The sequence below is a fragment of the Lelliottia nimipressuralis genome (genome assembly GCF_041464075.1).
GTDB lineage: Bacteria > Pseudomonadota > Gammaproteobacteria > Enterobacterales > Enterobacteriaceae > Enterobacter > Enterobacter nimipressuralis.
In genome coordinates, this window is record NZ_CP167172.1 from 171394 (window position 1) to 286736 (window position 115343).

At 54.7% G+C, this 115343-nt stretch carries 96 protein-coding genes, 5 tRNA genes, 3 rRNA genes and 1 riboswitch (2 of these 105 only partly in view); of the genes, 70 read left to right on the forward strand and 34 right to left on the reverse strand.

The genetic code is table 11. The features are described from left to right. From glyQ to ACB496_RS00840, 7 genes are all read left to right on the forward strand, one after another. A protein-coding gene (glyQ, locus tag ACB496_RS00810; protein ID WP_011915428.1) for a glycine--tRNA ligase subunit alpha crosses the window boundary here: on the forward strand, window positions 1-328 show its 3' end. Its footprint begins 584 nt before the window's first position; only the last 328 of its 912 coding nucleotides appear in the window; the start codon falls outside the window, past its left edge; it ends in the stop codon at window positions 326-328. Between the two features lie 9 nt (window positions 329-337). Next, window positions 338-2407, forward strand: a complete 2070-nt coding sequence (gene glyS / locus ACB496_RS00815; protein WP_371974032.1) for a glycine--tRNA ligase subunit beta — start codon at window positions 338-340, stop codon at window positions 2405-2407. 170 nt (window positions 2408-2577) lie between these two features. Beyond that, complete coding sequence (gene tssD, locus ACB496_RS00820) at window positions 2578-4569, forward strand: type VI secretion system tube protein TssD (protein ID WP_371974034.1); 1992 nt, start codon at window positions 2578-2580, stop codon at window positions 4567-4569. Further along, the gene (locus ACB496_RS00825) at window positions 4566-5222 is read left to right on the forward strand and encodes a DUF2931 family protein (protein ID WP_371974036.1); all 657 of its coding nucleotides are present in this window, start codon (window positions 4566-4568) and stop codon (window positions 5220-5222) included. The genes tssD and ACB496_RS00825 overlap by 4 nt, the downstream gene beginning before the upstream one ends. Before the next feature lie 38 nt (window positions 5223-5260). Beyond that, window positions 5261-5929, forward strand: coding sequence for a DUF2931 family protein (locus tag ACB496_RS00830; RefSeq protein ID WP_371974038.1), 669 nt, complete (start codon window positions 5261-5263; stop codon window positions 5927-5929). Between the two features lie 38 nt (window positions 5930-5967). Further along, complete coding sequence (locus tag ACB496_RS00835) at window positions 5968-6636, forward strand: DUF2931 family protein (protein ID WP_371974040.1); 669 nt, start codon at window positions 5968-5970, stop codon at window positions 6634-6636. A gap of 312 nt (window positions 6637-6948) precedes the next feature. Next, window positions 6949-8571: an ATP-binding cassette domain-containing protein gene (locus ACB496_RS00840; protein ID WP_371974042.1), complete on the forward strand. Its 1623-nt coding sequence runs from the start codon at window positions 6949-6951 to the stop codon at window positions 8569-8571. Window positions 8572-8618: 47 nt separating this feature from the next. On the opposite strand, the gene ACB496_RS00845 is transcribed toward ACB496_RS00840, so the two are convergent. Next, window positions 8619-8900 carry an HTH-type transcriptional regulator gene (locus ACB496_RS00845; protein ID WP_312155796.1) on the reverse strand — a complete coding sequence of 94 codons (282 nt, stop codon included), beginning with the start codon at window positions 8898-8900 and terminating at the stop codon, window positions 8619-8621. 329 nt (window positions 8901-9229) lie between these two features. On the opposite strand from ACB496_RS00845, the gene ACB496_RS00850 reads away from it, so the two are divergent. Both ACB496_RS00850 and cspA read left to right on the forward strand, forming a co-directional pair. Beyond that, window positions 9230-9940: a DUF3053 domain-containing protein gene (locus tag ACB496_RS00850; RefSeq protein ID WP_100778130.1), complete on the forward strand. Its 711-nt coding sequence runs from the start codon at window positions 9230-9232 to the stop codon at window positions 9938-9940. A gap of 245 nt (window positions 9941-10185) precedes the next feature. Beyond that, window positions 10186-10398, forward strand: a complete 213-nt coding sequence (cspA, locus tag ACB496_RS00855) for an RNA chaperone/antiterminator CspA (protein ID WP_006177792.1) — start codon at window positions 10186-10188, stop codon at window positions 10396-10398. A 71-nt stretch (window positions 10399-10469) separates the two neighbouring features. Here cspA and ghrB read toward each other — a convergent pair whose 3' ends face one another. The 6 genes from ghrB to ACB496_RS00885 all read right to left on the reverse strand — a co-directional run bounded on the left by ghrB (window position 10470) and on the right by ACB496_RS00885 (window position 16387). Next, window positions 10470-11441, reverse strand: coding sequence for a glyoxylate/hydroxypyruvate reductase GhrB (gene ghrB, locus ACB496_RS00860; protein ID WP_371974045.1), 972 nt, complete (start codon window positions 11439-11441; stop codon window positions 10470-10472). Window positions 11442-11467: 26 nt separating this feature from the next. Next, entirely contained in the window at window positions 11468-12748 is a 1281-nt protein-coding gene (locus ACB496_RS00865) for an MFS transporter (protein ID WP_371974047.1), read from the reverse strand. A 66-nt stretch (window positions 12749-12814) separates the two neighbouring features. Further along, complete coding sequence (locus ACB496_RS00870) at window positions 12815-13753, reverse strand: sugar kinase (RefSeq protein WP_371974049.1); 939 nt, start codon at window positions 13751-13753, stop codon at window positions 12815-12817. Continuing rightward, entirely contained in the window at window positions 13746-14507 is a 762-nt protein-coding gene (locus ACB496_RS00875; protein ID WP_371974051.1) for a sugar phosphate isomerase/epimerase family protein, read from the reverse strand. Before ACB496_RS00875 ends, ACB496_RS00870 begins: the two co-directional genes overlap by 8 nt. A gap of 102 nt (window positions 14508-14609) precedes the next feature. Further along, on the reverse strand, window positions 14610-15626 hold the full coding sequence (locus ACB496_RS00880; RefSeq protein WP_107702490.1) for a LacI family DNA-binding transcriptional regulator: 1017 nt from the start codon (window positions 15624-15626) through the stop codon (window positions 14610-14612). A gap of 98 nt (window positions 15627-15724) precedes the next feature. Further along, complete coding sequence (locus tag ACB496_RS00885; RefSeq protein ID WP_100778124.1) at window positions 15725-16387, reverse strand: OmpA family lipoprotein; 663 nt, start codon at window positions 16385-16387, stop codon at window positions 15725-15727. A gap of 216 nt (window positions 16388-16603) precedes the next feature. Between ACB496_RS00885 and ACB496_RS00890 the strand changes: the two genes are divergently transcribed. Beyond that, a complete protein-coding gene (locus ACB496_RS00890; protein WP_371975270.1) occupies window positions 16604-18883 on the forward strand; it encodes a molybdopterin guanine dinucleotide-containing S/N-oxide reductase in 2280 nt (759 codons plus the stop codon). On the opposite strand, the gene ACB496_RS00895 is transcribed toward ACB496_RS00890, so the two are convergent. Together ACB496_RS00895 and tag are read right to left on the reverse strand one after the other, a co-directional pair. Next, window positions 18852-19292, reverse strand: a complete 441-nt coding sequence (locus tag ACB496_RS00895; protein WP_371974053.1) for an N-acetyltransferase — start codon at window positions 19290-19292, stop codon at window positions 18852-18854. The genes ACB496_RS00890 and ACB496_RS00895 overlap by 32 nt on opposite strands. Then, on the reverse strand, window positions 19270-19851 hold the full coding sequence (gene tag / locus ACB496_RS00900) for a DNA-3-methyladenine glycosylase I (RefSeq protein WP_312155791.1): 582 nt from the start codon (window positions 19849-19851) through the stop codon (window positions 19270-19272). Before tag ends, ACB496_RS00895 begins: the two co-directional genes overlap by 23 nt. A gap of 157 nt (window positions 19852-20008) precedes the next feature. Between tag and ACB496_RS00905 the strand changes: the two genes are divergently transcribed. From ACB496_RS00905 to dppF, 9 genes are all read left to right on the forward strand, one after another. Continuing rightward, window positions 20009-20710: an autotransporter domain-containing protein gene (locus tag ACB496_RS00905; RefSeq protein WP_371974055.1), complete on the forward strand. Its 702-nt coding sequence runs from the start codon at window positions 20009-20011 to the stop codon at window positions 20708-20710. Window positions 20711-20948: 238 nt separating this feature from the next. Next, window positions 20949-22151, forward strand: coding sequence for an MFS transporter (locus ACB496_RS00910; protein WP_100778119.1), 1203 nt, complete (start codon window positions 20949-20951; stop codon window positions 22149-22151). A 262-nt stretch (window positions 22152-22413) separates the two neighbouring features. Next, on the forward strand, window positions 22414-24105 hold the full coding sequence (gene eptB, locus ACB496_RS00915) for a kdo(2)-lipid A phosphoethanolamine 7''-transferase (RefSeq protein WP_107702486.1): 1692 nt from the start codon (window positions 22414-22416) through the stop codon (window positions 24103-24105). A gap of 91 nt (window positions 24106-24196) precedes the next feature. Next, window positions 24197-24273, forward strand: a tRNA-Pro gene (locus ACB496_RS00920). 621 nt (window positions 24274-24894) lie between these two features. Next, window positions 24895-26502, forward strand: a complete 1608-nt coding sequence (gene dppA / locus ACB496_RS00925; protein WP_100778116.1) for a dipeptide ABC transporter periplasmic-binding protein DppA — start codon at window positions 24895-24897, stop codon at window positions 26500-26502. A 194-nt stretch (window positions 26503-26696) separates the two neighbouring features. Further along, a complete protein-coding gene (gene dppB / locus ACB496_RS00930) occupies window positions 26697-27716 on the forward strand; it encodes a dipeptide ABC transporter permease DppB (RefSeq protein WP_100778115.1) in 1020 nt (339 codons plus the stop codon). 9 nt (window positions 27717-27725) lie between these two features. Beyond that, a complete protein-coding gene (gene dppC / locus ACB496_RS00935) occupies window positions 27726-28628 on the forward strand; it encodes a dipeptide ABC transporter permease DppC (protein WP_100778114.1) in 903 nt (300 codons plus the stop codon). Window positions 28629-28638: 10 nt separating this feature from the next. Continuing rightward, complete coding sequence (gene dppD / locus ACB496_RS00940) at window positions 28639-29622, forward strand: dipeptide ABC transporter ATP-binding protein (RefSeq protein ID WP_100778113.1); 984 nt, start codon at window positions 28639-28641, stop codon at window positions 29620-29622. After that, complete coding sequence (gene dppF, locus ACB496_RS00945; protein ID WP_100778112.1) at window positions 29619-30632, forward strand: dipeptide ABC transporter ATP-binding subunit DppF; 1014 nt, start codon at window positions 29619-29621, stop codon at window positions 30630-30632. The genes dppD and dppF overlap by 4 nt, the downstream gene beginning before the upstream one ends. A gap of 55 nt (window positions 30633-30687) precedes the next feature. On the opposite strand, the gene coaA is transcribed toward dppF, so the two are convergent. After that, complete coding sequence (gene coaA / locus ACB496_RS00950) at window positions 30688-31638, reverse strand: type I pantothenate kinase (RefSeq protein WP_100778111.1); 951 nt, start codon at window positions 31636-31638, stop codon at window positions 30688-30690. A gap of 334 nt (window positions 31639-31972) precedes the next feature. Here coaA and ACB496_RS00955 point away from each other — a divergent pair. The 13 genes from ACB496_RS00955 to rpoC all read left to right on the forward strand — a co-directional run bounded on the left by ACB496_RS00955 (window position 31973) and on the right by rpoC (window position 46043). Further along, window positions 31973-32048 (forward strand) — tRNA-Thr (locus ACB496_RS00955). A gap of 8 nt (window positions 32049-32056) precedes the next feature. Further along, a tRNA-Tyr gene (locus ACB496_RS00960) sits at window positions 32057-32141 on the forward strand. Window positions 32142-32257: 116 nt separating this feature from the next. Then, window positions 32258-32332 (forward strand) — tRNA-Gly (locus tag ACB496_RS00965). Window positions 32333-32338: 6 nt separating this feature from the next. Further along, a tRNA-Thr gene (locus ACB496_RS00970) sits at window positions 32339-32414 on the forward strand. 119 nt (window positions 32415-32533) lie between these two features. Further along, window positions 32534-33718 carry an elongation factor Tu gene (gene tuf / locus ACB496_RS00975; RefSeq protein WP_100778110.1) on the forward strand — a complete coding sequence of 395 codons (1185 nt, stop codon included), beginning with the start codon at window positions 32534-32536 and terminating at the stop codon, window positions 33716-33718. Between the two features lie 229 nt (window positions 33719-33947). After that, the gene (secE, locus tag ACB496_RS00980) at window positions 33948-34331 is read left to right on the forward strand and encodes a preprotein translocase subunit SecE (protein ID WP_003862342.1); all 384 of its coding nucleotides are present in this window, start codon (window positions 33948-33950) and stop codon (window positions 34329-34331) included. Window position 34332: 1 nt separating this feature from the next. After that, window positions 34333-34878 (forward strand): transcription termination/antitermination protein NusG, encoded by a 546-nt coding sequence (nusG, locus tag ACB496_RS00985; RefSeq protein ID WP_002438628.1) that lies wholly within the window; start codon window positions 34333-34335, stop codon window positions 34876-34878. A 156-nt stretch (window positions 34879-35034) separates the two neighbouring features. After that, the gene (gene rplK, locus ACB496_RS00990; protein WP_004097640.1) at window positions 35035-35463 is read left to right on the forward strand and encodes a 50S ribosomal protein L11; all 429 of its coding nucleotides are present in this window, start codon (window positions 35035-35037) and stop codon (window positions 35461-35463) included. 3 nt (window positions 35464-35466) lie between these two features. Further along, window positions 35467-36171 (forward strand): 50S ribosomal protein L1, encoded by a 705-nt coding sequence (rplA, locus tag ACB496_RS00995; protein ID WP_100778109.1) that lies wholly within the window; start codon window positions 35467-35469, stop codon window positions 36169-36171. Window positions 36172-36463: 292 nt separating this feature from the next. Beyond that, the gene (rplJ, locus tag ACB496_RS01000) at window positions 36464-36961 is read left to right on the forward strand and encodes a 50S ribosomal protein L10 (RefSeq protein ID WP_007704673.1); all 498 of its coding nucleotides are present in this window, start codon (window positions 36464-36466) and stop codon (window positions 36959-36961) included. A 66-nt stretch (window positions 36962-37027) separates the two neighbouring features. Then, window positions 37028-37393, forward strand: coding sequence for a 50S ribosomal protein L7/L12 (gene rplL, locus ACB496_RS01005; RefSeq protein ID WP_095280280.1), 366 nt, complete (start codon window positions 37028-37030; stop codon window positions 37391-37393). Between the two features lie 320 nt (window positions 37394-37713). After that, complete coding sequence (rpoB, locus tag ACB496_RS01010; RefSeq protein ID WP_102105780.1) at window positions 37714-41742, forward strand: DNA-directed RNA polymerase subunit beta; 4029 nt, start codon at window positions 37714-37716, stop codon at window positions 41740-41742. 77 nt (window positions 41743-41819) lie between these two features. Continuing rightward, window positions 41820-46043, forward strand: a complete 4224-nt coding sequence (rpoC, locus tag ACB496_RS01015) for a DNA-directed RNA polymerase subunit beta' (protein ID WP_100778107.1) — start codon at window positions 41820-41822, stop codon at window positions 46041-46043. 115 nt (window positions 46044-46158) lie between these two features. Here the strand turns inward: rpoC and ACB496_RS01020 are convergent, their stop codons facing one another. The 10 genes from ACB496_RS01020 to rsd form a co-directional block, all read right to left on the reverse strand. Beyond that, window positions 46159-46476: a PTS lactose/cellobiose transporter subunit IIA gene (locus ACB496_RS01020; RefSeq protein WP_100778106.1), complete on the reverse strand. Its 318-nt coding sequence runs from the start codon at window positions 46474-46476 to the stop codon at window positions 46159-46161. A 3-nt stretch (window positions 46477-46479) separates the two neighbouring features. After that, window positions 46480-46785: a PTS sugar transporter subunit IIB gene (locus ACB496_RS01025; protein ID WP_100778105.1), complete on the reverse strand. Its 306-nt coding sequence runs from the start codon at window positions 46783-46785 to the stop codon at window positions 46480-46482. A gap of 176 nt (window positions 46786-46961) precedes the next feature. After that, window positions 46962-48506, reverse strand: coding sequence for a diguanylate cyclase domain-containing protein (locus ACB496_RS01030; RefSeq protein WP_371974072.1), 1545 nt, complete (start codon window positions 48504-48506; stop codon window positions 46962-46964). 269 nt (window positions 48507-48775) lie between these two features. Then, entirely contained in the window at window positions 48776-49909 is a 1134-nt protein-coding gene (gene thiH / locus ACB496_RS01035) for a 2-iminoacetate synthase ThiH (RefSeq protein ID WP_107702483.1), read from the reverse strand. Continuing rightward, window positions 49906-50676, reverse strand: a complete 771-nt coding sequence (gene thiG / locus ACB496_RS01040) for a thiazole synthase (protein ID WP_371974074.1) — start codon at window positions 50674-50676, stop codon at window positions 49906-49908. The genes thiH and thiG overlap by 4 nt, the downstream gene beginning before the upstream one ends. A 1-nt stretch (window position 50677) precedes the next feature. Continuing rightward, window positions 50678-50878, reverse strand: coding sequence for a sulfur carrier protein ThiS (thiS, locus tag ACB496_RS01045; protein WP_371974076.1), 201 nt, complete (start codon window positions 50876-50878; stop codon window positions 50678-50680). Then, complete coding sequence (locus tag ACB496_RS01050) at window positions 50862-51617, reverse strand: HesA/MoeB/ThiF family protein (protein WP_312156890.1); 756 nt, start codon at window positions 51615-51617, stop codon at window positions 50862-50864. The genes thiS and ACB496_RS01050 overlap by 17 nt, the downstream gene beginning before the upstream one ends. Next, window positions 51610-52245, reverse strand: coding sequence for a thiamine phosphate synthase (thiE, locus tag ACB496_RS01055; RefSeq protein WP_371974078.1), 636 nt, complete (start codon window positions 52243-52245; stop codon window positions 51610-51612). The genes ACB496_RS01050 and thiE overlap by 8 nt, the downstream gene beginning before the upstream one ends. Further along, window positions 52245-54140 carry a phosphomethylpyrimidine synthase ThiC gene (gene thiC, locus ACB496_RS01060; protein WP_371974080.1) on the reverse strand — a complete coding sequence of 632 codons (1896 nt, stop codon included), beginning with the start codon at window positions 54138-54140 and terminating at the stop codon, window positions 52245-52247. The genes thiE and thiC overlap by 1 nt, the downstream gene beginning before the upstream one ends. 83 nt (window positions 54141-54223) lie before the next feature. Continuing rightward, a riboswitch (TPP riboswitch) is annotated at window positions 54224-54332 on the reverse strand. 53 nt (window positions 54333-54385) lie between these two features. Then, window positions 54386-54883 (reverse strand): sigma D regulator, encoded by a 498-nt coding sequence (gene rsd / locus ACB496_RS01065; RefSeq protein WP_100778097.1) that lies wholly within the window; start codon window positions 54881-54883, stop codon window positions 54386-54388. A 97-nt stretch (window positions 54884-54980) separates the two neighbouring features. On the opposite strand from rsd, the gene nudC reads away from it, so the two are divergent. The 6 genes from nudC (at window position 54981) to ACB496_RS01095 (ending at window position 59340) form a co-directional block, all read left to right on the forward strand. Continuing rightward, entirely contained in the window at window positions 54981-55754 is a 774-nt protein-coding gene (gene nudC, locus ACB496_RS01070; RefSeq protein ID WP_371974082.1) for an NAD(+) diphosphatase, read from the forward strand. A gap of 44 nt (window positions 55755-55798) precedes the next feature. Further along, window positions 55799-56863 carry a uroporphyrinogen decarboxylase gene (gene hemE, locus ACB496_RS01075; RefSeq protein ID WP_102105769.1) on the forward strand — a complete coding sequence of 355 codons (1065 nt, stop codon included), beginning with the start codon at window positions 55799-55801 and terminating at the stop codon, window positions 56861-56863. Between the two features lie 9 nt (window positions 56864-56872). Then, the gene (nfi, locus tag ACB496_RS01080) at window positions 56873-57544 is read left to right on the forward strand and encodes a deoxyribonuclease V (protein WP_102105768.1); all 672 of its coding nucleotides are present in this window, start codon (window positions 56873-56875) and stop codon (window positions 57542-57544) included. Window positions 57545-57585: 41 nt separating this feature from the next. Beyond that, window positions 57586-58176 carry a YjaG family protein gene (locus ACB496_RS01085; protein WP_100778093.1) on the forward strand — a complete coding sequence of 197 codons (591 nt, stop codon included), beginning with the start codon at window positions 57586-57588 and terminating at the stop codon, window positions 58174-58176. 186 nt (window positions 58177-58362) lie between these two features. Further along, window positions 58363-58635, forward strand: a complete 273-nt coding sequence (gene hupA / locus ACB496_RS01090) for a nucleoid-associated protein HU-alpha (protein WP_002445246.1) — start codon at window positions 58363-58365, stop codon at window positions 58633-58635. Window positions 58636-58647: 12 nt separating this feature from the next. Continuing rightward, a complete protein-coding gene (locus tag ACB496_RS01095; RefSeq protein WP_371974088.1) occupies window positions 58648-59340 on the forward strand; it encodes a DUF1481 domain-containing protein in 693 nt (230 codons plus the stop codon). Between the two features lie 38 nt (window positions 59341-59378). Here the strand turns inward: ACB496_RS01095 and purD are convergent, their stop codons facing one another. Continuing rightward, window positions 59379-60671 (reverse strand): phosphoribosylamine--glycine ligase, encoded by a 1293-nt coding sequence (gene purD, locus ACB496_RS01100; RefSeq protein ID WP_312156881.1) that lies wholly within the window; start codon window positions 60669-60671, stop codon window positions 59379-59381. 15 nt (window positions 60672-60686) lie between these two features. Then, a complete protein-coding gene (gene purH, locus ACB496_RS01105; protein ID WP_371974090.1) occupies window positions 60687-62276 on the reverse strand; it encodes a bifunctional phosphoribosylaminoimidazolecarboxamide formyltransferase/IMP cyclohydrolase in 1590 nt (529 codons plus the stop codon). 562 nt (window positions 62277-62838) lie between these two features. Between purH and ACB496_RS01110 the strand changes: the two genes are divergently transcribed. The 7 genes from ACB496_RS01110 (at window position 62839) to aceK (ending at window position 73940) form a co-directional block, all read left to right on the forward strand. Continuing rightward, window positions 62839-64378: ribosomal RNA gene (locus tag ACB496_RS01110) — 16S ribosomal RNA — on the forward strand. Window positions 64379-64611: 233 nt separating this feature from the next. Continuing rightward, a 23S ribosomal RNA gene (locus ACB496_RS01115) occupies window positions 64612-67517 on the forward strand. 95 nt (window positions 67518-67612) lie between these two features. Beyond that, window positions 67613-67728: ribosomal RNA gene (gene rrf / locus ACB496_RS01120) — 5S ribosomal RNA — on the forward strand. Together the 16S, 23S and 5S rRNA genes form the textbook arrangement of a ribosomal RNA operon. A gap of 192 nt (window positions 67729-67920) precedes the next feature. Continuing rightward, window positions 67921-68850, forward strand: coding sequence for a homoserine O-succinyltransferase (gene metA, locus ACB496_RS01125; RefSeq protein ID WP_312070074.1), 930 nt, complete (start codon window positions 67921-67923; stop codon window positions 68848-68850). 271 nt (window positions 68851-69121) lie between these two features. Further along, on the forward strand, window positions 69122-70723 hold the full coding sequence (gene aceB / locus ACB496_RS01130; protein WP_371974092.1) for a malate synthase A: 1602 nt from the start codon (window positions 69122-69124) through the stop codon (window positions 70721-70723). A gap of 135 nt (window positions 70724-70858) precedes the next feature. After that, window positions 70859-72163: an isocitrate lyase gene (gene aceA, locus ACB496_RS01135; RefSeq protein ID WP_100780782.1), complete on the forward strand. Its 1305-nt coding sequence runs from the start codon at window positions 70859-70861 to the stop codon at window positions 72161-72163. Between the two features lie 49 nt (window positions 72164-72212). Next, a complete protein-coding gene (aceK, locus tag ACB496_RS01140; RefSeq protein WP_194514213.1) occupies window positions 72213-73940 on the forward strand; it encodes a bifunctional isocitrate dehydrogenase kinase/phosphatase in 1728 nt (575 codons plus the stop codon). A gap of 45 nt (window positions 73941-73985) precedes the next feature. On the opposite strand, the gene iclR is transcribed toward aceK, so the two are convergent. Beyond that, complete coding sequence (iclR, locus tag ACB496_RS01145; protein ID WP_123429852.1) at window positions 73986-74810, reverse strand: glyoxylate bypass operon transcriptional repressor IclR; 825 nt, start codon at window positions 74808-74810, stop codon at window positions 73986-73988. 194 nt (window positions 74811-75004) lie between these two features. Between iclR and metH the strand changes: the two genes are divergently transcribed. Next, window positions 75005-78688 (forward strand): methionine synthase, encoded by a 3684-nt coding sequence (gene metH / locus ACB496_RS01150; RefSeq protein WP_371974095.1) that lies wholly within the window; start codon window positions 75005-75007, stop codon window positions 78686-78688. Between the two features lie 175 nt (window positions 78689-78863). Further along, a complete protein-coding gene (locus ACB496_RS01155) occupies window positions 78864-80495 on the forward strand; it encodes a Na/Pi cotransporter family protein (protein ID WP_100778085.1) in 1632 nt (543 codons plus the stop codon). Here ACB496_RS01155 and ACB496_RS01160 read toward each other — a convergent pair. Continuing rightward, on the reverse strand, window positions 80492-80779 hold the full coding sequence (locus ACB496_RS01160) for an addiction module antidote protein (protein WP_371974097.1): 288 nt from the start codon (window positions 80777-80779) through the stop codon (window positions 80492-80494). The two genes, ACB496_RS01155 and ACB496_RS01160, sit on opposite strands and share 4 nt — an antisense overlap. Window positions 80780-80782: 3 nt before the next feature. After that, window positions 80783-80923: a hypothetical protein gene (locus tag ACB496_RS01165; protein ID WP_371974099.1), complete on the reverse strand. Its 141-nt coding sequence runs from the start codon at window positions 80921-80923 to the stop codon at window positions 80783-80785. A gap of 197 nt (window positions 80924-81120) precedes the next feature. Between ACB496_RS01165 and rluF the strand changes: the two genes are divergently transcribed. Further along, window positions 81121-81990, forward strand: coding sequence for a 23S rRNA pseudouridine(2604) synthase RluF (gene rluF, locus ACB496_RS01170; protein WP_100778082.1), 870 nt, complete (start codon window positions 81121-81123; stop codon window positions 81988-81990). 1 nt (window position 81991) lies between these two features. On the opposite strand, the gene ACB496_RS01175 is transcribed toward rluF, so the two are convergent. The 3 genes from ACB496_RS01175 to lysC all read right to left on the reverse strand — a co-directional run bounded on the left by ACB496_RS01175 (window position 81992) and on the right by lysC (window position 84714). Further along, complete coding sequence (locus ACB496_RS01175; protein WP_100778081.1) at window positions 81992-82264, reverse strand: DUF3811 domain-containing protein; 273 nt, start codon at window positions 82262-82264, stop codon at window positions 81992-81994. A gap of 63 nt (window positions 82265-82327) precedes the next feature. Continuing rightward, the gene (gene panS / locus ACB496_RS01180) at window positions 82328-83272 is read right to left on the reverse strand and encodes a ketopantoate/pantoate/pantothenate transporter PanS (protein WP_100778080.1); all 945 of its coding nucleotides are present in this window, start codon (window positions 83270-83272) and stop codon (window positions 82328-82330) included. 92 nt (window positions 83273-83364) lie between these two features. After that, window positions 83365-84714 (reverse strand): lysine-sensitive aspartokinase 3, encoded by a 1350-nt coding sequence (gene lysC, locus ACB496_RS01185; protein ID WP_100778079.1) that lies wholly within the window; start codon window positions 84712-84714, stop codon window positions 83365-83367. Between the two features lie 372 nt (window positions 84715-85086). On the opposite strand from lysC, the gene pgi reads away from it, so the two are divergent. The 6 genes from pgi (at window position 85087) to psiE (ending at window position 91458) form a co-directional block, all read left to right on the forward strand. After that, window positions 85087-86736 (forward strand): glucose-6-phosphate isomerase, encoded by a 1650-nt coding sequence (gene pgi / locus ACB496_RS01190; RefSeq protein WP_100778078.1) that lies wholly within the window; start codon window positions 85087-85089, stop codon window positions 86734-86736. A gap of 365 nt (window positions 86737-87101) precedes the next feature. Next, a complete protein-coding gene (gene yjbE, locus ACB496_RS01195) occupies window positions 87102-87344 on the forward strand; it encodes an exopolysaccharide production protein YjbE (RefSeq protein WP_100778077.1) in 243 nt (80 codons plus the stop codon). A 62-nt stretch (window positions 87345-87406) separates the two neighbouring features. After that, window positions 87407-88045 (forward strand): YjbF family lipoprotein, encoded by a 639-nt coding sequence (locus tag ACB496_RS01200; RefSeq protein WP_102105626.1) that lies wholly within the window; start codon window positions 87407-87409, stop codon window positions 88043-88045. Beyond that, window positions 88042-88779 (forward strand): capsule biosynthesis GfcC D2 domain-containing protein, encoded by a 738-nt coding sequence (locus tag ACB496_RS01205; protein WP_371974102.1) that lies wholly within the window; start codon window positions 88042-88044, stop codon window positions 88777-88779. The genes ACB496_RS01200 and ACB496_RS01205 overlap by 4 nt, the downstream gene beginning before the upstream one ends. Next, complete coding sequence (locus tag ACB496_RS01210) at window positions 88779-90875, forward strand: YjbH domain-containing protein (RefSeq protein WP_123429856.1); 2097 nt, start codon at window positions 88779-88781, stop codon at window positions 90873-90875. The genes ACB496_RS01205 and ACB496_RS01210 overlap by 1 nt, the downstream gene beginning before the upstream one ends. Before the next feature lie 172 nt (window positions 90876-91047). Continuing rightward, window positions 91048-91458, forward strand: a complete 411-nt coding sequence (gene psiE, locus ACB496_RS01215; protein ID WP_095280319.1) for a phosphate-starvation-inducible protein PsiE — start codon at window positions 91048-91050, stop codon at window positions 91456-91458. A 221-nt stretch (window positions 91459-91679) separates the two neighbouring features. Here the strand turns inward: psiE and malG are convergent, their stop codons facing one another. From malG to malE, 3 genes are all read right to left on the reverse strand, one after another. Beyond that, on the reverse strand, window positions 91680-92570 hold the full coding sequence (malG, locus tag ACB496_RS01220) for a maltose ABC transporter permease MalG (protein ID WP_100778072.1): 891 nt from the start codon (window positions 92568-92570) through the stop codon (window positions 91680-91682). A 154-nt stretch (window positions 92571-92724) separates the two neighbouring features. After that, window positions 92725-94269, reverse strand: coding sequence for a maltose ABC transporter permease MalF (gene malF / locus ACB496_RS01225; protein ID WP_100778071.1), 1545 nt, complete (start codon window positions 94267-94269; stop codon window positions 92725-92727). Between the two features lie 116 nt (window positions 94270-94385). Further along, window positions 94386-95576 carry a maltose/maltodextrin ABC transporter substrate-binding protein MalE gene (gene malE, locus ACB496_RS01230; RefSeq protein ID WP_100778070.1) on the reverse strand — a complete coding sequence of 397 codons (1191 nt, stop codon included), beginning with the start codon at window positions 95574-95576 and terminating at the stop codon, window positions 94386-94388. 371 nt (window positions 95577-95947) lie between these two features. Here malE and malK point away from each other — a divergent pair, with 371 nt between their 5' ends. The 5 genes from malK to ubiA all read left to right on the forward strand — a co-directional run bounded on the left by malK (window position 95948) and on the right by ubiA (window position 101141). Continuing rightward, window positions 95948-97057: a maltose/maltodextrin ABC transporter ATP-binding protein MalK gene (gene malK / locus ACB496_RS01235; RefSeq protein ID WP_100778069.1), complete on the forward strand. Its 1110-nt coding sequence runs from the start codon at window positions 95948-95950 to the stop codon at window positions 97055-97057. Window positions 97058-97159: 102 nt separating this feature from the next. Further along, window positions 97160-98512, forward strand: coding sequence for a maltoporin (locus tag ACB496_RS01240; protein ID WP_100780781.1), 1353 nt, complete (start codon window positions 97160-97162; stop codon window positions 98510-98512). A gap of 114 nt (window positions 98513-98626) precedes the next feature. Further along, a complete protein-coding gene (gene malM, locus ACB496_RS01245; protein WP_371974106.1) occupies window positions 98627-99580 on the forward strand; it encodes a maltose operon protein MalM in 954 nt (317 codons plus the stop codon). A 181-nt stretch (window positions 99581-99761) separates the two neighbouring features. Beyond that, window positions 99762-100259, forward strand: a complete 498-nt coding sequence (gene ubiC / locus ACB496_RS01250; protein ID WP_100778067.1) for a chorismate lyase — start codon at window positions 99762-99764, stop codon at window positions 100257-100259. A 12-nt stretch (window positions 100260-100271) separates the two neighbouring features. Then, window positions 100272-101141, forward strand: coding sequence for a 4-hydroxybenzoate octaprenyltransferase (gene ubiA, locus ACB496_RS01255; protein WP_371974108.1), 870 nt, complete (start codon window positions 100272-100274; stop codon window positions 101139-101141). A gap of 94 nt (window positions 101142-101235) precedes the next feature. On the opposite strand, the gene plsB is transcribed toward ubiA, so the two are convergent. Then, complete coding sequence (gene plsB, locus ACB496_RS01260) at window positions 101236-103656, reverse strand: glycerol-3-phosphate 1-O-acyltransferase PlsB (RefSeq protein WP_100778065.1); 2421 nt, start codon at window positions 103654-103656, stop codon at window positions 101236-101238. A 154-nt stretch (window positions 103657-103810) separates the two neighbouring features. Here plsB and ACB496_RS01265 point away from each other — a divergent pair, with 154 nt between their 5' ends. From ACB496_RS01265 to ACB496_RS01280, 4 genes are all read left to right on the forward strand, one after another. Beyond that, the gene (locus tag ACB496_RS01265; protein ID WP_100778064.1) at window positions 103811-104179 is read left to right on the forward strand and encodes a diacylglycerol kinase; all 369 of its coding nucleotides are present in this window, start codon (window positions 103811-103813) and stop codon (window positions 104177-104179) included. 109 nt (window positions 104180-104288) lie between these two features. After that, on the forward strand, window positions 104289-104897 hold the full coding sequence (gene lexA, locus ACB496_RS01270; RefSeq protein WP_100778063.1) for a transcriptional repressor LexA: 609 nt from the start codon (window positions 104289-104291) through the stop codon (window positions 104895-104897). 67 nt (window positions 104898-104964) lie between these two features. Continuing rightward, entirely contained in the window at window positions 104965-106287 is a 1323-nt protein-coding gene (dinF, locus tag ACB496_RS01275) for an MATE family efflux transporter DinF (protein WP_194514219.1), read from the forward strand. Between the two features lie 141 nt (window positions 106288-106428). Further along, window positions 106429-106638 (forward strand): CsbD family protein, encoded by a 210-nt coding sequence (locus ACB496_RS01280; RefSeq protein ID WP_095280331.1) that lies wholly within the window; start codon window positions 106429-106431, stop codon window positions 106636-106638. A 68-nt stretch (window positions 106639-106706) separates the two neighbouring features. Here the strand turns inward: ACB496_RS01280 and zur are convergent, their stop codons facing one another. Then, entirely contained in the window at window positions 106707-107222 is a 516-nt protein-coding gene (gene zur, locus ACB496_RS01285; RefSeq protein WP_100778061.1) for a zinc uptake transcriptional repressor Zur, read from the reverse strand. 116 nt (window positions 107223-107338) lie between these two features. On the opposite strand from zur, the gene ACB496_RS01290 reads away from it, so the two are divergent. The 4 genes from ACB496_RS01290 to pspG all read left to right on the forward strand — a co-directional run bounded on the left by ACB496_RS01290 (window position 107339) and on the right by pspG (window position 110767). After that, a complete protein-coding gene (locus ACB496_RS01290) occupies window positions 107339-107827 on the forward strand; it encodes a cupin domain-containing protein (RefSeq protein ID WP_100778060.1) in 489 nt (162 codons plus the stop codon). 222 nt (window positions 107828-108049) lie between these two features. After that, window positions 108050-109309 carry a conjugal transfer protein TraF gene (gene traF / locus ACB496_RS01295; protein ID WP_228483554.1) on the forward strand — a complete coding sequence of 420 codons (1260 nt, stop codon included), beginning with the start codon at window positions 108050-108052 and terminating at the stop codon, window positions 109307-109309. An 81-nt stretch (window positions 109310-109390) separates the two neighbouring features. Continuing rightward, complete coding sequence (dusA, locus tag ACB496_RS01300) at window positions 109391-110386, forward strand: tRNA dihydrouridine(20/20a) synthase DusA (RefSeq protein ID WP_371974112.1); 996 nt, start codon at window positions 109391-109393, stop codon at window positions 110384-110386. 138 nt (window positions 110387-110524) lie between these two features. Continuing rightward, the gene (gene pspG / locus ACB496_RS01305; RefSeq protein ID WP_100778057.1) at window positions 110525-110767 is read left to right on the forward strand and encodes an envelope stress response protein PspG; all 243 of its coding nucleotides are present in this window, start codon (window positions 110525-110527) and stop codon (window positions 110765-110767) included. Window positions 110768-110944: 177 nt separating this feature from the next. Here pspG and ACB496_RS01310 read toward each other — a convergent pair whose 3' ends face one another. Further along, complete coding sequence (locus ACB496_RS01310) at window positions 110945-111928, reverse strand: quinone oxidoreductase (protein WP_100778056.1); 984 nt, start codon at window positions 111926-111928, stop codon at window positions 110945-110947. Window positions 111929-112002: 74 nt separating this feature from the next. Between ACB496_RS01310 and dnaB the strand changes: the two genes are divergently transcribed. From dnaB to tyrB, 3 genes are all read left to right on the forward strand, one after another. Further along, window positions 112003-113415 (forward strand): replicative DNA helicase, encoded by a 1413-nt coding sequence (gene dnaB, locus ACB496_RS01315; protein ID WP_100778055.1) that lies wholly within the window; start codon window positions 112003-112005, stop codon window positions 113413-113415. A 90-nt stretch (window positions 113416-113505) separates the two neighbouring features. Beyond that, complete coding sequence (alr, locus tag ACB496_RS01320) at window positions 113506-114585, forward strand: alanine racemase (RefSeq protein ID WP_371974115.1); 1080 nt, start codon at window positions 113506-113508, stop codon at window positions 114583-114585. Window positions 114586-114716: 131 nt separating this feature from the next. Continuing rightward, window positions 114717-115343, forward strand: the 5' portion of a protein-coding gene (tyrB, locus tag ACB496_RS01325; RefSeq protein WP_102105616.1) for an aromatic amino acid transaminase. Its footprint extends 567 nt past the window's final position; 627 of the gene's 1194 nt are visible here — the first part of the coding sequence; it begins with the start codon at window positions 114717-114719; the stop codon falls past the right edge of the window.

The window sequence follows — 115343 nt, forward strand, 5'->3', positions numbered from 1 at the left end:
CGGCGACGTGTTCCATCAGAACGAAGTGGAGCAATCCACCTATAACTTCGAATACGCGGATGTGGACTTCCTGTTCACCTGCTTCGAGCAGTACGAGAAAGAAGCGCAGCAGCTGCTGGCGCTGGAAACTCCGCTGCCGCTGCCAGCCTACGAGCGTATTCTGAAGGCCGCCCATAGCTTTAACCTGCTCGACGCCCGTAAAGCCATCTCCGTGACTGAACGTCAGCGCTATATTTTGCGCATTCGCACGCTGACCAAAGCCGTTGCAGAAGCTTACTACGCGTCCCGTGAAGCCCTTGGCTTCCCGATGTGCAATCGAAATAAATAAGAGGCGGCCATGTCTGAGAATACTTTCCTGGTGGAAATCGGCACTGAAGAGCTGCCACCAAAAGCCCTGCGCAGCCTGGCGGAATCCTTCGCTGCAAATGTCACGGCTGAGCTGGATAACGCTGGCCTGGCGCACGGTAAAATCGAATGGTTTGCGGCTCCACGCCGTCTGGCGCTGAAAGTTGCAAATCTCGCAGCCTCCCAGCCAGACCGCGAAGTCGAAAAACGCGGCCCGGCCATTTCCCAGGCGTTTGACGCGGAAGGCAAACCGAGCAAAGCCGCCGAAGGCTGGGCACGTGGTTGCGGTATCACCGTTGACCAGGCTGAGCGTCTGGCGACCGACAAAGGTGAATGGCTGCTGTATCGCGCCCATGTGAAAGGCGAAAGCGCAGAAGCGCTGCTGCCAAACATGATTGCCACGTCGCTGGCTAAACTGCCAATCCCGAAACTGATGCGCTGGGGTGCGAGCGACGTGCACTTTGTGCGTCCGGTTCACACCGTGACCCTGCTGCTGGGCGATAAGCTGATCCCTGCGACAATCCTGGGTATTCAGTCCGATCGCGTGATCCGTGGCCATCGCTTTATGGGCGAGCCTGAGTTCACCATCGAGCATGCCGATCAGTATCCGCAGATCCTGCTGGAACGCGGCAAAGTCATTGCCGATTACGAGCAGCGTAAAGCCAAAATCAAAGCAGACGCGGAAGAAGCGGCACGCAAAATCGGTGGCAATGCCGATCTGAGCGAAAGCCTGCTGGAAGAAGTGACCTCGCTGGTGGAATGGCCAGTGGTCCTGACGGCGAAGTTCGAAGAGAAATTCCTCGCCGTTCCGGCTGAAGCGCTGGTTTACACCATGAAGGGTGACCAGAAGTACTTCCCGGTTTACGCGGCGGACGGCAAACTGCTGCCAAACTTTATCTTTGTGGCGAATATTGAGTCGAAAGATCCGAGCCAGATTATCTCCGGTAACGAGAAAGTGGTTCGTCCACGTCTGGCGGATGCTGAGTTCTTCTTCAATAGCGACCGTAAAAAACGTCTGGAAGATCACCTGCCGCGCCTGCAAACCGTTCTGTTCCAGCAACAGCTCGGCACGCTGCGCGACAAAACCGATCGTATCGCGGAGCTGTCTGGCTGGATCGCCCGTGAAATCGGTGCTGATGTTAACCACGCGACTCGCGCGGGGCTGCTCTCCAAGTGCGACCTGATGACCAATATGGTGTTCGAATTTACCGACACCCAGGGTGTGATGGGCATGCACTACGCACGTCATGACGGCGAAGCGGAAGATGTCGCAGTTGCGCTGAATGAGCAGTATCAGCCACGCTTTGCGGGCGATGAACTGCCGTCTAATCCGGTGGCCTGTGCCGTCGCGATTGCCGATAAAATGGATACCCTTGCGGGGATCTTTGGTATCGGTCAGCATCCAAAAGGCGACAAAGACCCGTTTGCACTGCGTCGTGCGGCGCTCGGCGTGCTGCGTATCATCGTTGAGAAGAACCTGAATCTGGATCTGCAGACGCTGACTGAAGAAGCGGTACGTCTGTATGGCAACAAGCTGACCAACGCCAAAGTAGTGGATGACGTTATCGACTTTATGCTGGGCCGTTTCCGCGCCTGGTATCAGGACGAAGGCTACACCGTCGATACCATTCAGGCCGTTCTGGCACGCCGTCCAACGCGTCCGGCAGATTTTGATGCACGCATGAAGGCGGTTTCGCACTTCCGTACGCTGGAAGCCGCGTCTGCGCTGGCTGCGGCTAACAAGCGTGTTTCCAATATTCTGGCGAAGTCCGATGAACCGCTTACCGAACGTGTCAACGCTGCGACCTTGAAAGAGCCAGAAGAGATCGCACTGGCGATGCAGGTTGTGGTATTGCGCGACAAGCTGGAGCCGTTCTTCGCGGAAGGCCGCTACCAGGAAGCACTGGTGGAACTGGCAGAACTGCGTGACGTGATCGATGCCTTCTTCGAAAAAGTGATGGTGAACGTTGAGGATAAAGAGCTGCGTATTAACCGCCTCTCGATGCTCGAAAAACTGCGTGAACTGTTCCTGCGCGTGGCGGATATTTCGCTGCTGCAGTAATCGGTTATCGATATAAAAAAACCCGCTGAAAGGCGGGTTTTTTATTTTCTGAACCTGTTCTCTTTTAAAGAATATATGATCTGTCAGACACTATTCAGTGTGAGAAAGAGTAATATAATGTTGCTCATTTAATTGGCTCAGGGAATGTTGCCAGATAAGGACATCAACATATGAGTAATACCGTTTATTTAAGGATGAAAGGCGAACGTCAGGGTGAAATATCTTCAGGCTGCGGAACAGAAAAATCCATTGGTAATCGCTACCAGTATCAACATCGGGATGAAATTCTTGTTTACCAGCTTGCCTCCAGTATGACGAGCACCGCATATGGCATGAACCACCCGGGTCTGCGCTTTACTAAACCGATAGATAAAAGCACGCCATTACTGACGACCGCGATTAATGAGAATGAAAAGCTGCAGCTGATCTTCGATTTTTATCGCACCAATCGCTATGGGCGACAGGAGAAATACTATCAGATAGAACTCCGTGGGGCATCTGTTCAGGGGATTATGCATTCTATAAATCCTGGTGTTCTCGATAGTGAAAATATCACTGTGAGTTATGAATATATTCGCAGCAAACATCTTAGCGCTAACACGGAATACAGTGATCTGATCCTACCGGATAACTATAAACAGCTGTTTCCGCCGAATGAAAAGCCGCAGCCAGAAATACGTCATATTATTTTGACACTGGGCGTCTTTTTTGATGGAACCGGTAATAATGCCGTGAACACGCAGAATATGTTAGCTGCCTGTACCGCTGCCCATTTCGAACTCTCCGATCCGGATGCTGAAATTATTCTGGCACGTACTGCCGAGGAAAAGATGGGCATTTCAGGTACCAGCGCTACCAGCTATATCGGGGGCTATACAAATATTCACTGGTTAAATACGTTGTACAAAACGGATATCCCCATTGATACAGGGCAAGTGCAGGCAGCAATTTATGTGGAAGGGATTGGTACCGAAGCGGGCAAACCGGACAGTATGCTTGGCCTGACCTTAGGCGTGGCGGATACCGGGGTGATTGCGAAGACTGACCTTGCGGTGAAGCAGATTGCGGGGGCGATAAATAGGTTTTTTGACGAAATCGGAAAAGTTGTCTCCCTACCTTCACTTAAGGTCACAGAACTGAGGTTTGATATCTTTGGTTTTAGCCGTGGAGCCGCCGCCGCACGCCATTTTGCCAACCGTATTCAGGATAAAGACAGAGTGATCGCCAATGCCATTCGCTACGGAATGGGGGAGGTGAATTATGTCGGTGCGCCAGCCGGGAAAACGCGTTTCATCGGCATTTTCGATACTGTCGCCGCCATCGGCACGCCACAGAACGGCCTGAACCCGCATACGGCGAATACCGGCGAGGTCAATATCATGCTGCGTCCTGGCGTGGCGGAGAAAGTCTTTCATATCACGGCACAGAACGAATGCCGCTTTAACTTTGCGCTGAACAGTGTCCAGCCCGCGTGGCCTGAACTGGCGCTGCCCGGCGCTCACTCCGATATCGGCGGAGGTTATTTGCCAGTGGTGCGCGAAAATATCTTCCTTACACGCCCCGAGGGTGAAACGGTGCCACTCAACACACCTCCTCAAAAGTCGCGGGCGTACCGTCATGCCGTAGCACAATTGTCCGTACTTGAGGCTTCCGCAGTAGTGGCCCCGCTTATCCGCACCAACGAAATTAGCGCGGATGTGTGGGAAGACGAGCGAATGCCAGCCCATCATATCGAGGGGATGCAAAAACGGGCATTTGCGGCGCTGACCATGAAGCAAAGACTGGTGAAGAACGACTGGTCCAAAGTGGTGCTACGGGTCATGCTCGATGCGGCGCAGGAGGCGGGAGTCATGTTTGAAAATATTCCAGATGATAATGACGATCTAAGTCTTACCTCAGAGCTTCTCAAACTTTCCGGGAAGACGATCATGATGGGAAAAAGAACTCGAGCGGGAATAACTCCTCCACTGTTTACCCAGCAAGAGATTGAGCTTATTGCACAAGATTATATCCACTGCTCGGCAAACTGGAACAGCATTACGCTCGACTCACACAGGAAGATTTATGGTGGTATGTCACCCTCGCAGATAATTGGTTTTGTAAATCGTCCTGATGAGGGATGGAAACGGACAACCTATGACATGGATGGCAATAAAAAATGAAACTGGGCAAACGGTTCTTTCTTTCACTCTTACTTGTAGTTGCAGGCTGCCACTCAGCCGGATCTATCACCCCGGAAGAAACCGGTGAGATGCCTTATGGGCTATGGGAGTTTGCATTTTTTACGCCGAAAGCACTTCCGGCCCTCGTGACATATGTCGGCATTATCGATGATAAAAATATTCTCTACTCATTCAGAACGCTGGACAGTACCCAGGATAGCTACCTGACCGTCGGCACATGGAATGACAAGGTCGGACGGCATGGGCAATTTAACAAAGCCCGTCATCCGCCTGTAGCCATGCTTTTTTGTTGGGATTCCAGTATTGATAAAAAAACCTATGAGACGCGTATTATTTTTCCAGCATTCATGAGGGAAAAAATGAGGATATCTACAGGGATAGACCGCTTAGGAGAAAGGGCTTGGTACAACACCATCCTGTTTGGTCTGGCTCCCGAGGGTAAGGTCAAAGTCTGGTTACAAAACAGTGGCGGGGGAGACAACCTGTCGGTAGAGCCTAAAAAAATCACAACGCTGTCAGGCGACAAACTGGATGGTTGCAAAGGCATTACCAAACATTCAAAAGGATATCGGTATTCGAAGACAACGCAGGAATTTATCAAAGGCAAAACCTATCCTTACGGCAACTGGTGAGGCTGGAAACTCACGTTTAACACCATGGATGGCAATAAATGAAATCTGGCAAACGGTTCTTTCTTTCACTCTTACTTGCAGTTGCAGGCTGCCACTCGGCTGGATATATAACCCCGGAAGAAACCGGTGAAATGCCTTATGGGCTATGGGGATTTGTGTTTTTTACACCAAAAGCACTTCCAGCACGAGTGACGTATGTTGGCATTATTGATGAAAAAAAGGTCCTTTACTCCTTTAGGACTCTTGACCAAATTAATGGAGATTATTCAAGCATCAGGAAATGGGATAACCGCTACATGAATTTCGCGCAATTTAACAAAGCACGCCATCCACCGGTGGCCATGCTGTTTTGTTGGGATTCGATTATCGATAAAAAAACCTATGAGACGCATATTATTTTCCCGGCGTCTATGAGGGAACAAATGAACACCTCAACTGGCCTCGACTGGCTTGGTAAAGAGGCCTGGTACAGCACCATCCTGTTTGGTCTGGCTCCCGAGGGGAAGGTCAAAGTCTGGTTGCAAAATAGCGGAGGGGGCGACAACCTGCCGGTCGAACCAAAAAAAATCACGACCCTCTCTGGGGATAAGCTGGATGGATGCAAGGGGAGCACTCTGGCGAATTTCGACTACGAAATCCCTGATGGATATCCTGAAGAAACTAAAGACTTCATCAAAGACAAAACCTACCCATATGGCAACTGGTGAGACTGTGAACTCACGCTTAACACCATGGATGGCAATAAATGAAATCTGGCAAACGGTTCTTTCTTTCACTCTTACTTGCAGTTGCAGGTTGCCACTCGGCTGGATATATAACCCCGGAAGAAACCGGTGAAATGCCTTATGGAATGTGGGAATTTGCGTTTTTTACGCCGAAAGCGCTTCCGGCTTTTGTCAATTATGTTGGCATTATTGATGACAAAGACATCCTCTACTCATTCAGAACCCTGGACAGTACTCAGGATAGCTACCTGACCATTGGGAAATGGAATAATAAGGTCGGACGGCATGGTCAATTTAATAAAGCTCGTCATCCACCTGTGGCTATGTTGTTTTGCTGGGATTCGATTATTGATAAAAAAACCTATGAGACGCGTATCATTTTCCCTGCGTCCATGAGGGAAAAAATGAGCATTGCGACAGGGATAGACCGTTTAGGACAAAAGGCCTGGTACAACACTATTCTGTTTGGCCTGGCACCAGAGGGGAAGGTCAAAGTCTGGTTGCAAAACAGTGGCGGGGGAGACAACCTGCCGGTAGAACCTAAAAAAATCACAACGCTGTCAGGCGATAAACTGGAGGGATGTAAAGGGATAAGTCGGCTTGATATGTCTTACAAAATTCCGGAGGGATATGATCAGGAGACAAAAGACTTCATCAAAGACAAAACCTACCCTTACGGCAACTGGTGAGGCTGTGAACTCACGTTTAACTCCTTGGATGGCAATAAATGAAATTTGGCAAACGGTTCTTTCTTTCACTCTTTCTTGCTGTTGCAGGTTGCCAATCGGCTGGATCTCTAACCCCGGAAGAAACCGGTTAATCACTGCCTAACTTTTAACCTTGAAACCTTGGCCCGAATGCGGCTATCCTTTGTCGCGACGAACCCCTCGTCATTTCTGGAGCACATAACGAAAAATGAACAATCACGACTGATGAATTTCGATCCTTGCTAAACGCTTGTGCGTCGGTAGGGGATGTTTTGATTTCATTCAGGAGTGCTTATGGCTCATTTTTGTGCGCAATCCCCCTCTTTTATTTTGCATCAGGTCACCTGTCAGTTTGCGACGGGCGATACCCTTTTTGGTCCGCTGAATTTAGCGCTGGAACCGTCGCTTTGTGCGCTGGTCGGGCGTAACGGCAGCGGCAAAACACGCCTTTTACGCCTGCTGGCTGGGCTGGACTTACCGACAAGTGGTCATATCAAGCGTCGCGGGTCGCATGTTTACGTCGCGCAGCAGCATGATATTTCTGCGCAGACCACCCTGGCCGAACTGCTTGGCTACGACGACATCTTCGCGGCACGCCGACGCATCGACAGCGGTGACTATCAGCCGGACGATCTGGAACGTCTCGACGGTTACTGGGACTTAGCGGAACGGTTAACCGCGGCGTTTCTCACGGCCAATCTTCCTCCTTTTGATCCCGAAAACCTCGCGTCTTCCCTTAGCGGCGGCGAACGCGTGCGGGCTTTGCTTTGCGGCGCTTTTACAGCTAATGCCGATTATCTGCTGCTTGATGAGCCGACGAACCACCTCGACAGACAGGGGCGTGAATGGTTTTACGCCCAGCTCGCACGTTGTGGCTGCGGCGTGATGGTCGCGACTCACGATCGTGAATTACTGGCGCAGGTGCCGCGCATTCTGGAGCTTAGCGGTACCGGGCTGCGCGTTTATGGCGGCAATTACGATGACTATCAACGCCAGCGGGATGCCGAACAGCAGGCGGCGCGTGCGGCGCTGGACCATGCTGCCACGGAGCGCAAACGCACCCGCGCCCGTATGCACAAAGAGCATGACGCCAGTCAGCGGCGGTCGGCGCAAACGCTGCGCACGGTCGATTCCATGAACATCGCCTCCTTTGAACGGATTAAATACAAAATGGCGGCGAAAGAGCGGCCCGGTACGTGGCGCAAGCAGCATCATGAACAAACTGACGCTCTGAATACCGCGGTAAAACAGGCACGTGAGCGGGTGGAGGAAGAGAATCCGGTGATGTTTACCCTGCCGGGCAGCCGCATTGCCGAGGGTAAACAGGCGATCGTCCTGCAGGAGCTGGTTCTTCCGTACGTGAACATGCCCCCTGTTAACTGGCGCATGGACGGGCCAATGCGCGTGGCGCTACGCGGGCCAAACGGCTGCGGGAAATCGACATTATTGAAGATTATTCTCGGTGAGCTGGAACCTGTTTCAGGAACCTGTCGCGTGTCGGTGCAAAGTGCGTATCTCGATCAGCACCTGTCGCAGCTGGATCTTACACAGTCCGTCATGACGCATCTCAATCTGCATGACACGCCGCTGGAAGAGGGCGTGCTGCGTAGTCGTCTGGCGCAGCTTCAACTGGGTGCGGATAAAGTCTCCCTGCCGCTGAGGGAGCTGAGCGGCGGCGAGCGTCTGAAAGCGGCGTTGGCGTGCGTCCTTTGGCGGGAAGAGGCTACCCAACTGCTGCTGCTGGATGAACCGACGAACCATCTGGATTTGGCCTCTGTACAGGCGATTGAAGCGGCGCTGGCCGGTTTTCCCGGTGCGCTGCTGGTGGTGTCCCACGATCAGGCTTTCCTTAATGGACTCCAGCTGACCCATGAGATGGTGTGGGATGAGAAAGGATGGCGTTGTGAACGGCTCTAGAATACAAACCCCCGCAATTGCGGGGGCGATAAGATGAACGTATTAACTTACTGCGTACTGACTGTTCGAGCGACCTGAATCATGCGCATCAGTTTCAGCTCGGTCATGGAGGGTTTTACACGTTTTGATTCCCACTCATGGACCAAGGCCACACTGACGCCCATCTCTCGGGCGAAATCATCAATTTTTAACCCTGTCCCTTTGCGTAATCGCTCAAATTCAGTAAAGGGATTCGTCTTTTGGGACGGGGTAACGGTCTGCGATAAATCTTTAAAAACAATTTGTTCCAGGCTGCTTAACAGCTCAAGCATAGGATCTTTAGATTCCATTAAGAACTCCTCTTAAATCACACAGCGGGATCGTGAACATCAGAGAGCCAATTAAGGATAGCCTCAAAAGAGTGCAAAAGATTGTCACGTCTGTGATTAATCGTGCGGTAACGATCGCCTTATTCGTTTCAGCAAAAGAGAGCGTGACGCTAATTGCCTGATTAATCGAAACAGGCTTTGCGCAGTATTTTTTTGTAAATCGTAAGAAATAAACCGGCAATAGCCGTTTTGCATGAAAAGAGTATCCTGACGGCCTGACCTGGACTATCCTAATCAGCGTCGGGCACGCGTGTGCCGGTGTGCGTTTTTTGGGTGAAAGGAGTATTAAAATGGCGACAGGAAAGTCCTGCTCTCGCTGGTTTGCGCCTATTGCGGCGTTGTTGATGGTAGTTAGCCTGAGTGGGTGTTTCGATAAAGAAGGCGATCAGCGTAAAGCGTTTATCGATTTTCTACAAAATACCGTGATGCGCAGTGGCGAGCATCTGCCGACGCTGACTGCGGATCAGAAAAAACAGTTTGGTCCCTTCGTTTCCGATTACGCCATCCTTTATGGTTATTCACAGCAGGTGAATCAGGCGATGGATTCCGGTTTGCGTCCGGTTGTGGACAGCGTTAACGCAATCCGCGTTCCACAGGACTATATGACTCAGCGTGAACCGCTGCGCCAGTCTAATGGTGCGCTCGGCGTGCTGAGCCAGCAGCTGCAGAATGCGAAAATGCAGGCTGATGCGGCGCGTTCTGCGCTGAAACAGGGTGAAGATCTGAAACCTGTGTTTGATCAGGTGTATGAGAAAGTTGTCACCAAACCTTCAGATGCAATGCAGCCGCTGATCCCAGCCGCGCAGATCTTTAGCCAGCAGCTGGTGCAGGTGGGTGATTTTATCTCCCAGCAGGGGACGCAGGTGAGCTTTGTCTCTAACGGCATTCAGTTCCCAACGTCTCAACAAGCCAGCCAGTACAACACGCTGATTGGGCCGCTTGCCTCTCAGCACCAGGCCTTTAGCCAGGCGTGGAGCGCGGCAGTCACCGCGACGGAATAAACGAAAACCCCGCCTGGTGCGGGGTTTTTTACAAGCTGATAAAAATAATGCTTGTCATTCATCTACCACATCGGTATAACTATTCCTGTCGGTTTGTTACACAGACCTAAAGCAGTTTAGTTAAGTAGTCCAGATGAGTTATCCAAAGATACCTTCGTAGTGACCCTTCCTTCATCGCTTAAAAATCTGTAACACATTCCATCATCGCGCCGGAAGGCAAAACGTATTTTAAAAAGGTAATTTCTATGTCTGGTAAAATGACTGGTCTGGTAAAATGGTTCAACGCTGATAAAGGCTTCGGCTTCATCACTCCTGACGATGGCTCTAAAGATGTATTCGTACACTTCTCTGCTATCCAGAACGAAGGCTACAAATCTTTGGACGAAGGTCAGAAAGTTTCCTTCACCATCGAAAGCGGCGCTAAAGGCCCAGCAGCTGGTAACGTTGTAAGCCTGTAAGCTTCCAACTCAGCAGCACAAGAATTTAAAAACCCGCCTCTGGCGGGTTTTTTTCGTTTCAGGCTTTGTGATTATTTTACCTGCGGGTTCACGCAGTTCTTCTCAACTTTCCCGTTAAGCGCATCGATCAGGTTATCCACCGCCGTGGACGCCATATTGTATCGCGTCTCATGAGTGGCCGAACCGATATGCGGCAGCGCAACCACGTTTGGTAATGTCAGCAGCGGCGAATCAATCGGCAGCGGCTCCTGCTCGAACACATCCAGACCCGCCGCGTGGATCTCACCCTGTTGCAAGGCTTCAATCAACGCCTTCTCATCCACCACTGGCCCACGGCCTGCGTTGATGAAAATGGCCGTTTTTTTCATTTTCTCAAACTCAGCTTTACCGATCAGATGATGTGTCTCATCCGTCAGCGGCAGGATCAGGCAGACATAATCCGCTTCCTGTAGCAGCGTATCCAACTCACAGTAACGGCCATTGAAACGCTCGTCAGCTTCTTTATGCTGACGGCGTGCATTGTAGAGAATCGGCATGTTAAAGCCGAAATGCGCGCGCTGAGCCAGCGCCAGCCCGATCCGGCCCATGCCGACAATCCCCAGCGTTTTGCCGTGAACGTCCACACCAAACCAGTCGGGACCGATGCTTTTAGTCCATTCGCCTGCTTTCACGCGCTCAGCCACTTCGACTACGCGACGCGCAGTGCTCAGCACCAGCGCCATTAGCGTATCCGCAACCGTCTCGGTGAGTGCGGTTGGCGTGTGCATCAGCAGAACATTGCGTGCGTTAAGCGCCTCGACGTCAAAGTTGTCGTAGCCGACAGAGATCGTCGAAGTCGCACGAAGCTTCGGCATTTTCTCCAGCAATGCGCTATCCACTTTTTCGCTTGAGCCCAGCAGCCCCTCCGCGCTGGCAAAGGCTTCCGCGTGCTGCGCCACGGTCTCCTGGCTCAGGTTTTTCACCTGCGTGACGGTGAAATGTTCCTCAAGACGTTTGTGTAGATCGTCGGGCAGTGCTTTATACAAAATGACGGACGGCTTCATGCTAATCTCCGTTGATTTTAAAAGGTTCAGGCGTGACGTGCGCCAGCAGGAATTTGTTGATTATTAGCAGGCTTAACAATCAAAGTAAGCCACACAGACGCGAAAAGTGCCACCCCCATAAATATGTACGAGGCTGCCGGGCTGCCGGTGGCGCCGTTGAGATAGCCAACAAACCACGAGCCGAAGAACGAACCTAACGCTCCCATGCTGTTGATCAGTGCCATCGCGCCACCGGCTACGTTACGCGGCAGCATTTCCGGGATGATGGCAAAGAACGGACCGTACGGCGCGTACATGGCCGCGCCAGCGATCACCAGCAGCGTGTAAGAGACCCAGAAGTGGTTTGCGCCTACCGCCCATGAACCGATAAAGGCGAACGCGGCAATCAACAGCAGCGGCCAAACGAATAATTTACGATTTTGCAGCTTATCCGAGGCCCATGACACCACGATCATCGCGATCGTTGCCGCCAGATACGGTACCGACGACAGCCAGCCCACTTCCACCATGCCGAGGTTTTCGCCGCCGCTGCGAATAATCGACGGCAGCCATAGCACAAAACCGTACACCCCGATGCTCCATGTGAAATATTGCATACACAGCAGGATAACGTTGCGCGAACGGAAAGCTTCACCGTAGTTACGCACCGCTTTCAGCCCCTGCTGTTCTTTATCCAGCTCGGCCTGCAGCGCGGCTTTTTCACTGGTGGAAAGCCAGGTCGCCTGCGACGGTTTATCTTTCACCAGCACCCACCAGCAGAATGCCCAGATGATCGCCGGGAATCCTTCGATGATGAACATGTGACGCCAGCCGAATGACTGAATCAGATAACCCGAAACCACGGACATCCACAGGACCGTCACCGGGTTACCGAGGATCAGGAACGTATTGGCGCGTGAGCGTTCGGATTTGGTAAACCAGTTGCTGATGTAAATCAGCATTGCAGGCATCACGGCGGCTTCAACGACCCCGAGAATAAAGCGAATGGCGGCCAGTGCGGGGATATTATTGACCATCCCCGTGAGGGATGCGCAGGCGCCCCACAAAATCAGGCAGACAAAGATCAGTTTGCGCACGCTACGGCGCTCGGCGTAAATCGCTCCAGGGATCTGGAAGAAGAAATAGCCAAGGAAGAACAGGGCACCTAACAGGGACGAGACGCCTTTGGTGATCCCCAAATCTTCGGTGATCCCTGCGGCAGACGCGAAACTGAAGTTCGCGCGATCAAGGTACGCCAGGCTGTACGTGATAAACACGATAGGCATGATGTACCACCAGCGTTTAACTGCATTGGTCGATGTGTTCATGGGCTTGCCTCTGTTGTTGAGGTTTATACCGCCGTTGTCTGTAGGGTACACGGTGGCTGATTATTGTTACTCGGACAGTTGTGCGCGGGTCGGTAATCCTTCGCTGTCGCCTTGCACCTGAATGGCCAGCGATCCGATCTTATTCCCGCGTGCGACGGCCTGTTGTAGCGTTTTGCCTTCCAGCAGGGCGCTAATCACCCCGACTGCGAATCCATCTCCTGCGCCGACGGTGTCGACAACGTTATCGACTTTCACCGCAGCGACAGCACCTTTCTCGCCGCTGGCGGTTTTGAACCATGCTCCGTCAGCGCCTGTTTTCAGCACCACGGCCTGCACGCCGTGCGCCAGATAAAAATCGGCGATACCTTCCGGGGTTTTCTGCCCGGTGAGGATCATGCCCTCTTTAAGACCGGGCAGAACCCAGTTTGCCTGGAAGGCCAGGTGATTGAGCTTTTCAACCATCTCGGCTTCGCTTTTCCACAGCACCGGGCGTAGGTTCGGATCGAAAGAGATCGTCTTACCCTGAGCTTTAAGGGTACTCGCCGCGTGATCGAGCAGATCGTACGAGCTGGCCGACAGCGCCGCTGCGACGCCACTCAAATGCAGATGCCGCGCTGAAGAAAAGTAAGCAGGATGAAAATCTTGCGTGGAAAGATGGCTGGCGGCAGAGCCTTTGCGGAAATACTCCACAATGGGATCGGTTCCATTTTCGACTTTAGATTTAAGCTGAAAGCCGGTCGCGAAACGGTTGTCGAGAGTGACGCCCGCCGCGTCGATCCTCTCTTTTTTCAGCGAATCCAACACAAAGTGGCCAAAACTGTCGTCGCCCACGCGGCTGACCCAGCCAACGTTGAGTCCCAGGCGCGCCAGGCCGGTTGCTACGTTCAGCTCTGCGCCGGCAACGCGTTTGATAAAGTGTTCAACCGAGCGCAGCTCGCCCGTTTCCGTGGCCACAAACATGGCCATGGCTTCACCGATGGTGATGACGTCCAGAGAATCAGACATGGCGTGTCTCCTCACGCAGCAGATTGACGTAATGGCGGGTGACCGCCGCTAAATCTGGCCCTTCCAGCGGGAATTCAATGCCGCGAGGGGCGTCGGCCGGAAGCTGGTTCAGCAGATCCATCCAGCGGGCATCGGCGTTATCCGGTGGGATAGCGCGGAAGTGTTGGTGATGCGGGACAGCGGCTTTGACATGGATATAGCTCACCGCCGGGGCCAGATGGCGCGCGGCTTCTTCCGGCGATTCGCCGACCCACAGCCAGTTTCCGGTATCGAAGGTGAGGGTGACAGGCAGTTCCATCACCCGGCAGGCCGCCTTGAAACGCTGCATTGGCGCAAGCTGCCCGCAGTCGGTCTGATCATTTTCCACTACCAGCATCATTCCGCTTTCCAGCAGCAGTTCGCGTAAGGCTACAAGGGGCTGTTTATCGCGGAAATGACCCAGCGAGACCTTCAGCCACAGGGCATTGAGGGTGCTGGCTTCTGCGAGATAGCGCCGCAGTTCCGGGTTTAGTGTGCCGTCTGGCATCAATAACGCGGCGGGGGCGGAGTAACAGGCGAACAAACCGAGCAGTTCGATAGACTGAGCCAATGTCGGCAACGCCTGTAGCTCCTCATCATTAAACAGCTCCCGGCGGATCTCGACGCCGTCGGCTCCCCCGGCGGCAATGACCGGTAATATGGCCCGCTGGCCGCCCACCTGACGGACGTGATCTGCGCCATACGCGGCGGTGACGACGATGATTTTCCTGCCCATTGGCTGACTCCCATTCATAGCTGATAGGTATTACGCTAGATGGAACCGGTTCCAAAGAAAAGGTCAGGATGTTGAATTTATGATCGTCATCACGAAGGGGGGTTAACGCGACGTCGAGCCGCGTACGATCAGCTCACCGGAAAAGACCTGCTCGCGCACGGTGTCGGTAATGCCTTCGATGCGGCGCACCACCTGCTCGACGGCGGCGTAGCCAATTTGCCAGGTCGGCTGTTTGAGGGTAGTAATACCAACCCCTGCCAGCTCGGCCCATTCGAGTTCGTCGAATCCGAGCAGGCCAATATCGCTGCCCCAATTCAGGCCAATACGTTTGAGGGATCGGGCCACCTGCAGCGTGAGCGCGCCGTTGGCGGAAATGACCGCTTTGCGCATCCCGCGATGACGGGTATGGAACTGGCGCAGGGTATTATCCATTTGATCGGCTTCGTGCAGCGGAATTTCGGCATTCTCGGCGATCACGCCAGGATAACGCGCCAGGGTGGCGCGAAATGCGCTGAGACGGTCGCGACGGGTATTCACCATGCCCAACGGCTCGCTCATGAACAAAATCGCTTCGAAACCTTGCTCGATCAGGTGCTCTGTTGCCGTTGTGGCGGCCTGAGTGTTGTCCAGTCCTACCACGTCGCAGGCGAATTCCGGGATTTTGCGATCAATCAGCACCATCGGCAGGGACGACTGTTGCAGGCGGTTAAGCCCCTCTTCGCGCATCCCCACGGCATTGACCACGATGCCTTCGACCTGATAGCTGCGCAGCAGGTCAAGGTAGTGCAGCTCCTGGTCCACTTCGTTGTTGGTGTTACACACCAGCGGGGTGAAGCCCTTTTCGCGGCACGCGGCTTCGATGCCACTGAGCACGTTGACGGAGTAGGGGTTGGTAATGTCGGCGATGATCAGACCGATGAGGCGAGTGCGACCATGCTTCAGGCCGCGAGCCATCAGGCTTGGGCGGTAATCCAGTTCGGCGATGGCTTGTTCAATACGGGCCAGCAGCGCGTCGGAAAGCAGATGTTTCTCGCCATTAAGATAGCGCGAAATACTGGTTTTTCCGGTTTTGGCGGCTTTCGCCACGTCACTGATGGTGGGCCGTGCTGATTTGCTCATCGCTGATTCCCTTAAGATTAGTGAGAACACCTTAGCGGGAAAATCAACGATGGCAAGCGCTTCATGCCGGATGGCGCAGCCGCCACCCGGCATTTCAATTACTGAATGGGGCTTAATGTGATCTCAACGCGGCGGTTCTGCGCTTTGCCTTCTGCCGTGCTGTTGCTGGCGATTGGATTCGCTGGGCCCATGCCGCTGGTGCGGATGCGGTTTGCGGCAACGCCCTGAGTGATCAGCGAGCTGGCGACGGAATCCGCGCGCTGCTGAGACAGACGCATGTTCAGGTCCTGGCTCCCGGTGCTGTCGGTGTAGCCAATAACGTTAACGGCTGTTTTGCTGTACTCTTTGAGCACCGTTGCCACGCCGGTCAGCGTGTTGGCTCCCGCCGGTTTCAGCGTTGCGCTGCTGCTGTCGAAGGTCACGTTGTTTGGCATGTTCAGAATGATGTTGTCGCCACTTCGCGTCACGCTCACGCCCGTTCCCTGCATTTTGTCGCGCAGTTTAGCTTCTTGCACATCCATGTAATATCCTACGCCGCCGCCCAATGCGGCACCCGCTGCAGCCCCGATCAGCGCGCCTTTGCCGCGATCTTTCTTCGAGGAAGAGAGTGCGCCAACGCCTGCGCCGACCAATGAGCCAATACCCGCGCCAATGCCGGATTTGCCCGCTTCACGTTCGCCGGTGTAAGGGTTGGTTGTGCAGCCAGAAACCGCCAGTGCTCCACTGACCAGAGCCGCAATGACAAGTACGCGTTTATTCATCTTATTTCCTTAATCCTTTTTATTCTTTGCCACGAAGCGTGTGGCGGTTGATTATGACGCCCTAAGAGGAAGAAAATTCCAGGGCTAACTCTGAAATTTGTGTCCAAATCTTAAATAGCCTCAAAGAAGGCCGTCACACCTGCAACAGACAAACCCAGGAGCGCACGCTTGACCACTTCAATAAAAACGATTCTGACCGCCGCCCACTGGGGCCCGATGCTGGTTGAAACCGATGGCGAGAATGTCCTGTCCTCGCGCGGGGCGCTGCCAACGCAGCACCCTAATTCGTTACAAACTGTGGTGCGCGATCAGGTGCACAGCAAAACCCGCGTGCGCTGGCCGATGGTGCGTAAGGGTTTTCTGGCCTCGCCGGATAATCCGCAGGGTACGCGCGGGCAGGATGAGTTCGTTCGGGTTAGCTGGGATGATGCGCTGGCGTTGATCCATACGCAGCACAAACGTATTCGTGAGACCCATGGCCCGGCGTCTATATTTGCGGGTTCTTATGGCTGGCGTTCGAACGGTGTGCTGCACAAAGCGGCGACGCTCCTGCAGCGCTATATGAGCCTGGCGGGGGGATACACCGGGCATCTCGGTGACTACTCAACCGGTGCGGCGCAGGCGATCATGCCGTACGTTGTCGGCGGTAATGAAGTTTATCAGCAGCAGACCAGCTGGCCGCTGGTGCTGGAGCACACGGATGTGGTGGTGCTGTGGAGCGCCAATCCGCTCAACACGCTCAAAATCGCGTGGAACGCGAGCGATGAGCAGGGGATTCCCTATTTCGATGCGCTGCGTAAAAGCGGTAAACGCCTGATCTGTATTGACCCTATGCGCTCCGAAACCGTCGATTTCTTCGGCGATAGCGTCGAGTGGCTGGCCCCGCACATGGGGACCGACGTCGCGATGATGCTGGGTATCGCCCATACGCTGGTGGAAAACGGCTGGCACGACCAGGCGTTTCTCGCCCGCTGCACAACCGGGTATGACAAATTCGCTGACTACCTGACGGGCAAAACCGACGGGATCGCCAAAACCGCCGAGTGGGCGGCGGACATTTGCGGCATTGATGCGGCGAAAATCCGCGAACTGGCGGCACTGTTCCACGAAAATACCACTATGCTGATGTCCGGCTGGGGAATGCAGCGCCAGCAGTTTGGCGAGCAAAAACACTGGATGCTGGTGACTCTTGCGGCGATGCTGGGTCAGATTGGTACGCCGGGCGGCGGCTTTGGTTTGTCGTATCACTTTGCTAACGGCGGAAACCCGACCCGTCGCGCTGCGGTTCTGGCCTCGATGCAGGGTTCCGTGCAGGACGGGATTGATGCGGTAGATAAAATCCCGGTGGCGCGCATCGTCGAAGCGCTGGAAAATCCTGGTGGTTTCTACCAGCATAACGGCCTGGACCGCCACTTCCCGGATATCCGTTTTGTCTGGTGGGCGGGCGGCGCAAACTTCACCCATCATCAGGATACCAACCGACTGATCCGCGCCTGGCAAAAGCCGGAGCTGGTGGTGATCTCCGAATGCTTCTGGACGGCGGCAGCCAAACACGCCGATATCGTTCTGCCAGCGACCACCTCCTTTGAGCGTAACGATCTCACCATGACCGGCGACTACAGTAATCAGCACATGGTGCCGATGAAGCGCGTCGTTGCGCCGCGCGATGAAGCCCGGGATGACTTTGAGGTGTTTGCGGAGCTGAGCGAACGCTGGGAAGAGGGCGGTCGTGAGCATTTCACCGAAGGGAAATCCGATCTCGAGTGGCTTGAGACGTTTTATCAGATTGCCGCGCAGCGCGGTGCTGCTCAAGGTGTAACATTGCCGCCGTTTGCCCAGTTCTGGGAAGCGAATGAGATCGTCGAAATGCCGGAGAGTGAGCAGAACGCACAGTTTGTTCGCTTCGCGGACTTCCGCCGCGACCCACAATCTCATCCGCTGAAAACCGAAAGCGGCAAAATTGAGATCTACTCGCAACGTATCGCCAGCTTTAACTATGCCGACTGCCCACCGCACCCGATGTGGCTGGAGCCGGACGAGTGGCACGGCAATGCGCAGCCTACACAGTTGCAGGTGCTCTCTGCGCACCCGGCGCACCGTCTGCACAGCCAGCTGAACTATTCGTCCCTGCGCGAACAGTACGCCGTGGCCGGACGCGAGCCAATCACGCTGCATACCCTTGATGCGAAAGCGCGCGGAATTGCCAATGGCGATGTTGTGCGCGTCTGGAACGCTCGCGGGCAGGTGCTGGCCGGGGCGGTGGTGAGTGAGGGCATTAAACCGGGCGTGATTTGTATCCACCAGGGGGCGTGGCCGGATCTGGAACTCACGGCAGGCGGGATTTGCAAAAACGGCGCGGTGAACGTGCTCACCAAAGATCTCCCCAGCTCGAAGCTGGGGAACGGGTGCGCGGGGAACACGGCGCTGGCGTGGGTGGAGAAATATCAGGGCCCTGAGCTGACGCTTACGGCGTTTGATCCGCCTGCCAGCTCATAATCCACGTCGGGTGTTGAGTCTCTTCCTGCCAGGCGCTGTCTTCAATGCGAAAACCCTGAGCATGGTAGAAATTCACCGCCCGACTGTTTTTCTGGTAAACCTCGAGGCTGAGATAGGGGAACTGCTGCTGCACGTGGTGGATCAGCGCGTGGCCGATCCCTCTCCCCGCATGAGCGGTGGCGACAAAGAGCGCGCCGATAAACTGCGACTCCATCACGCTGATAAAACCACGCACCTCGCCTTTCTCTTCCCATATCCAGGTTTCTGCACCGGGGAGATAGGTGTCGCGTACCAGAGGTTCACTCTCTATCCAGTATTGCGCGTCGATAAACGGGTGCGCCTCGGTGGTGCTTTCAAGCCATAAACTGAGCAGCGGCGCAGTGTTTTCACTTTGCCATTTGCGAATCATGTTGGCCTCCTGGGTGGCAAAAACAGGCCGTGATGTGATCGTTCACCAGACCGCAGGCCTGCATAAATGAGTAGCAAATCGTGGTGCCAACAAATTTGAAACCACGCTTTTTCAGTGCCTTAGACAGGGCATCGGAGGCGGACGTGGAGGTCGGGATTTCACCCATCGTCGCGGCCTGTGTCACCTGCGGCGTGTGGTCGACAAACGACCAGACAAAATCGGAGAAAGGCTCGCCGTTTTCGGCCATCGCCAGGTACGCTTTTGCGTTGCCAATAATGGCCTGAATTTTCCCGCGATGCCGGATAATACTGGCATCCAGCACCAGCCGTTCGACGTCTTCCTCAGTCATGGCGGCCACCGCAACGGGATCGAACTGATGGAAGGCGTTACGATAATTTTCCCGTTTTTTTAGCACCGTAATCCACGATAAACCCGCCTGCTGGCCTTCCAGGCAGATCATCTCAAAGAGCTTTTTACCGTCGGTCTCCGGGACGCCCCATTCTTTATCGTGATAGTCGATATAGAGCTGATCCTGGCTTACCCATCCGCAACGTTGCATTGGTTTTCATCCTTAATGATTTAACCCGTAAAAAAATCAACCCACCTGGCTTGACGTGTGCCTCAAAAAGACAATATTTAATTAAGGGCTTTGCCCTCATACCTCTTTCTAACAATGACAAATATCGCCGAATTCGGCTCTTTCTGGAGTCGCTTTGATGATGATAAAAATAATCAGTGGTCGCCATGCTGTTACTGGCCTGGCGGGAGTCTCTGTCTGTTTGTTTTTTTGTAGCACAGCTTACGCCTGGCAACAGGAATATATCGTTTCGGATGCGCAAAATAATACGACCGAACGCTATACATGGGACGCCGATCACCAACCGCGTTATGACGATATTCTCGCGGAGCGTATTCGTTCTTCCCAGAACGTTCCGGGGCTGGCGTTGAACATGCCGGAAAATTATCCTGCGGAATCTGACAGTACCCTGTCGCTGAGCCTGACGATTCCGGTGACGCAGAAGGTGACCACGGGGCCGGTTGCCGCGTGGCATTACGACGGTTCGTCGCCCATGGCGTACACCGAATACGGTGACAATGGCAGCCAGTCGCTTACCGACCCGCTGTGGCATGCCAGCGTGAGTACGCTCGGCTGGCGCGTCGACACGCGTGTGGGCGGTCTTCGGCCATGGGCGCAGATTAGCTACAACCAGCAGTTTGGCGATAATCAGTGGAAGCCGCAGTCGGGGATGAGCCGCCTGCCGGCCTCCATGCAGTACGATAACTGGATGGATGTGACCGTGGGTGCCGACGTGCTGCTTTACCCGCATATGGCCGCGTACGCCTCTTTGTCTCAGGCGGATAACACCATGACCGGCGCGGATTATTTATATACCCTGGGTGTGAGCGCCAGATTTTAATATTGTTATTTAATTCAACCTTGCTGTAACATCTTAAATACAAGAATGGCCGTGCTTGTGGCGATAGCGGGCACTAACAAACTCGTTATCCTTCGCCCGGCAAGGTCATTCATTCCTGATTCCAGGCATTTCATTCCGTCTCCACTGCATTTCATGCCGTTTTCCCCCAGGCCTTTTGAGGTTTTGTTTATCGTTGTCTGCAGCGAATTCCTTTAATTTCTCTTGCAGGACAACTGCCATGAACACATCAACATACAACCGCACTCGTTGGCTGACCCTATTTGGCACCATCGTGACGCAATTTGCGTTGGGATCGGTTTATACCTGGAGCCTGTTTAACAGCGCGCTCTCTGACAAACTCGGCGCGCCGGTGAGCCAGGTGGCGTTCTCATTCGGCTTGCTGAGCCTTGGGCTGGCGTTGTCCTCGTCCATCGCCGGGAAATTGCAGGAACGTTTTGGCGTGAAACGCGTGACCATGGCCTCGGGCATCCTGCTGGGCGTCGGCTTTTTCCTGACGGCGCACTCCAGCAACCTGATGATGCTCTGGCTGAGCGCCGGGGTGCTGGTGGGGCTTGCAGATGGCGCGGGCTACCTGCTGACACTGTCGAACTGCGTGAAGTGGTTCCCGGAGCGTAAAGGCTTAATCTCAGCTTTCTCCATTGGCTCTTATGGTCTGGGTAGTCTCGGGTTTAAATTTATCGATTCGCACCTGCTTGCCTCCGTGGGCCTGGAAAAGACCTTTATGATCTGGGGCGCTATCGTGCTGGTGATGATTCTGTTCGGCGCGACGCTGATGAAAGATGCCCCGATGCAGGAAGTGAAAACCGTTAACGGCGTAGTGGAAAATGACTTCACGCTGGCGCAGTCCATGCGTAAACCACAGTACTGGATGCTGGCGGTTATGTTCCTGACGGCCTGCATGAGCGGTCTGTATGTGATTGGCGTGGCGAAAGATATCGCTCAGGGAATGGTGAAACTGGATGCGATGACTGCGGCGAATGCGGTAACCGTGATTTCCATTGCCAACCTGTCTGGTCGTCTGGTTCTGGGTATTCTCTCCGACAAAATCGCCCGTATCCGTGTGATTACGCTGGGGCAGGTGATCTCCCTGGTGGGTATGGCGGCCCTGCTGTTTGCGCCCCTGAATGAGATGACCTTCTTCGCGGCGATTGCCTGCGTGGCCTTCAATTTTGGCGGCACCATTACCGTGTTCCCGTCACTGGTGAGCGAGTTCTTTGGCCTGAATAATCTGGCGAAGAATTATGGGGTGATTTACTTAGGTTTCGGTATCGGCAGCATCTGCGGGTCCCTCATCGCCTCGCTGTTCGGCGGCTTCTATGTCACCTTCTGCGTCATCTTCGCCCTGCTGATTATCTCACTGGCGCTCTCCACTACGATTCGCCAGCCGCAGCGGCAGGTATTTAACGAAGCGCATGCGTGATGACTGACTGAAAAGGCTGGATTTTCCGGCCTTTTCTTTTATCAACATGCTGAGCGTTCTTTGACCCAATCTGCTTTCGAACTTGATTTTTTGTAAATATCTACTGCAATCACACTCTCTGCTGCCACTTTTTCCTGTCACTGTGGTCTACTTACCACGCTTTAGACGTTTCTGATAACGATCCCCTGAGCGAATATCTACTCTGTTCACTTTTACAGCTAAAAGTGGATGGCGTGACTGTCCCTTTTTTCGGGTAGCCTGCATGAAATACATTAAATCGATGACGCAACAAAAGCTGAGCTTTTTGCTGGCGTTGTACATCGGCCTGTTTATGAATGGCGCTGTTTTTTTCCGTCGGTTTGACGGGTTCGCGCAAGACTTTACCGCCTGGAAAGGAATCGCAGCGGTTGTTGAGTTGGTTGGTACCGTTCTGGTTACCTTTTTCTTATTACGTCTCCTCTCACTGTTTGGACGCCGCATCTGGCGCGTTCTGGCATCTCTGGTGGTGCTCTGCTCGGCAGGTGCCAGCTATTACATGACTTTTATGAACGTGGTTATTGGCTACGGCATTATTGCCTCAGTCATGACGACGGATATCGATCTCTCGAAAGAGGTGGTCGGCCTGCACTTTATCCTGTGGCTGGTGGGCGTCAGTGCGCTGCCGCTGCTGCTCATCTGGAGTAACCGCTGCCGCTATACCCTGCTGCGTCAGATGCGCACGCCAGGGCAACGCGTCCGAAGCGTCGCGGTGGTACTGCTGGCGGGGCTGATGGTCTGGGGCCCGATTCGTCTGCTTGAAGTGAAGCAGAAGAGTGACGAACGTACTTCTGGCGTGGATTTGCCGAGCTACGGCGGCGTGGTGGCGAACTCCTATCTGCCCTCTAACTGGATTTCCGCACTGGGCCTGTACGCCTGGGCGCAGGTGGATGAGTCTTCCGATAATAAATCTCTGCTCAATCCGGCGAAGCAGTTCACCTACGAAGCGCCTAAAGATATCGACGATACCTATGTGGTCTTTATCATCGGTGAAACGACGCGCTGGGATCATATGGGGATTTTAGGCTACGACCGCGATACCACGCCGAAACTGGCGCAGGAGAAGAACCTGATCGCTTATCGGGGCTACTCATGTGATACGGCGACCAAGCTGTCGCTGCGCTGCATGTTTGTTCGCGAGGGCGGGGCGGATGACAATCCGCAGCGTACCCTGAAAGAGCAGAACGTCTTCTCGGTGCTGCATCAGCTTGGATTCAGTTCTGATCTCTACGCGATGCAGAGCGAGATGTGGTTCTACAGCAACACGATGGCGCAGAACATTGCCTATCGTGAGCAGATCGGCGCTGAGCCGCGTAACCGCGGGAAGAGCGTTGACGATATGCTGCTGATCGATGAGATGAAAGGCTCGCTGAGCAACAATCAGGATGGGAAGCATATGATCATCCTGCATACCAAAGGTTCGCACTTTAACTACACCCAGCGTTACCCGCGCAGCTTTGCCAAATGGACGCCGGAGTGTGTGGGCGTAGACAAAGACTGCACCAAAGAGCAGCTGATTAACTCTTACGATAACTCGGTGATGTATGTGGATCACTTTATCGAGAGCGTGATTGACCAGGTACGCGACAAGAAAGCGATTGTTTTCTATGCCGCCGACCACGGTGAGTCGATCAACGAGTATGAGCACTTGCACGGCACGCCGCGCAAGATGGCGCCACCGGAGCAGTTCCGCGTGCCGATGATGGTATGGATGTCGGATAAATATCTGGAAAACCCGGATAAAGAGAAGATGTTCCAGCACCTGAAACAGCAGGCTGAGATGAAGGTGCCTCGCCGTCACGTTGAGCTGTATGACACCATCATGGGTTGTCTCGGCTATACCTCGCCAGACGGCGGAATTAATGAGAATAACAACTGGTGCCATGTCCCTGATGGCCCGGCGAAAGCCACTAAGTAACCGAGCTGGCGAGTTTCTCGCCAGTCGAATGGCTTTTTGAAGATAAGGGATTGACGAGGGCGCACCCCAGCAGTAAGATGCGCTCCGCATTCGGCGAGTAGCGCAGCTTGGTAGCGCAACTGGTTTGGGACCAGTGGGTCGGAGGTTCGAATCCTCTCTCGCCGACCACATTTAAAAAAGGGCTAACCGCAAGGTTGGCCCTTTTTGCATTATGGACTTATCCACGCCAACTCTCCAAAACGCTCCTTATCCCCGCTTTACCCTGTCTGTTAACGATTTTGTGACATAATCCATTGTATTTTTTTATATATGGATTGATCTTTTTTCGCGTTGCTTATGGATAACCTCAGCATTTTCCGCTGTGCGTTTTAACGTTCGCGGCATTTACTGCTCAGATAATCACCATTCTGTAAGAAAATTTACGCGATCTGAATAAATGTTAATCACTGATTGTTGCGAAATATGAAGAGATTTGTGCTGCAAGATGGCGAGTAGCATAAATTTCCCTGCTGAAAATAGGTCACTAAAGTTTTTTTAATCTTTGTTTGCCGTTTCTCACCCTCAACGTAAATCCCCGTCACCTGTATTGACGTTTTCACATTCTGTTGACAGATTGTAGGGCACGAGGGGCATTTCAGGGAGGATCTGCGCTGCAACTCCGACGCTCTTCTGAAAGGAATCTCCATCCCTTATCACGCCTTCGGGCATCACCGACCGGACCGGGTAAAAAATAAATAAAGGTCAGGCGGCGTAACACAACAAAGCAAAACATCACATTGGAGCAGAATAATGAGTATTTCCTTGAAGAAGTCAGGGATGCTGAAGCTTGGTCTGAGCCTGGTCGCTCTCACCGTCGCGGCAAGCGTGCAGGCAAAAACCCTGGTTTACTGTTCTGAAGGCTCGCCGGAAGGCTTTAACCCACAGCTGTTCACCTCTGGTACAACCTACGACGCTAGCTCTGTACCTATCTATAACCGTCTGGTTGAATTCAAAATCGGTACCACGGAAGTTATTCCGGGTCTGGCTGAGAAGTGGGAAATCAGCGAAGACGGCAAAACCTATACCTTCCACTTACGCCAGGGCGTGAAGTGGCAGGACAATAAAGATTTCAAACCAACGCGTGAACTGACTGCGGATGACGTTGTGTTCTCCTTCGACCGTCAGAAAAACGCACAGAACCCGTACCATAAAGTTTCTGGCGGCAGCTACGAATACTTCGAAGGGATGGGTCTGCCGGACCTGATCACCGAAGTGAAAAAAGTGGACGACAAAACCGTTCAGTTCGTTCTGAGCCGTCCTGAAGCGCCATTCCTGGCTGACCTGGCTATGGACTTCGCCTCTATTCTGTCAAAAGAGTATGCGGACAACATGCTGAAAGCAGGCACCCCGGAAAAAGTGGATCTGAACCCAATCGGTACCGGTCCATTCCAGCTGCAGCAGTACCAGAAAGACTCCCGTATTCTGTACAAAGCATTCGAAGGTTACTGGGGTACCAAGCCGCAGATCGATCGTCTGGTCTTCTCCATCACGCCTGACGCGTCCGTGCGTTATGCGAAACTGCAGAAAAACGAGTGCCAGGTGATGCCGTACCCGAACCCGGCTGATATTGCTCGCATGAAGCAGGACAAAAATATCAACCTGCTGGAGCAGGCAGGCCTGAACGTGGGTTACCTCTCCTTCAACACCGAGAAGAAACCGTTTGATGACGTGAAAGTGCGTCAGGCGCTGACTTACGCGGTAAACAAAGAAGCGATCATTAAAGCGGTTTATCAGGGTGCAGGTATTGCTGCCAAGAACCTGATCCCACCAACCATGTGGGGCTACAACGACGACGTTAAAGACTACACCTACGATCCTGAGAAAGCGAAAGCGCTGCTGAAAGAAGCGGGCCAGGATAAAGGCTTTACCGTTGAGCTGTGGGCAATGCCTGTTCAGCGTCCGTACAACCCGAACGCTCGCCGTATGGCTGAGATGGTTCAGGCTGACTGGGCTAAGGTAGGCGTTCAGGCCAAGATCGTCACTTATGAGTGGGGCGAGTACCTGAAGCGTGCTAAAGCTGGCGAACACCAGGCTGTGATGATGGGCTGGACCGGGGACAATGGGGATCCGGACAACTTCTTCGCTACCCTGTTCAGCTGCGCGGCTGCGAAAGATGGTTCTAACTACTCTCGCTGGTGCTACAAGCCGTTTGAAGATCTGATTCAGCCGGCGCGCGCAACGGACGACCACAACAAGCGTATTGAACTCTACAAACAGGCTCAGGTAGTGATGCATGACCAGGCTCCGGCGCTGATCGTGGCTCACTCCACCGTTTACGAGCCAGTGCGTAAAGAAGTCAAAGGCTATGTGGTTGATCCGCTGGGCAAACACCACTTCGAAAACGTCTCTGTTGAATAATTAAAAGCGTCAGGGGTGCATGAGCACCCCGTGCCGGCGGCGCTGTGCGAGCGCGGACCTACAGCGGTAGGCCGGGTCAGCGCAGCGCCATCCGGCAGCAGTGCTTTATTCCCTCTTCGCGGAGGGAATAAGATTTGTGAGCAATACAGACGTCACCGCCTGCGGGCAGTACGTCATTAGAGAGAATCCGGGATATGTTGCAGTTCATCCTCCGACGTCTGGGACTTGTCATCCCCACGTTTATCGGTATCACCCTTCTCACTTTTGCCTTCGTCCATATGATCCCCGGCGACCCGGTAATGATTATGGCGGGTGAGCGTGGTATCTCCCCTGAACGCCATGCGCAGCTGCTGGCCGAACTCGGCCTCGATAAGCCGATGTGGCAGCAGTATCTCCATTACATTTGGGGCGTCCTGCACGGTGATTTAGGGATTTCGCTGAAAAGCCGTCTTCCGGTGTGGGACGAGTTTGTGCCGCGTTTTAAAGCGACGCTGGAACTCGGTATCTGCGCCATGATTTTTGCCGTTGCTGTCGGTATCCCCGTTGGTGTCCTGGCTGCCGTTAAGCGCGGTTCAATCTTCGATCACACCGCGGTTGGCCTGGCGCTGACCGGTTACTCCATGCCTATCTTCTGGTGGGGCATGATGCTGATCATGCTGGTCTCCGTGCAACTCAACCTGACGCCGGTCTCCGGAAGGGTGAGCGACATGGTGTTCCTTGATGATTCCAACCCGCTTACCGGCTTTATGCTGATTGATACGGCCATCTGGGGCGAAGAGGGCAACTTCATTGATGCGCTGGCGCATATGATCCTGCCTGCGATGGTGCTTGGGACCATTCCTCTGGCGGTAATTGTACGTATGACGCGCTCGTCGATGCTGGAAGTGCTGGGAGAGGATTACATCCGTACCGCCCGCGCCAAAGGTCTGACCCGTATGCGCGTCATCATCGTCCATGCGTTGCGTAATGCGATGCTGCCTGTCGTGACGGTGATCGGCTTGCAGGTGGGGACATTGCTGGCCGGGGCGATCCTGACCGAAACCATCTTCTCCTGGCCGGGCCTGGGACGTTGGCTGATCGATGCGCTGCAACGCCGTGACTATCCGGTTGTGCAGGGCGGTGTGCTGCTGGTGGCGACGATGATCATCCTCGTCAACCTGCTGGTCGATTTGCTGTACGGCGTGGTGAACCCGCGTATTCGTCATAAGAAGTAAGGGGCCATCATGTCACAAGTTACTCAAAATAAAGCTGTTGCTGCCCCGGTGCCAATGACGCCGATGCAGGAGTTCTGGCATTACTTCAAACGCAACAAAGGCGCCGTGGTCGGGCTGGTGTATGTCACCATCATGATCATTATCGCCGTGTTTGCGAATGTGCTGGCGCCGTACAACCCGGCGGATCAGTTCCGCGACGTGCTGCTGGCTCCGCCAGCCTGGCAGGATGGCGGGACCTTCGCCCATCTGCTCGGCACGGATGACGTGGGCCGCGATGTGCTATCGCGTCTGATGTACGGTGCGCGTCTGTCGCTGCTGGTAGGGTGCCTGGTGGTGGTACTGTCGCTGATCCTCGGGGTTATCCTCGGACTGGTTGCCGGCTATTTCGGTGGTCTGATCGACAACATCATTATGCGTGTGGTCGACATCATGCTGGCCCTGCCAAGCCTGCTGTTGGCGCTGGTCCTTGTGGCGGTGTTTGGGCCGTCGATAGGTAACGCGGCGCTGGCCCTGACGTTCGTGGCACTCCCTCACTACGTGCGATTAACACGTGCGGCGGTGCTGGTGGAAGTGAACCGCGATTATGTCACCGCTTCACGTGTGGCAGGCGCGGGCGCGCTGCGCCAGATGTTTGTCAATATTCTCCCGAACTGCCTTGCGCCGCTGATCGTTCAGGCGTCGCTCGGTTTCTCTAACGCCATTCTCGATATGGCTGCTCTTGGCTTCCTTGGCATGGGTGCGCAACCGCCAACACCGGAGTGGGGCACGATGCTCGCCGATGTGTTGCAGTTCGCGCAAAGCGCATGGTGGGTCGTGACCTTCCCGGGTCTGGCGATTCTGCTGACGGTGCTGGCATTTAACCTGATGGGTGATGGTCTGCGTGATGCACTTGATCCCAAACTGAAGCAGTAAGAGGCACGAGATGGCGTTATTAAATGTAGATAAATTATCGGTGCACTTCGGTGACGTGGGCTCCGAGTTTCGTGCCGTAGACCGTATCAGCTACAGCGTGAATCAGGGTGAAGTGGTTGGCATTGTGGGTGAGTCTGGCTCGGGTAAATCTGTTAGCTCACTGGCGATCATGGGTCTGATTGATTACCCAGGCCGCGTGATGGCAGAAAGTCTGGAGTTCAACGGCCAGGATCTGAAGCGCATCTCCGAGAAGCAGCGCCGCCAGCTGGTGGGCGCTGAAGTGGCGATGATCTTCCAGGACCCAATGACCAGCCTGAACCCGTGCTATACCGTCGGTTTCCAGATTATGGAAGCGATCAAAGTGCATCAGGGTGGGAATAAGAAAACCCGTCGCCAGCGCGCGATCGACCTGCTCACGCAGGTGGGGATTCCCGATCCGGCATCACGTCTGGATGTTTATCCGCACCAGCTGTCTGGTGGGATGAGCCAGCGCGTGATGATCGCTATGGCGATTGCCTGTCGACCGAAGCTGCTGATTGCGGATGAACCGACCACGGCGCTGGACGTGACCATTCAGGCGCAGATCATCGAGCTGCTGCTAGAACTGCAGCAGAAAGAGAACATGGCGCTGGTGCTGATTACCCACGATCTGGCGCTGGTGGCTGAAGCCGCTCACAAAATTATCGTGATGTATGCCGGACAAGTCGTGGAGGCCGGAAGTTCGCACGATATTTTCCGTGCGCCGCGTCACCCGTATACCCAGGCGCTGCTGCGTGCGCTGCCGGAGTTTGCTCAGGATAAAGCGCGTCTGGCGTCGTTGCCGGGCGTCGTCCCGGGTAAATATGACCGCCCGACGGGCTGTCTGTTGAATCCGCGCTGCCCGTATGCGACAGATAAGTGTCGTGCTGAAGAGCCAGAACTGAACACCCTCCCAGGTGGTCGTCAGTCTAAATGTCACTACCCACTTGATGATGCCGGGAGGCCAACACTATGAGTACGCAAGAGGCCGCCAAACAACAGCCGCTGTTGCAGGCCATCGATCTGAAAAAACACTATCCGGTGAAGAAGGGGATTTTCGCCCCGGAACGCCTGGTGAAAGCGCTGGATGGGGTGTCGTTCACCCTGGAACGCGGCAAAACGCTGGCTGTGGTCGGTGAATCCGGCTGTGGTAAATCCACGCTGGGTCGTCTGCTAACGATGATTGAAACCCCGACTGGCGGCGAGCTGTACTATCAGGGCCAGGATCTGCTCAAGCACGATCCCCAGGCACAGAAGCTGCGCCGTCAGAAAATTCAGATTGTGTTCCAGAACCCGTACGGTTCTCTGAACCCGCGTAAAAAAGTGGGACAGATTCTGGAAGAGCCGCTGCAAATTAACAGCGATCTCAACAAAGAGCAGCGCCGTGAAAAAGCGCTGGCGATGATGGCGAAAGTGGGTCTTAAAACCGAGCACTACGATCGCTATCCGCACATGTTCTCTGGCGGTCAGCGTCAGCGTATCGCTATCGCGCGTGGTCTGATGCTGGACCCGGACGTGGTGATTGCCGACGAACCGGTCTCTGCGCTCGACGTGTCCGTGCGCGCGCAGGTGCTGAACCTGATGATGGATTTGCAGCAAGATCTGGGGCTGTCGTATGTGTTTATCTCCCACGACCTGTCCGTGGTGGAGCACATTGCTGATGAAGTGATGGTGATGTATCTGGGGCGCTGCGTGGAGAAGGGGACCAAAGACCAGATCTTTAATAATCCTCGTCATCCATATACGCAAGCGCTGCTGTCGGCCACGCCGCGTCTGAATCCGGACGATCGCCGTGAGCGTATTAAGCTGACGGGCGAGCTGCCAAGCCCGCTGAATCCACCGCCGGGTTGTGCGTTCAACGCTCGCTGCCGTCGCCGCTTTGGTCCTTGTACTCAGTTACAGCCGCAGTTGAAAGACTACGGTGGTCAACTGGTGGCCTGCTTTGCGGTCGATCAGGATGAAAACGGTGAGAAACCGCACGCATAATGCGTAAACAAAAAAACCGGCGATTATCGCCGGTTTTTTTATATCTGCGAATTCACTATTTGCGCAGGCGAATCTGGTCTACGGCGTGGTTTTCACTTTTCGTGAGGATCAGGCTCGCACGCTCGCGCGTCGGCAGAATGTTCTCTTTCAGGTTCACGTAGTTAATCTCATTCCAGAGCGATGTCGCCACGTTGACCGCTTCCTCTTCAGAAAGCTGGGCGTAGTTATGGAAGTAAGAGTCAGGGTCGGTAAACGCCCCTTCACGGAACTTCAGGAAACGATTGATATACCAGTTTTGCAGCAAATCTTCCGGCGCATCGACATATATAGAGAAGTCGACGAAGTCGGAGACAAACACATGATGTGGGTCGTGCGGGTAATCCATGCCGCTTTGCAGCACGTTCAGCCCTTCGAGGATCAGAATATCCGGTTGCGCCACCGTTTTATCGCCATCTGGGATGCGGTCGTAAATCAGATGGGAATAGACCGGCGCCGTGACGTTTGGTGCGCCAGATTTCAGATCTGAAACGAATTTCACCAGGCGGTGCATATCGTATGAAAGAGGAAAGCCTTTCTTCTTCATCAGGCCGCGCTCTTTCAGCACCTCGTTCGGATGCAGGAAACCGTCTGTGGTGATCAGCTCAACGCTGCGGTGTTCAGGCCAGCGGCTCAACAGCGCTTGAAGAACACGCGCAGTGGTACTTTTACCGACCGCCACGCTGCCCGCGATGCTGATGATATAAGGAATACGCTGGCCGTTAGTGCCAAGGAACTGCTCCAGTACCGCCTGACGACGCAGGTTGGAGCTTATATAGAAGTTAAGCAAGCGGGACAGTGGCAGATAGATCTCTGCAACCTCCTCCAGCGACAGGTCTTCGTTGATCCCCTTTAACCGCGCAATTTCCCCTTCCGTTAAGGTCATGGGGACGGAGTCACGCAGAGCGGCCCACTGGCTGCGGTTAAACTGAAGATAGGGTGTCATTAACGATTGCTCTTTTTTGCTCATAAGCGTGTTCAGTGAACCCTTTATCTGCGCGGCAACGCGTTCGTGGCGGCAGCGGTTCATCACTTAGTAGTTAAATTTGGACAATGGGCAGGAGGTTAACACCAGATGGCGGGAATAATAAGAAAAAATATAGACAAGTGATGCTTTACGCGGAGGGCATCACGATACGCTATAGGTGGGTTATTTGCGGTGCTTATGCTGAATATTTGAACGGCAATGAACGAAATATCAGCGTTTTTCCCTTCTGGTGCACAAAATCTGAGCGAAAGAACATTTTATGCAATTTTTTAGTTGCATGACTGCTCATGCCCCCATAGAATGCGCGCTACTTGATGCCGACTTAGCTCAGTAGGTAGAGCAACTGACTTGTAATCAGTAGGTCACCAGTTCGATTCCGGTAGTCGGCACCATCAAGTCCGGTGGGGTTCCCGAGCGGCCAAAGGGAGCAGACTGTAAATCTGCCGTCACAGACTTCGAAGGTTCGAATCCTTCCCCCACCACCACTTTCTGGCAGCGTTATCGCCGCCTGAGCTGGCTAAAACATTAATCAGCTCAAAACATAAAAAGAGAGAAATCTCTTTTTTGTTACAGAAAGAACTGGGTAGCCGAGTTTCAGGATGCGGGCATCGTATAATGGCTATTACCTCAGCCTTCCAAGCTGATGATGCGGGTTCGATTCCCGCTGCCCGCTCCAAGACGTGCTGATATGGCTCAGTTGGTAGAGCGCACCCTTGGTAAGGGTGAGGTCCCCAGTTCGACTCTGGGTATCAGCACCACTTCACTTCTCCTCCCTGTTTCTCTCTGTTAACCTTTAAAAAGCATTCAACAGTTCAGGCATATTGCCTGGTTGATGTGGTGATATCACCGATTTATCCGTGTCTTAGAGGGACAATCGATGTCTAAAGAAAAGTTTGAACGTACAAAACCGCACGTTAACGTCGGTACTATCGGCCACGTTGACCATGGTAAAACAACGCTGACCGCTGCAATCACTACCGTTCTGGCTAAAACCTACGGTGGTTCTGCTCGTGCATTCGATCAGATCGATAACGCACCAGAAGAAAAAGCTCGTGGTATCACCATCAACACTTCCCACGTTGAATATGACACCCCGACTCGCCACTACGCACACGTAGACTGCCCGGGCCACGCCGACTATGTTAAAAACATGATCACCGGTGCTGCTCAGATGGATGGCGCAATCCTGGTTGTTGCTGCGACTGACGGCCCTATGCCTCAGACTCGTGAGCACATCCTGCTGGGTCGTCAGGTTGGCGTTCCTTACATCATCGTGTTCCTGAACAAATGTGACATGGTTGATGACGAAGAGCTGCTGGAACTGGTTGAAATGGAAGTTCGTGAACTTCTGTCCCAGTACGACTTCCCAGGTGATGATACTCCAATCATCCGTGGTTCTGCTCTGAAAGCGCTGGAAGGCGAAGCAGAGTGGGAAGCTAAAATCGTTGAGCTGGCTGGCTTCCTGGATTCTTACATCCCAGAACCAGAGCGTGCGATTGACAAGCCGTTCCTGCTGCCTATCGAAGACGTATTCTCCATCTCCGGCCGTGGTACTGTTGTTACCGGTCGTGTAGAGCGCGGTATCGTTAAAGTTGGCGAAGAAGTTGAAATCGTTGGTATCAAAGAGACTGCTAAGTCTACCTGTACTGGCGTTGAAATGTTCCGCAAACTGCTGGACGAAGGCCGTGCTGGTGAGAACGTTGGTGTTCTGCTGCGTGGTATCAAACGTGAAGAAATCGAACGTGGTCAGGTACTGGCTAAGCCAGGCTCTATCAAGCCGCACACCAAATTCGAATCTGAAGTTTACATCCTGTCCAAAGATGAAGGCGGCCGTCATACTCCGTTCTTCAAAGGCTACCGTCCACAGTTCTACTTCCGTACAACTGACGTGACCGGTACCATCGAACTGCCAGAAGGCGTAGAGATGGTAATGCCAGGCGACAACATCAAAATGGTTGTTACCCTGATCCACCCAATCGCGATGGATGACGGTCTGCGTTTCGCAATCCGTGAAGGCGGCCGTACTGTTGGTGCAGGCGTTGTTGCTAAAGTTCTCGGCTAATCGCTGATAACATTTGACGCAATGCGCAATAAAAGGGCATCATTTGATGCCCTTTTTGCACGCTTTCGAACCAGAACCTGGCTCATCAGTGATTTTTTTTGTCATAATCATTGCTGAGACAGGCTCTGTAGAGGGCGTTTAGTCCGAAAAGCGATTGGTTTTTTCGGGTTGGATCGCCTCGCTCTCGCGGGGTGAAATTGTTTGTAGAATACTTCTGACAGGTTGGTTTATGAGTGCGAATACCGAAGCTCAAGGGAGCGGTCGCGGCCTGGAAGCGATGAAGTGGGTAGTTGTGGCCGTGCTGCTGATTGTGGCTATTGTTGGCAACTACCTCTATCGTGACATGATGCTGCCGTTGCGTGCGCTGGCCGTAGTAATTCTTATTGCTGCAGCGGGTGGTGTCGCGCTGTTGACGACAAAAGGTAAAGCGACCGTTGCTTTTGCCCGCGAAGCGCGAACCGAAGTTCGCAAGGTCATTTGGCCGACTCGCCAGGAAACATTGCACACCACGCTGATTGTGGCAGCAGTGACAGCAGTCATGTCACTGATTCTGTGGGGACTGGATGGTATTCTGGTTCGCCTGGTTTCCTTTATCACTGGCCTGAGGTTCTAAGATGTCTGAAGCCCCTAAAAAGCGCTGGTACGTCGTTCAGGCGTTCTCCGGTTTTGAAGGCCGCGTAGCCACTTCGCTGCGTGAGCATATCAAATTACACAATATGGAAGAGTTGTTTGGTGAAGTCATGGTTCCGACCGAAGAAGTGGTCGAGATCCGTGGTGGCCAGCGCCGTAAAAGCGAGCGCAAATTCTTCCCGGGTTACGTGCTGGTTCAGATGGTGATGAACGATGCAAGCTGGCACCTGGTGCGCAGCGTCCCGCGCGTAATGGGCTTTATCGGCGGCACGTCCGATCGTCCGGCGCCAATCAGCGACAAAGAAGTTGATGCGATTATGAACCGCCTGCAGCAGGTTGGTGATAAGCCGCGTCCGAAAACGCTGTTTGAACCGGGTGAAATGGTTCGTGTTAGCGACGGTCCGTTTGCTGACTTTAACGGCGTGGTTGAAGAAGTGGACTACGAGAAGTCCCGCCTGAAAGTTTCTGTTTCTATCTTCGGTCGTGCGACCCCGGTAGAACTGGACTTTGCCCAGGTAGAAAAAGCCTAAGCAGCCGATCAAAAAAGCGGCGATTTAATCGTTGCACAGGGCGCGAGATTGGAATACAATTTCGCGCCTTTTGTTTTTATGGGTTCCGACCCGTAAAACGATATTTATCACGGGGAGCCTCCTTGAGGCGCTATAACCCATTTAGAGGATTTTAGAATGGCTAAGAAAGTACAAGCCTATGTCAAGCTGCAGGTTGCAGCTGGTATGGCTAACCCAAGTCCACCAGTTGGTCCAGCTCTGGGTCAGCAGGGTGTTAACATCATGGAATTCTGTAAAGCGTTCAACGCAAAAACTGAATCCCTTGAAAAAGGTTTGCCAATTCCGGTTGTTATCACCGTATACGCTGACCGTTCTTTCACTTTCGTTACCAAGACCCCGCCGGCAGCAGTACTGCTGAAAAAAGCGGCTGGTATCAAGTCTGGTTCCGGTAAGCCGAACAAAGATAAAGTTGGTAAAATTTCCCGCGCTCAGCTGCAGGAAATCGCGCAGACCAAAGCTGCCGACATGACTGGTTCCGACATTGAAGCGATGACTCGCTCCATTGAAGGTACTGCACGTTCCATGGGCCTGGTAGTGGAGGACTAAGAAATGGCTAAACTGACCAAGCGCATGTCCGTGATCCGTGACAAAGTTGATGCGACCAAACAATACGACATCACCGAAGCTATCGCTCTGCTGAAAGAACTGGCTACCGCTAAGTTCGTTGAAAGCGTTGACGTTGCTGTAAACCTCGGTATCGACGCTCGTAAATCTGATCAGAACGTTCGTGGCGCAACTGTACTGCCACACGGTACTGGCCGTTCCGTACGCGTAGCTGTATTTGCTCAGGGTGCAAACGCTGAAGCTGCTAAAGCTGCTGGCGCTGAACTGGTAGGTATGGAAGATCTGGCTGATCAGATCAAAAAAGGCGAAATGAACTTTGACGTTGTTATTGCTTCCCCGGATGCAATGCGCGTTGTTGGCCAGCTGGGCCAGGTTCTGGGTCCACGCGGCCTGATGCCAAACCCTAAAGTTGGTACTGTAACTCCTAACGTTGCTGAAGCGGTTAAGAACGCTAAAGCGGGTCAGGTTCGTTATCGTAACGACAAAAACGGCATCATCCACACTACCATCGGTAAAGTGGACTTCGACGCTGACAAATTGAAAGAAAACCTGGAATCTCTGCTGGTTGCGCTGAAAAAAGCAAAACCAACTCAGGCGAAAGGCGTGTACATCAAGAAAATTAGCATCTCCACCACTATGGGTGCAGGTGTTGCAGTTGACCAGGCTGGCCTGAGCGCTGCTGCAAACTAATACCTTTACGTGGGCGGTGGATTTGTCTACAATCTTACCCCCACGTTTGCTAACGAAAGTTAGCAGGTAAAAAGATTTGTTCGTTGGAGCCTGGCCTAATCCAGGCCTCCGTCGAAGACCGCAGGTGTCTCGAAAGAGGCTTAATGCCCTGCGTAGACGGTGACAGAACGCTAAGATTATTTCTGATACTCTGGCTTGTTTCTGCTCACCGTATTTAAGACGCTCTTTCCGTTGGGAAGAGTGAAGTGAGTTCCGGAACATGAGTTCCGGCAAACATCCAGGAGCAAAGCTAATGGCTTTAAATCTTCAAGACAAACAAGCGATTGTTGCTGAAGTCAGCGAAGTAGCCAAAGGCGCGCTGTCTGCAGTAGTTGCGGATTCCCGCGGCGTAACTGTAGACAAAATGACTGAACTGCGTAAAGCAGGTCGCGAAGCCGGCGTATACATGCGTGTTGTTCGTAACACCCTGCTGCGCCGTGTTGTTGAAGGTACTCAGTTTGAGTGCCTGAAAGACGCGTTCGTTGGTCCGACCCTGATTGCATATTCTATGGAACACCCGGGCGCAGCTGCTCGTCTGTTCAAAGATTTCGCGAAAGCGAATGCAAAATTTGAGGTCAAAGCCGCAGCCTTTGAAGGTGAGTTGATCCCGGCATCGCAAATCGATCGCCTGGCAACCCTGCCGACCTACGAAGAAGCAATTGCACGCCTGATGGCAACCATGAAAGAAGCTTCGGCTGGCAAACTGGTTCGCACTCTGGCTGCTGTTCGCGATGCAAAAGAAGCTGCTTAATAGCCGTTTTCTTTATCAAGCATTCGCTTACGTATAAACTTATTCTGATTTTCAGGAACAATTTAAATGTCTATCACTAAAGATCAAATCATTGAAGCAGTTGCAGCTATGTCCGTAATGGACGTTGTAGAACTGATTTCTGCAATGGAAGAAAAATTCGGTGTTTCTGCTGCTGCTGCTGTAGCTGTAGCTGCTGGCCCGGCTGAAGCTGCTGAAGAAAAAACTGAATTCGACGTAATTCTGAAAGCTGCTGGCGCTAACAAAGTTGCTGTAATCAAAGCAGTACGTAGCGCAACTGGCCTGGGTCTGAAAGAAGCTAAAGACCTGGTAGAATCTGCTCCAGCCGCTCTGAAAGAAGGCGTGAGCAAAGATGACGCAGAAGCACTGAAAAAATCTCTGGAAGAAGCTGGCGCTGAAGTTGAAGTTAAATAAGCCAACCCTTCCGGTTGCAGCCTGAGAAATTAGGCTGATGGCTGGTGACTTTTTAGTCACCAGCCTTTTTGCGCTGTAAGGCGCCAGTAGCATTTCACACTGTTTGACTGCTGGTTGTCCTGACAATGCTTGTTTCTATCGACGCCTTAATATACTGCGACAGGGTGCTCGCTCTGTGTAAATCGCAACGAAATGGTTTAAGCGTGATAGCAACAGGTATTGCGGAAAGTATTCAATTTTCCGATCAACAAAACGGTGTTGCACAAACTGTCCCTTCGTCGGACAGATGGGTCGACTTGTCAGCGAGCTGAGGAACCCTAATGGTTTACTCCTATACCGAGAAAAAACGTATTCGTAAGGATTTTGGTAAACGTCCACAAGTTCTGGATATACCTTATCTCCTTTCTATCCAGCTTGACTCGTTCCAGAAGTTTATCGAGCAAGATCCTGAAGGGCAGTATGGTCTGGAAGCAGCCTTCCGTTCCGTATTCCCAATCAAAAGCTATAGCGGTAATTCTGAGCTGCAATACGTCAGCTACCGCCTTGGCGAACCGGTATTTGACGTTCAGGAATGTCAGATCCGTGGTGTGACCTATTCCGCACCGCTGCGCGTCAAACTGCGTCTGGTTGTCTATGAGCGCGAAGCGCCAGAAGGCACCGTTAAAGACATTAAAGAACAAGAAGTCTACATGGGTGAAATTCCACTCATGACGGACAACGGTACTTTTGTCATCAACGGCACAGAGCGTGTTATCGTTTCCCAGCTGCATCGTAGCCCGGGTGTCTTCTTCGACAGCGATAAAGGTAAAACACACTCTTCCGGTAAAGTACTGTATAACGCGCGCATCATTCCTTACCGTGGTTCATGGCTGGACTTCGAGTTCGATCCGAAAGACAACCTGTTTGTCCGTATCGACCGTCGTCGTAAACTGCCAGCGACCATCATTCTGCGTGCGTTGAGCTATACCACTGAGCAGATCCTTGACCTGTTCTTCGAGAAAGTGATCTTTGAGATCCGCGACAACAAGCTGCAAATGGAGCTGCTGCCGGAACGTCTGCGTGGCGAAACCGCGTCGTTCGACATCGAATCCGACGGCAAAGTGTACGTGGAAAAAGGTCGCCGTATCACTGCGCGCCATATCCGCCAGCTGGAAAAAGATGAAATCAAACACATCGAAGTTCCGGTTGAATACATCGCGGGCAAAGTGGCAGCAAAAGATTACGTTGATGCTTCAACTGGCGAACTGATCTGCCCGGCTAACATGGAGCTGAGCCTGGATCTGTTGGCTAAGCTGAGCCAGTCTGGTCACAAACGTATCGAAACGCTGTTCACCAACGATCTGGATCACGGTCCGTACATCTCTGAGACTGTACGCGTCGACCCAACTAACGATCGTCTGAGCGCGCTGGTAGAAATCTACCGCATGATGCGCCCTGGTGAGCCACCAACGCGTGAAGCGGCTGAAAGCCTGTTTGAGAACCTGTTCTTCTCCGAAGACCGCTACGATCTGTCCGCGGTTGGTCGTATGAAGTTCAACCGTTCTCTGCTGCGTGACGCGATCGAAGGTTCCGGTATCCTGAGCAAAGAAGACATCATCGAAGTGATGAAGAAGCTCATTGATATCCGTAACGGCAAAGGCGAAGTGGATGATATCGACCACCTCGGCAACCGTCGTATCCGTTCCGTAGGCGAAATGGCGGAAAACCAATTCCGTGTTGGCCTGGTACGTGTTGAGCGTGCGGTGAAAGAGCGTCTGTCTCTGGGCGATCTGGATACCCTGATGCCTCAGGATATGATCAACGCCAAGCCAATTTCTGCCGCAGTGAAAGAGTTCTTTGGTTCCAGCCAGCTGTCTCAGTTCATGGACCAGAACAACCCACTGTCTGAGATTACGCACAAACGTCGTATCTCTGCACTCGGCCCAGGCGGTCTGACCCGTGAACGTGCAGGCTTTGAAGTTCGAGACGTACACCCGACTCACTACGGTCGCGTATGTCCAATCGAAACGCCTGAAGGTCCAAACATCGGTCTGATCAACTCCCTGTCCGTGTACGCACAGACTAACGAATACGGTTTCCTCGAGACTCCGTACCGTAAAGTGACTGACGGTGTTGTAACCGACGAAATTCATTACCTGTCTGCTATCGAAGAAGGTAACTACGTCATCGCTCAGGCGAACACCAACCTGGACGAAGAAGGTCGTTTCGTTGACGATCTCGTTACCTGCCGTAGCAAAGGCGAATCCAGCCTGTTCAGCAATGATCAGGTGGACTACATGGACGTTTCCACGCAGCAGATCGTTTCTGTTGGTGCGTCCCTGATTCCATTCCTGGAACACGATGACGCCAACCGTGCATTGATGGGTGCGAACATGCAACGTCAGGCGGTTCCGACTCTGCGTGCTGATAAGCCGCTGGTTGGTACCGGTATGGAACGTGCTGTTGCCGTTGACTCCGGTGTAACCGCAGTTGCTAAACGTGGCGGTACTGTTCAGTACGTTGATGCTTCCCGTATCGTTATCAAAGTTAACGAAGACGAGATGTATCCGGGCGAAGCAGGCATCGACATCTATAACCTGACGAAGTACACCCGTTCTAACCAGAACACCTGCATCAACCAGATGCCGTGTGTGTCTCTGGGTGAGCCGGTTGAGCGCGGCGACGTGCTGGCAGATGGTCCGTCTACCGATCTCGGTGAACTGGCGCTCGGTCAGAACATGCGCGTAGCGTTCATGCCGTGGAACGGTTACAACTTCGAAGACTCCATCCTCGTGTCCGAGCGTGTGGTTCAGGAAGATCGTTTCACCACGATTCACATTCAGGAACTGGCATGTGTGTCCCGTGACACCAAGCTGGGGCCAGAAGAGATCACTGCTGACATCCCGAACGTGGGTGAAGCTGCGCTCTCTAAACTTGATGAATCCGGTATCGTTTACATCGGTGCAGAAGTGACCGGCGGCGACATTCTGGTTGGTAAGGTAACGCCGAAAGGTGAAACCCAGCTGACGCCAGAAGAGAAACTGCTGCGTGCCATCTTCGGTGAGAAAGCGTCTGACGTTAAAGACTCTTCTCTGCGTGTACCAAACGGTGTTTCCGGTACGGTTATCGACGTTCAGGTCTTTACTCGCGATGGCGTAGAAAAAGACAAACGTGCGCTGGAAATCGAAGAGATGCAGCTGAAGCAGGCGAAAAAAGACCTGTCTGAAGAACTGCAGATCCTCGAAGCTGGCCTGTTTAGTCGTATCTATGCTGCGCTGGTCTCCGGTGGCATCGAAGCTGAGAAGCTCGACAAACTGCCTCGCGACCGCTGGCTGGAACTGGGCCTGGCCGACGAAGAGAAACAAAGTCAGCTGGAACAACTGGCTGAGCAGTACGACGAACTGAAACACGAGTTCGAGAAAAAACTCGAAGCGAAACGCCGCAAAATCACTCAGGGCGACGATCTGGCACCAGGCGTGCTGAAGATTGTTAAGGTTTATTTGGCCGTTAAACGTCAGATTCAGCCTGGTGATAAAATGGCAGGTCGTCACGGTAACAAAGGTGTTATCTCCAAGATCAACCCGATCGAAGATATGCCTCACGATGCTAACGGTACGCCGGTAGATATCGTGCTGAACCCACTGGGTGTACCGTCTCGTATGAACATTGGTCAGATCCTCGAAACTCACCTGGGTATGGCTGCGAAAGGTATCGGCGAGAAAATCAACGCCATGCTGAAGCAGCAGGAAGAAGTCGCGAAACTGCGCGAATTCATCCAGCGTGCGTACGATCTGGGCACTGATGTTCGTCAGAAAGTTGACCTGAACACCTTCAGCGATGACGAAGTTCTGCGTCTGGCTGAGAACCTGAAAAAAGGCATGCCGATCGCAACACCGGTCTTCGATGGTGCGAAAGAGTCTGAAATCAAGGAACTGTTACAGCTGGGTGGCCTGCCGACTTCCGGTCAGATCACACTGTTCGACGGTCGTACCGGTGAGCAATTCGAGCGCCAGGTTACCGTGGGCTACATGTACATGCTGAAACTGAACCACCTGGTTGATGACAAGATGCATGCGCGTTCTACCGGTTCTTACAGCCTGGTTACTCAGCAGCCGCTGGGTGGTAAGGCACAGTTCGGTGGTCAGCGCTTCGGTGAGATGGAAGTGTGGGCGCTTGAAGCATATGGCGCGGCATACACCCTGCAGGAAATGCTTACCGTTAAGTCTGATGACGTGAACGGCCGTACGAAGATGTATAAAAACATCGTCGACGGTAACCATCAGATGGAACCGGGCATGCCGGAATCCTTCAACGTACTGTTGAAAGAGATCCGTTCCCTGGGTATCAACATCGAGCTGGAAGACGAGTAACTCTCGCTCAAACAGGTCACTGGTGCCGGATTAATAACCCGGCACCAGATTGTGCTAACTCCGACGGGAGCAAATCCGTGAAAGACTTATTAAAGTTTCTGAAAGCGCAAACTAAAACCGAAGAGTTTGATGCGATCAAAATTGCTCTGGCATCGCCAGACATGATCCGTTCATGGTCTTTCGGTGAAGTTAAGAAGCCGGAAACCATCAACTACCGTACGTTCAAACCTGAGCGTGACGGCCTTTTCTGTGCGCGTATTTTCGGGCCAGTAAAAGATTACGAGTGCCTGTGCGGTAAGTACAAGCGCCTGAAACACCGTGGTGTGATCTGTGAGAAGTGCGGCGTTGAAGTGACCCAAACTAAAGTGCGCCGTGAGCGCATGGGCCACATCGAGCTTGCGTCTCCGACTGCTCACATCTGGTTCCTGAAATCTCTGCCGTCCCGTATCGGTCTGCTGCTGGATATGCCGCTGCGCGATATAGAACGTGTTCTGTACTTCGAATCTTATGTTGTTATCGAAGGCGGGATGACGAATCTGGAACGTAACCAGATTCTGACCGAAGAACAGTATCTGGACGCGCTGGAAGAGTTCGGTGACGAATTCGACGCGAAAATGGGTGCGGAAGCTATTCAGGCCCTGCTGAAAAGCATGGATCTGGAGCAAGAGTGCGAGCAGCTGCGTGAAGAGCTGAACGAAACTAACTCCGAAACCAAGCGTAAAAAGCTGACCAAGCGTATCAAGCTGCTGGAAGCGTTCGTTCAGTCTGGTAACAAACCAGAGTGGATGATTCTGACCGTTCTGCCGGTTCTGCCGCCAGATCTGCGTCCGCTGGTTCCGCTGGATGGTGGTCGTTTCGCGACTTCCGACCTGAACGATCTGTATCGTCGCGTGATCAACCGTAACAACCGTCTGAAACGACTGTTGGATCTGGCTGCGCCTGACATCATCGTACGCAACGAAAAACGTATGCTGCAGGAAGCGGTCGACGCCCTGCTGGATAACGGTCGTCGCGGTCGTGCGATCACCGGTTCTAACAAACGTCCTCTGAAATCTTTGGCCGATATGATCAAAGGTAAACAGGGTCGTTTCCGTCAGAACCTGCTCGGTAAGCGTGTTGACTACTCCGGTCGTTCTGTAATCACCGTAGGTCCATACCTGCGTCTGCATCAGTGCGGTCTGCCGAAGAAAATGGCACTGGAACTGTTCAAACCGTTCATCTACGGCAAGCTGGAACTGCGTGGCCTGGCCACCACCATCAAAGCCGCTAAGAAAATGGTTGAGCGCGAAGAAGCTGTCGTTTGGGATATCCTGGACGAAGTTATCCGCGAACACCCGGTACTGCTGAACCGTGCACCAACTCTGCACCGTTTGGGTATCCAGGCGTTTGAACCGGTTCTGATCGAAGGTAAAGCAATTCAGCTGCACCCGCTGGTTTGTGCGGCATATAACGCCGACTTCGATGGTGACCAGATGGCTGTTCACGTACCGCTGACGCTGGAAGCCCAGCTCGAAGCGCGTGCGCTGATGATGTCTACCAACAACATCCTGTCACCTGCGAACGGCGAGCCAATCATCGTTCCTTCTCAGGACGTTGTACTGGGTCTGTACTACATGACCCGTGACTGTGTTAACGCCAAAGGCGAAGGCATGGTGCTGACTGGCCCTAAAGAAGCTGAGCGTATTTACCGCGCTGGCCTGGCCTCTCTGCATGCGCGCGTTAAAGTGCGTATCACTGAATACGAAAAAGATGCGAGCGGCGAATTCGTTGCGAAAACCAGCCTGATCGATACGACTGTTGGTCGTGCGATTCTGTGGATGATTGTGCCGAAAGGTCTGCCTTTCTCCATCGTCAACCAGGCGCTGGGCAAGAAAGCGATCTCCAAAATGCTGAACACCTGTTACCGCATTTTGGGTCTGAAACCGACCGTTATCTTCGCTGACCAGACGATGTACACCGGCTTTGCTTATGCAGCGCGTTCAGGTGCATCTGTTGGTATCGATGACATGGTGATCCCACAGAAGAAATACGAGATCATCAGCGAAGCTGAAGCTGAAGTGGCCGAAATCCAGGAGCAGTTCCAGTCTGGTCTGGTTACCGCGGGCGAACGCTACAACAAAGTTATCGATATTTGGGCTGCGGCGAACGATCGCGTTTCCAAAGCGATGATGGACAACCTGCAAACTGAAACCGTCATTAACCGTGAAGGTAAAGAAGAGCAGCAGGTTTCCTTCAACAGCATCTACATGATGGCTGACTCCGGTGCGCGTGGTTCCGCAGCACAGATTCGTCAGCTGGCAGGTATGCGTGGTCTGATGGCGAAACCAGATGGTTCCATCATCGAGACGCCAATCACCGCGAACTTCCGTGAAGGTCTGAACGTACTCCAGTACTTCATCTCCACGCACGGTGCGCGTAAAGGTCTGGCGGATACCGCACTTAAAACAGCAAACTCCGGTTATCTGACGCGTCGTCTGGTTGACGTTGCGCAGGATCTGGTGGTGACTGAAGACGATTGTGGCACCCTCGAAGGTATCACTATGACCCCGGTTATCGAGGGTGGTGATGTTAAAGAGCCACTGCGCGATCGCGTTCTGGGTCGTGTGACTGCTGAAGACGTACTGAAACCAGGTACCGCAGACATTCTGGTTCCACGCAACACTCTGCTGCACGAACAGTGGTGTGACCTGCTGGAAGAGAACTCTGTCGACTCCGTGAAAGTGCGTTCCGTCGTATCCTGTGACACCGACTTTGGTGTATGTGCGCACTGCTATGGTCGTGACCTGGCGCGTGGCCACATCATCAACAAAGGTGAAGCAATCGGCGTTATCGCGGCACAGTCCATCGGTGAGCCGGGTACACAGCTGACGATGCGTACGTTCCACATCGGTGGTGCGGCATCTCGTGCGGCTGCTGAATCCAGCATCCAGGTGAAAAACAAGGGTAGCATCAAGCTGTCTAACGCCAAGTCGGTTGTTAACTCCGCTGGCAAGCTGGTTGTGACCTCTCGTAACACCGAGCTGAAGCTGATCGACGAATTCGGTCGTACCAAAGAGAGCTACAAAGTACCTTACGGTGCTGTGATGGCGAAAGGCGATGGCGAACAGGTTGCTGGCGGCGAGACCGTAGCAAACTGGGATCCGCACACCATGCCGGTAATCACCGAAGTGGCGGGCTTCATTCGCTTCACCGATATGATCGATGGCCAGACGATTACTCGTCAGACCGACGAACTGACCGGTCTCTCCTCTCTGGTGGTTCTGGATTCTGCAGAACGTACCGCGGGTGGTAAAGATCTGCGTCCGGCACTGAAAATCGTTGATGCTAACGGTAACGACGTTCTGATCCCAGGCACCGATATGCCTGCTCAGTACTTCCTGCCAGGTAAAGCGATTGTGCAGCTGGAAGATGGCGTACAGATCAGCGGTGGTGACACCCTGGCGCGTATTCCACAGGAATCTGGCGGTACCAAGGACATCACCGGTGGTCTGCCACGCGTTGCTGACCTGTTCGAAGCACGTCGTCCGAAAGAGCCAGCTATCCTTGCGGAAATCAGCGGTATCATTTCCTTCGGTAAAGAGACCAAAGGGAAACGTCGTCTGGTTATCACTCCGTTAGACGGTAGCGAGCCATACGAAGAGATGATTCCTAAGTGGCGTCAGCTCAACGTGTTCGAAGGCGAACGTGTAGAACGTGGTGACGTGGTTTCCGATGGTCCAGAAGCGCCGCACGACATTCTGCGTCTTCGTGGTGTTCACGCGGTAACGCGTTATATCACCAACGAAGTACAGGACGTTTACCGTCTGCAGGGCGTTAAGATTAACGATAAACACATCGAAGTTATCGTTCGTCAGATGCTGCGTAAAGCAACCATCGATAGCGCTGGCAGCTCGGACTTCCTGGAAGGCGAGCAGGTGGAATACTCCCGCGTCAAGATTGCAAACCGCGATCTGGAAGCGAACGGCAAAGTGGCGGCGCTCTACTCCCGCGACCTGCTGGGTATCACCAAAGCGTCTCTGGCAACCGAGTCCTTCATCTCTGCAGCATCCTTCCAGGAGACCACGCGTGTCCTGACCGAAGCGGCTGTTGCGGGTAAACGTGATGAACTGCGCGGTCTGAAAGAGAACGTTATCGTGGGTCGTCTGATCCCGGCTGGTACCGGTTATGCTTACCACCAGGATCGTATGCGTCGTCGTGCTGCGGGCGAACTGCCAGCTGCACCTCAGGTAACTGCGGAAGATGCTTCTGCAAGCCTGGCAGAACTGCTGAACGCAGGTCTGGGCGGCTCTGACAACGATTAATCGTTGATGCCCGGCGGTGAAAATCGCCGGGTAACGAAACCCAGGTCGTAAAAGCGCTAGCGCCAATCGACAACAAAAAACCCGCCTCGGCGGGTTTTTTTATATCTCTATTTTTTCAGTTCAGCAGCGGCAGGCGACGATAAAGCTCAATCATGTCTCCCGCCAGATCCTGAATCACCATCGCGTTCATCAGGTGGTCCTGCGAATGAACGGTAATCAGATTCACCGGGAGTTTGCCGGTGCCTTCATCAAGGCCAATCAGCTGGGTCTGGATGGTATGCGCGTGCTTCACATATTCACGCGACTCTTCCATCGCTTGTTCCGCTCCCTCGAAGTCACCTTTACGTGCCAGTTGCAGCGCGGTCAACGCCGCACTGCGCGCCGCCCCGGCGTTTACCAGCAACTCCATGATGGTCGTTTCTAAATCTTCCATGGTTTACTCCAACAGTTTGAGTGCTTTTTCGAGCACGGCATCGCCTTTCATCATGCCGTAATCCATCATGTCGATCACCGCGACCTTTTTGCCCAGCGGTTCCGCCTGAGCCTGAAGTTTTGCCAGTTCGTATTTAACCTGTGGCCCCAGTAATACGATGTCGGCGGTGGCAATATTGTCTTTAAATTCAGCAACCGGCACGGCTTTAATGGTTACTTCAACGCCTTTTTTATCTGCGGCGTCTTTCATACGTTGAACCAGCATGCTGGTAGACATACCCGCCGCACAGCATAAAACGATGTTCTTCATAGTCAGCCTCGATGTACATGTGTTTATTGATAATTATCCCGTGCAGGCGGCTTCAACAACCGCTTTAAGGCGATTGTGTGTGAGGCATCACAAAGAAATCTGCTTTTTCTGAAACCGGTTACAATTTTAACGGATTAAGCAGTGCGCCCGCCAAAGCGGGCACAGAGAATGCGGTGTTATGCGTGGGTGGAAGAGAGAAGCGTGCGGTTTTTGCCCTGCTGTTTGGCTTCGTAGAGAGCTGCGTCCACGCTGCCCACTAACTGCTCCAGCGGCTCGAAGTGCCACTCTCCCAGGCCGGCGCTAAAGGTGACGTGCAAACCCTCTTCCCGCCAGGTGCGATCTGCAACCTGAAGACGCCATTTTTCCAGCAGGCTAAAAGCTGAATCACTATGTTCTGCCGGGAAGACAACGGCAAACTCCTCACCGCCGTAGCGATACACGGAAATATGCTCGGGTTGCATGACCTGGATGCCCTCCCGGGCGACATTACGAAGCACAATGTCGCCGCTCAGATGACCCCAGGTATCGTTGATGGATTTAAAGTTATCAATATCAACCAGCGCGAGGGCAAAGGGCTGATGCTCTTTCATCAACGCCGCAACATCGCTGTCGAAGGCGCGGCGATTTTTACAACCGGTGAGCGCGTCCACGGTCGCCTGACGCACATAATCCCGCTCGCGCTCTTTGTTCGTCAGAATGGTTTTACTGAGCATCGCTTCCAGTCGCGGCGCTTGATTCACCTCGCCAGTTTTAATGGCATTAATGATGTTCATCAGTACCGTACGCGATGCGTGGCGCAGATACAGGCCAAACAAGACAATCACGATGGCGGCCAGCGCAAATCCCCAGCTGACAATATTCGTCTCGTGGCGTGTGATGTCGGTGAGCGTGGTATTAGAAACGCGGTAAATGACGAGCCAGTCCGGGTTCGTAAAGGCGTAGTAGTAGTACCAGAAGCCGGTTTTACGATCGTAGGTGTGTCCCTCGCCGCTGGTCATCTGGTCCATCAGCTCTTCACTGACATAGGTTTTAAACAAGGCTCGGGTATCCGGATGCAGTACCACCTTTCCATCGCGCTCCACCACGAAGAATTCCCCATGCATGGGGGCGACCATCTGGCGCAGGGTATATCCCATGGAAGCCAGGTCGAGATGAAATCCGAGAGTCCCTTTAACGCGACCTTCCGGCGAAATGACGGGCCGGTAGAGGGTAACGGTAAGCTGATGAGTAAAGTAATCCATATAAGGGCTGGTATAGCGGCTTAAGGTACTCGCCTGCGCCTGACCGACAAACCACGGGCGGACGCGCGGATCAAACTTTTTGCTGCTGTCATCCGCCAGAACTTCGGGGGCACGCAGGTAATGTCCCTGGGCATCAGCCAGAGAGATAGCCGAAACGTTCGGCATCATATTTTGCAACTGCATCAGGGCCTGCAATCCGTTCTCACGATCGACATTCACCGTGTTCTCAAGCTGGTTATTGCGGGAGAAGAATGTGACAGCCCGGCCAAGAATATGGTCGTTTTCACGCAGGATCGATTCCGTATAGTTCACCGCCAGGTTATGCGTGAAATTGAGGTTAATATTATGATAATCCTCAACAAAATCTTTTCGCTGCGTCAGCGTGATAAACACGGCGATCAGCACAAAACTGAGCAATATCCCCGCAAAGCTCACCAGGATAGGTGTCGTAAAAGAGAGTTTTTTACTGTGGACAGGCATGGGTTGTCAGAGATCCAGAAGAGGTGATAGTCCAAATGTATGCTGGTTAATTATACTTCCCAGATTTTAAGGCAGGATGATTTATCTTAATAACTGACCAGAAACTGCTTATTTTTGTGAAGGCAGGGCGAAACGAGGAAGAAGCTTTTCGCCCTGGTCAGCGTCCGCTGCTGACGTTTGCAGATTAAAAAAACACAGTCGATTCGACAACTGCTCAATGGTGACACTCCGAGGCTCCTCGAGAACATTTCGCCTCGTTGCATCGCGTTTCAACGTAACTGCGAGACGCGCCCCAGCCAGCTATCCCAGTCTTTCCAGACGGGCTGTAATCCCTGGGTGCTGAGCGCGTGGGCAACCTCTTCAGGCCGACGGCCATCGTGTGGGGCGAACTGCTCCAGTTCCGGATGATTATCGGCATAACCGCCCGGCTGGGTTTTGGAAAAGGCGCTGACGTTGTTAATGGCTAACGGAATGACCCGATCGCGAAACTCTGGCGATTCCCGTGTTGATAGCGACAGCTCCACTTCCGGTGCCAGCAGGCGAAACGCGCAGATCGTTTGCACCAGCTGGCGTTCATCCATGATCGACGCCGGTTCGATACCGCCAGCGCAGGGGCGCAGCCGCGGGAAAGAGATGGAGTAGCGGCTCTGCCAGTAGTGCTGCTGGAGCCACAACAAATGCTCCGCCACCATAAAACAGTCGACCCGCCAGCTGTCTGACAGCCCAATCAACGCGCCGAGACCGATTTTGTCGATTCCCGCGCGACCGAGTCGGTCCGGCGTTTCCAGGCGGAAGAAAAAATCCTGCTTTTTTCCTTTCAGGTGGTGCCGGGCGTACATCGCTTCGTGATAGGTCTCCTGATAGACCATCACGCCGTCCAGCCCAAGGGATTTCAGCTCCACGTACTCCTCTTCAGAGAGTGGCTGAACCTCCATCTGCAAGGACGAAAACCGGCGACGTATGGCCGGAATGTGCTGACGGAAATAGTCCATGCCCACTTTTCCCTGATGTTCACCGGTGACCAGCAACAGATGTTCAAAGCCCATCTCCCGGATGGCGCCACACTCACGGGCAATCTCATCCTCATCGAGGGTTTTTCGCTTAATGCGATTGCTCATGGAAAAGCCGCAGTAGGTGCAATCATTGGCGCACAGGTTGGAGAGGTAGAGCGGCACGTAAAAGCTCACTGTGTTGCCAAAACGCTGGCGAGTGAGCCGTTGCGCGCGCTGGGCCATTGGCTCCAGATAGGCGCTGGCGGCGGGGGAGAGCAGGGCCATCAGATCTTCGCGGGAGACATGGCGCGCGTTCAGGGCGCGCTCGACGTCTCCGGCGGTTTTGCTGTTGATTCGCAGACGAATATCGTCCCAGTCCAGTTCCCGCCAGCGGTCGACGAAGGTGCTCATGAGTACGCCTCCAGAAAGCCCGTTAGCGGGCTGGTGGCCTGCGCCTGATAACTGCGCGAGCCAGGCACAGACTGACGCGCCAGCAGACCTGCCTCTACAGCCAGACGAAACGCGCGCGCCATCATCACCGGATCATCAGCCACTGCAATTGCGGTGTTGACCAGCACGGCGTCGGCGCCCATCTCAAGCGCCTGCGCCGCATGGCTCGGCACGCCGATACCCGCATCTACCACCACCGGAATGGTGGCCTGTTCAATGATAATTTCAAGCATCGCGCGGGTTTCCAGCCCCTGGTTGGAACCAATCGGCGCACCCAGCGGCATCACCGCCGCGCAACCGACTTCCTCGAGCCGTTTACAGAGCACCGGGTCCGCGCCGCAGTAGGGCAAAACCGTGAACCCTTGCTTGACGAGAATATCGGCTGCTTTCAGGGTTTCGATGGGATCGGGCAGCAGCCAGCGCGCGTCGGGATGGATTTCCAGTTTCAGCCAGCTGGTGCCCAGCGCTTCGCGTGCCAGTTGGGCGGCAAACACCGCCTCTTCTGCCGTTTTCGCCCCAGACGTGTTGGGCAGAAGCGTCACGCCCGCCGCCAGAAGCGGGGCCAGGATCGCATCGCTGTGATGACGCAAATTCACGCGTTTCATCGCCAGCGTCACCAGCTCGCTACCACTCTCGCGAATGGCATCGACCATCAGCTGTGGCGAAGCGAATTTTCCGGTGCCGGTGAAAAGGTGTGATTCAAAGAGTTTATCCGCAATACGTAACATATCAGCCTCCCGCGATGACCTGAAAAAGCAGGATCTGATCGCCATCCCGTACCTGCTGATGTTCCCACTGCTCACGCGGCAGGATCTGTTGATTAAGGGCCAGCGCCATACCCGGCTTCAGCTGGCGTAGCTGGTCGAGAAGGGCTGCGACGCTAAGCCCCGAAACGCACTGCATTGGCTCATCGTTAAACAGAATGCGCATGCTGTCCTCCGCATACCGGGCACCCGCTGGCGCGCTGCAATGCCAGATGCCGCCAGTTTCCTGAACGGGCATCGAACATCCGCAGCGTATTGCGCGGGGTCGCCATTTTGCTGATGAGCTTGATCGCCTCCAGCGCCTGCAAGGTGCCCATCACGCCGACGACCGGCCCGAGGATCCCCGCCGTACGGCAGTTGCGCTGCGGCTCTTCATCGTCCGGCCACAGGCAGCGGTAGCAGCCCTGCGCCCACGGCGGCGTTAGCACCATCATCTGCCCGCCAAACCCAACGGCGCTGGCGGTAATGAGCGGCGTATCGAGGGCCACGCAGGCGGCGTTGATCGCCTGACGTGTCGCCATATTGTCGGTGCAATCCAGCACCACATCGGCGCGGGCGACCTCCTGATGGAGCGCGTCTCCCTCCAGCCGCTTCTGCACGGCAATGAGCGTAATGTCAGGGTTGAGCGCATTCAGCCGCTGGGTGGTGATCTGCGCTTTTGGCTGGTTAATGTCCTCGGTGGTGAACAGAATTTGCCGCTGCAAATTGCTCAGATGGACATCGTCGTCGTCGGCTAACACCAGCGTGCCGACGCCAGCGCCGGCCAGATAGAGCGCAGCAGGCGCGCCGAGTCCTCCGAGGCCGATGATCAACACCCGGCTGTCGAGCAGCGTTTGCTGACCCTCGACGGCGATATCGTCGAGCAGGATCTGGCGGCTGTAGCGCATGAAATCAGTGTCATTCATCGCCCGCTCCCGCCAGCTGCAACAGCTGTTCAGTGGCCGCCCGCCAGTCTGCTGCCTGCGTAATGGCGCTGACCACCGCGATACTGCCGACGCCGGTTTCCAGCACTGCCGGAGCACGCGCCAGGCTGATACCGCCGATAGCGACGGTCGGGTAATCACCCAGACGAGCGATATGGCGCGCCAGCTGCGCCAGCCCTTGCGGGGCTGACGGCATCTGTTTAGTTTGCGTCGGGAAGACGTGGCCGAGCGCGATATAGGAGGGGCGAGCGGCGAGCGCCACGTCGATCTCCATATCATCATGAGTCGAAACGCCCAGGCGCAGGCCTGCCTCGCGAATAGCGCTCAGATCGGTGGTCTCGAGATCTTCCTGACCCAGATGCACACCGTAGGCCTGATGCTTAATCGCCAGCTGCCAGTAATCGTTGATAAATAACCGGGCGTCAAAGCGGTGCCCCAGTTCGATGGCAGCTATCACATCGCTTTCCACCTCTTCATCACGCTTGTCTTTGATGCGCAGCTGGAGCGTTTTGACGCCTGCCTCAAGCAGGCGTTCAATCCATTCCACGCTGTCGACGACCGGGTAAAGCCCTAAGCGCAGGGGCACCGGGGGGAAATCGGGCTGGTACATTACGCCTCCTCTTTTTTGAGGTAGATTTCGCCGCCTTTAGCGCGGAAGTTTTCTGACATGTCAGCCATGCCCACTTCGATCACCTGCTTGGCGGCGTAGTCGCGCACTTCCTGGCTGATTTTCATTGAGCAGAATTTTGGCCCACACATGGAGCAGAAGTGCGCCACTTTGCCGGACTCCTGCGGCAGGGTTTCATCGTGGTAGGCGCGTGCGGTGAACGGGTCGAGAGCCAGATTGAACTGGTCTTCCCAGCGGAATTCAAATCGAGCTTTCGACATGGCGTTATCGCGGATCTGCGCGCCCGGGTGGCCTTTGGCTAAATCTGCCGCGTGGGCGGCGATTTTGTAGGTGATCAGCCCCTGCTTCACGTCCTCTTTGTTCGGCAGGCCGAGATGCTCTTTCGGGGTGACATAGCAGAGCATGGCGCAGCCAAACCAGCCGATCATCGCCGCGCCGATACCAGAGGTGAAGTGGTCGTAGCCCGGTGCAATATCGGTGGTCAGCGGCCCAAGGGTGTAGAACGGTGCTTCGTGGCAGTGCTCCAGCTCTTCAGTCATATTGCGGCGAATCATCTGCATTGGTACGTGGCCAGGGCCTTCAATCATCACCTGCACGTCATATTCCCAGGCGATTTTGGTCAGCTCGCCCAGGGTGTGCAGCTCAGCAAACTGTGCTTCGTCGTTGGCATCGCGAATAGAGCCAGGACGCAGGCCGTCGCCCAGCGACAGGGAGACGTCGTAAGCGGCGCAGATTTCACAAATCTCGCGGAAGTGTTCGTAGAGGAAGTTTTCCTGATGATGCGACAGGCACCATTTCGCCATGATTGAGCCGCCGCGCGACACAATCCCGGTCAGGCGTTTGGCGGTCATTGGCACGTAGCGCAGCAGTACACCGGCGTGGATGGTGAAGTAATCTACCCCCTGTTCGGCCTGTTCCAGCAGCGTATCGCGGAACGCTTCCCAGGTGAGATCTTCGGCGATCCCGTTTACCTTCTCCAGCGCCTGATAGATTGGGACCGTGCCGATCGGTACCGGGCTGTTACGCAGGATCCACTCGCGGGTTTCGTGGATGTAGCGCCCGGTGGAGAGATCCATCACCGTGTCCGCGCCCCAGCGGGTGGACCACACCAGTTTTTCGACCTCTTCTTCGATGGAGGAGGTGACCGCAGAGTTGCCGATATTGGCGTTCACTTTCACCAGGAAGTTGCGGCCAATAATCATCGGTTCCGATTCCGGGTGGTTTATGTTGGCAGGGATAATCGCCCGGCCAGCGGCCACTTCATCACGCACGAATTCCGGCGTGATGTTCTCCGGCAGGCGAGCGCCAAAACCTTCGCCCGGATGCTGGTGGCGCAGAACTTCGCTGCGAATGCGCTCGCGCCCCATGTTTTCGCGGATGGCGATGAATTCCATCTCCGGCGTTACGATCCCCTGGCGTGCATAGTGCAGCTGGGTCACGCATTTTCCCGCTTTCGCCCGTTTCGGCGTCAACAGACCGGAGAAACGCAGCCCGTCCAGACCATCGTCCGCCAGACGCTCTTTGGTGTACGCGGAGCTGCGGTCGGTCAGTGATTCGCTGTCCTGGCGCGCCTCAATCCACGGCTGACGCAGTTTTGCCAGCCCCTGCTGGACGTTGATGGCCACGTCCGCATCGCCATAAGGGCCAGAGGTGTCGTAGACCGGCACTGCTTCGTTATCTTCAAACTGGGGATTTTCTTTGCTGCCACCGATGAGTGTCGGGCTGAGCTGGATTTCACGCATCGGGACGCGGATATCGTCCTGCGAACCGGTGATGTAAATACGTCTGGAGTTCGGGAAAGCAGTGCCTTCCAGGGTATCGATGAAGTGTTGTGCTTGTGCGCGCTGTTCGCGGCGGGTCAGTTTAGTTGCAGACATAGCTCATTCCAAAAAAGTAAGGAGTGGCTTGTCAGACGACGGATGAAGCAAGAGGTGTGATCACCCAGAGAGGGTGATACAACAGCATTTTGACTCTTGTTCCCTTCGCAGGTATTAGCCTGATCAGGTTCCGCGGATCCCGAATTAACGGTCTCAGCCCGGCTTTCGCACTGGGCACTCCGACAAGAAAACGCGCCTGCAGTGCAGGTGCGGTATTTGTAAATTACTCGTTAACGCTTAAGAACTCAAGCTGGCCGCGCGATGTTGTCTTCGTTGCTGGCTTTTGGATTGCTGTCCAGCACCAGGGCGATGAGCTTGTCTTCCAGTGTGAACCGCGCTTCCATCGCTTCGCCGAGATCGGAAAGGGCCTGCTGGAAATCCAGATAATTGTCCTGATCGATGGCGTTTTCGAGCGTTGAGTCGTAATAGTCCATGATCTGCTGAGTATTGGCTTCCAGCAGTGGGTAGAGCTTCGTGGCCGCTAAATACGGGCTGGTCCCTTCCATTTCGCGAATAATACGTTCATATAGATTAAAATGACCGTCGGAAAGGTAGTCGACCAGGCTTTGACAAAAATCATCCAGCGCTTTTTCATTCAACCGCATATACGATTCTTTGCCAGGCTTAATGCCAACCAGATTGTAGTAAGCAACAAGCAAATGTTTACGCACGTGCAGCCAGCGATCGACCAGGTCATGACTTCCTCCGACGCGCTCTGTCAGGCTTTGTAGCTGGTTTAGCATGTTTGACTCCACAAGGTTAAGATGAAAAAGCTGGCCACCCGGAAATGTAAGAATATTGTTATCAACATGCCTGTGAAGCAAAGGTAGTGCAATAGATATGGATCGTATAATTGAAAAATTAGATCGCGGCTGGTGGATCGTCAGCCACGAACAAAAATTATGGTTGCCCGGCGGAGAATTACCTTACGGCGAGGCAGGACGTTTCGATCTTGCGGGGCAGAGGGCACTCTGGCTCGGCGAATGGCAGGGCGATCCCGTGTGGTTGATCCAGCAAAATCGCCATCACGAAATGGGATCGGTTCGCCAGGTGATCGATCTGGACGTCGGTCTGTTCCAGCTGGCCGGGCGTGGCGTGCAACTGGCAGAATTTTTCCGATCCCATAAGTTCTGCGGCTACTGCGGGCACACCATGCACCAGAGTAAATCCGAGTGGGCCATGCTGTGCAGCCACTGCCGGGAGCGCTACTACCCGCAAATCGCCCCGTGCATCATCGTCGCCATTCGTCGGGATGACACTATTCTGCTGGCGCAACACACTCGCCATCGCAATGGCGTGCATACGGTGCTGGCTGGCTTTGTCGAAGTGGGTGAGACGCTCGAACAGGCTGTTGCTCGCGAAGTGATGGAAGAGAGCAGCATCAAGGTGAAAAACCTGCGTTACGTCACCTCCCAGCCGTGGCCCTTCCCCATGTCGCTGATGACAGCGTTTATGGCGGATTATGACAGCGGCGATATCGTGATCGACCAAAAAGAGCTGCTGGAAGCCAACTGGTATCGCTACGACGACTTACCCCTTCTCCCGCCATCGGGCACCGTGGCGCGTCGTCTGATAGAAGATACCGTCGCGATGTGTCGGGCCGACTATGAATGAATCACATGTTACACTGGCGGCATGACGCTTAAGGAACTGCAAAAATGACCGAACTGAAGAACGATCGTTATCTGCGTGCGCTGCTGCGCCAACCCGTTGATATCACCCCGGTATGGATGATGCGCCAGGCGGGCCGCTATTTGCCGGAGTACAAAGCCACGCGCGCCGAGGCGGGCGATTTTATGTCCCTGTGCAAAAACGCCGAGCTGGCCTGCGAAGTCACGCTGCAGCCGCTGCGCCGTTTCCCGCTCGATGCGGCGATCCTTTTTTCAGATATCCTGACCATTCCGGACGCGATGGGGCTGGGTCTCTATTTCGAAACCGGCGAAGGCCCGCGTTTTACCTCACCGATTAAGAGTAAAGCTGACGTCGATAAACTGCCGATTCCAGACCCTGAACAGGAGCTGGGCTACGTCATGAACGCGGTGCGCACTATTCGCCGCGAGCTGAAAGGCGAAGTGCCGCTGATTGGCTTCTCCGGAAGCCCGTGGACCCTGGCGACGTATATGGTTGAAGGTGGTAGCAGCAAAGCCTTCACGATGATCAAAAAGATGATGTACGCCGAGCCGCTGGCGCTGCATGCGCTGCTCGACAAACTGGCGAAAAGCGTCACTCTGTATCTCAATGCGCAGATTAAAGCGGGTGCGCAGTCGGTCATGATTTTCGATACCTGGGGCGGAGTGCTGACCGGGCGCGATTATCAGCAGTTCTCCCTGTACTACATGCATAAAATTGTCGATGGTCTGCTGCGTGAAAACGAAGGCCGTCGCGTGCCGGTGACGCTGTTCACCAAAGGCGGCGGGCAGTGGCTGGAAGCGCTGGCCGCGACCGGCTGCGATGCGCTGGGTCTCGACTGGACGACCGATATTGCCGATGCGCGCCGTCGCGTGGGTGACAAAGTGGCGCTGCAGGGCAATATGGACCCCTCCATGCTCTACGCGCAACCTGCACGCATCGAAGAAGAAGTGGCGACCATTCTGGCCGGATTCGGTCAGGGCGAAGGGCACGTCTTTAACCTCGGCCACGGTATTCATCAGGATGTACCGCCAGAGCACGCAGGCGTGTTTGTCGAGGCGGTGCACCGCCTTTCTGCACAGTACCACCAGTAGGGAGTGATTATGGATCTCGCGTCATTACGCGCTCAGCAAATCGAACTGGCCTCCTCGGTGATCCGCGAGGATCGTCTGGATGTGAATCCCCCGGCGTTGATCGCCGGTGCCGATGTCGGGTTTGAGCAGGGCGGGGAAGTGACGCGAGCCGCGATGGTGCTGTTAACCTATCCCGCGCTGGAGCTGGTGGAGTACAAAGTGGCGCGCATCGCCACCACCATGCCCTACATTCCTGGTTTTCTCTCCTTTCGTGAATACCCCGCGCTGCTGGCAGCGTGGGAGCAACTCTCGCAAAAACCCGATCTTTTGTTCGTCGATGGTCATGGGATTTCCCACCCGCGACGCCTCGGCGTGGCCAGCCATTTTGGTCTGCTGGTAGATGTGCCGACGATTGGCGTGGCGAAAAAGCGGCTGTGCGGCAAGTTCGAACCGCTTTCCGCCGAACCAGGTGCTCTCGCACCGCTGATGGACAAGGGCGAGCAGCTGGCTTGGGTCTGGCGCAGTAAAGCGCGCTGTAATCCGCTGTTTGTGGCGACGGGTCATCGCGTGAGCACCGACAGCGCACTGGCGTGGGTGCAACGCTGCATGAAAGGCTACCGTTTACCGGAGCCGACGCGCTGGGCTGACGCAGTGGCGTCCGCGCGTCCGGCATTTGTTCGTTGGCAGGAAATTCAGCGTTGATTCAGGTAAACTGCGGCTAATTTCCGATTCGAGACATCATCATGTTACAAAACCCGATTCATCTGCGCCTTGAGAAGCTGGAAAGCTGGCAGCACGTCACCTTTATGGCCTGTCTGTGCGAGCGCATGTATCCCAACTATGCCACGTTCTGCAAGCAGACTGGATTTGGTGAAGGCCAGATTTATCGTCGTATTCTCGACCTGATTTGGGAAACGCTGACGGTCAAAGACGCTAAGGTGAATTTCGATTCTCAGCTCGAAAAACTGGAAGAGGCGATCCCGTCGGCGGATGACTACGATATGTATGGCGTCTACCCGGCTATCGACGCCTGCGTGGCACTGAGTGAGTTGCTTCACTCCCGTCTGAGCGGTGAAACCCTGGACCATGCCATCGAAGTCAGTAAGGCGTCCATTACCACCGTGGCGATGCTGGAAATGACCCAGGAAGGTCGCGAAATGACCGACGAAGAGCTGCGAGCGAACCCTGCGGTTGAGCAGGAGTGGGATATTCAGTGGGAAATATTCCGACTTTTGGCCGACTGCGAAGAACGCGATATTGAGCTGATAAAAGGGCTGCGCGCGGACTTACGCGAGGCGGGTGAGAGTAATATTGGTATAATTTTTAACCAATGAGACAATAAAACGTGATTTAACGCCTGTTTTGTCGCACCTCGACTCTTCCCTTCTGCCCCCCGTCTGGTCTACATTTGGGGGGCGAAAAAAAGTGGCTATCGGTGCGTGTATGCAGGAGAGTGCTTTTTTGGCATTTTCGTCGCACTCGATGCTTAGCAAGCGATAAACACATTGAAAGGATAACTTATGAACAAGACTCAACTGATTGATGTAATTGCGGACAAGGCTGATCTGTCTAAAGTGCAGGCTAAAGCTGCTCTGGAATCCACCCTGGCTGCTATTACTGAGTCTCTGAAAGAAGGCGATGCTGTACAACTGGTTGGTTTCGGTACCTTCAAAGTGAACCACCGCGCTGAGCGTACTGGCCGCAACCCGCAGACCGGTAAAGAAATCAAAATCGCCGCTGCAAACGTACCGGCATTTGTTTCTGGTAAAGCACTGAAAGACGCTGTTAAGTAAGACGGCGTGGCCGTGAACAGTTTTAACAAGGGGGCGGTTTCGCCCCTTTTGTTTTCATGGCGCCGTCCGCTCGCGCTGGCGGGCATGCTGTTGCTCACTGCTTGCAGCCATGACTCCTCTCTGCCGCCGTTTACCGCCAGCGGATACGCTGACGATCAGGGCGCGGTACGAGTCTGGCGCAAAGACTCTGGTGACGACGTTCACCTGCTCTCCGCATTCAGCCCATGGCACAACGGTAACACCTCTACGGCGGAATACCGCTGGCAAGGCGATGCGCTGTCGCTGATTGAACTCAATATCTACAGTAAAACGCCTGAACACGTCCGCGTGCGCTTTGATGACCACGGTGAGCTGAGCTTTATGCAGCGCGAGGTCAACGGCCAAAAACAACAGCTCTCCAGCGATCAAATCGCCCTGTACCGCTACCGGGCAACCCAGGTGCGCCAGACCAGCGATGCGCTGCGTCAGGGACGCGTGGTGCTACGTCAGGGGCGCTGGCATCCTGATGGCACAGTCACCACCTGTGAAGGGCAGACCGTTAAGCCCGATCTCGAAGCCTGGGTGAAAGAACATATCGAACGGCGTCAGCGACACTCTTCGATGGAAGTGAGTATTGCCTGGCTTGAAGCGCCAGAAGGGTCACAGCTGCTGCTGGTGGCAAACGAAGATTTCTGCACGTGGCAGCCGACGGAAAAGAATTTCTGATATCAGTGCCCCCTCCGGACGGAGAGGGCGAATAGTTGTTACTGTTCTTGCTCGCGGGCAATCGCACGATAACCAATATCACCACGGCTAAAGCTGCCGTTCCAGTGGATATCCTTCATCAGCGCGTAAGCGCGTTTCTGCGCGTCGGCCACGGTGTTACCCAGCGCGGTGGCGCACAATACGCGGCCCCCGTTAGTTAACACGCGATCGTCTTCTGCCAGTTTGGTGCCAGCATGGAACACTTTACCGCCGTCGACCTCTTCCAGCGGTAAACCGTGGATCTCATCGCCATTGTTGTAGTTGCCCGGATACCCCCCGGCAGCGATCACGACGCCCAAAGAGGCACGCGTATCCCACTCGGACGTTTTCTCATCCAGCTTACCTTCGCAGGCGGCCAGGCACAGTTCCACCAGATCGGATTTCATGCGCAGCATGATCGGCTGCGTTTCCGGATCGCCAAAGCGGCAGTTGAACTCGATAACTTTTGGGTTGCCCTGCTTGTCGATCATCAGCCCGGCATACAGGAAACCGGTGTACGTGTTGCCTTCGGCGGCCATGCCTTTCACGGTAGGCCAGATGATGCGATCCATCGTGCGCTGGTGGACTTCGTCAGTCACCACCGGCGCCGGAGAGTAAGCGCCCATGCCGCCGGTGTTCGGACCGGTATCGCCATCACCCACACGTTTGTGATCCTGGCTGGTGGCCATCGGCAGGACATGCTCGCCATCGACCATCACGATAAAGCTCGCCTCTTCGCCGTCGAGGAACTCTTCGATCACGATGCGGTGCCCAGCGTCGCCGAAAGCGTTACCTGCCAGCATATCCTGAACGGCCGCTTCGGCTTCTTCGAGGGTCATCGCCACGATCACGCCTTTACCGGCAGCCAGACCGTCGGCCTTGATGACAATCGGAGCGCCTTTTTCGCGCAGATACGCCAGCGCAGGCTCCACTTCGGTGAAATTCTGATACTCACCGGTCGGGATTTTGTGACGCGCAAGGAAATCTTTAGTGAAGGCTTTAGAACCCTCAAGCTGCGCTGCGCCCTCCGTTGGGCCGAAGATTTTCAGGCCCGCTGCGCGGAACGCATCTACCACGCCAATCACCAGCGGTGCTTCCGGACCGACGATGGTCAGATCGATTTTCTCATTCAGGGCGAAGTTCAGCAGCGCCGGAATATCGGTCACGCCGATTGCGACGTTCTGCAGGGCAGGTTCCAGCGCGGTACCGGCATTACCCGGTGCCACGAAGACGGTTTCAACCAGAGGCGACTGTGCCGCTTTCCACGCCAGGGCGTGCTCGCGCCCACCGTTACCAATCACTAATACTTTCATTGTCTGCTCCGGAGATTAATGGCGGAAGTGACGCATGTCGGTGAAGATCATTGCGATACCGTGTTCGTCGGCAGCAGCAATCACTTCGTCATCACGGATTGAGCCGCCCGGCTGAATGACACAGGTAACGCCAGCCGCCGCTGCGGCATCAATACCGTCGCGGAACGGGAAGAAGGCGTCAGAGGCCATGGCGGAGCCTTTCACTTCCAGCCCTTCATCGCTGGCTTTGATACCGGCGATTTTCGCGGAGTAAACACGGCTCATCTGGCCTGCGCCAATGCCGATGGTCATGTTCTCTTTGGAATAGACAATGGCGTTGGATTTAACGAATTTCGCCACTTTCCAGCAGAAGAGCGCATCACGCAGTTCCTGCTCGGTCGGCTGGCGTTTGCTGACCACACGCAGATCGCCAGCGGTGACCATGCCCAGATCGCGATCCTGAACCAGCAGGCCGCCGTTAACACGTTTGAAATCCAGAGCCGGTACGCGCTCAGCCCACTGGCCGCAGACCAGCACGCGGACGTTCTGCTTAGCGGCGGTGATCTTCAGGGCTTCTTCAGTCGCGGAAGGAGCGATGATCACTTCAACGAACTGGCGGGAGATGATCGCCTGTGCCGTTTCCGCATCCAGTTCGCGGTTGAAAGCAATAATGCCGCCGAAAGCGGAGGTTGGGTCGGTTTTGTACGCGCGATTGTAAGCTTCCAGAATGGAAGTACTTACGGCGACGCCGCACGGGTTCGCGTGTTTGACGATCACACAGGCCGGTTCGTTAAACTCTTTCACGCACTCCAGCGCCGCGTCGGTATCGGCGATGTTGTTATAGGAAAGCGCTTTGCCCTGAACCTGCTGAGCAGTGGCAACGGAAGCTTCTTTGATCTCTTCTTCTATATAGAAGGCTGCGTTCTGATGGCTGTTCTCGCCGTAACGCATATCTTGCTTCTTAATGAAGTTCAGATTCAGGGTGCGCGGGAAGCGGCCAGCAGGCTCTTTGCTTTCACCGTGATAGGCCGGAACAAGACTACCGAAGTAGTTGGCGATCATGCTGTCGTAAGCAGCGGTGTGTTCGAACGCTTTGATGGCGAGGTCGAAACGGGTTTCCAGCGTCAGGGAGCCTTCATTGGCATCCATCTCGTTAATGATGGTGTTGTAGTCGCTGCTCTTTACCACGATAGCCACATCTTTATGGTTCTTCGCGGCGGAGCGCACCATGGTTGGCCCGCCGATGTCGATATTCTCGACCGCATCTTCCAGAGAGCAGTTTTCGCGGGCAACGGTCTGGGCGAAAGGATAGAGATTAACAACCACCATATCGATCGGCGCAATCCCGTGTTGATCCATGATGCTGTCATCCTGACCGCGACGACCGAGAATGCCGCCATGCACTTTTGGATGCAGGGTCTTTACACGTCCATCCATCATTTCCGGGAATCCGGTGTAATCGGATACTTCGGTTACCGGCAGACCTTTATCTGCTAACAGGCGAGCGGTTCCGCCAGTGGACAGCAGCTCTACACCGCGTGCAGAAAGTGCCTGAGCGAATTCGACGATACCGGCTTTATCAGAAACACTGAGCAGAGCGCGGCGGACTGGACGACGTTGTTGCATGGTAAATCCCCTGGATTTCACGATTACAGAGAGCGTTAGATGAATTTTCCTTTAAAAAACTCATCTAACACACCTGACAGGGCATCCTTGCATGGCGCGTACATTTTAACGAAAACGTTTGCGCAACGCTCGCGAATTTTCAAATTTTCGTCGGGTTGTGGATAAGTCTGTGTGCAAAAGGGTATAAGGCGGGGTTTTGCTGTGGAATGCAGCAGTCAGTCATTTTTCTGTCATTTAGCAGTTGCGGGCTGACGAGAACTCCCTATAATGCGCCTCCATCGACACGGCAGATGTGAATCACTTCACACAAACAGCCGGTTCGGTTGAAGAGAAAAAATCCTGAAATTCAGGGTTGACTCTGAAAGAGGAAAGCGTAATATACGCCACCTCGCAACGGTGAGCGAAAGCCGCGTTGCACTGCTCTTTAACAATTTATCAGACAATCTGTGTGGGCACTCAAAGTGACATGGATTCTAACGTCGCAAGACGCTAAATGAATACCAAAGTCTCTGAGTGAACATACGTAATTCATTACGAAGTTTAATTCACGAGCATCAAACTTAAATTGAAGAGTTTGATCATGGCTCAGATTGAACGCTGGCGGCAGGCCTAACACATGCAAGTCGAGCGGTAGCACAGAGAGCTTGCTCTCGGGTGACGAGCGGCGGACGGGTGAGTAATGTCTGGGAAACTGCCTGATGGAGGGGGATAACTACTGGAAACGGTAGCTAATACCGCATAACGTCGCAAGACCAAAGAGGGGGACCTTCGGGCCTCTTGCCATCAGATGTGCCCAGATGGGATTAGCTAGTAGGTGGGGTAACGGCTCACCTAGGCGACGATCCCTAGCTGGTCTGAGAGGATGACCAGCCACACTGGAACTGAGACACGGTCCAGACTCCTACGGGAGGCAGCAGTGGGGAATATTGCACAATGGGCGCAAGCCTGATGCAGCCATGCCGCGTGTATGAAGAAGGCCTTCGGGTTGTAAAGTACTTTCAGCGAGGAGGAAGGCATTGTGGTTAATAACCACAGTGATTGACGTTACTCGCAGAAGAAGCACCGGCTAACTCCGTGCCAGCAGCCGCGGTAATACGGAGGGTGCAAGCGTTAATCGGAATTACTGGGCGTAAAGCGCACGCAGGCGGTCTGTCAAGTCGGATGTGAAATCCCCGGGCTCAACCTGGGAACTGCATTCGAAACTGGCAGGCTAGAGTCTTGTAGAGGGGGGTAGAATTCCAGGTGTAGCGGTGAAATGCGTAGAGATCTGGAGGAATACCGGTGGCGAAGGCGGCCCCCTGGACAAAGACTGACGCTCAGGTGCGAAAGCGTGGGGAGCAAACAGGATTAGATACCCTGGTAGTCCACGCCGTAAACGATGTCGACTTGGAGGTTGTTCCCTTGAGGAGTGGCTTCCGGAGCTAACGCGTTAAGTCGACCGCCTGGGGAGTACGGCCGCAAGGTTAAAACTCAAATGAATTGACGGGGGCCCGCACAAGCGGTGGAGCATGTGGTTTAATTCGATGCAACGCGAAGAACCTTACCTACTCTTGACATCCACGGAATTTAGCAGAGATGCTTTAGTGCCTTCGGGAACCGTGAGACAGGTGCTGCATGGCTGTCGTCAGCTCGTGTTGTGAAATGTTGGGTTAAGTCCCGCAACGAGCGCAACCCTTATCCTTTGTTGCCAGCGGTCCGGCCGGGAACTCAAAGGAGACTGCCAGTGATAAACTGGAGGAAGGTGGGGATGACGTCAAGTCATCATGGCCCTTACGAGTAGGGCTACACACGTGCTACAATGGCGTATACAAAGAGAAGCGACCTCGCGAGAGCAAGCGGACCTCATAAAGTACGTCGTAGTCCGGATTGGAGTCTGCAACTCGACTCCATGAAGTCGGAATCGCTAGTAATCGTAGATCAGAATGCTACGGTGAATACGTTCCCGGGCCTTGTACACACCGCCCGTCACACCATGGGAGTGGGTTGCAAAAGAAGTAGGTAGCTTAACCTTCGGGAGGGCGCTTACCACTTTGTGATTCATGACTGGGGTGAAGTCGTAACAAGGTAACCGTAGGGGAACCTGCGGTTGGATCACCTCCTTACCTGAAAGAACCTGCCTTTGTAGTGTCCACACAGATTGTCTGATGAATGATGAACTTCTGAATGTACTTTCGAGTGCATTAAGAAGTTTTGCTCTTTAAAAATCTGGATCAAGCTGAAAATTGAAACGACACGCTGCGTCTGTTCTCCGTAATAAGAACAGGATGACGGTGTGTTCGAGTCTCTCAAATTTTCGCGACACGAGGGTGTTTTACGAAACATCTTCGGGTTGTGAGGTTAAGCGACTAAGCGTACACGGTGGATGCCCTGGCAGTCAGAGGCGATGAAGGGCGTGCTAATCTGCGATAAGCGTCGGCGAGGTGATATGAACCTTTGACCCGGCGATACCCGAATGGGGAAACCCAGTGTGTTCCGACACACTATCATGTCATGAATACATAGTGGCATGAGGCGAACCGGGGGAACTGAAACATCTAAGTACCCCGAGGAAAAGAAATCAACCGAGATTCCCCCAGTAGCGGCGAGCGAACGGGGAGGAGCCCAGAGTCTGAATCAGCGCGTGTGTTAGTGGAACGGTCTGGAAAGTCCGGCGATACAGGGTGACAGCCCCGTACACAAAAATGCACACGCTGTGAACTCGAAGAGTAGGGCGGGACACGTGGTATCCTGTCTGAATATGGGGGGACCATCCTCCAAGGCTAAATACTCCTGACTGACCGATAGTGAACCAGTACCGTGAGGGAAAGGCGAAAAGAACCCCGGCGAGGGGAGTGAAAAAGAACCTGAAACCGTGTACGTACAAGCAGTGGGAGCCTCTTTATGGGGTGACTGCGTACCTTTTGTATAATGGGTCAGCGACTTATATTCTGTAGCAAGGTTAACCGTATAGGGGAGCCGAAGGGAAACCGAGTCTTAACTGGGCGTTAAGTTGCAGGGTATAGACCCGAAACCCGGTGATCTAGCCATGGGCAGGTTGAAGGTTGGGTAACACTAACTGGAGGACCGAACCGACTAATGTTGAAAAATTAGCGGATGACTTGTGGCTGGGGGTGAAAGGCCAATCAAACCGGGAGATAGCTGGTTCTCCCCGAAAGCTATTTAGGTAGCGCCTCGTGAACTCATCTTCGGGGGTAGAGCACTGTTTCGGCTAGGGGGCCATCCCGGCTTACCAACCCGATGCAAACTACGAATACCGAAGAATGTTATCACGGGAGACACACGGCGGGTGCTAACGTCCGTCGTGAAGAGGGAAACAACCCAGACCGCCAGCTAAGGTCCCAAAGTCATGGTTAAGTGGGAAACGATGTGGGAAGGCACAGACAGCCAGGATGTTGGCTTAGAAGCAGCCATCATTTAAAGAAAGCGTAATAGCTCACTGGTCGAGTCGGCCTGCGCGGAAGATGTAACGGGGCTAAACCATGCACCGAAGCTGCGGCAGCGACACTTAGGTGTTGTTGGGTAGGGGAGCGTTCTGTAAGCCGTTGAAGGTGTGCTGTGAGGCATGCTGGAGGTATCAGAAGTGCGAATGCTGACATAAGTAACGATAAAGCGGGTGAAAAGCCCGCTCGCCGGAAGACCAAGGGTTCCTGTCCAACGTTAATCGGGGCAGGGTGAGTCGACCCCTAAGGCGAGGCCGAAAGGCGTAGTCGATGGGAAACAGGTTAATATTCCTGTACTTGGTGTTACTGCGAAGGGGGGACGGAGAAGGCTATGTTAGCCGGGCGACGGTTGTCCCGGTTTAAGCATGTAGGCGGAGGTTCCAGGTAAATCCGGTACCTTTTTAACGCTGAGGTGTGATGACGAGGCACTACGGTGCTGAAGTAACAAATGCCCTGCTTCCAGGAAAAGCCTCTAAGCATCAGGTAACATCAAATCGTACCCCAAACCGACACAGGTGGTCAGGTAGAGAATACCAAGGCGCTTGAGAGAACTCGGGTGAAGGAACTAGGCAAAATGGTGCCGTAACTTCGGGAGAAGGCACGCTGGTGTGTAGGTGAAGTCCCTGCGGACGGAGCTGAAACCAGTCGAAGATACCAGCTGGCTGCAACTGTTTATTAAAAACACAGCACTGTGCAAACACGAAAGTGGACGTATACGGTGTGACGCCTGCCCGGTGCCGGAAGGTTAATTGATGGGGTTAGCGGCAACGCGAAGCTCTTGATCGAAGCCCCGGTAAACGGCGGCCGTAACTATAACGGTCCTAAGGTAGCGAAATTCCTTGTCGGGTAAGTTCCGACCTGCACGAATGGCGTAATGATGGCCAGGCTGTCTCCACCCGAGACTCAGTGAAATTGAACTCGCTGTGAAGATGCAGTGTACCCGCGGCAAGACGGAAAGACCCCGTGAACCTTTACTATAGCTTGACACTGAACACTGGTCCTTGATGTGTAGGATAGGTGGGAGGCTTTGAAGCGTGGACGCCAGTCTGCGTGGAGCCAACCTTGAAATACCACCCTTTAATGGCTGGTGTTCTAACGTAGACCCGTAATCCGGGTTGCGGACAGTGTCTGGTGGGTAGTTTGACTGGGGCGGTCTCCTCCTAAAGAGTAACGGAGGAGCACGAAGGTTAGCTAATCCTGGTCGGACATCAGGAGGTTAGTGCAATGGCATAAGCTAGCTTGACTGCGAGAGTGACGGCTCGAGCAGGTGCGAAAGCAGGTCATAGTGATCCGGTGGTTCTGAATGGAAGGGCCATCGCTCAACGGATAAAAGGTACTCCGGGGATAACAGGCTGATACCGCCCAAGAGTTCATATCGACGGCGGTGTTTGGCACCTCGATGTCGGCTCATCACATCCTGGGGCTGAAGTAGGTCCCAAGGGTACGGCTGTTCGCCGTTTAAAGTGGTACGCGAGCTGGGTTTAGAACGTCGTGAGACAGTTCGGTCCCTATCTGCCGTGGGCGCTGGAGAATTGAGGGGGGCTGCTCCTAGTACGAGAGGACCGGAGTGGACGCATCACTGGTGTTCGGGTTGTCATGCCAATGGCATTGCCCGGTAGCTAAATGCGGAAAAGATAAGTGCTGAAAGCATCTAAGCACGAAACTTGCCCCGAGATGAGTTCTCCCTGACTCCTTGAGAGTCCTGAAGGAACGTTGAAGACTACGACGTTGATAGGCTGGGTGTGTAAGTGCAGCGATGTATTGAGCTAACCAGTACTAATGAACCGTGAGGCTTAACCTTACAACGCCGAAGATGTTTTGGCGAAGCAGAGACAGTCGATTTTCAGCTGATACAGATTAATTAATGCGCAGAGATGCGTGTTGATACAGAATTTGCCTGGCGGCTTTAGCGCGGTGGTCCCACCTGACCCCATGCCGAACTCAGAAGTGAAACGCCGTAGCGCCGATGGTAGTGTGGGGTCTCCCCATGTGAGAGTAGGGAACTGCCAGGCATCAATTAAGTGAAGAGGCCATCCGCAAGGATGGCCTTTTTGCGTTTTTGTCCTTTCTTGTTTATTCCTCAGTTTCCCTCCGTGAAACTTTCTCACCTTCCTCTTACAGACTCGACATTCGCACGATTCCTGGGTATTGTCAGCTATCTGGATGTCTAAACGTTTATACGTATGCTGTGAGGATATAAGGTTATGCCGATTAGGGTGCAGGACGAGCTACCAGCCGTTAATTTCTTGCGTGAAGAGAATGTCTTTGTGATGAAGGCCTCGCGCGCAACAGGTCAGGAAATTCGTCCACTTAAGGTTCTCATCCTCAACCTGATGCCCAAAAAGATTGAGACGGAAAACCAGTTCCTGCGCTTGCTCTCCAACTCCCCGCTACAGGTGGACATCCAGCTGCTGCGCGTCGATGCCCGTGAATCGCGCAACACACCGTCCGAGCATCTGAATAACTTCTACTGCAACTTCGAAGATATCCGCAACGATAACTTCGATGGTCTGATCGTCACGGGTGCACCGCTGGGCCTGGTTGAGTTCAACGATGTGGCCTACTGGCCGCAGATCAAGCAGGTACTCGAGTGGGCCAAAGATCACGTCACTTCAACGCTCTTTGTCTGTTGGGCGGTACAAGCGGCACTGAATATTCTCTACGGCATCCCGAAGCAAACCCGCACGGAAAAGCTGTCTGGCGTATACGAACACCACATTCTCCATCCTCATGCGTTGCTGACGCGTGGTTTTGACGACTCTTTCCTCGCACCTCACTCGCGCTACGCAGATTTCCCGGCCGCGCTGATTCGTGATTACACGGATCTCGAGATCCTGGCCGAAACGGAAGATGGCGACGCCTATCTGTTCGCCAGTAAAGACAAACGTATCGCCTTTGTGACGGGACATCCGGAATACGATGCGCATACCCTGGCGAGCGAATTTTTCCGCGATGTGGAAGCGGGGTTAAACCCGGAAGTGCCGTACAACTATTTCCCGAAAAACGATCCGCAAAACACGCCAAGAGCAACCTGGCGTAGCCATGGCAATTTGCTGTTTACTAACTGGCTCAACTATTACGTCTATCAGATCACGCCATACGATCTGCGCCACATGAATCCGACGTTAGATTAATCCTCTGCGCAGAACGATCCTAAAGCGTTTCAGCATTCCAGATCAGGCACCTTCGGGTGCCTTTTTTATTTCCGAAACACCCCTCATCCATTAAATAATTTTTAATCTCTTCCTAATCAATAAGATAAGAACAATATTTAATTAAAATGGAAATTGTTTTTGATTTTAGAAAAATAATGGATAGTCTTAAATCTGCTGAGCGAAAACCACACAACGATCTTTCGCTCGCAGTGGGGGACGCTTTTTTGGATCTTTGATGAGGAGCAGCGAAATGAATCAACAGGCAACGACCACCGATGAACTGACGTTTAACCAACCCAATGGTGAGCTGGAACAGCAGGTTCTGACACCAGATGCCGTCGAGTTTCTGGCTGAGCTGGTGACGCGCTTTGCACCGAAGCGCAATAAACTGCTGGCGGCTCGTATTCAGCAACAGCAGGACATCGATAACGGTAAGCTTCCAGACTTCATTTCGGAAACTGCTTCCATTCGTAACTCAGCCTGGAAAATCCGTGGTATTCCGCAGGATTTACAGGATCGTCGCGTCGAAATCACCGGCCCGGTTGAGCGTAAAATGGTGATTAATGCTATGAATGCCAATGTAAGAGTGTTCATGGCAGACTTCGAAGATTCATTGGCGCCAGACTGGCGTAAAGTGATCGAGGGGCAAATCAACCTGCGCGATGCGGTCAATGGCACTATCAGCTATACCAATGAAGCCGGAAAAATATATCAGCTGAAACCCAATCCGGCCGTCCTGATTTGCCGTGTGCGCGGCCTGCATCTTCCTGAAAAACACGTTACATGGCGCAACGAAGCCATTCCCGGCAGCCTGTTTGATTTTGCGCTCTACTTCTTCCACAACCATAAAAGCCTGCTGGTAAAAGGGAGTGGCCCTTATTTCTACCTGCCAAAAACGCAGTCATGGCAGGAAGCGGCCTGGTGGAGCGAGGTATTCAGCTACGCGGAAGATCGCTTCAATCTGCCGCGCGGCACCATCAAAGCCACCCTGCTGATCGAAACGCTGCCGGCAGTGTTCCAGATGGATGAAATCCTGCACGCTCTGCGCGACCACATCGTCGGCCTGAATTGTGGACGCTGGGATTACATCTTCAGCTACATCAAAACCCTGAAAAATCATCCAGACCGCGTGCTGCCCGATCGCCAGGCGGTCACTATGGACAAGCCTTTCCTGAGTGCCTACTCACGCCTGCTGATCAAGACCTGCCATAAACGCGGCGCGTTCGCGATGGGGGGGATGGCGGCCTTTATTCCGAGCAAAGATGCCGAGCGCAATAATCAGGTGCTGACCAAAGTGAAGGCGGATAAAGAGCTTGAAGCCCGCAACGGCCACGATGGCACCTGGGTTGCCCACCCGGGCCTGGCGGACACGGCGATGGAGGTTTTCAACAGCGTGCTGGGTGAGAACAAAAATCAGCTTTTCGTTACCCGCGAAGACGACGCACCTGTCTCAGCTGAAGAGCTGCTGATGCCGTGCGAGGGCGAGCGAACTGAAGCAGGCATGCGCGCCAATATTCGCGTTGCGGTCCAGTACATCGAAGCATGGATCTCGGGCAATGGCTGCGTCCCGATTTACGGCCTGATGGAAGATGCCGCCACGGCGGAGATCTCCCGTACCTCCATCTGGCAGTGGATCCACCACCAGAAAACGCTCAATAACGGCAAACCGGTCACTAAATCCCTGTTCCGCCAGATGCTTGCCGAGGAGATGCGGGTGATTCAGGACGAGCTGGGCGAACACCGCTTCAGCAGTGGCCGTTTTGACGATGCCGCGCGTCTGATGGAGCAAATCACGACGTCTGAAGAATTAATCGACTTCCTTACTTTGCCCGGCTATCGCCTGCTGGCCTAACTACCCAGGCTATTTTGTTCGCCATTTTGGCCCAGGCAGTGCTCAGAATCCCTTTGGTTCTAGCGCTGGCCGTGACCAAACTGCCTTCACCAATAACGCCTGGGAAGCCAGGACGATAATATGGAGCATCTGCACATGAAAACCCGTACCCAACAAATCGAAGAATTACAAAAAGAGTGGACTCAACCGCGCTGGGAAGGCATCAACCGCCCGTACAGCGCAGAGGAAGTGGTGAAACTGCGCGGTTCGGTCAACCCGGAATGCACGCTGGCGCAGCTCGGTGCCGCGAAAATGTGGCGTCTGCTGCACGGCGAATCGAAAAAAGGGTATATCAACAGCCTCGGTGCGTTGACCGGTGGCCAGGCGTTGCAGCAGGCGAAAGCGGGGATTGAAGCGGTCTATCTCTCCGGCTGGCAGGTGGCGGCTGACGCTAACCTGGCCTCCAGTATGTATCCGGATCAGTCGCTCTATCCGGCCAACTCCGTACCCTCGGTGGTCGATCGGATCAACAACACCTTCCGTCGTGCGGATCAGATCCAGTGGGCGTCCGGCATTGAGCCAAACGATCCGCGCTTCGTGGATTACTTCCTGCCTATCGTGGCGGATGCCGAAGCAGGTTTTGGGGGTGTACTGAATGCGTTTGAGCTGATGAAATCAATGATTGAAGCCGGTGCAGCGGCGGTTCACTTTGAAGATCAGCTGGCGTCCGTGAAGAAGTGCGGTCATATGGGCGGCAAAGTGCTGGTGCCGACGCAAGAAGCGATCCAGAAACTGGTCGCCGCGCGTCTGGCGGCGGATGTTCTGGGCGTGCCGACCCTGGTTATCGCCCGTACCGATGCGGATGCGGCGGATCTGATTACCTCTGACTGCGACCCTTACGACAGCGAATTCATTACCGGTGAGCGCACCAGTGAAGGGTTCTACCGTACGCATGCAGGTATCGAGCAGGCTATCAGCCGCGGTCTGGCCTACGCCCCGTATGCCGACCTGGTGTGGTGCGAAACCTCCACGCCGGACCTGGCGCTGGCAAAACGCTTTGCCGATGCGATCCATGCTAAATATCCAGGCAAACTGCTGGCGTACAACTGCTCGCCGTCATTCAACTGGCAGAAGAATCTGGATGATAAAACCATTGCCAGCTTCCAGCAGCAGCTCTCTGAGATGGGCTACAAATACCAGTTCATCACCCTCGCGGGTATCCACAGCATGTGGTTCAACATGTTCGATCTGGCCCACGCCTACGCGCAGGGTGAGGGCATGAAGCACTACGTGGAAAAAGTGCAGCAGCCAGAGTTTGCGGCCAGCAAAGAGGGCTACACCTTTGCTTCTCACCAGCAGGAAGTGGGCACAGGCTATTTCGACAACGTCACGACGATCATTCAGGGCGGCGCCTCATCGGTTACGGCGTTGACCGGTTCGACTGAAGAATCACAGTTCTGATGTTTTCCCCCTCTCCCCGTTGGGGAGAGGGCCGGGATGAGGGGAGCCTATGTCGCGTGGCCTGGAGTTACTGATTGCACAAACCATCCTGCAGGGCTTCGACGCGCAGTATGGCCGTTTTCTGGAAGTGACTTCAGGCGCGCAGCAGCGCTTCGAACACGCCGACTGGCACGCCGTACAGCAGGCGATGAAACAGCGTATCCATCTTTACGATCATCACGTGGGTCTGGTGGTCGAGCAGTTGCGCTGCATCACCGATGGCAAAAGCCCCGACGCCGATTTTTTGCTCCGCGTAAAAGAGCACTACACCCATCTGTTGCCGGATTACCCGCGCTTCGAGATTGCGGAGAGCTTTTTCAACTCCGTCTATTGTCGGTTATTTGACCACCGCTCGTTATCTCCTGAGCGGTTATTTATTTTCAGCTCTCAGCCTGAGCGTCGCTTTCGCACCATCCCGCGCCCGCTGGCGAAGGATTTCTTCCCCGAACACGGCTGGGAAAGTCTGTTGAGCAAAATGCTCTCGGATTTACCGCTGCGTTTGCCATGGCAAAACAAAACGCGCGACGTGGGCTATATCGTCGCGCATCTGACGGACGCTTTCGGCACCGACGTTTTACAACGCAGCCATTTACAGGTGGCTAACGAACTGTTTTTCCGCAATAAAGCCGCCTGGCTGGTCGGGAAGTTGCTCACCCCCACGGCCACCATTCCCTTTCTGTTGCCGATCCATCGTACGGATGATGGCGAGCTTTTTGTCGACGCCTGTCTGACAACCAGCGCCGAGGCGAGCATTGTCTTCGGCTTCGCCCGCTCCTATTTCATGGTTTATGCGCCACACCCCGCCGCGTTGGTGGAGTGGTTGCGCGAGCTGCTGCCGGTCAAAACCACCGCTGAGCTGTATATGGCGATTGGCTGTCAAAAACACGCGAAAACTGAGAGCTATCGCGAATACCTGCACTACATCAGCAGTAGCGACGAGCAGTTCATCGAAGCGCCCGGAATCCGCGGGATGGTGATGCTGGTCTTCACGCTGCCGGGTTTTGATCGTGTGTTTAAGGTCATCAAAGATAAATTCGCGCCGCAGAAAGAGATGACGGCGGCGCACGTCCGCGCCTGCTATCAGCTGGTCAAAGAGCACGACCGCGTGGGGCGCATGGCCGACACCCAGGAGTTCGAAAACTTTGTGCTGGATAAACGGCAGATCGCGCCAGCGCTAATGACCCTGCTAATGCAGGAAGCGCCGGGCAAAATCACCGATCTGGGCGATAAGATTGCCATCAGCCATCTTTACATCGAACGCCGAATGGTTCCGCTTAATATCTGGCTGGAGCAGGTGGACGGCCAGGCGCTGCGTGATGCGATTGAAGAGTACGGCAACGCGATCCGCCAGCTGGCAGCGGCCAATATTTTTCCCGGCGATATGCTGTTTAAAAACTTTGGCGTGACGCGCCACGGGCGGGTGGTGTTCTACGATTACGATGAAATTTGCTATATGACCGAGGTGAATTTCCGCGATATTCCGGCCGCGCGCTATCCGGAAGATGAGCTGGCCAGCGAGCCGTGGTACAGCGTCTCGCCGGGCGATGTCTTCCCGGAGGAGTTTCGCCACTGGCTCTGCGCCGACCCGCGCATCGGGCCGTTATTTGCAGAGATGCACGAAGATCTGTTCCACGCCGACTACTGGCGCGGTCTGCAAACGCGCATCAAAAACGGTTACGTTGAAGATGTATACGCCTACCGCAGGCGGCAGCGTTTTAGCGTGCGGTGGTCAATGTAGTGTTTCCCCTCTCTTGAGAGAGAGGGGATCAGGCCGCATTCAAGGTTAGCGAATCCCACCATACGCCAGCGTCACTTCCTTCGCCGCTTTGATGACCAGCGCGCCCAGCTCGGTGACGCGGTCATCGGTCACGCGTGAGATCGGCCCAGAAATGGAGATCGCGGCGAAGGGTTCGCGGTGCTCATCAAAAATACACGCCGCGATACAGCGCAGACCCAGCGCATGTTCTTCATCATCGAACGAATAGCCGCGCTTGCGCGTCTGGGCCAAATCATCTTTCAGATGCAGCGGGGAAACCAGCGTGGCATGCGTATAGGCATGCAGCCCTTTGCGGTGCAGCAGGCCAGTGACTTGCTCCTCGCTGAGCTGCGACAGAAACGCTTTTCCCGCCCCCGACGCATGCATCGGCAGCTTACCGCCAATGGGTGCGGACATACGCATCAGCTGCGTACACTGCACCTGGTCAATGATAATCGCCTGATGGTCGCTCTGATCGAGCACCGCCAGGTTGACCGTCTCGCCAGAGTCTTCCATCAGTTTGCGCAGGATCGGATGCACAATCGCCAGCAGATTACGGCTCTGCAAAAAGCTGCTGCCGACGATAAACGCATGGGCACCGACGGACCAGTGGCCCAGTTCACCCACCTGACGGACAAAGCCCAACTGCTGCATGGTGCTTAACAGACGGTGCGTGGTGGAGTTCGGCAGGCCTGCCTGCTGCGCCAGCTCGGTCAGAGCAACGCTGCTGTGGGATTCCGCGATCCATTCCAGCAGCTTTAATCCGCGTGTGAGCGACTGAACTTGTCCGCCTGGCGGCGCGGTGGTGGCAGCAGGTTTTCTGCCGCGTTTTGCGGGAACGGTAGCGACCATGACGGAATCCTTTTTCTGTATCGTGGAAATCATTTTCGTTTTATTTGGTGAATTTGCAACCGTTATCCTGACTGATCGGAGGAGTGATAGTGAACATGTCTCATGTTAACGCTGCGTGACTTCTCCACCCTGCGAGATTATGCCAGTATGGACTGCTGGCCTTTTGGCCTTGTTGAGCGTTGTCGGGAGCGAGTGTGAGCAGCAAAGTAGATCAACTGCGTGCGCAGTTAAATGAACGAATTCTGGTGCTGGACGGCGGCATGGGCACCATGATCCAGAGCTATCGTCTGAGTGAAGACGATTTTCGCGGCGAGCGTTTCGCCGACTGGCCTTGCGACCTGAAAGGCAATAATGACCTGCTGGTGCTGAGTAAACCGGATGTCATCGCGGCCATCCATAACGCCTATTTTGAGGCGGGCGCGGACATCGTCGAAACCAATACCTTCAACTCGACAACCATTGCCATGGCGGATTACCAGATGGAATCCCTGTCGGCAGAAATCAATTTTGAGGCCGCCAGGCTGGCGCGCGCCTGCGCTGATGCATGGACGGCCCGCACGCCGGACAAACCGCGCTACGTCGCCGGGGTGCTTGGCCCCACCAACCGTACCGCCTCTATTTCACCGGACGTGAACGATCCGGCCTTCCGTAACGTGACTTTTGATCAGCTGGTCGAGGCCTATCGTGAATCCACCAAGGCGCTGGTGGAAGGGGGCTGCGATCTGATCATGATCGAAACGGTGTTCGACACCCTCAACGCGAAAGCTGCGATCTTTGCGGTGAAGGAAGAGATGGAAGCGCTGGGCGTCGATCTGCCGATTATGGTCTCGGGCACCATTACGGATGCCTCCGGGCGCACCCTTTCCGGTCAGACGACGGAAGCGTTTTACAACTCCCTGCGCCACGCGGATGCCCTCACATTTGGCCTCAACTGTGCCCTCGGCCCGGATGAACTGCGCCAGTACGTGCAGGAACTCTCCCGCATCGCCGAGTGCTACGTCACGGCGCACCCGAACGCCGGCTTGCCAAATGCCTTTGGCGAATACGATCTCGATGCAACGACGATGGCCGCGCAAATTCGGGAGTGGGCAGAGTCAGGTTTCCTGAACATCGTCGGCGGCTGCTGCGGCACCACGCCGGAACATATCGCTGCCATGAGCAATGCCGTCGCAGGCTTGCCGCCGCGCCCGTTGCCGACGCTGCCGGTGGCTTGTCGTCTGGCGGGCCTTGAGCCGCTGACCATCGCCGATGACAGCCTGTTTGTGAACGTCGGTGAACGTACTAACGTCACCGGTTCCGCTAAGTTCAAGCGATTAATCAAAGAAGAAAAATACAGCGAAGCGCTGGACGTTGCCCGCCAGCAGGTGGAAAGCGGTGCGCAGATCATCGATATCAACATGGACGAAGGGATGCTCGACGCCGAAGCGGCGATGGTGCGTTTCCTGAATCTGATTGCCGGTGAGCCGGACATCGCCCGCGTGCCGATCATGATTGACTCCTCAAAGTGGGACGTCATCGAAAAAGGGCTGAAGTGCATTCAGGGCAAAGGCATCGTCAACTCTATCTCGATGAAAGAGGGGGTAGAGCTATTTATTCATCACGCAAAACGGGTGCGCCGCTATGGCGCGGCCGTGGTGGTGATGGCGTTTGACGAAGTCGGCCAGGCCGATACCCGCGAACGCAAGATTGAGATTTGCCGCCGCGCGTACAAAATCCTGACGGAAGAGGTCGGTTTCCCGCCAGAAGACATCATTTTCGACCCCAATATCTTTGCCGTCGCGACGGGTATCGAAGAGCACAACAACTACGCGCAGGACTTTATCGGCGCCTGCGAGGATATCAAACGCGAGCTGCCGCACGCGCTGATCTCCGGCGGCGTCTCCAACGTTTCATTCTCGTTCCGCGGTAACGATCCGGTTCGTGAAGCCATTCACGCCGTGTTCCTCTACTACGCCATCCGTAATGGCATGGACATGGGGATCGTCAACGCCGGACAGCTGGCGATTTATGACGACCTGCCCGCCGAGCTGCGCGACGCCGTGGAAGACGTGATCCTCAACCGCCGCGACGACTCCACTGAACGGATGCTGGAGCTGGCGGAGAAATATCGCGGCAGTAAAAGCGACGAAAGCGCCCAGGTTCAGCAGGCCGAGTGGCGCTCGTGGGACGTGAAAAAGCGTCTGGAATACTCGCTGGTCAAAGGCATTACCGAATTTATCGAGCTGGATACCGAAGAGGCCCGCCAGCTCTCCGCTCGCCCGATTGAGGTGATCGAAGGGCCGCTGATGGACGGGATGAACGTGGTCGGCGACCTGTTTGGCGAGGGCAAAATGTTCCTGCCGCAGGTGGTCAAATCCGCGCGCGTCATGAAACAGGCGGTGGCCTATCTCGAACCCTACATTGAGGCCAGCAAAGAAAAAGGGCAGACCAACGGCAAGATGGTGATCGCCACCGTCAAAGGCGACGTCCACGATATCGGCAAAAATATCGTCGGCGTGGTGCTGCAGTGCAATAACTACGAAATCATCGACCTCGGCGTGATGGTTCCGGCAGACAAAATTCTCAAAACCGCGCGCGAAGTGAATGCGGATTTGATCGGCCTTTCCGGGCTAATCACGCCGTCGCTGGACGAAATGGTCAACGTGGCGAAGGAGATGGAGCGCCAGGGCTTTACCATTCCGCTGCTGATTGGCGGTGCGACGACTTCAAAAGCGCACACTGCGGTGAAAATCGAGCAGAACTACAGCGGGCCGACGGTCTACGTACAGAACGCCTCACGCACCGTGGGGGTGGTGTCGGCCTTGCTCTCTGCGACTCAGCGTGATGATTTTGTCGCGAAAACCCGCAAAGAGTACGACACCGTTCGTATCCAGCATGGCCGCAAAAAACCGCGCACTCCGCCAGTGACACTGGCCGCCGCGCGGGAAAACGATCTGGCTTTCGACTGGGCAAGTTACACGCCGCCGGTGGCGCATCGCCTGGGCGTGCAGGCGGTCACGGCGAACATCGAAACCCTGCGTAATTACATCGACTGGACGCCGTTCTTCATGACCTGGTCGCTGGCGGGAAAATACCCGCGCATTCTTGAAGATGAGGTGGTCGGTGAAGAGGCGCAGCGCCTGTTTAAAGACGCCAACGATCTGCTCGACCAGCTCAGCGCTGAAAAGAGCCTCAATCCGCGCGGCGTCGTGGGGCTGTTCCCGGCGAACCGCGTCGGGGATGACATCGAAATTTATCGCGATGAAACCCGCACTAACGTGCTGGCGGTGAGCCGTCATCTGCGCCAGCAAACCGAGAAAGTCGGGTTTGCCAACTACTGCCTGGCCGATTTCGTTGCACCAAAACTCAGCGGCAAAGCGGACTACATCGGCGCGTTCGCCGTTACCGGCGGGCTGGAAGAGGATGCACTCGCCGAGGCTTACGAAGCGCAGCACGATGACTACAACAAAATCATGGTGAAAGCGATTGCTGACCGCCTGGCAGAAGCCTTCGCTGAATACCTGCATGAGCGGGTGCGTAAAGTCCATTGGGGCTACGCGGCAAATGAAAACCTCAGCAACGAGGAGCTGATTCGCGAGAACTACCAGGGGATTCGCCCGGCGCCAGGCTATCCGGCCTGTCCGGAGCACACGGAAAAGGGCACCATCTGGCAGTTGCTGGATGTGGAAACCCATACGGGCATGAAGCTTACCGAATCCTACGCTATGTGGCCGGGCGCGTCCGTTTCGGGCTGGTATTTCAGCCACCCTGACAGCAAATACTACGCGGTGGCGCAAATCCAGCGCGATCAGGTGGAAGACTATGCCCTGCGTAAAGGGATGAGTGTCTCAGAAGTAGAACGCTGGCTGGCCCCGAATCTGGGCTACGACGCTGATTAACGTCACTTTTCCTTACAACTAACAGGGCGCTCATCGGGCGCCCTGTCTCTTTATTGCGTTTAAACCCTTATACTTAAGCAAGCTCAGCCTCATCGTAGGCCGGATAAGCTACGCGCTATCCGGCGTTTCAGGCATGGGCTTCAGGAATCGATAACAATAAGGAGAACCCACTTCCGTGCTGACGTTGTTACACCTGCTATCGGCCGTCGCCCTGCTGGTCTGGGGCACGCACATTGTTCGTACCGGCGTGATGCGCGTCTTTGGCGCGCGCTTACGCACCGTCCTCAGCCGCAGCGTTGAGAAGAAGCCGCTCGCCTTCTGCGCGGGGATCGGCGTCACCGCCCTCGTGCAAAGCAGTAACGCCACCACCATGCTCGTCACATCGTTTGTGGCGCAAGATTTGGTGGCGCTGACGCCGGCGCTGGTGATTGTACTGGGTGCCGACGTCGGGACCGCGCTGATGGCGCGTATCTTGACCTTCGATCTCTCCTGGCTGTCACCGCTGCTGATTTTCATCGGCGTCATCTTCTTCCTTGGCCGCAAACAGACCCGCGAAGGACAGCTCGGGCGCGTAGGGATTGGTCTCGGGCTGATTCTGCTGGCGCTGGAGCTGATCGTGCAGGCGGTTACGCCGATCACCCAGGCCAACGGTGTGCAGGTGATTTTCGCCTCGCTGACGGGCGACATCATGCTCGACGCGCTGATCGGCGCGGTGTTTGCCATCATCAGTTACTCCAGTCTGGCGGCCGTGCTGTTGACTGCCACCCTGACCACCGCAGGGGCGATCTCCTTCCCGGTGGCGCTGTGCCTGGTGATCGGCGCGAACCTCGGGTCGGGGCTGCTGGCGATGCTCAACAATAGCGGCGCAAATGCTGCGGCCCGTCGCGTGGCGCTGGGGAGTTTGCTCTTTAAGCTGGTGGGCAGCCTGATAATCCTGCCGTTTGTTCACCCGCTGGCGAATCTGATGGATAACCTGCCGCTGCCGAAAGCTGAGCTGGTGATCTACTTCCACGTCTTCTACAACCTGGTGCGCTGTCTTGCGATGGTGCCGTTCGCCGGGCCAATGGCGCGGTTCTGCAAACGCATGATCCGCGATGAGCCTGAGCTGGATGCCCGCCTGAAGCCGAAGCACCTCGACACCTCAGCGCTGGATACCCCGGCGCTGGCGCTGGCCAATGCCGCCCGCGAAACTCTGCGTATGGGCGACGCGATGGAAACCATGCTGGATGGACTGAAGAAAGTAATGCACGGCGAGCCTCGCGAGGAGAAAGAGCTGCGCAAACTGGCCGATGATATCAACGTGCTCTACACCGCGATCAAACTCTATCTCGCGCGTATGCCGCAAGACGAGCTGGCGGAAGAGGAATCCCGCCGCTGGGCCGAGATCATCGAGATGTCCCTCAACCTTGAGCAGGCATCCGATATTGTCGAGCGTATGGGCAGTGAAATCGCCGACAAATCGCTGGCCGCCCGTCGGGCGTTTTCGCTGGAAGGGGTTGCTGAACTGGATGCGCTGCACGATCAATTACTCAGTAACCTGCAGCTGGCCATGTCGGTCTTCTTCTCGGGCGACGTGCCCAGTGCCCGCCGCTTGCGCCGCAACAAGCATCGCTTCCGTATCCTCAACCGCCGATACTCCCACGCGCACGTTGACCGTCTGCATCAGCAAAACGTGCAAAGTATCGAAACCAGCTCCCTGCACCTGGGGCTGCTCGGCGACATGAAACGTCTCAACTCCCTGTTCTGCTCGGTGGCCTACAGCGTCATGGAACAGCCGGATGAAGATGATGAAAGGGATGAGTATTAATCGTGCGCACTTTTAATCGTTAAAGAGAGACCCAGCGCTTGCATGACCGTTAACGTGGTTTTGAGCGTTGGGTTACCTTTCTCGCTGAATGAACGATAGAGTTGTTCACGAGATAAACCCGTCTGAGCGGCTATTTGGCTCATCCCCTTTGCCCGGGCAATGACGCCCAACGCTTTTGCTATATAAGCGGCGTCTCCGGTTTCAAATGCATCAGCCATAAACACAGCGATTTCATCATCATTGACAAGCGCACTGGCGGGATCGTACAGCGTAAATTTATTCATGGCTTATAAACTCATTGGGTTCAAGCGATCTGGCAAACCGTTGGCTAAACGAAAAAGGCGTGCGGCAATGAGCGTCTTGAGCCTTTTATCTTTTAGGTTTTGCTCCCAGCAGCGGAAAGAGGGTGTCTGAACGATTTCCTTCATACTACTCCATGTATTTTTTAAACTACATCCCGAATGAACTCATGGCGTGAAATTAGAAGAAAATCGTCATCCGATAAATGGGCGAAACGCAGATCCTGAAGCCGCCTCGCAAGGCGGAAAAGTGAAAGTCAGTTTTTACCGGCTAATCTTTTTACCAGCCCAAACCTAAGGTATATTTCGCCCATTAAGGAGAAATTATGCTGCCCACCCAATCAACCCGATTAAACAAATACATTAGCGAGAGCGGAATCTGCTCGCGTCGCGAGGCTGATCGTTACATCGAGCAAGGTAACGTTTTCCTGAACGGTAAACGCGCCACCATTGGCGATCAGGTGGTGCCTGGCGACGTGGTAAAAGTGAATGGTCAGCTGATCGAACCAAGAGACGAAGAAGATCTGGTCTTTATCGCGTTGAACAAACCGGTGGGTATTGTCAGCACCACGGAAGATGGCGAGCGGGATAACATCGTTGATTTCGTCAACCACAGCAGCCGTATCTTCCCGATTGGGCGTCTGGACAAAGACTCGCAGGGGCTGATTTTTCTCACCAACCATGGCGATCTGGTGAACAAAATCCTGCGCGCCGGTAACGATCATGAGAAAGAGTATCTGGTCACGGTCAACAAGCCGGTTACGGATGACTTTATTCGCGGTATGGGCGCGGGCGTGCCGATTCTCGGCACCGTCACGAAGAAGTGCAAAGTCAAAAAAGAGGCACCGTTCACCTTCCGCATTACCCTGGTGCAGGGGCTAAACCGTCAAATCCGTCGTATGTGTGAGCACTTTGGTTTTGAGGTCACGAAACTGGAGCGAACGCGCATCATGAACGTTAGCCTCTCCGGAATTCCGCAGGGCGAATGGCGCGATCTGACAGGCGATGAGCTGATTGAGCTGTTTAAGCTGATAGAAGGTTCGTCTTCCGAGGCGAAGCCGAAAGCCAAAGCAAAACCGAAAACGCAGGGGATTAAACGGCCTGTCGTCAGTGCGCCAAAATCCGCAGAAAAAGAGCGCAACAAACCTGCCGGGAAGCGTTTCGTGCAGCCGGGCCGTAAAAAGAAAGGGCGCTAAATTAGCGCCTTCCACGGGGTGAGGTGTTTGCAGACCACGAGAACGTGGATTCCGTATCCGGTTTATAAGCCTGCGCTTTTTTAAGTTTGCGGGCTTTTTTTGCTTCGACTTCACGCTGGGCCATCAGTTTGTCGATGTACTCTTTTTTCACCTGATTGGTTTCAGCGTTTGTCAGAGTACGACCATGTGCAATCCGTGCGCGATCGAGCAGGGTTTTCAGCTCGCGCTGCTCGCTTTCCGTCATGTCTTTCTGGGTCAATCTCGGTGTGGACATACCTGAAGCCTCTTGAGAGTAGAGGCTTCAGTGTAAAGCAAGCCGGGGTTTGCGCGAAGTGAATTAGTTTTCTTTCACCACTTCTTTTTTCGCTGGCTCTGCAATCGGTTTTCCTGACCAGTAGCCCGCCAGCAGCGAGCCGGACAGGTTATGCCACACGGAGAAGAGTGCGCCCGGCAGGGCCGCGAGCGGAGAGAAGTAGATCTTACCGAGCGCTGCCGCGAGGCCTGAGTTCTGCATCCCCACTTCAATCGCCAGCGTGCGGCAGGTCGATTCATCAAAGCCAAACAGTTTCCCGCCCCAGTATCCGCCCAGCAGACCAATGGTGTTATGCAGGATCACCGCGATAATCACCACAAAACCAACCGAGGCGATATGCGAGGCAGAACCTGCGACCACAGCGCTGATGATCGCCAGGATGCAGACCATCGAAAAAGCAGGCAGGTAAGGTTCTACGGCTTTGACGACGCGTGGGAACAGGTGGTGAATGACAAGACCGAGCGCAATCGGAATCACCACGATTTGCAGGATGGAGAGCAGCATCCCCATCACATCCACCTGAATATGCGCATCCACGTACAGACGCGTCAGCAGCGGTGTGGCGATAACGCCCACCAGCGTTGAGACGGATGAGATGGTCACCGACAGCGCCACGTCGCCTTTGGCCAGGTAGATCATCACATTCGAAGCCGTACCGCTGGCGACGCTTCCCACCAGCACCATACCGGCGGACAAATCCGGCGGCATCTTGAAAGCCAGCGCCAGCAGCCAGGCGGCCAGCGGCATCACCAGATAGTGCAGGAAAATCCCCGCTGCGACCGGTGCCGGACGCGACAGCACGCGCTTAAAGTCGTCGATTTTCAGATGCACACCCATGCCGAGCATGATCAGCATCAGCAGCGTGGTGACCCACGGGCCGACAGGCGTAAAAGTCGATGGCGTGTAATAGGCGAGAACAGAGAGCAGCAGTGCCCATAACGGGAACAGCCGCGTGATAGCGGATAACATAGTGAATTCCTTGCGATGACGTTGTGTTATTTAGTTATAAAAAAGCCGGGTTCGAGCCCGGCTATAGGTAATGTTTATCGTGCTAAGGAATATTATTCAAACAAATTATGATGAAGTTTCTGCACGACCTGCTCGGCTTCATGACCTGGTACCAGGAAGCAGAGGTTATAGCTCGATGCGCCGTAGCAAATCATGCGGATATTGAATGGATCCAGCACGCCAAAGACCTCTTTGCCCACGCCGCAGGCGCGTGACAGCTGGTTGCCGATAATCGCGACCAGCGCCAGATCTTCTTCGACTTCAACGCGGCACAGGGCGGAAAGCTCCATCAGCAGCGATTGCGTCAGCAGAGTATCGCCCGTCGACGTCGAGCCGGTGGTGTCCAGCGTCAGCGCAATGCTCACTTCGGAAGTGGTGATCAGATCCACCGAGATATTGTGGCGCGCAAGAATCCCAAACACTTCCGCCAGGAAACCGCGAGAGTGCAGCATATTCAGGCTATGCAACGTCACCAGCGTTTGCTTGCGGCGCAGCGCCAGGGCGCGGAACAGCGGTGGATTCTCAGTGCTTTTACACACCAGCGTCCCGCCTGCTTTAGGATCTTTGCTCGACCCGACAAACACCGGAATATCGCTGCGTACTGCAGGCAGCAGGGTGGCCGGGTGCAGCACTTTCGCGCCGAAGGTCGCCATTTCGGCAGCCTCTTCAAAGGCGATAACATCAATACGTTTTGCGGCAGGCACCACGCGCGGGTCGGTGGTGTAGATGCCTGGGACGTCGGTCCAGATATCCACGCGGGAGGCGTACAGCGCTTCACCAAGCAGCGCAGCCGTGTAGTCGCTGCCGCCACGGCCCAGAGTGGTGGTGCGGCCTTTGGCTTCGCTCCCGATAAAGCCCTGGGTAATGACAATTCCTTCGGCCAGTCGCGGTGCCAACTGCTGTTTAGACAGCTCGGAAAGGGTCGCGACGTCCGGTTCGGCACGACCGAAGCGGTCACTGGTACGCATCACTTTGCGCACGTCAAACCACTGCGCCAGCACGTCGCGCTCACGCAGGATCTCAACGAACAGCAGGGTGGACATCAGCTCGCCGTGGCTCACCAGTTCGTCGGTCAGCGCCGTCGATGTTGCCAGAGAGGCGGCTTCCGCCAGAGTGGTGATATTTTCGAGCAGGCGTTCGACTTCCTCGCGAATCACCTGAGGGTTCTTCATACGTTCGAGAATATCGAACTGAATTTTGCGCAGCGCATCGAGCTTCACAAAGCGCTCGGTCGCTTCCAGTCCTTCTGACAGGGCCACCAGCAGATTCGTCACGCCAGCCGATGCAGAAAGCACCACCAGGCGGGTCGTCGGATCGGCCAGCACCACGTCGGCGCTGCGGTTCATGGCGTCGTAATCGGCCACACTGGTACCGCCAAATTTGGCGACAACAAAACTCGTCATAACATCCTCGTGTCAGGGAAAGAATAAAGCGACCATGGCACAAGAACGAAACGATGACAGGTGCAGGCGCAAATACCGCCCTATAAATAAAATGTGGGGAGAGTCCTGTCAACGCTGGGATTATGCGGATTTTTCATGGGGGGGTACCCCTCAGTAACAGGACTAATAACAAGCCATTATTTTATCCCTCGTTTTACGGCGATCCGGAGGACATTCCACCGCGATAGGGCTGGCTATAGCGACTATACTTTTGGGACTTTTCACGCCCGTTTGATGCAGACCAGGGCAATGGCATAAAAACCATCACAATTTCCGCGCGCAGGCGCTACAATCGACCGCAGTCACAATTCTCAAATCACAAGAGTATTGCTAATGAAAAATATCAATCCAACGCAGACAACTGCCTGGCAGGCACTACAAAAACACTTCGACGAAATGAAAGACGTCACCATCGCGGACCTGTTCGCGAAAGACGGCGACCGTTTCAGCAAATTCTCCGCAACCTTCGACGATCTGATGCTGGTGGACTTCTCCAAAAACCGCATCACCGAAGAGACGCTGGCAAAACTGCAGGATCTGGCGAAAGAGACCGATCTGGCAGGGGCGATCAAGTCCATGTTCTCCGGCGAGAAGATTAACCGCACCGAAGACCGTGCTGTTCTGCATGTTGCCCTGCGCAACCGTAGCAATACTCCGATTATCGTTGACGGCAAAGATGTGATGCCGGAAGTGAACGCCGTGCTTGAGAAGATGAAAACCTTCTCTGAAGCCATTATCTCCGGCAGCTGGAAAGGCTACACCGGCAAAGCGATCACCGACGTGGTCAACATCGGTATCGGCGGCTCTGACCTCGGCCCCTTCATGGTGACCGAAGCGCTGCGCCCGTACAAAAACCATCTGAACATGCACTTCGTCTCTAACGTCGATGGCACCCACATCGCCGAAGTGCTGAAAAAAGTGAATCCAGAAACCACCCTGTTCCTGGTTGCGTCTAAAACCTTCACCACGCAAGAAACCATGACTAACGCCCACAGCGCGCGCGACTGGTTCCTGGCAACGGCTGGCGATAACAAACATGTGGCGAAACACTTCGCGGCGCTCTCTACCAACGGCAAAGCCGTGGGCGAGTTCGGCATCGATACCGCGAACATGTTTGAATTCTGGGACTGGGTCGGCGGCCGTTACTCCCTGTGGTCAGCGATTGGTCTGTCGATCATCCTGTCCGTGGGCTACGACAACTTTGTTGAGCTGCTCTCCGGCGCGCACGCGATGGACAAGCACTTCTCCACCACCCCGGCGGAGAAAAACCTGCCGGTATTGCTGGCGCTGATCGGCATCTGGTACAACAACTTCTTCGGCGCTGAAACCGAAGCGATCCTGCCGTACGACCAGTACATGCACCGCTTCGCGGCGTACTTCCAGCAGGGCAACATGGAATCCAACGGCAAATACGTTGACCGTAACGGCAACGCCGTGGATTACCAGACTGGCCCAATCATCTGGGGTGAGCCGGGCACTAACGGTCAGCATGCGTTCTACCAGCTGATTCACCAGGGCACCAAAATGGTCCCATGTGATTTCATCGCGCCAGCGGTGACCCACAACGCGCTGTCCGACCATCATCAGAAGCTGCTGTCTAACTTCTTCGCCCAGACCGAAGCGCTGGCTTTTGGTAAAGCGCGCGACGTGGTTGAGCAGGAATATCGCGATCAGGGTAAAGATCCGGCGACGCTGGACCACGTGGTGCCGTTCAAAGTCTTCGAAGGCAACCGCCCAACCAACTCCATTCTGCTGCGCGAAATCACTCCGTTCAGCCTGGGTGCGTTGATTGCGCTGTATGAGCACAAAATCTTCACGCAGGGCGCGATCCTGAATATCTTCACCTTCGATCAGTGGGGCGTTGAGCTGGGCAAACAGCTGGCTAACCGCATTCTGCCAGAGCTGGGTGATGACAAAGATATTAACAGCCATGACAGTTCAACGAATGGTCTGATTAATCGCTATAAATCCTGGCGCGGATAATTAATATTCCCATATCAATGCCGGCGAAATGCCGGCATTTTTTTATCGGATAATTCCGGTTGTCCGTTACCTGGCGCAAATTTCTATTCTGAGTTTAATCCGAAAAGGTCGATTACCCTGCTAATCACTGGGTGTTATTTTAGGAATATACGGAGCCTTTGTATTTTCGTGTATATTATAACTTGTTGATTTAATATGGTTTTATAAATAGTAAATAGCCGATGCTATTTACTTTCATCCATTTATCCTAAAACCATCCCCCTATTTCCCCGTTCGGCAATCCCTCTGCTTTAGTTGTGTATACTCGAATCCGCCTGAATTTCTTTTTGGGCAAATCTCCATTCATTCATTGAAGGGAAATTGTTATGAAGAAAGTACTGTATGGCATTTTTGCCATATCTGCGCTTGCGGCGACGTCTGCCTATGCGGCTCCGGTTCAGGTCGGGGAAGCAGCAGGTTCGGCGGCAACGTCTGCGTCTGCGGGGAGTTCTACCGCAACCGCGACCAGCACCGTAGGCTCGGCCGTGGGTGTCGCTCTGGCGGCAACCGGTGGCGGTGATGGCTCCAATACCGGAACCACGACCACCACGACAACAAGCACTCAGTAATAACGGGTGTATTACCATAACCACACTTCGGTGTGGTTATTTCACCCCTTCGGAGAAGAGTCGTGAAGCGACCTGCAATCATTCTGATTTGCCTGCTGTTGCAGGCGTGCTCAGCCACCACCAAAGGGCTGGGAAACTCACTGTGGGACAGCCTGTTCGGCACGCCGGGCGTGCATCTGACGGATGACGATATCCAGAATATGCCCTACGCCAGCCAGTACATGCAGTTAAACGACGGGCCACAGCTGTTTGTGGTGCTCGCTTTCGCCGAAAACGGGCAGCAGAAATGGGTGACGCAGGACCAGGCCACACTCGTGACGCAACATGGGCGTCTGGTGAAAACCCTACTCGGCGGCGACAACCTGCTTGAAGTGAACAACCTCGCAGAAGACCCGCTTATCAAACCGAATCAGATCGTCGATGGCGCAAGCTGGACGCGCACCATGGGCTGGACGGAGCACAAACAGGTGCGCTACGCCACGGCGCGATCCCTGTTCCGCTGGGATGGCACCGACACCGTGACCGTGGGCAGCGACCAAACTCAGGTGCGTATCCTTGATGAAGAGGTCACGACCGACCAGGCTCGCTGGCACAACCGCTTCTGGGTGGATGACGAAGGGCAGATTCGCCAGTCTCTGCAATACCTTGGCGCGAATTTCTTCCCGGTGAAAGCCACCCTGATCAAGGCGGCGAAACAATGAAAATCATCACATCTGCTGCGCTGCTCCTGACACTGACCGCTCCGCTGGCGTGGTCGGCGGGCACCGTCAAGGTCTATACCCCTGGCAGTAAAGAGCCGAAAACACTTTCTAACGCTGAACATCTGATTGATCTGGTCGGCCAGCCGCGTCTGGCGAATAGCTGGTGGCCGGGGGCGGTGATCAGCGAGCGTCAGGCCAGCACGGTTGCCGATCAACAACATAAGGCGCTGCTGGCCCGACTGACGGGTCTGGCAGGGCAAGAAACGGGCGACACGGCTGCCGCGATTAACGCCGTGCGCCAGCAGCTGCAGGCGATAAGCGTAACAGGGCGCCAGCTGATTAATCTCGATCCCGACGAAGTGCGCGTGGCGGAGAAAGGCAATCCGACCCTGGAAGGGGAATACACCCTGTGGATCACACCGCAGCCGACCATCGTGACGGTGATGGGGCTGGTCAGCGCTCCTGGGAAAAAGCCGTTTACGCCGGGGCGCGATCTCGCGAGTTACCTGGATGACCAGAGCCTGCTGGAAGGCGCGGATCGCAGCTATGCGTGGGTGGTTTATCCCGATGGTCGCACGCAAAAAGCCCCGGTAGCGTACTGGAACAAACGCCATATCGAACCGATGCCGGGCAGCGTGATTTTTGTCGGCTTTGCCGATCACTTCTGGACGAAGGCGTATGACGGACTGAACACCGACATCCTTCACTCCCTGACGCATCGGATACCGGATTAATGAAAAGAACTTATCTCTACAGCATGCTGGCGCTTTGCGTCAGCGCCGCCTGCCACGCTGAAACCTTTCCCGCGCCCGTCGGGCCGTCGCAGTCAGATTTCGGCGGCGTCGGCTTGCTGCAAACGCCAACGGCACGTATGGCGCGCGAGGGCGAAATCAGCCTTAACTACCGCGATAACGATCAGTACCGCTACTATTCCGCGTCGGTACAGCTCTTCCCGTGGCTGGAAACCACCCTGCGTTACACCGATGTGCGTACCAAACAGTACAGCAGCGTCGAGGCGTTCTCAGGTAATCAGACCTACAAAGACAAAGCCTTCGACGTCAAACTGCGCCTGTGGGAAGAGAGCTACTGGATGCCGCAGGTCTCCGTCGGCGCGCGTGATATCGGCGGTACGGGTCTGTTTGATGCGGAGTACATCGTCGCCAACAAAGCCTGGGGACCGTTCGATTTCTCCCTCGGGATGGGCTGGGGATATCTAGGCACCAGCGGCAACGTGAAAAACCCGTTCTGCTCCTACAGCGACAAATATTGCTATCGCGACAACAGCTATCAGAAAGCCGGTTCGGTCAACGGCGATCAGATGTTCCACGGCCCGGCGTCACTGTTTGGCGGCGTGGAGTATCAGACGCCATGGCAGCCGCTGCGCCTGAAGCTGGAGTACGAAGGCAACAATTACACGGAAGATTTTGCAGGCAAGATCGAGCAGAAGAGCAAGTTTAACGTCGGCGCCATTTACCGTGTTACCGATTGGGCCGACGTTAACCTCAGCTACGAGCGCGGCAACACCTTCATGTTTGGTGTCACGCTGCGAACCAACTTTAACGATATGCGTCCGTCCTACAACGATAATTCCCGCCCAGCCTACCGACCGCAGCCGCAGGATGCGATCATGCAGCACTCGGTGGTGGCGAATCAGCTGACTCTGCTGAAATACAACGCGGGTCTGGCCGATCCGAAAATCCAGACCAAAGGTGACACGCTGTATGTCACGGGCGAGCAGGTGAAGTATCGCGACTCCCACGAAGGGATCGAACGGGCGAACCGGATCGTGATGAACGATCTGCCGGATGGGATCCGCACGATCCGCGTGACGGAAAACCGACTCAACATGCCGCAGGTGACCACGGAAACGGACGTCGCCAGCCTGAAGCGTCATCTCGAAGGCGAACCGCTGGGCCACGAAACGGAGCTGGTGCAAAAACGTATCGAACCGGTTGTGCCAGAAACCACCGAGCAGGGCTGGTATATCGACAAATCGCGCTTCGATTTCCATATCGACCCGATCCTCAACCAGTCCGTCGGCGGCCCGGAAAACTTCTACATGTATCAGCTGGGCGTGATGGCCACGGCGGATCTGTGGATGACGGATCACCTGCTGACCACCGGCAGCGTGTTTGGCAACATCGCCAACAACTACGACAAATTTAACTACACCAACCCGCCGAGCGACTCGAAGCTGCCGCGCGTGCGTACCCGCGTGCGTGAATATGTGCAGAACGATGTGTATGTGAATAACCTGCAGGCCAACTATTTCCAGTATCTCGGAAATGGCTTCTACGGCCAGGTGTATGGCGGTTATCTGGAAACCATGTACGGCGGCGCGGGGGCAGAAGTGCTCTACCGTCCGGTAGACAGCAACTGGGCGTTCGGCCTGGATGCCAACTACGTGAAACAGCGTGACTGGCGCAGTGCGCAGGACATGATGAAATTCACCGACTACAGCGTCAAAACCGGTCATTTGACCGCCTACTGGACGCCGTCGTTTGCCCAGGACGTGCTGGTGAAAGCCAGCGTCGGGCAATATCTGGCGGGGGATAAGGGCGGTACGCTGGAGATTGCGAAGCGCTTCGACAGCGGCGTGGTTGTGGGCGGTTACGCGACGATCACTAACGTGTCGCCGGACGAGTACGGGGAAGGGGACTTCACCAAAGGGGTATATGTTTCCATCCCGCTGGATCTCTTCTCGTCAGGCCCGACCCGCAGCCGCGCAGCCATTGGCTGGACGCCGCTGACGCGTGACGGTGGACAGCAGCTTGGACGTAAGTTCCAGCTGTACGACATGACCAGCGACCGTTCCGTTAACTTCCGTTAATGCTGTTTTGCCTGATGGCGCTGCGCGTTTCCGGCCAACGATTTTGTCGGCCCGGTAAGCGTCGCGCCACCGGGCGATTCCTCTGGTTTGCTCCAAACATAAACAAAAAATATAGATCTCTGTCACATTTTTGAGTTATACAGGATCTTCGCTCCAGAGAATGAGGTGCTGTATGACATCCCTGACTCGTCCGCGCGTTGAGTTTATCTCAATGGTCCTCCAGACCGTGCTGAGCCTCGGTCTGTTGAGCCTTGGCCTGATACTGGTCGTCTTTCTCGGCAAAGAGACGGTGCATCTGGCGGATGTGCTGTTCGCCCCTGAACAAACCAGCAAATATGAGCTGGTTGAAGGACTGGTGGTCTACTTTCTCTACTTCGAATTTATCGCCCTGATTGTGAAGTACTTTCAGTCTGGCTTTCACTTCCCGCTGCGTTACTTTGTCTATATCGGGATCACCGCGATTGTGCGGCTGATCATCGTCGATCATAAATCCCCCCTTGATGTGCTGATCTACTCGGCGGCGATCCTGCTGTTAGTGATTACCCTCTGGCTGTGCAACTCTAAGCGGCTGAAACGCGAATAAAAAAATGGCGGCCTGAAGGCCGCCAAACAACAGTCACAAGTTTACTCTTCATATTTTACGCTGCTGATGCGTTGGCTGCGTTCGCTCACCCCAGTCACTTACTTTAGTAAGCTCCTGGGATTCACTCACTTGCCGCCTTCCAGCACCGCAAAATATTTTGAGTATTGGGTCAATACAATACGTCTAAAGTTGAGGGTTGCAGTGGCATAACACAATGAAGCTTAACCTTTCACACCGCCCGCCGTGAGGCCATTGACCAGCCAGCGCTGAGCCAGCAGGAACACCACGGTAATCGGGATGGCGGAGAGCACAGCGGCTGCGGCAAAGTCGCCCCACAGGTAGTTTTGCGGGTTGAGATATTGCTGCATACCTACGGCCAGCGTGTAGCTATTCACATCACGCAGCAGCAGTGACGCGACCGGGACTTCGGTAATGGCCGCGATGAACGACAGAATAAAGACCACCGCCAGAATCGGCACCGACAGCGGCAGCAGCACGAGGCGGAAAGCCTGCCACGGTGTTGCCCCATCCAGCGCTGCCGCTTCTTCAAGCGATCCGTCGATGGTTTCGAAATAGCCCTTAATCGTCCAGACGTGTAGCGCGATACCGCCCATGTAGGCGAAAATCACGCCGCCGTGGGTGTTCAGACCGATAAAGGGCACGTACTGACCGAGACGGTCAAACAACGCGTACAACGCCACCAGTGACAGCACTGCCGGGAACATCTGGAAAATCAGCATGCTTTTCAGCAGCGTCGCTTTACCCGGGAAACGCATACGGGCAAAGGCGTAAGCGCAGGTGGTGGAGAGCGCTACAATCCCGATGGCGGTAATACCGGCCACTTTGATGGAGTTCCACAGCCACAGCAGCACCGGGAACGGCGGCGGCGTCACGCGGCCATCGGCGTGTTCGACGCTGAAGCCCAGAGCCAGCTTCCAGTGCTCCCAGGAGATCTGATCCGGGATCAGGCTGCCGGTGGCAAAGTTCCCTTCACGCAGGGAGATGGCGATAACCATCAGCAGCGGGAACATGATTGCTGCGATAAAAATCAGTAGCCCTAAGTGCGTCGCCAGGAGGCGCAACTTCTGAGATTTGGGTTGTACCATAGCCATAATATTCTTTACTCCTTAACACCGCTCCAGGCTATTTTGCTTGCCATTTTGAACGCTGGCAGTGCTCAGAATCCTCACGTACTTCGTGTACGCTCCGGTTCTTGCGCGCTGGCAGCGCCCAAACTGGCTGCGCCAATGACGCCTGTGATTCCAGTTAGTCAAATTTCATACGTGTGGCTTTCAGATTCACAATCGCCAGTGCGCCTACCAGCAGGAAGATCAGGGTGGCAATGGCAGCTGCCAGCCCGAAGTCCTGACCGCCGCCGCCTTCGAAGGCGATGCGGTAGGTGTAGCTCACTAACAGGTCCGTGTAGCCTGCTGGCGTGGTGGTTCCGAGCCTGTCCGGGCTGCCGTTGGTCAGAAGCTGAATCAGTACGAAGTTGTTAAAGTTAAAGGCGAAGCTGGCAATCATCAGCGGCGTCAGCGGCTTGATCAGCAGCGGGAACGTAATCTTAAAGAAGTTCTGGAACGGGCCTGCGCCGTCCATCGCCGAGGCTTCGTACAGATCGTCCGGAATCGCTTTCAGCAGCCCCATGCACAGGATCATCATGTACGGATAACCGAGCCAGGTGTTGACGATGATAATCATGCTGCGGGCAGTGGTCGGGTCGCTGAACCAGGCCGGTTTGATGCCAAAGAGCGCGCCCAGCATCATGTTGATTTCACCGAAGCTCTGGTTGAACAGCCCTTTGAAAATCAGAATCGAGATAAACGACGGAACCGCATACGGCAGAATCAGCAGCACGCGATAGATGGCTTTACCCTTGAGGGACTCCCACTGCACCACGCACGCCAGCACCATGCCGACCGCCACGGTCAGGATCACCGTCAGGACCGAGAAGACGACTGTCCAGACGAAGATGGCGAAGAACGGCTTCTGGATGCCTTCGTCGGTGAAGACGCGGGTAAAGTTGTCCCAGCCGATGGTGACGGTATAGCCCGGGCTGAGTTTTTCGTCGCCCCAGTTGCCGTCGGCATTCACCGACTGATAGAAACCGATCTCGTTGTTCGGACGGTATTTCACGCCGCTCTGGTTGTTGGTCAGAGTGCCGTCATCGGCTTTGGTATAGAGCGGCTGCGTGCCGGAGAACTGGCGCAGCGAGCTCATGATCACTTTGCTTTCGTCTGGCAGGATGGCCGTCAGCTGGGTCAGGGCCTGGCGGTTCTGGGTGATGACACGCAGATTCGCGCGCTCGCCTTCCGGCAGGGCGTCGGCTTCTTTCAGGGTGAGTTTCTGTTCGCCGCCAAATTTAAAGGCGTCGGAGACATAGTTTTTACCGGTCCCTTCGTCGGTCAGGGCCAGCTTCCATTCGTCACCCGCCGGGTATAAACCAAAGTTAAAGGTCTTTCCGGCCTGATAAGAACGGTCCATCAGCACCTGCTGGGCGCGTTCCTGCGCGAGCTGGTTGGTGCTGCTGTAGTTAGTGAATGCGATAGCGATGGTACAGATCAGCGGGAACAGGACGAAAAGCCCCATCCCGGCCACGCCCGGATAGACATAACGCCAGGCATAGGCTTTACGATTGGCGAAAATATACAGGCCAACAGAGCTTAAAATCAGCGTCATGATGGCGAACAGGTACTCCCCCTGCACATACATTAAAACAACAAGGTAACCCACCAGTAAGCCCAGCAGACCTATCACTGACCATTTCAGCGTGTCGCTTTGCCACCAGTGTTTCTTTTTAATGATATCCATGGGGAATCTTCCTCTACAGCGATGAAAACTTATTGTCAGGCGGCGCATCGCTGACCTGACCTACGGTTTGAGCCGTAGTAGTAGGGCGGGATCGCTACGCTCACCCGCCATAGTGCTTACTTGGTGATACGACCTTGCGCGTCTTTCAGCGCGGCATCGACAGTCTGACGACCGCTTGCTGCGTTGATCACCGCCGTACGAGTGGCATACCAGAACGCCGCCATTTGCGGGATGTTCGGCATGATTTCACCTTTCTGGGCGTTATCCATCGTGGCCGCAATACGTGGGTCTTTCGCGAGCGTATCCTGGAAGGACTTCAGCGCGACGGCACCCAGCGGTTTGTCCTTGTTCACTTCGTCCAGACCCTGATCGGTCAGCAGATAGTTTTCGAGGAACTCTTTCGCCAGCTCTTTGTTCGGGCTGGCGGCGTTGATGCCTGCGCTCAACACGCCTACGAACGGTTTAGACGGTTTGCCTTTGAAGGTTGGCAGCAGCGTGACGCCGTAGTTGATTTTGCTCTTGTCGATGTTAGACCAGGCCCACGGACCGTTGATGGTCATCGCGGTTTCGCCCTTGTTGAACGCAGCTTCCGCGATGGAATAATCGGTATCCGCGTTCATGTGTTTGTTCTTGATCAGATCAACCAGGAAAGTCAGACCGGCTTTCGCGCCAGCGCTGTCCACACCCACGTCTTTCACGTCGTATTTGCCGTTTTCAAACTTGAAGGCATACCCGCCGTCGGCTGCGATCAGCGGCCAGGTGAAGTACGGTTCTTGCAGGTTGAACATCAGCGCGCTCTTACCCTTCGCCTTCAGCTCTTTATCCAGAGCCGGGATCTCTTCCCAGGATTTCGGCGGGTTCGGTACGAGGTCTTTGTTGTAAATCAGCGAGAGGGCTTCAACCGCCACCGGATAGGCGATCAGCTTGCCGTTGTAACGCACGGCGTCCCAGGTGAACGGGAACAGTTTGTCCTGGAACGCTTTATCAGGAGAGACTTCAGCCAGCAGGCCAGACTGCGCGTAGCCACCGAAACGGTCATGCGCCCAGAAGATGATGTCAGGGCCATCGCCCGTTGCTGCGACCTGCGGGAATTTCTCTTCCAGTTTGTCAGGGTGTTCAACGGTGACTTTGATGCCGGTGTCTTTTTCGAATTTCTTACCCACTTCGGCCAGGCCGTTATAGCCTTTGTCGCCGTTAATCCAGATAACCAGCTTACCTTCTTCAATTTTGGCGAGAGCCGGTGCGGAAATCATCATTGCTGCCAGGGCGGACAATGCGAAAACGCGTGCGCCAGTCTTGATCTTCATATCTGCCATCCTTTTTGGTGATGTGCTCGTGGATACACTGAGGTGGTTCAACGTGAGCCAGTTTCCTTATATGACATCCTCTTTCCATCCTCCTTAGGTCTACGCCCCACCCCCGCTTTGTGTGATCTGCGTTGCATAAATTTAAGTTATGAGTCATGGCGCACATAAAAACCCAATGAATTTTGCCGCCTGCATCACGAATTTACCCAGACCACGCCCGGCGCGGTGGCAGAACCGGTTCTCTCATCCTCCCGCCTCCTCCCCCATGAAAAAGGCAGGGGGTGGAGGATTTGCAGAACTTATGGATACCCCATAGTGAACTTATGTTGAATGTTTCTGTCGGTGACAGGTTGTAACGAAGGGAGAAGGGCATGGCGAGCGTACAGCTGCGGAATGTAACGAAAGCCTGGGGCGACGTAGTGGTGTCAAAAGACATCAATCTCGACATCCACGAAGGTGAATTCGTGGTGTTTGTTGGCCCATCAGGCTGCGGTAAGTCAACACTGCTGCGTATGATTGCTGGACTTGAAACGATCACCAGTGGCGATCTGTTTATCGGTGAAACCCGCATGAACGATATCCCACCCGCCGAACGCGGCGTCGGCATGGTTTTCCAGTCTTATGCGCTTTATCCCCATCTCTCCGTTGCCGAAAACATGTCCTTTGGTCTGAAGCTGGCCGGGGCGAAAAAAGATGTCATCAATCAGCGCGTCACCCAGGTGGCGGAAGTGCTGCAGCTGGCACACCTGCTGGAGCGTAAACCGAAAGCGCTCTCCGGCGGACAACGTCAGCGCGTGGCGATTGGCCGTACGCTGGTGGCGGAACCGCGCGTGTTCCTGCTTGATGAACCCCTTTCTAACCTGGACGCCGCCCTGCGCGTTCAGATGCGTATTGAAATTTCCCGCCTGCACAAACGCCTTGGCCGCACGATGGTGTACGTCACCCACGATCAGGTCGAAGCGATGACGCTCGCCGACAAAATCGTGGTGCTGGACGCCGGTCGCGTCGCGCAAGTGGGAAAACCGCTGGAGCTGTATCACTACCCGGCAGATCGCTTCGTTGCAGGCTTTATTGGCTCGCCGAAGATGAACTTCCTGCCGGTCAAAGTGACCGCAACGGCGATCGAACAGGTACAGGTGGAACTGCCGAACCGTCAGCAAATTTGGCTGCCAGTGGACAGCGCTAACGTACAGGTCGGGGCAAACATGTCCCTGGGTATTCGTCCTGAACATTTACTGCCAAGTCAGATCGCCGATGTGACGCTGGAAGGGGAAGTTCAGGTCGTCGAACAACTTGGTCACGAAACACAGATTCATATCCAGATCCCCGCCATCCGTCAGAACCTGGTTTACCGCCAGAACGACGTGGTGTTGGTAGAAGAGGGTGCCACATTCGCTATCGGTTTGCCGCCAGAGCGTTGCCATCTGTTCCGAGAGGATGGCACTGCATGTCGTCGGCTGCATAAAGAGCCAGGCGTTTAAGCATTCCAACAAAACTACACGTCATCCTTCGCGCTGCAGCCAACGAAGAGGCAGCCCGAAGAGTGAAGTGTAATAAGAAAAGCAATGATCTCAGGAGATAGAATAATGATTACTCTGCGCAAACTTCCACTGGCAATCGCCGTGACTGCAGGCATTTTGTCTGCTCACGCGGGCGCCGTCGATTTTAAAGGTTACGCCCGTTCGGGTATCGGCTGGACCGGTAGCGGCGGCGCGCAACAGTGCTTCCAGGCAACGGGTGCACAAAGTAAATATCGTCTTGGTAACGAATGTGAAACTTACGCTGAGCTGAAACTGGGCCAGGAAGTGTGGAAAGAAGGCGATAAGAGCTTCTACTTCGACACCAACGTCGCGTACTCCGTTGCACAGCAGAACGACTGGGAAGCTACTGATCCCGCGTTCCGTGAAGCCAACGTGCAGGGTAAAAACCTGATTGAATGGCTGCCAGGTTCCACCATGTGGGCGGGTAAGCGCTTCTATCAGCGTCATGACGTTCACATGATCGACTTCTACTACTGGGATATCTCCGGCCCGGGTGCAGGTCTGGAAAACGTGGATCTCGGCTTTGGTAAACTCTCCATGGCTGTGACCCGTTCGACTGAAGCGGGCGGCTCCTCTACTTTCGCCAGCAACAACATTCGTGATTACACCACCGATACCGCTAACGACGTCTTTGACGTGCGTTTAGCGCAGATGGAAATCAACCCAGGCGGTACGCTGGAACTGGGCGTTGACTACGGTCACACCAACGTAAATGACGATTACTATCTGCAGCCGAACGCCTCCAAAGATGGCTGGATGTTCACCGCAGAACATACCCAAAGCATGCTGAAAGGCTTTAACAAGTTCGTCGTTCAGTACGCAACAGACTCCATGACCTCTCAGGGTAAAGGCCTGAACCAGGGTGCTGGCATCGGTCTGGGTAATGACGATTCCGATGGCAAACTGTATGCCTACGGCATCAACAACAACGGCCACCTGCTGCGCGTTCTCGACCACGGTGCAATCTCCCTGGGCGACAGCTGGGACCTGATGTACGTCGGTATGTACCAGGACATCGACTGGGATAACGGCAACGGTACCAAATGGTACACCGTGGGTGTGCGCCCAATGTACAAATGGACGCCAATCATGAGTACCTTGCTGGAAGTGGGCTACGACAACGTCAAATCCCAGAACACCGGCGACAAAAACAACCAGTACAAAGTCACCCTGGCGCAACAATGGCAGGCTGGCGACAGCATCTGGTCCCGTCCGGCAATCCGCGTCTTCGCAACCTATGCGAAGTGGGATGAGAAATGGGGTTACGACACTTCGGGTAGCCCGATCACTACCAGCGGTAACTACAACTCCAACTTCGGTATGCAGACTGCAGGCCTTGGCCGCGGCGATAACGACGAGTGGAGCTTCGGTGCCCAGATGGAAATCTGGTGGTAATCCGCAGTTAATCTCACGTAATGGCTAAACAAAGGAGGGGCGCAAGCCCCTCTGATTTAAGCGTCGCGCGCTATTGCCTGGCCACCGCTGCGCTGAATATCTGAGGTGATAACAATGAAAATGAACAAAAGTCTCGTCGCCCTCTGCCTTTCCGCTGGCCTGCTGGCAAGCTTCCCGGCAGTCAGTTTTGCCGAGGTTAATTTCGTTCCGCAGAACACCACGGCGGCTCCCGCCATCCCGGCTTCTGCACTGCAACAACTGGTCTGGACGCCTGTCGATCAGTCTAAAACCCAAAGTACCGATCTTGCGAGCGGCGGCCAGCAGCTAAATGTGCCTGGTATTTCCGGCCCGGTCGCGGCCTGGAGCGTCCCGGCAAACATTGGTGAGCTGAACCTGACGCTGACCAGTATTGTCGACAAGCAAACACATGTCTTTGCGCCGAACGTGCTGATTCTGGATCAGAACATGACGCCATCGGCGTTCTTCCCGAGCAGCTATTTTACCTATCAGGAACCGGGCGTGATGAGCGCCGATCGCCTGGAAGGGGTGATGCGCCTGACGCCTGCGCTGGGTCAGCAGAAAATTTATGTGCTGGTCTTCACGACGCCGCAGGATCTCGCCCAGACAACTACCCTGGTTGATCCAGCCAAAGCCTACGCCAAAGGCACGGGCAATGCGGTCCCGGATATTCCGGATCCAAAAGCGCGCCACACCACCGACGGCACGCTGAAACTGAAAGTCAGCACCTCTTCCGCCTCCAGCGTGCTGGTTGGCCCACTGTTTGGCTCCGCTGGCCCTGGCCCTGTGACCGTGGGTAACACCGCCGCACCAGCTTATGCCGCGCCTGTCGCCGCTGCCCCTGCCGCTGCGCCGACACCAGCACCAGCTCCGGCGAAGAAAGCCGAGCCGATGCTGAATGACACTGAAAGTTACTTCAATCGCGCCATCAAAGAAGCAGTTGATCGCGGCGATGTAGACAAAGCGCTGAAGCTGCTGGATGAAGCTGAGCGTTTAGGTTCGACCACTGCCCGTTCCACCTTTATCAGCAGTGTAAAAGGCAAGGGGTGACCGTCTCCCCGCAGTGCTGATGTTGTCAGTAGTTTAGTGCGCCTGAGTGGGCGCACTTTTTTTTGGGCGGCGCAGGCTGTTGCACTCCTGTTGCGATAATGATCGTTAAACCGCGTTTGGCCGCCCCCAATCTGCTTTTCTGCGATACAATAGCCAGACGTTATGTATCGGAGAGTCTGGCATGTCACACCCTGCGCTAACGCAACTGCGTGCGCTGCGCTATTTTGAAAACATTCCCGCGCTTGACCCGGAGCAACTGGACTGGTTGCTGCTGGAGGATTCCATGACGAAACGCTTTGAGCAGCAGGGGAAAAAAGTCACGGTAACGCTGATTCAGGAAGGGTTCGTCTCGCCTGATGACGTCGCCAGTGAACTGCCGCTGCTGCCAAAAGAAGATCGTTACTGGCTGCGTGAAATTTTACTCTGCGCCGATGGTGAACCCTGGCTTGCCGGGCGGACCGTGGTCCCTGAATCTACCCTGTGCGGCCCGGAGCTGGCGCTGCAACAGCTGGGTAAAACCCCGCTGGGACGCTATCTTTTTACGTCGTCTGAGCTTACCCGTGATTTTATTGAAATTGGTCGCAATGCAGACCTGTGGGGACGCCGTTCCCGCCTGCGCTTAAGCGGCAAGCCGCTCATGCTGACAGAACTCTTTTTGCCTGCATCGCCGTTGTACTAAGAGGATATGAAAATGGAGTGGAGTCTGACGCAGGATAAGCTGCTGGCTTTTCACCGCTTGATGCGTACCGATAAACCCATCGGCACCTTTTTGTTGCTGTGGCCGACGCTGTGGGCGCTGTGGGTTGCCACCCCTGGTTTACCGCCGCTGTGGATCCTGGCAGTGTTTGTCGCAGGCGTCTGGCTGATGCGTGCCGCGGGCTGCGTGGTTAACGATTATGCCGACCGCAAATTTGACGGCCACGTGAAACGCACCGCCAACCGCCCGATGCCGAGCGGTCAGGTGTCAGAAAAAGAGGCCCGCACGCTGTTTGTGGTGCTGGTGCTCCTCGCGTTTCTGCTGGTTTTAACGCTCAACACCATGACGATTTTACTCTCGGTTGCAGCACTGGCGCTGGCGTGGGTGTATCCGTTTATGAAGCGCTATACCCATCTGCCGCAGGTGGTGCTGGGCGCGGCCTTTGGCTGGTCGATTCCGATGGCGTTTGCCGCTGTCAGTGAATCAGTGCCCCTGAGCTGCTGGCTGATGTTCCTCGCTAACATTCTGTGGGCGGTGGCGTACGACACCCAGTATGCGATGGTCGACCGCGATGACGATCTGAAAATTGGCATCAAATCGACGGCGATTCTGTTTGGCCGCTACGACAAGCTGATCATCGGGATATTGCAGGTCGCGGTGTTAGGGCTGATGGTACTGATTGGTTATCTGAACGCCCTGAACTGGGAATTTTACTGGTCCGTGCTGGTGGCGGGGATGCTGTTTGCATATCAGCAAAAGCTGATTGCGAATCGCGAGCGTGAAGCCTGTTTCAAAGCGTTTTTGAACAACAACTATGTTGGGCTGGTGCTGTTTTTAGGGCTGGCGATGAGCTATTTTTCCTGAAAAAAATGCCCGGCAGCGCTAACGCTCACCGGGCACATATCTGATGCATATTTGTAAGCCGGGAAAGGCGAAACCGCCTCCCGGCTTTTTTATGTCACTCGTCCTGCGTTGCGCTTTCAATGGTCAAACGCACGTCCGACGTTATCAGCTCGGCCAGCATCTGATAAACCTTCATCGTCTCTTCAGGTTCCGCATCGCCGGTATCGCTGATATAGCCTTCATCGCGCAGCGTCAGTACCAGTGAGCTAAACACCGCTTTATCGAAGAACTCTGGTGCGTTAATGCCGTGCAGCACGGATAAACGCTGAGCCAGCGTGCGGCTCTCTTTTTCCAGGGTACCACGGTTGATGGACGGGTTCGCGCTCAACAGCCAGAAGGTAATCGCGTAGCGCTGCAACGTCTCACGCGCACCGGCCGCCAGCAGTTGCAGCGTGCGGGAACGTGACGGGTTGATATGCAGCTCGTCATCTTTGACGGTCAACAGACCCTGACGCAGCAGCTCAGCGGTGAGTTTTTCCAGCTCAACGGCCACTTCATCTTTGCTCCAGCTCAGGAACAGCTCTTCTTTCAGCATCGGATAGAGCGTCTCAACATGGCGCAGCAGTTCCTGACGGGAAATGCGGCGATGCTGAGTGATGATGGCTGCCATCAGCGACGGCAACATCAGCATATGCGTGATGTTGTTACGATAGTAGGTCATCAGCACTGCCTGCTCGCGCGGCAGAATGATGATGTCCCCGATGGTGTCCTTCTCAACTTCGAACTTGTTCATCTGCAGCGCGTGGTCGATCAACTGACTGGCGGTGGCAGACGGAACGGTGGAATCCGCTGAGTACGGGACATTACGCATAATATCCAGATAGCAATCGAGCTGTTCGGTCAGCTGTTCGCGCGTCAGCGAACGCTGGCGTGAGGCTAACAGTGCTGTGACGCACAGGTTCATGGCGTTCGCCGCCCCGGCGTTGTTAATACGCACCATCAGATCGGCCGCGATATTATTCACCGTTGGCGTCAGCCACGCAGGGCGAATCGCTTCGATTGGGTCGATAGATTCGCGCCACTCCGGCACGTGCTGGTTCAGATAGGTCATCAGCGGCAGCGGTTCGCCAAAGTTCACGTAACCCTGGCCGAGATTGCGCAGCTTGCTCAGGCCTTTCAGCATCTGAGGCAGGCTCTCTTTCTCTTTGGTCGCACCGCGCAGCTCTTTGGCGTAAGTGCCCACTTCCATGACGTGCTCGTAACCGATGTAAATCGGCACAAGCGTAATCGGACGCGTACCGCCGCGCAGCATCGCCTGAATGGTCATCGACAGAGTACCGGTTTTCGGGTCCAGAAGACGGCCCGTACGGGAACGCCCCCCTTCGACGAAATACTCTACGGAATAGCCACGGCTAAACAGCTCGCCCAGATATTCGCGGAACACCGTGGAGTAGAGCTTATTGCCTTTGAAGGTACGACGAATAAAGAACGCACCCAGACGGCGGAAAATCGGGCCGGCTGGCCAGAAATTCAGGTTGATACCTGCCGCGATGTGCGGTGGTACCAGCCCCTGGTGATACAGCACATAAGACAGCAGCAGGTAGTCCATGTGGCTGCGGTGGCAAGGCACATAGACGATTTCGTGGCCGTCGTGGGCAAGCTGGCGCACGCGCTCGGCGTTATGGACGTTAATCCCCTGATACAGACGGTTCCAGGTGAAGCTCAGGATACGGTCGGAGAGGCGGATCATCTCGTAGGAGAAGTTGGCCGCAATCTCCTCCATCAGGGCGATGGCGTTTTGCTGGGCTTTCTCGTGAGAGATTTTCTTGCTGCGCGCTTCGTCTTCAACCGCGCGGGCAATGGCTTTAGATGCCAGCAATTTGTTGAACAGGTCCTGGCGTGCAGGCAGGCGCGGGCCAACGGCAGCCAGACGCTGACGGGCAAAGTGCATACGCGCGACGCGAGCCAGTTTCTGGGCGATGATTTTATCCGTCCCGTGCTCATCCGCCATGCGGCGCAGGGAGACGGAAGGGGAGAAACGTACAAAGCTGTCGCGGCCTAACCATGAGACGGCAAAGAACTTCTGGATGCCGTTCAGCATACGCAGTGGTGGGTTTTCCTCGCCTTTCTGACGACCAGGACGACGACCAAACATCACCGACACCGGCACCATCTGGACATCCAGACTTGGGTTGCTGCGGTGCAGATCGAGGTAGTCGTGGAACAGCTTGATGGACTCTTCTTTTGGCGTGTAATAGGTGAACACGCGCGGCCCGCCGTGAATAAACACGTAGCGCGGCAGCAGAGTTCCGTCGACCTCAAGGGGTTCGAGCGGATCGGGCAAGTCATGCGCCAGACATTGGGCGCGGAGCGTCAGTAAGTCTGCCTTCGAGTTGTAAGGCAAAACGTACATAATAGGGCGCGAGGTATCGAGCCCTAATTCCAGCGCAGGTTCCGCCGGGATAGACTTACTTTTTACCAGGACGCTTAATGGTAAATTAAGTAATTTGTAGTAAATTCGTGGCCAGCCGGACATAAACGATGTAAAGCCTCTGGTTAATAATGCAATTGCGGCGCAAGGATAACAGAAAGCGCGCAAAATTTCTGTTGTTACCGGTCATACTTCAGGCTGTATTGCTACGCGCTACAGCTATAGTTACTGACGCTAAATCTAAGAAAAGGTTCTTTTAATGGCCAATAATACCACTGGGTTAACCCGAATCATCAAAGCTGCCGGATATTCATGGAAAGGTTTCCGCGCCGCATGGATCAATGAGGCCGCTTTCCGCCAGGAAGGGGTTGCTGCGGTTGTTGCGGTGATCATCGCCTGTTTTCTGGATGTCGACCCGATAACCCGCGTATTGCTCATTGGTTCAGTCCTTCTGGTGATGATAGTGGAAATTCTCAACAGCGCTATTGAAGCGGTGGTGGATCGCATCGGTTCTGATTTCCATGAGCTGTCGGGCCGTGCGAAGGACATGGGTTCTGCCGCTGTGCTGCTGGCGATTATCATCGCAGCCATCACCTGGGGCACGCTTCTTTGGTCACATTTTCGATAAGGCTTCAGGAATCCAATAAGTCTCTGGTTTTTTGTGCAGTTTTTGATTCCAAAATCACCTTTGACTGTATATACTCACAGCATAACTGTATATACACCCAGGGGGCGGAATGAAAGCGTTAACGGCCAGACAGCAAGAGGTGTTTGATCTCATTCGAGATCATATCAGCCAGACGGGAATGCCACCGACGCGTGCGGAAATCGCGCAGCGCCTGGGCTTCCGTTCTCCAAATGCCGCTGAAGAGCATCTCAAAGCGCTGGCGCGTAAAGGCGTTCTTGAGATTGTCTCTGGTGCGTCACGCGGAATTCGCCTGCTGGTGGAAGAAGAAGAAGGTCTGCCACTTGTGGGGCGCGTCGCGGCGGGTGAGCCTTTGCTGGCACAGCAACATATTGAAGGTCACTATCAGGTCGATCCGGCTATGTTCAAGCCAAGTGCCGATTTCCTGCTGCGCGTCAGTGGGATGTCCATGAAAGACATTGGTATTCTGGACGGCGATCTGCTGGCGGTTCATAAAACGCAGGATGTGCGTAACGGGCAGGTTGTGGTTGCGCGTATCGACGACGAAGTGACCGTTAAGCGCCTGAAAAAACAGGGCAACACGGTTCAGCTGTTGCCAGAAAACAGCGAGTTTTCCCCGATTGTGGTGGATCTCCGCGAACAGGCTTTCTCTATTGAAGGTCTGGCTGTTGGTGTTATCCGCAACGGCGAATGGCTGTAATCTCTTACTGACAGGCTGTGGTCGCACCGCAGCCTGACTGTCTACTCTCAATTCCCGGTACTTTCTCATGTCTCTGCTGACAACCTCAGACAAGGCATTGTGGCGTCTTGCGCTGCCGATGATTTTCTCCAATATCACCGTTCCCCTGTTAGGGCTGGTGGATACGGCGGTGATTGGTCATCTGGATTCCCCTGTTTACCTCGGCGGCGTGGCCATTGGCGCGACGGCGACCAGTTTCCTCTTCATGCTGCTGCTCTTTTTACGCATGAGCACCACCGGGCTGACTGCCCAGGCGTTTGGTGCCAAAGATCCCGTTCGACTCGCCCGTGCGCTGGTGCAGCCGCTGATCCTCGCCCTTGGCGCAGGGCTGCTGATTGTTTTGCTGCGCACGCCGCTCATCGATCTGGCTCTGCATGTCGTGGGCGGTAGTGAAGCGGTGCTGGAACAGGCGCGGCGCTTCCTTGAAATCCGCTGGCTCAGCGCACCGGCATCGCTGGCAAATCTGGTTCTGCTTGGCTGGTTGCTGGGCGTGCAGTACGCGCGTGCGCCGGTGATCCTGCTGGTGGTGGGCAATTTACTCAATATCGTGCTCGATCTGTGGCTGGTGATGGGTCTGCACATGAACGTGCAGGGGGCGGCGCTGGCAACGGTGGTCGCCGAGTACGGCACTTTCTTCATTGGCCTATGGATGGTGAAACGCGTGCTGGCCATGCGGGGAATATCATTCGCGATGCTCAAAACAGCGTGGCACGGCAACATCCGTAAACTGCTGGCGCTTAATCGCGACATCATGCTTCGCTCGCTGCTGCTGCAACTTTGCTTTGGCGCCTTAACGGTGTTTGGCGCGCGCCTGGGGCCAGAGATCGTGGCCGTAAACGCGGTGCTGATGACTTTGCTGACGTTCACCGCCTATGCACTTGACGGTTTTGCCTATGCGGTGGAAGCCCATTCGGGCCAGGCCTATGGCGCTCGCGAGGCGGGGCAGTTGCAGGAGGTCTGGCGCGCGGCCTGTCGCCAGTCAGGGCTGGTGGCGCTGGTCTTCGCACTGATCTATGCCTTATTTGGCGGGCAGATTGTGGCGCTATTGACCTCGCTGCCTGAACTGAGAGAACTGGCTAATCACTACATCATCTGGCAGGTCGTGTTACCGGTGGTGGGGGTGTGGTGCTATCTGCTGGACGGTATGTTTATCGGCGCAACGCGCGGGGCGGAAATGCGCAACAGCATGGCAGTCGCGGCGGCCGGTTTCGCCCTGACGCTCTTCACGCTGCCCTGGCTCGGCAACCACGGTTTATGGCTGGCGCTGGCGGTGTTCCTCGCCCTGCGCGGCCTGTCATTAGCGCTGATTTGGCGGCGCCACTGGCGCAATAACAGCTGGTTTAGCGGATAGCGTGATTTGACGAAACGGTTAAAGATTCTGAATCTCAACACGCATGCCGAATCCTTATCTACAATTATTATCACGTCCAGCAGAAATGAACGTAACGGACGACTCGAATTTACGTGATAACCGAACGATGAGGAATTGATTATGAATAAAGACGAAATCGGCGGTAACTGGAAACAGTTCAAAGGTAAAGCGAAAGAACAATGGGGTAAACTGACCGACGATGACGTGACCGTCATTGAAGGTAAACGCGAACAGCTGGTAGGTAAGATTCAGGAACGCTACGGCTACGCGAAAGATCAGGCGGAAAAAGAGGTTGTTGACTGGGAAAAACGCAACGACTACCGCTGGTAACAGAGTTCTACCCGTTGTACACGGAAGTACAATCCCTGAGGGCGGCCTAATGGCCGCCCGCTTCGTTTTTAGCGCGGTTTTTTCTTCACCAGAATGGAGTGATCGTGCTGACATTCACCCTGATGACGACAGGCTTCCACTTCGACACAGGCTGAACACAACCCGTGTGCTTCAATCACGTTATGGCGCAGGGCAAAGCCCATTTTAGCCGCCAGCGAATGCATAATATCTTCCACACCTTCCGCCCCCTCTTCTTTGACCGCGCCGCAGCGATCGCAGATAAACATGGCAGAGGTATGTGTTGGCTGATCGAACAGATGGCACAGCACATAGCTGTTAGTCGACTCCACCTTATGCACAAAGCCTTGCTCCAGCAGGAAATCCAACGCGCGATAAACAGTGGGCGGTTTCGCCTGCGGCTCGCTTTCGCGCAGCAGATCGAGCAGATCGTAGGCGCTGATGGCACCGCGTTGCAGGCTCATCAGACGTAACACTTCAAGGCGCTGCGGGGTCAGGCGCACATTGCGTTGCGCACAGAGCTTTTCAGCTTGCGCTAACAGATCTTGCATCGTGGTCTTATCCATATCGCACCTCGAATTATGGAGTCTGGAAAACCCTCACTTTACCATGTTCTGCTGAAAACGCCGAGATCCGCCACAGTTGTGCTATACCTGACCCATCGCCACACGGGAAAAATACAATGAAAAGACCTGATTGCATCCGGCACTGGCGCGACGTCGAAGGTGCCGACGACTCCACTTATCCAGACAGCGACGAACTTTTTGCTATCGGCGCGCCGCTGGCCCGCAAACTGGGGCTTGGGCGGATCGGTATCCACCATGAACGCCTGCCGCCGGGCCGTCGCACTTCGTATCCGCATGCTGAAAGCGACGAAGAGGAGTTTATCTTTGTTATTGAAGGGTATCCCCAGGCGTGGATTAACGGGTATTTATGGAAGCTAGAGCCGGGCGACAGCGTCGGTTTTCCGGCCGGAACCGGCGTGTGCCACACCTTTATCAATAACACCGACGAAGAGGTGCGGCTGCTTGTGGTGGGCGAGGCGAACAAAAAACACAACCGCATCTATTACCCGCTCAACCCGGTCTACGCCGCCACCCGCGAGGACCGCTGGGTGGACCATCCGCCGCAATTTTTTGGCCCTCACGACGGAAAACCTGGGCGAAAATAATATCCTCTTCTATAAATATTGAGGGCCGTCACAAATTACAACAGGCCTCGCGGAAGATTTAACTTAGGGAACAGGCGTGTCTTTTTGATGTTATTCACAGCAATAGTTCGTCCCTGTATGGGTGATAACTGACAGGGGTTGTTTAATAACAGACTATAAAACGAGCATACTGTGAAAAAACATTTTAAATTTTCGGTGGTTAGCATCGCTGTCTCCCTGTTTATGGCAAACGAGGCGGGAGCAGCCAATACCTGGACAGAAGCGCGTAGCGACGCGATGGGCGGTACTGGCGTTGCATCAGGCAATTACGGTAGCGGAGCGTTTATTAACCCGGCACTGCTGGCAAAAGCAAAACCGGATGACGACATTACCGTTATTTTGCCTTCGGTCGGCGCACAGATTACTGACAAAGATAATCTGCAGGATCAGATCGACGATATCAGCGATAAAGTCGATTACTACGACGATGTGGTTAACAGCCTGACAGCGGCTGAGATCATCGCCAATCCTTTGGGATCCGTTAACCAGTTTCAGAGTGCCGCGAAAGATCTCGCTGACGAGCTGGACGATCTGAAAGGTAAAACCGCTCGCGCCACCGCCGGTGCCGGGATTGCGGTCAGCATTCCAAATAACGTGCTTGCGGTCGCCTTTGTGGCGAAAGGCAACGCTCACGCGCGCGTAAGCTCCTCTATCGACCAGCAGGATATCGATTATCTGCGCAGCATCCAGAACAGTAAACTGGTGGCGGGCAGCGTCGCGCTTGATGCCGCTCTTAACGGTTCGGATGAGATCACCAAAAATCTCAACTCCACGGCCTCAGGCCGGGCGGCGATTGTCTCTGACTATGGCGTCGCGGTGGCCCGTCAGTTTGATATTGGCGATGTGCCGGTCTCGGTCGGTATTACGCCAAAACTGCAAAAAACCTGGCTCTACAACTACACCACCTCCATTTACACCTACGACAGCAGCGACTGGAACAGCAGCCGCTATCGCACGGACGATACTGGCTTTAACGTGGATGCCGGTGTGGCTGCCGATTTTGGCGAGAACTGGACGGTGGGCTTGAGCGGGCAGAACCTGATGTCGCGGGATATCGATACCAAAGATATCCGTATCCGTAATGGCCGCACGGGTGACGTGGTGAGCTACAAAGATACCTACCAGATCCGTCCGCTGGTGACTGCGGGCGTGGCCTGGCATAACGATCTGGTAACCCTGACCGCCGATGGCGATCTGACCGAAACCAAAGGCTTCAAGAGCGAAGATAACTCTCAGTACGTCGGCGTCGGCGCCGAGGTCACTCCGCTCAGCTGGCTGGCGGTGCGCGCCGGTTATCGCGCGGACGTGAAGGACAACGACAGCAACGTCTTCACCGGCGGTGTTGGCTTTGCGCCGTTCAACGCGGTCCATGTGGATCTGATGGGTCTGTACGGCGAGGACAAAACCTGGGGGGCAGGCGCGCAGCTGAGCGTCACCTTCTAAGACGACCGGAGGCCATGCGCCTCCGGCTTTTCTTTGTGCTATAGTAGCGCCCCTTTTCCACCACATGCTTAAAACTTCGCCATGCCGTCAGAACTACAGTCCGATTTCCCTGCACACCGTTTTTCCATCGCGCCGATGCTCGACTGGACCGACAGACACTGCCGCTATTTCTTGCGTCAGCTCTCTCGCCACACGCTGCTGTACACCGAAATGGTCACCACCGGGGCGATCATTCACGGAAAGGGCGACTATCTGGCCTACAGCGAAGAAGAGCATCCGGTTGCGTTGCAGCTTGGTGGCAGCGATCCGGCGGCGCTGGCGCATTGTGCGAAACTGGCGCAAGAGCGTGGGTACGACGAAATTAACCTCAACGTCGGCTGCCCGTCCGATCGCGTGCAGAACGGCATGTTCGGCGCGTGCCTGATGGGGAATGCCCAACTGGTGGCGGATTGCGTCAAAGCGATGCGCGATGTGGTGTCGATTCCGGTGACGGTCAAAACCCGTATCGGCATCGACGATCAGGACAGCTACGAATTCCTGTGCGATTTCATCGACACTGTATCCGGGAAGGGCGAGTGCGAGATGTTTATTATCCACGCGCGTAAAGCCTGGTTATCCGGTCTCAGTCCAAAAGAGAACCGTGAAATTCCGCCGCTGGACTACCCGCGCGTGTATCAGCTGAAGCGTGATTTCCCGCATCTGACAATGTCGATTAACGGCGGTATCAAGTCTCTCGACGAAGCCAAAGCCCATTTAGAACATATGGATGGCGTCATGGTAGGCCGCGAGGCGTATCAAAATCCGGGTATTCTGGCCTCGGTGGATCGCGAGATCTTTGGCATTGAGCGCGCCGATAGCGATCCGGTGGCCGTGGTGCGTGCCATGTACCCGTACATCGAACGTGAGCTGAGCAATGGCACCTATCTGGGCCACGTAACGCGTCATATGCTCGGGTTGTTCCAGGGCATTCCAGGGGCGCGTCAGTGGCGTCGCTACCTGAGTGAAAATGCGCATAAAGCCGGGGCGGATATTGAAGTCCTGGAGCAGGCCCTGCGTCTGGTCGCTGACAAGCGATAATTTTCACTAAAAGTTCGTCAAATTCACCACGCCCTGCGAATGTTCGCGGGGCGTTTTGTTTAGAATTCAATAAGTTAAATTTGGCACGTTTCTTGTAATAGTCACTACATCTTTATGGTATTGACGTGGGAGAGAGCCATGCTGGAATTGCTGTTTGTGATTGGATTTTTTGTCATGCTGATGGCGACCGGAATTTCGCTGCTTGGCATTCTGGCGGCACTGGTTGTGGCGACTGTGGTGATGTTTATCGGTGGGCTGTTTGCACTGATGCTAAAACTGCTGCCGTGGTTGCTGTTGGCGGTCGCCGTGGTGTGGGTAATTCGGGCGATAAAAGCGCCAAAAGTCCCACAGTATCAGCGCAATAACCGCTTTCGTTACTAAGGTATTGAGGTCTTCGTCACATACCTGCAACTTTTCCGGCAGGGATGCTTAGAACAGAATAGGATTTACTTATCGAATCTGTCACTATTGCTGCCGTTAAAGAATTCATCGAGCTGTACCCTACATACAGCCGAACTAAAAAAAGAAAGGGCTTCCTACGGGAAGCCCTAATTCTTTTTAAGGGATCAGCAAACTCGATCCCTGCGTCACACGACTCTCCAGCACCTCATGTGCGCGCTGTGCATCGCTCAGCGGATATTTCTGCGCCTCAGCCACGTCCACTTTAATCACGCCGCTGGCGATCAGCGAAAATAGCTCATTGCTGGCTTCTGTCAGTTCGTCACGGGTGGTGATGTAGCCTTGCAGGGAAGGGCGCGTCACGTACAGCGAGCCTTTCTGATTCAGAATACCCAGATTCACCCCAGTAACCGCGCCCGAGGCGTTGCCGAAGCTCACCATCAAACCCCGGCGCTGCAGGCAGTCCAGCGACGCTTCCCAGGTGTCTTTCCCCACCGAGTCATACACCACGCGCAGTTTCTTGCCGCCGGTGATCTCTTTCACCCGCTCGGCGATGCTCTCTTCGCGATAGTTAATCACCTGCCACGCGCCAGCCTGTAATGCCCGCTGCGCTTTTTGCGCGCTGCCGACGGTACCGATCAGTTTTGCGCCCAGCGCTTTTGCCCACTGGCAGGCGATAAGCCCAACGCCACCCGCTGCGGCGTGGAACAGGAACTGCTCGTCAGGTTTGATTTCGTAGGTTTTGCGCAGCAGATAATAGACCGTCAGCCCTTTCAGGAAGGAGGCGGCGGCCTGTTCGAATGAGATCGCGTTCGGCAGAATGGCGGCCTTATCGGCGGGCACGTTGTGAATCGAACTGTACGCGCCCAACGGCGACTGGGCGTACACCACGCGATCGCCTTCTTTAATATGCTTTACGCCGCTGCCGATTTTCACCACGACACCCGCAGCCTCGGTCCCCAGACCGCTCGGCAGGGCTGGCGGTGGATAAAGCCCGCCGCGAATATAGGTGTCGATATAGTTGATACCGATGGCCTTGTTTTCGACCTGGATTTCATTTTCCCCTGGCGGCGTGGGGGTAAACTCCACGGCCTTGAGGACTTCTGGACCACCATGCTTGTGAAATTCGATACGAGTTGCCACGTTGAACTCCTTTGTCGATTCATTTGCAGACGGTTATACTTCCCCGTCTCTCAATTTATGGTAATCCATTCACTATGGCAGGAAATAAACCCTTCAACAAACAGACTGAGCCTCGCGAGCGCGATTTGCAGGTCGCCGGACTCAAAGTCCCGCCGCACTCGATTGAAGCGGAACAGTCGGTGTTGGGCGGTTTAATGCTGGACAACGAGCGCTGGGACGATGTCGCCGAGCGCGTGGTATCCGACGATTTTTATACCCGTCCACACCGCCATATCTTTACCGAAATGGCGCGCCTGCAGGAAGCCGGTAGCCCGATTGACCTGATTACACTGGCAGAATCGCTGGAGCGTCAGGGGCAGCTGGATTCAGTCGGTGGATTTGCCTACTTGGCAGAGTTATCGAAAAACACGCCAAGTGCGGCGAACATCAGCGCTTATGCGGATATCGTGCGCGAACGCGCCGTTGTGCGCGAGATGATCGCCGTTGCGAACGAGATCGCCGAAGCGGGCTTTGATCCGCAGGGCCGCACCAGCGAAGATTTGCTGGATCTCGCCGAATCCCGCGTCTTCAAGATCGCCGAAAGCCGCGCCAACAAAGACGAAGGTCCGCGAAATATCGCCGACGTACTCGACTCTACCGTTGCGCGTATCGAACAGCTTTTCCAGCAACCGCATGACGGCGTGACCGGCGTAAATACCGGTTACGACGATCTGAACAAAAAAACCGCCGGTTTGCAGCCGTCGGATCTGATTATCGTCGCGGCGCGTCCGTCGATGGGTAAAACGACATTTGCGATGAACCTCGTCGAAAATGCGGCGATGTTGCAGGATAAACCGGTGCTTATCTTCAGTCTTGAGATGCCATCGGACCAGATTATGATGCGTTCCCTGGCGTCCCTGTCGCGCGTGGATCAGACCCGTATTCGTACGGGTCAGCTTGACGACGAAGACTGGGCGCGCATTTCAGGCACCATGGGCATTCTGCTGGAAAAACGGAACATCTATATCGATGACTCCTCCGGCCTGACGCCGACGGAAGTGCGTTCCCGTGCGCGCCGTATCGCCCGCGAACACGGCGGCATCGGCCTTATTATGATCGACTACCTGCAGCTGATGCGCGTGCCATCGCTCTCCGATAACCGTACTCTGGAAATTGCAGAAATTTCTCGCTCACTCAAGGCGTTAGCCAAAGAGTTGCAGGTGCCCGTCGTGGCGCTGTCACAGCTTAACCGTTCCCTGGAACAACGTGCCGATAAGCGCCCGGTCAACTCCGACCTGCGTGAATCTGGCTCCATCGAGCAGGATGCCGACTTGATCATGTTCATCTACCGTGACGAGGTTTATCACGAGAACAGCGACATGAAAGGCATCGCGGAAATCATTATTGGTAAGCAGCGTAACGGCCCGATCGGGACGGTGCGTCTGACGTTTAACGGTCAGTGGTCGCGTTTTGATAATTATGCGGGGCCGCAGTACGACGACGAATAAATCCTCGCCATCCTTCGCGTCACAGCCACCGCCGCTGTAACGCAAAGGATTTTGAGGATTGGATTTATTTCATTAAGGCAAGGAATTCGAATGCAAGCGGCAACTGTAGTCATTAACCGCCGCGCTCTGCGACACAACCTGCAACGTCTGCGTGAACTGGCGCCCGCCAGTAAGCTCGTTGCAGTCGTGAAAGCGAACGCTTACGGACACGGTCTTCTTGAGACCGCGCGAACGCTCCCTGATGCCGATGCCTTTGGCGTCGCCCGTCTCGAAGAAGCCCTGCACCTGCGCGCGGGCGGCATCACCCAACCGATTCTGTTACTCGAAGGCTTTTTCGAAGCCGACGATCTGACGACGATTGCCGATCAACGTCTCCACACCGCCGTGCATAACGAAGAGCAGCTGGCCGCACTAGAAACTGCGACCCTCAGCGAGCCGGTCACCGTGTGGATGAAACTCGACACTGGCATGCATCGCCTGGGCGTGCGCCCGGAGCAGGCAGAGGCGTTTTATCAGCGCCTGAGCCAGTGCAAAAACGTGCTTCAGCCGGTGAATATCGTCAGCCACTTTGCCCGTGCCGATGAGCCTGAGTGCGGCGCCACGGAGCAGCAGCTCGACATCTTTAACACCTTCTGCGAAGGCAAGCCGGGAATGCGCTCTATCGCGGCGTCCGGCGGTATTTTGCTCTGGCCGCAGTCGCACTTCGACTGGGCGCGTCCGGGCATTATTCTCTACGGCGTTTCGCCGCTGGAGAGCAAACACTGGGGGCCTGACTTTGGCTTCCAGCCGGTGATGTCGCTGGTCTCCAGCCTGATTGCCGTACGTGAGCATCAGGCGGGTGAACCGGTTGGCTACGGCGGCACCTGGGTGAGCGAGCGCGATACGCGTCTCGGCGTGGTGGCGATGGGCTACGGCGACGGTTATCCGCGCGCGGCACCGTCCGGTACGCCCGTGCTGGTGAATGGCCGTGAGGTGAAGCTTGTCGGGCGTGTCGCGATGGACATGATTTGCGTCGATCTCGGGCCTGATGCCGCCGACAAAGCGGGCGATCCGGTCGTGATGTGGGGCGAAGGTTTACCCGTTGAGCGCATTGCTGAAATTACGAAAGTGAGTGCTTACGAACTTATCACGCGCCTCACGTCGCGGGTGGCGATGAAGTACGTCGATTAACGCCCATTGAGTGCCGGGTGGCGGCTTCGCCTCACCCGGCATGCACCTTGTGATGAACATCCCCTCGATCTTCTTGCGCTTCCGGTTTATTGTTGAAATCCCTGCCTGACAGATATCCGGAGATACATCGCGTGTTCCAGAAAGTTGACGCCTACGCCGGCGACCCCATACTCTCCTTAATGGAGCGTTTCAAAGAAGATTCACGCAGCGACAAAGTGAACCTCAGCATCGGTCTTTACTACAACGAAGACGGCATCATTCCTCAGCTGCAGGCGGTGGCCGAAGCCGAAGCGCGTCTCAACGCGGTGCCGCACGGCGCCTCGCTCTATCTGCCGATGGAAGGGCTGAATACCTACCGCAACACCATTGCGCCGTTGCTGTTTGGTGCCGATCATGCGGTATTAACGCAAAAACGCGTCGCAACTATTCAGACGCTGGGCGGTTCCGGTGCGCTGAAAGTGGGCGCCGATTTTTTGAAAAAGTACTTCCCCGATTCAGGCGTATGGGTCAGCGATCCGACCTGGGAAAACCACGTCGCGATTTTTGAAGGCGCGGGCTTTGCCGTCAGCACCTATCCGTGGTTCGACAACGACACCAAAGGTGTACGCGTTGAAGCGCTGCTGGAAAAACTGCACACCTTGCCGGAGCGCAGCATCGTCCTGCTGCACCCATGCTGCCACAACCCAACCGGTTCGGATCTGACCAACAGCCAGTGGGATGCGGTCATTGAGGTGCTGAAAGCGCGCAACCTGATCCCG

Coding starts and splice junctions, on each gene's coding strand:
- ACB496_RS00850 (WP_100778130.1), top strand. CDS start 9,230: ATGGCGACAGGAAAGTCCTGCTCTCGCTGGTTTGCGCCTATTGCGGCG.
- dppD (WP_100778113.1), top strand. CDS start 28,639: ATGGCGTTATTAAATGTAGATAAATTATCGGTGCACTTCGGTGACGTG.
- thiS (WP_371974076.1), bottom strand. CDS start 50,878: ATGCGCATTCTGTTTAACGATGAGCCAATGCAGTGCGTTTCGGGGCTT.
- dppA (WP_100778116.1), top strand. CDS start 24,895: ATGAGTATTTCCTTGAAGAAGTCAGGGATGCTGAAGCTTGGTCTGAGC.
- ACB496_RS00830 (WP_371974038.1), top strand. CDS start 5,261: ATGAAATCTGGCAAACGGTTCTTTCTTTCACTCTTACTTGCAGTTGCA.
- dppC (WP_100778114.1), top strand. CDS start 27,726: ATGTCACAAGTTACTCAAAATAAAGCTGTTGCTGCCCCGGTGCCAATG.
- rplA (WP_100778109.1), top strand. CDS start 35,467: ATGGCTAAACTGACCAAGCGCATGTCCGTGATCCGTGACAAAGTTGAT.
- malG (WP_100778072.1), bottom strand. CDS start 92,570: ATGGCTATGGTACAACCCAAATCTCAGAAGTTGCGCCTCCTGGCGACG.
- traF (WP_228483554.1), top strand. CDS start 108,050: ATGGCAAACGAGGCGGGAGCAGCCAATACCTGGACAGAAGCGCGTAGC.
- ACB496_RS01210 (WP_123429856.1), top strand. CDS start 88,779: ATGAAAAGAACTTATCTCTACAGCATGCTGGCGCTTTGCGTCAGCGCC.
- eptB (WP_107702486.1), top strand. CDS start 22,414: ATGAAATACATTAAATCGATGACGCAACAAAAGCTGAGCTTTTTGCTG.
- ACB496_RS01165 (WP_371974099.1), bottom strand. CDS start 80,923: ATGAAGGAAATCGTTCAGACACCCTCTTTCCGCTGCTGGGAGCAAAAC.
- pgi (WP_100778078.1), top strand. CDS start 85,087: ATGAAAAATATCAATCCAACGCAGACAACTGCCTGGCAGGCACTACAA.
- tssD (WP_371974034.1), top strand. CDS start 2,578: ATGAGTAATACCGTTTATTTAAGGATGAAAGGCGAACGTCAGGGTGAA.
- ACB496_RS00865 (WP_371974047.1), bottom strand. CDS start 12,748: ATGAACACATCGACCAATGCAGTTAAACGCTGGTGGTACATCATGCCT.
- rplJ (WP_007704673.1), top strand. CDS start 36,464: ATGGCTTTAAATCTTCAAGACAAACAAGCGATTGTTGCTGAAGTCAGC.
- dppB (WP_100778115.1), top strand. CDS start 26,697: ATGTTGCAGTTCATCCTCCGACGTCTGGGACTTGTCATCCCCACGTTT.
- thiE (WP_371974078.1), bottom strand. CDS start 52,245: ATGTACCAGCCCGATTTCCCCCCGGTGCCCCTGCGCTTAGGGCTTTAC.
- ACB496_RS00845 (WP_312155796.1), bottom strand. CDS start 8,900: ATGGAATCTAAAGATCCTATGCTTGAGCTGTTAAGCAGCCTGGAACAA.
- ACB496_RS00840 (WP_371974042.1), top strand. CDS start 6,949: ATGGCTCATTTTTGTGCGCAATCCCCCTCTTTTATTTTGCATCAGGTC.
- zur (WP_100778061.1), bottom strand. CDS start 107,222: ATGGATAAGACCACGATGCAAGATCTGTTAGCGCAAGCTGAAAAGCTC.
- malF (WP_100778071.1), bottom strand. CDS start 94,269: ATGGATATCATTAAAAAGAAACACTGGTGGCAAAGCGACACGCTGAAA.
- secE (WP_003862342.1), top strand. CDS start 33,948: ATGAGTGCGAATACCGAAGCTCAAGGGAGCGGTCGCGGCCTGGAAGCG.
- ACB496_RS01280 (WP_095280331.1), top strand. CDS start 106,429: ATGAATAAAGACGAAATCGGCGGTAACTGGAAACAGTTCAAAGGTAAA.
- ubiC (WP_100778067.1), top strand. CDS start 99,762: ATGTCACACCCTGCGCTAACGCAACTGCGTGCGCTGCGCTATTTTGAA.
- rplL (WP_095280280.1), top strand. CDS start 37,028: ATGTCTATCACTAAAGATCAAATCATTGAAGCAGTTGCAGCTATGTCC.
- plsB (WP_100778065.1), bottom strand. CDS start 103,656: ATGTCCGGCTGGCCACGAATTTACTACAAATTACTTAATTTACCATTA.
- nusG (WP_002438628.1), top strand. CDS start 34,333: ATGTCTGAAGCCCCTAAAAAGCGCTGGTACGTCGTTCAGGCGTTCTCC.
- ACB496_RS00870 (WP_371974049.1), bottom strand. CDS start 13,753: ATGTCTGATTCTCTGGACGTCATCACCATCGGTGAAGCCATGGCCATG.
- psiE (WP_095280319.1), top strand. CDS start 91,048: ATGACATCCCTGACTCGTCCGCGCGTTGAGTTTATCTCAATGGTCCTC.
- malK (WP_100778069.1), top strand. CDS start 95,948: ATGGCGAGCGTACAGCTGCGGAATGTAACGAAAGCCTGGGGCGACGTA.
- ACB496_RS00890 (WP_371975270.1), top strand. CDS start 16,604: ATGCTGGTTGAAACCGATGGCGAGAATGTCCTGTCCTCGCGCGGGGCG.
- ACB496_RS01050 (WP_312156890.1), bottom strand. CDS start 51,617: ATGAATGACACTGATTTCATGCGCTACAGCCGCCAGATCCTGCTCGAC.
- rluF (WP_100778082.1), top strand. CDS start 81,121: ATGCTGCCCACCCAATCAACCCGATTAAACAAATACATTAGCGAGAGC.
- rplK (WP_004097640.1), top strand. CDS start 35,035: ATGGCTAAGAAAGTACAAGCCTATGTCAAGCTGCAGGTTGCAGCTGGT.
- thiG (WP_371974074.1), bottom strand. CDS start 50,676: ATGTTACGTATTGCGGATAAACTCTTTGAATCACACCTTTTCACCGGC.
- ACB496_RS00895 (WP_371974053.1), bottom strand. CDS start 19,292: ATGATTCGCAAATGGCAAAGTGAAAACACTGCGCCGCTGCTCAGTTTA.
- pspG (WP_100778057.1), top strand. CDS start 110,525: ATGCTGGAATTGCTGTTTGTGATTGGATTTTTTGTCATGCTGATGGCG.
- ACB496_RS00880 (WP_107702490.1), bottom strand. CDS start 15,626: ATGAGCAAATCAGCACGGCCCACCATCAGTGACGTGGCGAAAGCCGCC.
- glyS (WP_371974032.1), top strand. CDS start 338: ATGTCTGAGAATACTTTCCTGGTGGAAATCGGCACTGAAGAGCTGCCA.
- aceK (WP_194514213.1), top strand. CDS start 72,213: ATGTCGCGTGGCCTGGAGTTACTGATTGCACAAACCATCCTGCAGGGC.
- ACB496_RS01160 (WP_371974097.1), bottom strand. CDS start 80,779: ATGAATAAATTTACGCTGTACGATCCCGCCAGTGCGCTTGTCAATGAT.
- iclR (WP_123429852.1), bottom strand. CDS start 74,810: ATGGTCGCTACCGTTCCCGCAAAACGCGGCAGAAAACCTGCTGCCACC.
- hemE (WP_102105769.1), top strand. CDS start 55,799: ATGACCGAACTGAAGAACGATCGTTATCTGCGTGCGCTGCTGCGCCAA.
- ACB496_RS01175 (WP_100778081.1), bottom strand. CDS start 82,264: ATGTCCACACCGAGATTGACCCAGAAAGACATGACGGAAAGCGAGCAG.
- nfi (WP_102105768.1), top strand. CDS start 56,873: ATGGATCTCGCGTCATTACGCGCTCAGCAAATCGAACTGGCCTCCTCG.
- aceA (WP_100780782.1), top strand. CDS start 70,859: ATGAAAACCCGTACCCAACAAATCGAAGAATTACAAAAAGAGTGGACT.
- panS (WP_100778080.1), bottom strand. CDS start 83,272: ATGTTATCCGCTATCACGCGGCTGTTCCCGTTATGGGCACTGCTGCTC.
- yjbE (WP_100778077.1), top strand. CDS start 87,102: ATGAAGAAAGTACTGTATGGCATTTTTGCCATATCTGCGCTTGCGGCG.
- lexA (WP_100778063.1), top strand. CDS start 104,289: ATGAAAGCGTTAACGGCCAGACAGCAAGAGGTGTTTGATCTCATTCGA.
- tuf (WP_100778110.1), top strand. CDS start 32,534: ATGTCTAAAGAAAAGTTTGAACGTACAAAACCGCACGTTAACGTCGGT.
- ACB496_RS00910 (WP_100778119.1), top strand. CDS start 20,949: ATGAACACATCAACATACAACCGCACTCGTTGGCTGACCCTATTTGGC.
- ACB496_RS01020 (WP_100778106.1), bottom strand. CDS start 46,476: ATGGAAGATTTAGAAACGACCATCATGGAGTTGCTGGTAAACGCCGGG.
- metA (WP_312070074.1), top strand. CDS start 67,921: ATGCCGATTAGGGTGCAGGACGAGCTACCAGCCGTTAATTTCTTGCGT.
- cspA (WP_006177792.1), top strand. CDS start 10,186: ATGTCTGGTAAAATGACTGGTCTGGTAAAATGGTTCAACGCTGATAAA.
- tag (WP_312155791.1), bottom strand. CDS start 19,851: ATGCAACGTTGCGGATGGGTAAGCCAGGATCAGCTCTATATCGACTAT.
- rsd (WP_100778097.1), bottom strand. CDS start 54,883: ATGCTAAACCAGCTACAAAGCCTGACAGAGCGCGTCGGAGGAAGTCAT.
- ACB496_RS00905 (WP_371974055.1), top strand. CDS start 20,009: ATGATGATAAAAATAATCAGTGGTCGCCATGCTGTTACTGGCCTGGCG.
- rpoB (WP_102105780.1), top strand. CDS start 37,714: ATGGTTTACTCCTATACCGAGAAAAAACGTATTCGTAAGGATTTTGGT.
- coaA (WP_100778111.1), bottom strand. CDS start 31,638: ATGAGCAAAAAAGAGCAATCGTTAATGACACCCTATCTTCAGTTTAAC.
- ACB496_RS00825 (WP_371974036.1), top strand. CDS start 4,566: ATGAAACTGGGCAAACGGTTCTTTCTTTCACTCTTACTTGTAGTTGCA.
- hupA (WP_002445246.1), top strand. CDS start 58,363: ATGAACAAGACTCAACTGATTGATGTAATTGCGGACAAGGCTGATCTG.
- lysC (WP_100778079.1), bottom strand. CDS start 84,714: ATGACGAGTTTTGTTGTCGCCAAATTTGGCGGTACCAGTGTGGCCGAT.
- ACB496_RS01030 (WP_371974072.1), bottom strand. CDS start 48,506: ATGCCTGTCCACAGTAAAAAACTCTCTTTTACGACACCTATCCTGGTG.
- ubiA (WP_371974108.1), top strand. CDS start 100,272: ATGGAGTGGAGTCTGACGCAGGATAAGCTGCTGGCTTTTCACCGCTTG.
- ACB496_RS01290 (WP_100778060.1), top strand. CDS start 107,339: ATGAAAAGACCTGATTGCATCCGGCACTGGCGCGACGTCGAAGGTGCC.
- alr (WP_371974115.1), top strand. CDS start 113,506: ATGCAAGCGGCAACTGTAGTCATTAACCGCCGCGCTCTGCGACACAAC.
- ACB496_RS00835 (WP_371974040.1), top strand. CDS start 5,968: ATGAAATCTGGCAAACGGTTCTTTCTTTCACTCTTACTTGCAGTTGCA.
- thiH (WP_107702483.1), bottom strand. CDS start 49,909: ATGAGCACCTTCGTCGACCGCTGGCGGGAACTGGACTGGGACGATATT.
- nudC (WP_371974082.1), top strand. CDS start 54,981: ATGGATCGTATAATTGAAAAATTAGATCGCGGCTGGTGGATCGTCAGC.
- dinF (WP_194514219.1), top strand. CDS start 104,965: ATGTCTCTGCTGACAACCTCAGACAAGGCATTGTGGCGTCTTGCGCTG.
- ACB496_RS01265 (WP_100778064.1), top strand. CDS start 103,811: ATGGCCAATAATACCACTGGGTTAACCCGAATCATCAAAGCTGCCGGA.
- ghrB (WP_371974045.1), bottom strand. CDS start 11,441: ATGAAGCCGTCCGTCATTTTGTATAAAGCACTGCCCGACGATCTACAC.
- purD (WP_312156881.1), bottom strand. CDS start 60,671: ATGAAAGTATTAGTGATTGGTAACGGTGGGCGCGAGCACGCCCTGGCG.
- ACB496_RS00885 (WP_100778124.1), bottom strand. CDS start 16,387: ATGAATAAACGCGTACTTGTCATTGCGGCTCTGGTCAGTGGAGCACTG.
- ACB496_RS00875 (WP_371974051.1), bottom strand. CDS start 14,507: ATGGGCAGGAAAATCATCGTCGTCACCGCCGCGTATGGCGCAGATCAC.
- thiC (WP_371974080.1), bottom strand. CDS start 54,140: ATGTCTGCAACTAAACTGACCCGCCGCGAACAGCGCGCACAAGCACAA.
- dppF (WP_100778112.1), top strand. CDS start 29,619: ATGAGTACGCAAGAGGCCGCCAAACAACAGCCGCTGTTGCAGGCCATC.
- ACB496_RS01025 (WP_100778105.1), bottom strand. CDS start 46,785: ATGAAGAACATCGTTTTATGCTGTGCGGCGGGTATGTCTACCAGCATG.
- dnaB (WP_100778055.1), top strand. CDS start 112,003: ATGGCAGGAAATAAACCCTTCAACAAACAGACTGAGCCTCGCGAGCGC.
- malM (WP_371974106.1), top strand. CDS start 98,627: ATGAAAATGAACAAAAGTCTCGTCGCCCTCTGCCTTTCCGCTGGCCTG.
- malE (WP_100778070.1), bottom strand. CDS start 95,576: ATGAAGATCAAGACTGGCGCACGCGTTTTCGCATTGTCCGCCCTGGCA.
- ACB496_RS01085 (WP_100778093.1), top strand. CDS start 57,586: ATGTTACAAAACCCGATTCATCTGCGCCTTGAGAAGCTGGAAAGCTGG.
- purH (WP_371974090.1), bottom strand. CDS start 62,276: ATGCAACAACGTCGTCCAGTCCGCCGCGCTCTGCTCAGTGTTTCTGAT.
- dusA (WP_371974112.1), top strand. CDS start 109,391: ATGCCGTCAGAACTACAGTCCGATTTCCCTGCACACCGTTTTTCCATC.
- aceB (WP_371974092.1), top strand. CDS start 69,122: ATGAATCAACAGGCAACGACCACCGATGAACTGACGTTTAACCAACCC.
- ACB496_RS01205 (WP_371974102.1), top strand. CDS start 88,042: ATGAAAATCATCACATCTGCTGCGCTGCTCCTGACACTGACCGCTCCG.